Below are 107792 nucleotides of genomic sequence, written 5' to 3'. Positions count from 1 at the left end.
GTGGTCTGGAAGCGCTTCGACACCACCCCGGGCCGTCTGCGGCTGGGGAACCTCCTGCCTCTGAACGCCAAGGCGCCGTTTGACCTGGTCAACCGGCTTCTGCGGAAGAAGGACGTGCAGACCGTCATCGACACCGTCTACCGCTACTGCGGCCAGAAGGAATCGGTAATCTTCTGCGACCAGATCATGACGCTGGGCTTCCGCGAAGCCTTCCGCGCCGGCATCTCGTTCGGCAAGGACGACATGGTGATCCCCGACACCAAGTGGACCATCGTCAACGAGGTGAAGGACCAGGTCGCCGGCTTCGAACAGCAGTACCTCGACGGTCTGATCACTCAGGGCGAGAAGTACAACAAGGTCGTCGACGCCTGGACCAAGTGCAACGACAAGGTGACCGAGGCCATGATGGCCACGATCTCCGCGTCTCGCACCGACGAAAACGGCGCCGAGAAAGAGCCGAACTCGGTCTACATGATGGCCCACTCCGGTGCCCGGGGCTCGGTCATCCAGATGAAGCAGCTTGGCGGCATGCGCGGCCTGATGGCCAAGCCGAGCGGAGAGATCATCGAGACGCCGATCATCTCGAACTTCAAGGAAGGTCTGACCGTTCTTGAATACTTCAACTCGACCCACGGCGCCCGGAAGGGCCTGTCCGATACCGCGCTGAAGACCGCGAACTCGGGCTACCTGACCCGCCGACTGGTCGACGTGGCCCAGGACTGCATCATCCGCGTCCACGATTGCGGCACCGAACAGTCGATCACGGCGCAGGCCGCGGTCAACGACGGTGAAGTGATCGTGCCGATGGGCGAACGGGTCCTCGGCCGTGTCGCGGCCGAAGACGTGATCGCGCCCGGCTCGGACGAGGTGATCGTCGCCAAGAACGAGCTGATCGACGAACGCCGGGCTGACCTGATCTCGGCATCGGGCATCGCCGCGATCCGCATCCGCTCGCCGCTCACCTGCGAGGCCGAAGAGGGCGTCTGCGCGCTCTGCTATGGTCGCGACCTCGCGCGCGGGACGCTGGTGAACATCGGCGAAGCGGTCGGCATCATCGCCGCCCAGTCGATCGGCGAACCCGGCACGCAGCTGACCATGCGTACCTTCCACATCGGCGGCGTGGCCCAGGGTGGCCAGCAGTCGTTCCTGGAAGCGTCGCAGGAAGGCAAGATCGAGTTCCGGAACGCGAACCTCTTGAAGAACGCTGCGGGCGAGCAGATCGTCATCGGCCGGAACATGCAGATCGCGATCATCGACGAAGCGGGCCAGGAACGGGCCGCCCACAAGCTGACCTATGGCGCGAAGCTGCACGTCAAGGAAGGCTCGGCAGTCAAGCGCGGCACCAAGCTCTTCGAATGGGACCCCTTCACCCTGCCGATCATCGCCGAAAAGACCGGCGTGGCACGGTTCAAGGACCTGGTCGCAGGGATCTCGGTCCGCGAGGAAACCGACGAAGCCACCGGCATGACCCAGAAGATCGTGTCCGACTGGCGGAGCGTGCCGAAAGGCGGCGATCTCAAGCCCGAGATCATCGTGATGGATCCGGCGACCGGCGAACCTGTGCGCAACGAAGCGGGCAACCCGATCACCTACGCCATGTCGGTGGACGCGATCCTGTCGGTCGAAGACGGCCAGGAACTGCGGCCCGGCGACGTGGTGGCCCGTATCCCGCGCGAAGGCGCCAAGACCAAGGACATCACTGGGGGTCTGCCCCGCGTGGCCGAACTGTTCGAGGCCCGTCGTCCGAAGGATCACGCGATCATCGCGGAAACCGATGGCTATGTCCGCTTCGGCAAGGACTACAAGAACAAGCGCCGCATCACCGTCGAACCGGTCGATGAGACGCTAACCGCCGTCGAATACATGATCCCCAAGGGCAAGCACATTCCGGTTCAGGAAGGCGACTTCGTCCAGAAGGGCGACTACATCATGGACGGCAACCCGGCTCCGCACGACATCCTGCGGATCATGGGGATCGAGGCGCTTGCCAACTACATGATCGACGAAGTGCAGGACGTGTACCGACTGCAGGGCGTGAAGATCAACGACAAGCACATCGAGGTCATCGTCCGTCAGATGCTGCAGAAGTTCGAGATCCTCGACTCGGGCGACACCACGCTTCTGAAGGGCGAACAGGTCGAGAAGATCGAGCTGGACGAAGAGAACACGAAGGCGGTCAACCGCGGCGGCCGCGAGGCCAAGGCCGAGCCGGTCCTCCTCGGGATCACCAAGGCGTCGCTGCAAACCCGCAGCTTCATCTCTGCGGCCTCGTTCCAGGAAACCACGCGGGTCCTCACCGAGGCTTCGGTGCAGGGCAAGCGGGACAAACTCCTGGGTCTCAAGGAGAACGTCATCGTCGGCCGCCTGATCCCGGCGGGCACCGGTGGCGCCACCAGCCGCGTCAAGAAGATCGCTGCCGACCGCGACCACACCGTGATCGAGGCACGCCGGTCGGAGGCTGAGGAAGCCGCCGCTCTGGCCGCTCCCGAGACGATGGAAGCGACCGAGTTCGACAGCGGCTTCGACGCGGGCCTGGTCGACACGATCGAAAGCCGCGACTAAGTCACGCGACAGCCAGACCACAAAGCCCCGCCAGCCATCCGGTTGGCGGGGCTTTCCTTTTCCGGTCCCCGCCGCCCTTGTGAGAGCGGTGGCGAGTGCATAACTCCGGTAAAACAGCAGAGGAGGCCACCGATGCCCGCAAGCTCCATCGTCACCTTTGTCGAACCTTCCCGCAGTGCCGAGGACACCATTGCCCTGGATCTGGCGCTCGGCTGGGCGGGTGGTCTCGATGCCCACGTCGTCGTGCTGGCCTTTCCGGCGGATGTCAGCAGCGCGGCGTCCGATGACGTCGACCTGGCCCAGGTCCGCGCCCAGATCTCCGCGCAGGCCGACAGGGCAGGGGTCCCGGCCTCGGTGGTCGACCGCTCCAGCTTTGCCTACGGCATCGGCGAGGTTTTCGCCGACCACCTGAAGGTCGCCGACTTCGGCATCCTGACCGGTCGCCGCGGCCCCCTGGTCGGCGAACGTCTCCTGGCTCAGGCCGCGATCTTCGACTCCGGTCGCCCGCTGGTCATCGCGCCCCGCACCGGCAGCCGTGCGCTGCCGCGCCGCGCGCTGATCGCCTGGGACGGCACCCACGCCGCCGCCCGCGCGATGCACGACGCTTTGTCGATCCTGCCCGCAGGGTCCGAGGCCATCGTTGCCCGCGTCACCGACGACAAGGCGCTCCGGATGGACCAGTCCGGGATCGAGGCCGCACATCACCTGTCGCGTCACGGGATCAAGGCCGAATTCCGCGAAGTCCCCCGCACGGGCCGCGACGTCTACGACGCCCTCCTCGCCGCCGCCCATGACACCCACTGCGACCTGATCGTCGCCGGCGCCGTCCGCCATTCGCCGATCCATGAGCTGATCTTCGGCAGCGTCACCGGCCGCGTGCTGGACGGCGACTGCCCGCTCCCGGTGCTGTTGTCGGCCTGACCTTGGCTCGGTGGGGTGGCTCTGCCGGCTGACCGCCTACCTGGCACCCGAGATTTCCCTTCTGCAAATATCCTCTGGGGGTTCGGGGGGCGAAGCGCCCCCGACGAACCGAGGAGGAGGCGAAGGCCGACGACGAGACAAAAGCCTCGCGCGGCAGCGCTCAATCTGAAAACCGCCCCAACCCGCGTGGACGCCGGACCTTTCCATCCGGTTAATGCCCGCGCCTAACCCCTTGAGTCCAAAAGACCGGCAAATCTGTCCACCGTGGACACTTTCCCTTGCCCCGCCTGCCTGCTACCCAAGGCGCAAGAGAAGGACCGCCGATCTTGCCGATGTCTGACAACCTCCGCGGCATCCTCCTGATGTGCGCCTCGATGGCCGCCTTCACGATCAACGACACCTTCATGAAGTCGGTGACGCAAACCCTGCCGCTGTTCCAGACCATTGGGCTGCGCGGGCTGATCGCCGTAGTGGGCCTCCTGATCCTCTGCCTCGCCACCGGGGCCTTCCGGTTCCGCCCGAACCGCCGCGATGGCTGGCTGATCCTCCTCCGCTCGCTCGCCGACGTCGCCGCCACGATCTTCTTCCTTGAAGCGCTTCTCCGGATGCCGCTCGCCAACCTCTCGGCGATCCTGCAGGCGCTGCCGCTCCTCATCACGCTGGCCGCCGCCCTCGTCTACGGCGACAAGATCGGCTGGCGGCGGATGACGGCGATCCTGGTGGGCCTCGTCGGCGTCCTGATCATCATCCGCCCGGGGACGGAAGGCTTCGACCGCTGGTCGCTTCTGGGCCTCGCCTCGGTCGCCTGCGTGGTGGTCCGCGACCTGGCGGTCCGGCCGCTGCAGGGCCAGGTCCCCTCGACCCTCGTCGCCCTCGGTGCCGCGGTCGCCGTCACCTTGATGGGCTGGACCGGCACCGCCTTTCAGGGCTGGCAGGCCCCCACCGGATGGGATCTGACACGCGTCCTTGGCGCCGGGCTGTTCCTGATCGTCGGCTACCTCACCTCGGTCGCCGCGATGCGCCACGGCGACATCGGCCTCGTCGCGCCGTTCCGCTATACCTCGCTCCTCTGGGCCATCGTCCTGGGCCTGGTCGTCTTCGGCGATTTTCCGGACGGCTGGACCATCATGGGCGCCACCATCGTCATCGCCGCGGGCCTTTTCACCCTCTGGCGCGAAAGGCAGCTCCGCCGCCAGAGGGGGTAGCCCGCAGGGCAGGGTGCTTCCATTGACACCCCTGCCGATTCCCCCTATACGCCCGCCAACCCGACGCCCGAGGTCCGCCTCTGGTTCAGGGCTCAGAGCGCTTGAAGTGGTCATGATCCGGGCCGAAAACGCCCCGATCCTCTGGAATTCCACCGCGGCATCGCCGGAAACGGCGGTGGTTGCGGTGTTCGTGTTTTGCGATTCGCGCAAGGCACGGTCGAGAAGCGGCGCCCCCAACGGCTAGGGGGCGAGTATCGAAACGAGGAACGTGAATGCCGACGATTCAACAGCTGATCCGGAAGCCCCGGGAAGCAGTGGTCCGGAAGTCCAAGTCGCAGCACCTGGAATCCTGCCCGCAAAAGCGTGGGGTCTGCACCCGCGTCTACACCACCACCCCGAAGAAGCCGAACTCGGCCATGCGGAAAGTCGCCAAGGTGCGCCTGACCAACGGCTTCGAGGTCATCTCCTACATCCCCGGCGAAAAGCACAACCTTCAGGAACACTCTGTCGTCCTGATCCGTGGCGGCCGGGTGAAGGACCTTCCGGGTGTGCGTTACCACATCCTCCGCGGCGTTCTGGACACCCAGGGCGTGAAAGAGCGTCGTCAGCGTCGTTCGAAATACGGCGCCAAGCGTCCGAAGTGAGGAGATAAGAGATGTCCCGTCGTCACGCCGCCGAAAAGCGCGAGATCCTGCCCGATGCCAAGTTTGGCGATCGTGTGGTCACCAAGTTCATGAACAACCTGATGCTGGACGGCAAGAAGTCCGTCGCCGAAGGCATCGTCTACGGCGCGCTTGACCGCGTCCAGACCCGCCTGAAGCGCCCGGCCGTCGAGGCGTTCCACGAAGCGCTCGACAACGTAAAGCCCTCGGTCGAAGTCCGTTCGCGCCGCGTCGGCGGTGCGACCTACCAGGTTCCCGTCGAGGTTCGGACCGAGCGTCGTGAGGCCCTGGCGATCCGCTGGCTGATCGCCGCCGCCCGCAAGCGCAACGAGAACACCATGGAAGAGCGTCTGGCCGCCGAGCTGTCGGACGCCGTGCAGAACCGCGGCACCGCCGTGAAGAAGCGCGAAGACACCCACAAGATGGCCGACGCGAACAAAGCGTTCAGCCATTACCGCTGGTAAGAGGGCACAATGGCACGCGATTACCCGCTGGAACGCTACCGCAACTTCGGGATCATTGCCCACATCGACGCGGGCAAGACCACGACCTCGGAACGCATCCTCTACTACACCGGCAAGTCCCACAAGATCGGCGAAGTCCACGACGGCGCTGCCACGATGGACTGGATGGAGCAGGAGCAGGAGCGCGGCATCACGATCACTTCGGCTGCCACGACCACCTTCTGGAACCGTCAGGTCGACCCCACTTCGGGCGTCGGCGACAAGGCCACGAAGTTCCGCTTCAACATCATCGACACCCCCGGCCACGTCGACTTCACCATCGAAGTCGAACGCTCGCTGGCCGTGCTTGACGGTGCTGTCGTTCTTCTCGACGGCAACGCGGGCGTTGAGCCGCAGACCGAAACCGTCTGGCGTCAGGCTGACCGCTACAAGGTTCCGCGCATCGTCTTCGTCAACAAGATGGACAAGACCGGCGCCGACTTCTTCAAGTGCGTCCGCATGATCAAGGACCGCACCGGCGCGAACGCGATGCCGGTGGCCCTGCCGATCGGCGCCGAAGACAAGCTGGAAGGCATCATCGACCTCGTGACCATGGAAGAGTGGGTCTACGAGGGCGAAGACCTTGGCGCGTCGTGGAAGCGCAAGCCGATCCGCGCCGAGCTGAAGGACCAGGCCGACGAATGGCGCCTGAACCTCCTGGAAACCGCCGTGGGTCAGGACGACGCCGCGATGGAAGCCTATCTGGAAGGCAACGAGCCTTCGCCGGAGGAACTGCGCGCGCTGATCCGCAAGGGCACGCTCGCAATCGACTTCATCCCGGTGCTCGCCGGTTCGGCATTCAAGAACAAGGGCGTCCAGCCGCTTCTGAACGCCGTCATCGACTATCTGCCCTCGCCGCTGGACGTGCCGCCCTACATGGGCTTCGCGCCGGGCGACGAGTCGGAAACCCGCAACATCGCGCGGTCGGCCGATGACGACCAGCCCTTCTCGGGCCTCGCGTTCAAGATCATGAACGACCCCTTCGTCGGCTCCCTGACCTTCACCCGGATCTATTCGGGCAAGCTCGCCAAGGGCGACCCGATGATGAACGCGACCAAGCAGCGCCGTGAGCGTGTTGGCCGCATGATGATGATGCACGCCATCGAGCGTGAGGAAATCACCGAAGCCTTCGCCGGCGACATCATTGCGCTTGGCGGTCTGAAGGAAACCACCACCGGGGACACGCTCTGCGATCCGAACGCCCCCGTCGTTCTCGAAACCATGACCTTCCCGGTCCCGGTCATCGAGATCGCGGTGGAACCGAAGACCAAGGCCGACCAGGAAAAGATGGGCATCGCTCTGGCCCGTCTGGCTGCCGAAGACCCGTCCTTCCGCGTGGAAACCGACCTGGAATCGGGTCAGACCATCATGAAGGGCATGGGCGAACTTCACCTCGACATTCTCGTCGACCGCATGCGTCGCGAGTTCAAGGTCGAGGCGAACATCGGCGCTCCGCAGGTGGCCTATCGCGAGACCATCTCGCGCTCGACCGAGATCGACTACACCCACAAGAAGCAGACCGGTGGCACGGGCCAGTTCGCCCGCGTCAAGCTGATCATCGACCCGACCGAACCCGGCGAGGGCTATTCGTTCGAATCGAAGATCATCGGTGGTGCGGTGCCGAAGGAGTACATCCCCGGCGTCGAAAAGGGCATCAAGTCGGTCATGGATTCGGGTCCGCTCGCGGGCTTCCCGGTCATCGACTTCAAGGTCCAGCTGGTTGACGGCGCGTTCCACGACGTCGACTCCTCGGTCCTGGCCTTCGAAATCGCGACCCGTGCGGCGATGCGTGACGGCCTGAAGAAGGCCGGCGCGAAGCTGCTGGAGCCGATCATGAAAGTCGAAGTCGTCACCCCGGAAGAGTTCACCGGCGGCGTCATCGGCGACCTGACCTCGCGTCGGGGTATGATCACCGGCCAGGACAGCCGCGGCAACGCGAACGTCATCGCCGCCATGGTCCCGCTGGCCAACATGTTCGGCTACATCAACCAGCTCCGCTCGATGACCTCGGGCCGCGCCGTGTTCTCGATGGAGTTCGACCATTACGACACGGTTCCGGAAAACCTGAGCGCCGAGATCCAGAAGAAATACGCATGACGGTGCGGCGGGTAACCCCCGCCCTACCACCCCGTAGGCCGGGCTGCCCGGCGCATCTGAACCAATAGGAGAAGCCATCATGGCGAAGGCAAAGTTTGAACGGACGAAACCGCACGTGAACATCGGGACCATTGGTCACGTTGACCACGGCAAGACGACGCTGACGGCGGCGATCACGAAGTATTTCGGCGAATTCCGCGCCTATGACCAGATCGACGGCGCGCCGGAAGAGCGGGCTCGCGGGATCACGATCTCGACCGCCCACGTGGAATATGAAACCGCCGCGCGGCACTATGCCCACGTCGACTGCCCCGGCCACGCCGACTACGTCAAGAACATGATCACCGGTGCCGCCCAGATGGACGGCGCGATCCTGGTCGTGGCCGCGTCCGACGGCCCGATGCCGCAGACGCGCGAGCACATCCTGCTCGGCCGCCAGGTCGGCATCCCCTACATGGTCGTCTACATGAACAAGGTCGACCTGGTGGATGACGAGGAACTCCTCGAACTCGTCGAGATGGAAGTGCGCGAGCTGCTGTCGTCCTACGAATACCCGGGCGACGACATCCCGATCATCAAGGGCTCGGCCCACCAGGCGATGATCGGCGAGTCGAAGGAAATCGGCGAGGACTCGATCCGCGCGCTGATGAAGGCTGTCGACGAATACATCCCGACCCCGGCGCGTGCCGTGGACCAGCCGTTCCTGATGCCGATCGAAGACGTGTTCTCGATCTCGGGCCGCGGCACCGTGGTGACCGGCCGGGTCGAGCGTGGCGTGATCAACGTCGGCGACGAAGTTGAAATCGTCGGCATCCGCGACACCAAGAAGTCGGTCTGCACCGGCGTCGAGATGTTCCGCAAGCTCCTGGACCGCGGCGAGGCTGGCGACAACATCGGCGCGCTGCTGCGCGGCGTGGACCGTGAAGGCGTGGAACGTGGCCAGGTGCTGTGCAAGCCCGGCTCGGTCAAGCCGCACACCAAGTTCGAAGCCGAAGCCTACATCCTGACCAAGGAAGAAGGCGGCCGCCACACCCCGTTCTTCGCGAACTACCGTCCGCAGTTCTACTTCCGGACGACCGACGTGACCGGGACCGTGCAGCTGCCGGAAGGCACCGAGATGGTGATGCCGGGCGACAACCTGAAGTTCGTCGTCGAACTGATCGCGCCCATCGCGATGGAAGAGAAGCTGCGCTTCGCCATCCGCGAAGGCGGCCGCACCGTCGGCGCAGGCGTGGTGTCGAAGATCATCGCTTAAACACTATTGCACTTCCGAAGGGCGGGTTGTATCAGCCCGCCCTTCGACCCCGATTACAGACTAACGAAACAGAACCTCTCGGGTGGGGCCGAATCCCCAGGCCGATGTTCTAAAGGGAAAAAACCGATGCAAGGTCAGACCATCCGCATCCGGCTCCGCGCGTTCGATTACCGTGTGCTGGACGCCAGCACCCAGGAAATCGTGAACACCGCGAAGCGTACCGGTGCCACCGTCCGCGGGCCGATCCCGCTGCCCAACAAGATCGAGAAATTCACGGTTCTCCGTGGTCCGCACATCGACAAAAAGTCGCGCGACCAGTGGGAAATCCGGACGCACAAGCGTCTGCTCGACATCGTTGATCCGACCCCCCAGACCGTGGACGCGCTGATGAAGCTCGACCTCGCCGCTGGCGTGGACGTCGAGATCAAAGTGTAAGGGGGCATGAAACAGATGCGCTCTGGAGTTATCGCAAAGAAGCTGGGCATGACCCGGCTGTTCCTGGCGGACGGCAAGCAGGTTCCGGTGACGGTTCTGCAGCTCGACAGCCTTCAGGTCGTGGCACAGCGCACCGCTGACAAGGATGGCTACACCGCCGTCCAGCTGGGTGCGGGCGTGGCCAAGGCCAAGCGGACCACCGCCGCACAGCGCGGCCATTTCGCCAAGGCGAATGTCGCGCCGAAGCGCAAGATCGCGGAATTCCGCGTCTCGCCGGACTGCCTGATCGACGTGGGCGCGGAAATCACCGCTGACCACTACCTCGCGGGCCAGTTCGTCGACGTCGCCGGCACATCGATCGGCAAGGGCTTCGCCGGTGCGATGAAGCGTCACAACTTCGGCGGCCTGCGCGCCTCGCACGGTGTGTCGGTTTCGCACCGTTCGCACGGCTCGACCGGCCAGTGCCAGGACCCCGGCAAGGTGTTCAAGGGCAAGAAGATGGCCGGCCACCTGGGTTCGGTCCGCGTGACCACGCAGAACCTGCAGGTCGTCCGCACCGACGCCGACCGCGGCCTGATCATGATCAAGGGCGCTGTCCCCGGGTCGAAGGGCGGCTGGGTCACCATCAAGGACGCCGTGAAGAAGCCGGAAGCCAAGGACGCCCCGCGTCCCGCCGCGATCCGCACCGCTGCGGCTGCTCCGGCTGCCGAAGTCGCCGCCGAAGGGGGTGAAGCATGAAACTCGATGTGATCAAGCTGGACGGCAAGAAGGCCGGCTCCATCGATCTGGACGAAGCGCTGTTTGGCCTTGAGCCGCGCGCCGACATCCTGCACCGCGTGGTGCGCTGGCAGCGGGCGAAGGCTCAGGCTGGCACCCACTCGACGCTGGGCAAGTCGGACGTCAGCTACTCGACCAAGAAGATCTACCGCCAGAAGGGCACCGGCGGCGCACGCCACGGCTCCAAGAAGGCCCCGATCTTCCGTCACGGTGGCGTCTACAAGGGCCCGCAGCCCCGCAGCCACGCCCATGACCTGCCGAAGAAGTTCCGCGCCCTCGGGCTGCGGCACGCGCTCTCGGCCAAGGCCAAGGCGGGCGAGCTGGTGATCCTGGACGCGGCCACGCTGGCCGAGGCCAAGACCGCCAACCTCGCCAAGATGAAGTCGGAGCTTGGCTGGAAGCGCGTCCTGATCATCGACGGCGCTTCGGTCGACGCGAACTTCGCCCTGGCCGCCCGCAACCTGGAGGGCGTGGACGTCCTGCCGACCATCGGCGCCAACGTCTACGACATCCTCAAGCGTGACACCCTGGTCATCACCAAGGCCGGTGTCGAAGCCCTGGAGGCTCGCCTGAAATGAGCAAAGCACCGAAAACCGCTGCGGCCATCAAGCCGGAGCACTACGACCTGATCAAGAAGCCGGTCATCACCGAAAAGGCCACCATGGCCTCTGAGGCGGGTGCCGTCGTGTTCCAGGTCGCGATGGACTCGACCAAGCCGCAGATCAAGGAAGCCGTCGAGGCGATCTTTGGTGTGAAGGTGAAGGCGGTGAACACCACCATCACCAAGGGCAAGGCCAAGCGTTTCCGCGGTCGCGCAGGCGAGCGTTCGGACAAGAAGAAGGCCTATGTCATGCTGGAAGACGGTCAGACGATCGACGTGACGACTGGTCTTTGAGCGACTTCGCTTTAGCTAAGGTCGGCCCCCGCGAGAGCGGGGGCCGTTCCCTTTTTTGGACCAAGCCGATGAATACGAAGCTCTTGGAAGCAACTTCGCTCTATCTGGCGAGCGTACTAAGAGGGATAGCCAACAAGGGGACTGACCTTCTTGTCGGCCCTGATCGCTATTTTTACCACCGTCATTTAAGCGTATTTGAGAGTGCCTGCGATATTCTCTGGAGCCTGGGTGTCGTTAAGGCGGCTGACAATCAGGGGAATGGAGGTTTTTCCCGGGAGCAGTTTGCCGCGTTCCTGGTCGAACAAGGTAAGCGGCCTCATTTTCCCGCGTTTTTCCATATTCCCTCTGACGAAGAAGTTCTGCGTCTCGTGAAGGAATTCAACGGGTTTGACCTGTCGGTGGAACATCGCCTCATAGCCGCTTGCCTCGATTGCGCTGATCACTTCGGAGAATTGCATACCAAGCAGGAAGGTTACTTCATTCCATTGGGCCGAGAGCTGCGGCTAATGATTGGTCTTTCCGAAGCCGGGTATGTTGTGCGAGACGGCCATAAGTTCCTTTGGCGCATGGAAATCGCTCCGATCATGCGCTCAATTGGGCAATGGGAGTAAGGACTGCAACGTGCTGGTGAGGACCTTAGAGGCCTCTCGTTCAGTGCCCTGCATCATAATACTTCTCCACACGCCCGTACCACCCCTTGTCACCACCCGCCCTTTCCCCTAGAAGCCCCCTGTCGCGAGGCCCCGGGATTCGTTCCGGGGCCATGTGATTTTTGTTTCGGGGATCTTCGGAGCCCTTCACCGCCGGGTGGCAGCACCCGTGCAAGCAAACGGAAGACAGAGAACATGGCACTCAAGTCGTATAAACCGACGACGCCTGGCCAGCGCGGGCTGGTTCTGATCGACCGTTCGGAGCTGTGGAAAGGCCGCCCGGTCAAGCACCTCACCGAGGGTTTGAACCGTTCTGGCGGCCGGAACAACACCGGACGTATCACGATGTGGCACCAGGGCGGGGGCGCAAAGCGTCTCTACCGGGTGGTCGATTTCAAGCGTCGCAAATATGATATCCCGGCGGTCGTCGAGCGGATCGAATATGACCCGAACCGCACCGCCTTCATCGCGCTGATCAAGTATCAGGACGGTGAACTGGCCTACATCCTCGCGCCGCAGCGCCTGGCCGTGGGCGACCAGGTCATCGCGGGCGCGAAGACCGACGTGAAGCCCGGCAACGCGATGCCGTTCTCGGGCATGCCTATCGGCGCGATCGTGCACAACGTGGAACTGAAGCCCGGCAAGGGCGGCCAGCTGGCCCGCGCTGCAGGGACCTATGCTCAGTTCGTCGGCCGTGACGGGTCCTACGCGCAGATCCGCCTTTCGTCGGGCGAGCTTCGCATGGTCCGTCAGGAATGCATGGCCACCATCGGTGCCGTGTCGAACCCCGACAACTCGAACCAGAACTTTGGTAAGGCCGGCCGCATGCGGCACAAGGGCATCCGCCCGACTGTCCGCGGCGTCGCGATGAACCCGATCGACCACCCGCATGGTGGTGGTGAGGGCCGCACCTCCGGTGGCCGTCACCCGGTCACCCCGTGGGGCAAGGGCACCAAGGGCAACAAGACGCGCAAGCCGAAGGCTTCTGACAGCCTGATCGTCCGCTCGCGCCACGCCAAGAAGAAAGGGCGTTAATCCATGGCACGTTCCATCTGGAAAGGCCCGTTCGTCGACGGCTACGTCCTGAAGAAGGCCGAGAAAGCCAAGGCTGGCGGCAAGTCGGAAGTGATCAAGATCTGGTCGCGCCGCTCCACCATCCTGCCGCAGTTCGTGGGCCTCACCTTCGGCGTCTACAACGGCAAGAAGCACGTCCCCGTTGCGGTGACGGAAGAAATGATCGGCCAGAAGTTCGGTGAATACTCGCCGACGCGGACCTACTACGGTCACGCCGCCGACAAGAAAGCGAAGAGGAAGTAAGCCATGGGTGCGGAAAAGAACCCCCGCCGCGTGGCGGACAACGAAGCGATGGCCGTGCTGCGCATGCTGCGCACGTCCCCGCAGAAGCTGAACCTGGTCGCGGGCATGATCCGCGGCAAGAAGGTGGAGAAGGCCTTGGCCGATCTGACCTTCTCCAAGCGCCGCATCGCCGGTGACGTGAAGAAGTGCCTGCAGTCGGCCATCGCCAATGCGGAAAACAACCACAACCTCGACGTCGACAGCCTTGTCGTGGCCGAGGCCTGGGTCGGCAAGAACCTGGTGATGAAGCGGGGCCGTCCGCGGGCTCGTGGCCGGTTCGGCAAGATCATGAAGCCGTTCTCTGAAATCACCATCAAGGTCCGTCAAGCCGGGGAGACCGCATAATGGGTCAGAAGGTCAATCCGATCGGCATGCGCCTCCAGGTCAACCGCACCTGGGACAGCCGCTGGTTCGCTGAATCGAAGGATTACGGCAACCTGCTGCTGGAAGACCTCCGCATGCGCGAGTTCATCCACAAGGAACTGAAGGCCGCCGGCATCAGCCGCGTGATCATCGAGCGTCCGCACAAGAAGTGCCGTGTGACCATCCACACCGCGCGTCCGGGCGTCATCATCGGCAAGAAGGGCGCGGACATCGAGACGCTTCGCAAGAAGCTGACCGTGTTCACCAAGTCCGAACTGCACCTCAACATCGTCGAGGTTCGGAAGCCCGAGCTTGACGCCCAGCTGGTGGCCGAGTCGATCGCCCAGCAGATGGAGCGTCGGGTTTCGTTCCGTCGCGCGATGAAGCGTGGCGTGCAGAACGCGATGCGGATGGGTGCTCTGGGGATCCGTGTGAACGTCGCCGGCCGTCTTGGCGGCGCCGAAATCGCCCGGACCGAGTGGTACCGCGAAGGCCGCGTGCCGCTGCACACGCTGCGCGCCGACATCGACTATGCCCTGTCGGAAGCCGAGACCCCCTACGGGATCATCGGTGTGAAGGTCTGGATCTTCAAAGGCGAAATCCTTGAGCATGATCCGCAGGCCCATGACCGTCGTCTTGCCGAAGCGGCTGACGGCCCGGCCCCCCGTGGTCCGCGCCGCGACCGTGAACGCGCCTGAGGAGTAACGTAAGATGCTGCAACCAAAGCGCACGAAATTCCGCAAGATGCACAAGGGCCGCATCCATGGCGAAGCCAAGGGTGGGTTCCTGATCAACTTCGGCTCCTACGCCCTGAAAGCGACCGAACCCGAGCGCGTCACTGCGCGGCAGATCGAAGCGGCCCGCCGCGCGATCACCCGCCACATGAAGCGCCAGGGCCGGGTCTGGATCCGGATTTTCCCGGACGTTCCGGTTTCGGCGAAGCCCGTCGAGGTTCGGATGGGCTCGGGCAAGGGTTCGACCGACTACTGGGCCTGCAAGGTCAAGCCGGGCCGGATCATGTTCGAGATCGACGGCGTGAACGACGAAATCGCGCGTGAGGCCCTGCGCCTTGGCGCGATGAAGCTCCCGGTCACGACCCGCATCGTCGCGAAGGAAGACTGGTAAGGTTCGGGGTGAACCCCGACCTACGACATCGGCCCCCGCTGGAAACGGCGGGGGTCTTTTCGTCTTGAAGGACCACGGCCATGCCCGACATCACCTCCCTCTTCGTCACCCGCCTCTACCGCGCGAAGCTGAACGAACTTGCCAAGAAGAAGGTCGATTACGACGAGCTGCGGGTCACCTGCGAGACGGTGGCCGAGGATGACGAGGCCGGGCAGGAGTGGTGCGAGGCGAACGGCTATCCCGGCTACACCTCGTATGCCTCGCTGAACGACCTTCCCTGGCGGATGCCGATCTTCGGCGATCTGGAAAAGGCGCTGGACCGCCACGTCGCCGCGTTCTGCAAGGACCTGGGCTTCGACCTGGGGGACAAGAAGCTCAAGTGCAATTCCCTCTGGATCAACATCCTGCCCGAAGGCGGCACCCACGCCAGCCACATCCACCCGCATTCGGTGATCTCGGGCACGACCTATGTCGCGATGCCGGAGGGGACCTCTGCCCTGAAGCTCGAAGACCCCCGCCTGCCGATGATGATGCTGGCCCCGGTCCCCCTGAAAACCGCGCCGCAAGAGCTGCAGCGCTTCGTCTACGTCAAACCGGCGGTGGGCGAGGTTCTTCTGTGGGAAAGCTGGCTAAGACACGAAGTCCCGATGAACATGTCCGAGGAGGAACGGATCTCGGTCAGCTTCAACTATGGGTGGGCGTGAAGCGGCATCGTAGGGTGCGCTACAGCGCACCATCCGCCGGTGCGCTGTAGCGCACCCTACGGTTTCGTCTTATGCTGGGCGCCACGCGGCAGTCGCTGATCAAGAAGTGGATTGCGGAGAAGTTGTGGTGATAACGGTCCGAAACGCATCCATCTTTGCCGTTCTCGCATGGGTGGGGTTGGCGCAAGTGTTGGCGGCACAGGAGTCTACCGAGCGCTATGTTGTGCGCGATGGGAAGTTAAGTGGACTAACAGATAATCCGCCAGTCACGATCCTTCTCGACACTGAAACAGGAAGAAGCTGGTTCTTGGCTGTGATCGAGGGTAGCCCGCAGTGGGTCCCGTTGGTCTACAGCGAACGTGTGCCTGAAGGTGTCTTGCCTCCCGCTATCCCAAAGTAATTCCCCCCCCAACTTCCCCCTTGCCCCCCGCCGCCTTCCCCCCTATACGGGCGCATCCGCGATTCCGGGGTGACTCGGCGTCGGCGGTTTGTCATTGATCCGCCAGGTCCTCGGTGACCCTCCCGTAGGGGCCGACTGGCGATTGTGAAAAGGAAAGACCGGCATGAAAGCCGATGAACTGCGTTCGAAGACGCCGGACCAGCTGCGTGACAGCCTGGTTCAGCTGAAGAAGGAAGCCTTCAACCTGCGCTTCCAGCAAGCGACCAACCAGCTTGAGAACACCGCCCGCATGCGTGCCGTCCGCCGCGACGTCGCCCGCATCAAGACCGTTCTCGGCCAAAAAGCCGCTGAAGCTGCGAAGTAAGGGGAAAATCAATGCCGAAACGCATCCTGCAAGGCGTCGTCACCTCGGACAAGAACGAGCAGACGATCACCGTTCTCGTGGAACGCCGCTTCAAGCACCCGCTGCTGCAGAAGACCGTCCGCAAGTCGAAGAAATACCGCGCCCATGACGCGGAGAACAAGTTCAAGGTCGGCGATACTGTCCGTATCGAAGAGTGCGCGCCGATCTCGAAGACGAAACGCTGGACGGTGGTGGTCGAGGCGTAAGCCAAGCCCCATCGTCCCGAACGAAACCCCAGGGCTGTGCCCTGAAGGTCGGGAGACTTTCAAATGATCCAGATGCAGACGAATCTGGATGTGGCTGACAACTCCGGCGCGCGCCGGGTGCAGTGCATCAAGGTTCTTGGCGGCTCGCACCGCCGTTATGCTTCCGTCGGCGACATCATCGTGGTGTCGGTCAAGGAAGCCATTCCCAAAGGCCGCGTAAAGAAGGGTGACGTGCGTAAAGCCGTCGTCGTTCGCACCGCCAAGGAAGTCCGCCGTGAAGACGGCACCTCGATCCGTTTCGACCGCAACGCCGCCGTCATCCTGAACAACCAGGGCGAACCGGTCGGCACCCGTATCTTCGGGCCGGTCGTGCGCGAGCTGCGTGCCAAGAACTTCATGAAGATCATCTCGCTGGCTCCGGAGGTGCTCTGATGGCTGCCAAGCTGAAAAAGGGTGACACGGTCGTCGTGCTCACCGGCAAGGACAAGGGCAAGAAGGGCGAGATTTCCGCCGTGATGCCGTCCGAGAACAAGGCCATCGTCGACGGCGTGAACGTCGCGATCCGTCACACCAAGCAGTCCGCTGCCTCGCAGGGCGGTCGGGTGCCGAAGGCGATGCCGATCGACCTGTCGAACCTCGCCATCGTGGACAAGAACGGCAAACCGACCCGCGTGGGCTTCCGCATGGAAGGCGACAAGAAGGTCCGTTTCGCCAAGACCACCGGGGAGGCGATCTGATGCTCGACCAAGCCACCTACACTCCGCGCCTCAAGGCCGAATACAAGGGCAAGATCCGCCCGGCCATGAAGGCTGAGTTCTCGTACAAGAACGACATGCAGATCCCGCGTCTGGACAAGATCGTCCTGAACATGGGCGTCGGCGAAGCGGTCAAGGACACCAAGAAGGTCAAGCAGGCCTCCGAGGAGCTGTCCCAGATCGCCGGTCAGAAGGCCGTCATCACCAAGGCCAAGAAGTCGATCGCCGGCTTCCGCGTCCGTGAGGAAATGCCGCTCGGCTGCAAGGTCACCCTCCGGGGCGACCGGATGTACGAATTCCTCGACCGGCTCATCAACGTGGCTCTGCCCCGCGTCCGCGACTTCCGCGGCGTCAAGGGCACCAGCTTCGATGGTCGCGGCAACTATGCCATGGGCCTGAAAGAGCACATCGTGTTCCCCGAAATCAACTTCGACAAGGTCGACGAGGTTCTGGGGATGGACATCATCATCTGCACCACCGCGAAAACCGACGCGGAAGCCAAGGCGCTGTTGAAGCATTTCAACATGCCCTTCACGTCGTAAGCGCGAGGAACCTGAGATATGGCAAAGAAATCCATGGTGAACCGCGAAGTGAAGCGGGCGAAGCTTGTGAAGCAGCATGCTGCCAAGCGCGCCGGCCTCAAGGCGGTGATCAACGACCAGTCCAAGCCGATGGAAGAGCGTTTCAAGGCGACCATCAAACTGGCTGAAATGCCCCGCAACGGGGCGGCTGTGCGTCTGCACAACCGCTGCCAGCTGACGGGCCGTCCGCATGCGTTCTACCGCAAGCTCAAACTCTCGCGCATCATGCTGCGTGACCTGGCCTCGTTCGGCCAGATCCCCGGCATGGTCAAGTCCAGCTGGTAAGGGAGGCATCACATGTCCATGAACGATCCTCTCGGCGATATGCTGACCCGTATCCGCAACGCCCAGATGCGCGGCAAGTCCACCGTGACGACCCCCGCCTCGACGCTGCGCGCCCGCGTGCTCGACGTGCTCCTCTCGGAAGGCTACATCCGTGGCTACGAGAAGTCGGAGACCGCCAACAAGCAGGGCGAATTCACCATCAGCCTGAAGTACTACGAAGGCGAGCCCGTGATCCGCGAAGTGAAGCGTGTCTCGAAGCCCGGCCGTCGCGTGTACATGGGTGTGAGCGAGCTTCCCTCGGTCCGGAACGGACTGGGTGTCGCCATCGTCTCGACCCCGAAGGGCGTTCTGTCGGATGCAAATGCACGCGCTGCCAATGTCGGCGGCGAAGTGCTTTGCACCGTGTTCTGAGGAGGGTGGAATGTCTCGTATCGGCAAGAAACCCGTCACGCTCGTCAAAGGCACCTCTGCCTCGATCAGCGGCCAGACCATCGAAGTGAAGGGCCCGAAAGGGACCCGCAAGTTCACCGCGGGCGACGACGTCACGCTGACCATCGAGGGCGACACCATCAAGGTGACCCCGCGTGGCCTCAGCAAGCGTGCGCGCCAGCAGTGGGGCATGACCCGCTCGATGATCGACAACCTGGTGACCGGCGTCACCACCGGCTTCAAGTCGGAACTGGAAATCCAGGGCGTGGGTTACCGCGCCGCGATGGCCGGGAACGTGCTGAAACTGTCGCTGGGCTATTCCCACGAAGTGAACTTCGATGTGCCGAAGGGCGTGACCGTGTCCGTCCCGAAGCAGACCGAGATCGTCGTGGAAGGCATCGACCAGCAGCAGGTCGGCCAGGTGGCAGCGAACATCCGCGAATGGCGCGCGCCCGAGCCCTACAAGGGCAAAGGCATCCGCTACAAGGATGAGTACATCTTCCGCAAGGAAGGCAAGAAGAAGTAAGGGTGGCGAAAATGGCAAACAACAAGAGAGAGTTGTTCCTCAAGCGCCGCCTGCGCGTCCGGAACAAGATCAAGGCGACCTCGCATGGTCGTCTGCGGCTGTCGGTGCACCGCTCGTCGAAGAACATCAGCGTCCAGCTGATCGACGACGTGAAGGGTGTGACCATCGCAGCGGCCTCCACGCTGGAGAAAGAGCTCGGCGTGGTCGGCAAGAACAACATCGAGGCTTCGGCCAAGGTGGGCGCGGCGATTGCCGAGCGGGCCAAGAAGGCGGGCGTCGAAGAGTGCTACTTCGACCGCGGCGGCTTCCTGTTCCACGGCAAGATCAAGGCGCTTGCCGATGCAGCCCGCGAAGGCGGTCTGAAGTTCTAACTCAGGCGGGCAGCGCATCCTTTCAGTAGGGTGGGCTGCCCCGATGATCCGGGGGCGCCCCTGCGGCGCCCACCAGGATTGGCTTTAACGGCGCCATGCGCCACCACGAAGGAATTGCCATATGGCAGAACGTGAGAACCGCCGGGAGCGTCGTGACGACCGTCGCGACAATCGTCCGGAAGAAACCCCGGAATTCGCCGACCGTCTGGTCGCGATCAACCGCGTCTCGAAAACCACCAAGGGCGGCAAGAACTTCGGGTTCGCGGCGCTTGTGGTCGTTGGTGACCAGCGCGGGCGCGTCGGCTTTGGCAAGGGCAAGGCCAAGGAAGTCCCCGAGGCGATCCGCAAGGCCACCGAACAGGCCAAGCGCTCGATGATCCGCGTGGCGCTGAAGGACAGCCGCACCCTGCACCACGACATGGAAGGCCGTCATGGCGCCGGAAAAGTCGTGATGCGGACCGCCGTGGCCGGTACCGGCATCATTGCCGGCGGCCCGATGCGCGCCGTGTTCGAAATGCTGGGCGTCCAGGACGTCGTTGCCAAGTCGATCGGCAGCCCGAACCCCTACAACATGATCCGCGCCACCATCGACGGGCTGAAGCACGAAGCCTCGCCCCGTTCGGTCGCGTCGCGTCGTGGCAAGAAGGTCGCCGAAATCCTTCGGAAGCCCGAAGCTGAAACCGTGGAGGCCTGAACATGGCTGCCAAGAAAACCATCGTCGTGAAGCAAGTCCGGTCGGCCGCCCGCCGTCCGGCCGTGCAGACCGCAACGCTGAAGGGCCTCGGCCTGAACAAGCTGAACCGCACCCGCGAGCTGGAGGATACCCCTTCGGTGCGCGGCATGGTGAACTCGATCAGCCACCTGGTCGAGATCATCGAAGAGCGCGGCTAAGCTTCGCCCGGGCGTAGGGTGGGCGATCCGCCCACCGCCCGCTGAACATCAAACGCCCTCGCGGAGACGCGGGGGCGTTTTGCATTCAGGCACTACGAGAGCCCGTGAGTCGCGGCATATCGCTTTGCGAAGTGTTCCGCGTGGTCCTGAATGTCAGAGTGACCCCTTGATGAACCGGCGAAGCCAAACGCCAGGATCGTGCGATAAACGTAGTTTGCGAAGTCGTAGGCGTGGTCCTCTACTAACACCTTTGATCTTGTTCCTGACGTCTCAAACGCACCCAACCTTGGGTCATAAAGTTCGAATGCGTGGGAGGCAGAGCCGTGCGCATACCCGGACAGTATGTAGTGAACGGCCATTGCAGCGTTCGTTGCTGAGAACGGGTCGCCTCCAGATAGCCGGTGATTGGACAGATAGTTTGCGATGTCTCGGCGGCTGACAATGTCGCGTCCCTTGACCTTGGCCTTGGCAGCAAATTGCTCATGCGCAAGCTCTTCGGCAAAAAAAGTGTCCAGGTAGCGCCGAAGAATTCGTGGTTCGTCCGTTTCAGCAGATGCAAAGACGAGAAAGCCGACAGTGTCTGAATTCTCGTCAACTCCACGCAAGACCATACCGCTTTCCTGCACGTAACCGGCCTCGAGCAGAAGGGCGGCGGCACGGACCCCACTGACGCATTTGGCGAGCAAGAGCACGATTGCTTGCTCCGCCCGCTTCTCAACGTATCGAAGACGAAGTCACTGTGGAAGAACGACGATCTTCGGCTGAGGTACCGAGCTGACCAGCTTGGTAAGCCATCGATCCATTATGTCGCAAATCGAGCGAGCTTCTTTCAGGATTTCTGGTGCGCTAGCCATACTTGCCAACTTCTCGAACAAACTTCGATGCGACAATGCTACCCTTCCGCCAGCGACTCAACCTGCCTCGGGAGGGGGCGGGGGGCCGCGCACAGGGAGGACTACGCATGACCACCCACTACGCTGGCGGCTGCCAGCACGTCCATGTCACCGCCACCGCTGAACCCATCGACAACCACGAATGCCATTGCAACGTCTGCAAGGGCGTGACCGGCCAGCACACGACCCATGTCGCCTTCTTCAACCATGGCGACATCCAGGTCGACCATCCGGAACTGATGAACCGGGTCCCCTTCAACAAGGACAACCCGAACGGTCCGCTGGAGATCTGCGTCTGCAAGGCCTGCGGCGCGGCGCTGATGCTGGACGACAAGCAGCACCGCATCCGCGTGGCGGTGCCGAACGTGATGGGCTACGACGACGCCAAGTTCCCCAAGGCCACTTACCATGCCTTCTGGGACGAGACGAAGGGCTACCCGGCCCCCGCCGACGGGCGTCCGGTCTACTCGGGCCTCCAGCCCAGTTTCGTCTGGCCGCAGGGGCACTGACGCGGCGATTTCCATAGGGTTAACACCACCCTAACGGAATCTGGCATCGCGTTGGTTTAAAAGGGAAAAGGCAAGGTTGTCCACCGTGGACAGCCTTGGCCTTGCTTTTCGGGGTGCCGTGCTGTATCGCCCCCCGGTGGCCGATCCTGGCCATGAGAATCAAGAAAAGCCGTGGGTGTCCCGTTTTCGCTTCGGGGGCGCATCCGGCAAGGAGAAGCGACATGAAACTGCATGAACTCGCCGACAACGAAGGCGCGGCGAAGAAGAAAAAGCGCGTGGCGCGCGGCCCGGGTTCGGGCAAGGGCAAGACCGCCGGCCGTGGTATCAAGGGCCAGTCGTCCCGCTCGGGCGTGGCTCTGGGCGGCTACGAAGGCGGCCAGATGCCGCTCTACCGTCGCCTGCCGAAGCGCGGCTTCACCAAGCCGAACAAGCTGCACTTCTCGGTGGTCAACCTCGGGATGATCGAGAAGTTCATCGCAGCAGGCAAGCTGAACGCCAAGGAAGAGATCACCGAAGACGCGCTGGTCGCGGCCGGCGTAACCTCGAACAAGCGCGACGGCATCCGCGTGCTGGCCAAGGGCGAGCTGAAATCCAAGGTCAACCTGACCGTAACCGGCGCCTCGGCCTCGGCCGTGGAAGCGGTGGAAAAGGCCGGCGGCAAGGTCACCCTTCTGGCACCTGTGGCGGCTGCGGCTGAATAACCTTGTGAGCGGCCAAAAGGTCGCTTACATCACTCCAAGTTTTCCCGCGCCGCCGAACCGGAGAACGGTCCGGCGGCGCTTGGCTTGAAAGAGACCTGACATGGCATCTGCTGCCGAACAAATGGCCGCGAACCTCAGCTGGGGCATGCTTGGCAAGGCGACCGACCTGCGCCAACGCATCTTCTTCACGATCGGCCTTCTGATCGTCTACCGCCTGGGCACCTTCATCCCGGTGCCGGGCATCGACGGGGACGCGCTGCGCGAGTTCATGACCGATGCGTCGCAGACCGTGGGCGGCATGCTGAACATGTTCACCGGTGGTGCGCTGGCACGGATGGGGATCTTTGCCCTGGGGATCATGCCCTACATCTCGGCCTCGATTATCGTGCAGCTCTTGGGGACGATGTACGCCCCCTGGCAGCAGCTGAAGAAAGAGGGTGAGCAGGGCCGCAAGAAGCTGAACCAGTACACCCGCTATGGCACTGTCGCGCTGGCCATCCTGCAGGGCTACGGCATCGCCATGTCGATCCAGAGCGGCGGGTTGGCGCACAATCCGGGCGCCTTCTTCGTCGCCTCCTGCGTCATCACTCTGGTCGGTGGCACCATGTTCCTGATGTGGCTGGGTGAGCAGATCACCGCCCGCGGCATCGGCAACGGCATCTCGCTCATCATCTTCGTCGGCATCGTTGCCGAGATTCCTGCCGCTATCGCACAGTTCTTTGCGCAGGGCCGGTCGGGTGCTCTGTCGACCCCGGTGATCCTGGGCATTCTGGTGATGGTCGTTGCGGTCATCACCTTCGTCGTCTTCATGGAACGCGCGCTGCGCAAGATCTCGATCCTATACCCCCGCCGCCAGGTGGGGATGAAGGTCTACGAGGGCGGCTCGTCGCACCTGCCGATCAAGGTCAACCCGGCGGGCGTGATCCCGGCGATCTTCGCCTCGTCGATCCTGCTTTTGCCGACCACGGTCAGTACCTTCTCTGGTGGCTCGACCAACCCGGTCCTGAGCTGGCTTGCTGCGAACCTGGGCTACGGCCAGCCGCTGCACCTGTTGTTCCTGGCGGCGATGATCGTGTTCTTTGCCTACTTCTACACCCTGAACGTGTCGTTCAAGGTCGATGAGGTGGCCGAGAACCTGAAGAACCAGAATGCCTCGGTTCCGGGCATCCGGCCCGGCAAGAAGACCGAAGAGTATCTGGAGTATGTGGTCAATCGCATCCTTGTCCTCGGCTCGGCCTATCTGGCGGCAGTCTGCCTGCTGCCCGAGATCCTGATCGCCGAACTGGGCATTCCGTTCTACTTCGGCGGCACCTCGGTGCTGATCGTGGTGTCGGTGACGATGGACACGATCCAGCAGGTCCAGTCACACCTTCTTGCCCACCAGTACGAGGCGCTGATCGAGAAGTCGCAGTTGCGCGGCAAGAAGAAGACCGGCGCGCCCAAGGCCCCGGCACGGCGCTGATCCCATGAAGAACATCATTCTTCTGGGGCCGCCGGGAGCGGGGAAGGGCACGCAGGCCGCACGGCTGGTCGAGGCCCGGAACATGGTGCAGCTGTCGACCGGCGACATGCTGCGCGCCGCCCGGACCAGCGGCACCGAGATGGGTCGGAAGGTCGCGGCGGTGCTCGATGCCGGCGGGCTGGTGACCGACGAAATCGTCATCGGTCTGATCGAGGAGAAGCTGGCGCAGGATGGCCACGGCGGGTTCATCTTCGACGGCTTCCCGCGCACGCTACGCCAGGCCGATGCGCTTGGCGCCCTGCTGACGCGCATGGGCCTGACGCTGGATGCGGTGATCGAGCTGGTGGTGGACGACAAGGCGCTGGTTGGCCGGATCGTCAAACGGGCCGAAGATGCAAAGGCCGCGGGCCAGCCGGTCCGGAAGGACGACACGCCAGAAGTCTTCCAGGTCCGCCTGCAGGAATACTACAAGAACACGGCGCCCCTGATCGGCTATTACTGGGCCAAGGGCGACCTTCGGCAGATCGACGGCATGGCCGAGATGCAGGCCGTTGCCGATGAGATCGCCAAGGTTCTTGACAAAGCCTGAAAAACCCCGTTCGCGGCCTTGACGGCCCCGGGAAAACCCCATATGGCACGGCGTCCCGCGGTGGAATCGCCTTGCGGGCCTTCCTTATTGGAAGTTCGTATCGCCGGGTTAACACCCCGTGCGGTGTTGTGAAAAAAGGTTCTGGCACTACGGAACCGCAACAGAAGAAGGACGACACGTTTGGCACGTATTGCTGGCGTCAACATTCCGACCGCGAAACGGGTTCCGATCGCGCTCACCTACATCACCGGGATCGGCCCTGCGACCGCCCAGACCATCTGCGAAGCGCTGAAGATCGACACCGCCCGCCGTGTGAACCAGCTGACCGACAGCGAAGTGCTGGCGATCCGCGAATACATCGACGCGAACCTGACCGTCGAAGGCGACCTGCGCCGCGAAGTCACGATGAACATCAAGCGTCTGATGGACCTCGGCTGCTACCGTGGCCTGCGTCACCGCAAGGGCCTGCCGGTCCGCGGCCAGCGCACCCACACCAACGCTCGCACCCGCAAAGGCCCCGCGAAGGCCATTGCCGGCAAGAAGAAATAAGGGGCTGACAGATGGCACGCGATACCAAAGCCGTCCGCGGCAAGAAGAAAGAACGCAAGAACATCGCCGCTGGCGTGGCGCATGTGAACTCGTCGTTCAACAACACCAAGATCCTGATCTCGGACGTGCAGGGCAACGCGATCTCGTGGTCGTCCTCGGGCACCATGGGCTTCAAGGGTTCGCGAAAGTCGACCCCCTACGCCGCCCAGATGGCTGCCGAAGACGCAGGCCGCAAGGCGCAGGAACACGGCGTCCGCACGCTGGAGGTTGAAGTGCAGGGCCCGGGTTCGGGCCGTGAATCGGCGCTGCGCGCCCTGGCGGCCGTGGGCTTCCAGATCACCTCGATCCGCGACGTGACCCCGCTTGCGCACAACGGCTGCCGTCCGCCGAAGCGCCGCCGCGTCTAAGGTACTGATTTTGACCGGGTCGCGGGGGCGTTCCCTCGCGGCCCGGTTTTCGTCGTTTACGATCCTCGGGCGTCCGCCTGCTTTCGGACATCGGCAGCGGACAAGAATAGGGGCTTCAGAATGATCCACAAGAACTGGCAGGAACTCATCAAGCCGACGCAGCTGGTCGTGAAGCCGGGGGCAGATGCCGCCCGCGTGGCGACCGTCATCGCCGAACCGCTGGAGCGCGGCTTTGGTCTGACGCTGGGCAACGCGCTGCGTCGCGTGCTGATGTCTTCGCTGCAGGGGGGCGCGATCACCAGCGTCCAGATCGACAACGTGCTGCACGAGTTCTCGTCGGTCGCAGGCGTCCGTGAGGACGTGACCGACATCGTCCTGAACCTGAAGGGCGTCAGCCTGAAGATGGAAGTCGAGGGGCCGAAGCGCCTGTCGATCTCGGCCAAGGGGCCGGGCGTCGTGACCGCTGGCGACATCTCGGAATCGAACGGCATCGAGGTCCTGAACAAGGATCACGTGATCTGCCACCTGGACGACGGCGCCGACGTGTTCATGGAGCTGACGGTCAACACCGGCAAGGGCTATGTCTCGGCCGACAAGAACCGCCCCGAGGATGCCCCGATCGGCCTGATCCCGATCGACGCGATCTATTCGCCGGTGAAGAAGGTTTCGTACGAAGTCACCCCCACCCGTGAGGGCCAGGTGCTGGACTACGACAAGCTGACGATGAAGATCGAGACCGACGGCAGCCTGACGCCGGATGACGCGGTGGCCTATGCCGCGCGCATCCTGCAGGACCAGCTGTCGATCTTCGTGAACTTCGAAGAGCCGGAATCGGCCAAGGTCGGCGAGATCGACTCGGGCCTGGAGTTCAACCCGCTGCTGCTGAAGAAGGTGGACGAGCTGGAGCTTTCGGTCCGTTCGGCCAACTGCCTGAAGAACGACAACATCGTCTACATCGGCGACCTGATCCAGAAGACCGAAGCCGAGATGCTCCGCACCCCGAACTTCGGCCGCAAGTCGCTGAACGAGATCAAGGAAGTGCTTTCGGGCATGGGCCTGCATCTTGGCATGGACGTCGAAAGCTGGCCGCCAGAGAACATCGAGGACCTGGCCAAGCGCTTCGAGGACCAGTTCTGACATCGGAAGGGCGCGGCTTGATCCGCGCCCGACCTTCTACCCGGGCAATCCCGCCCCAACGACGCTGTCTGCACGCACGGGCAGCAACACAAAGCAAAAGAGACGTTAGGAGACCATCATGCGTCACGCCCGCGGCTATCGCCGCCTGAACCGTACCCACGAACACCGCAAGGCGCTGTTCGCCAACATGGCCGGCTCGCTGATCGAGCACGAGCAGATCAAGACCACCCTGCCGAAGGCCAAGGAACTGCGTCCGATCATCGAGAAGCTGGTGACGCTGGCCAAGCGCGGCGACCTGCACGCCCGTCGTCAGGCGGCTGCTCAGCTGAAGCAGGACCAGTATGTCGAGCGTCTGTTTGCCATTCTTGGGCCGCGCTACAAGGACCGTCAGGGCGGCTATGTCCGGATCCTGAAAGCCGGCTTCCGCTATGGCGACATGGCCCCGATGGCGATCATTGAATTCGTCGACCGCGACACCTCGGCCAAGGGCGCCGCCGACCGCGCCCGCACGGAAGCCGCCGAAGCCTAAGGCTTTCCTTCCGTTAACCTTTACGCTTGGCCCGCCATGATTGGCGGGCCTTCGGCATTCTGGGACGGGGACATTCCCTCATTTGGCCCAAATGTCGCCGCGTACAGCCAGCAAGGTACTGGCATGCCTTGATGAATACACTTAAGGTTGAAGCCGAGCTTGTGGGGATTCAAGCGCTGATGTCGCAGAGTAAGAAGTTGAGTGAACTGTACGAAGAGTTGAACCAACTGGCGCCCGAGGGGTATGCCGTTGGTCTGCACATCCGGTTTGCCAGTCCCCTGATCTACCACAGCCGCTATCCCGCCGACTGGGTGGAGTACTACAATTCCCATTCCTACTACCTTCGCGACCCGGTCATTTTCTGGGGCATCGGCACCGCAGGTACTCGTCGCTGGAGCGAGATTCCGCTGCCGGATCCGTTTGAGCTGCTGAAGAAGGCCGCTACTTACGGCATGAAATATGGGGCTGTGTCGTCTTACGGCCCGATTACCTCGCGATCCATGGCCGGCATCACCAGGTCGGACCGCGAGTTTACGGATTCAGAGATGGAGATTCTCGCCGATATCACCGCGCGCCTGCATATCGCTGCGAAGCCGCCCTCTGAACTTACCAAAGCGCAAATAGAAGCGCTGCAATGTATCGCGAATGGGGACCGTCACACAGCTGCAGCTGCAAAGCTCGGGATATCGGAAAGCGCCTTCAAGGCAAGACTGAATTCGGCGCGAATCAGGCTTGAGGCACGGACCGCGACCGAGGCGTTGAAAAAGGCGCGAGAATACCGGCTGCTGTAGTTTTGTGACGTTTCCCTCTGACTGTCCTGTGATCAAGCAGAAGGAGACGGAAATGGAAGTAACAACTTTATCGTACGACAACCTGCACAATCATGGCGAGTTGTTCGCGAACATGTTCCGGGCGCGGCATCGGGCGTTCATCCAGCACAACAAGTGGGACCTGCCGCAGTCGAATGGAATGGAATTCGACCAGTACGACACCCCCGCAAGCCGCTGGGTTGCCGTGCATGAGAATGGCGAGGTCCTGGCGGGAATCCGGCTGACGCCGACGACCCACAAGTGCGGCATCTACACCTACATGATCCGCGACGCGCAGCGCGGGCTGCTTGAATCGATCCCGTCCAATCTTCTGAACTTCGAAGCGCCGGTATCGGACACCATCTGGGAAAGCAGCCGGGTCTTCGTGTCCGAAACGGTGCCTGCCGCCCTGCGCTTGCGCGTTCAGCTGCAGTTGCGCCAGGAGATGGTCAATGCCGCCCGCGAGCTTGGTGCGACTTCGGTTCTGGGGCTTATTCCCGAAGCGTCGCGCCGTATCGGACGCCGGGTCGGGCTGGAATGCGAACCGGTCGGGCCGATCATGAACTTCGACGGTCTGGATTGCGTCTGCGTCATGATCAACATGGCACCCAAGATGCATTGAACGACCAGCGCTGGATGCTTCGTGAAGGGCAACGAATATATGGATTCATGTGGGCAACACGCTATAGTTGTGGGGCCTTTGGTGGTGTGTTGAGTGAGAATGAGTAACAGATCAAGTATCGACATAGAGCTTGGAAACGTAGGGCGCTTGGCGAATGCAGGATACTTCATCGGCCTGCACATCCGCTTTACCTCGCCCTTGCTGACGTTTCAGACCTACGATCAACGGTGGATCGATCATTACACCGAAAATGGTTACGTCCTGCGGGACCCGATGACGGCTTGGGGGTTCTCGCGGACAGGCTGGATCAGATGGAGCGATCCGGCCCTGCTTGATCCCTTTGGTCTTTTCAAGGAAGCTGCTGGATATGGGCTGAACTATGGCGCCACAGTCGCCTTCGGTCCGATCAAGTCGCGCACTATTGCAAGTTTCGCCCGGGAGGACCGGGAGTTTCGGGACGAAGAGATCGTCAAGCTTGAACGGGCGGTTCAGCGCCTGCATCAGCTGAGCGAACCGCCCGAAGCCTTGACCGAGGCCCAGATCGAGGCCTTGAGATGCATTGCAGGGGGCGACCGGATTGCTGCGGCGGCAGAAAAGCTGGGAATCTCTGAAAGCGCGCTGAAAGCGAGGATCAGTTCTGCCCGTGACCGGTTGATGGCGCGGACAACGGCCGAAGCGATCCAGCGCGCGAAAGACAGTCGCCTGATCTGACGGCGTCTCCTGCAAGGTTTCGACTTAACCCCCCAACTGCAGGAGACACCAATGCAGACCACCACGCTCTCTTTTGCCAACATGCACAACCATGGCGAGCTTTTCGCCAACATGCTGCGCGCCAGGCGCGAGCTGTTCATCGTCCACAACAAGTGGAACCTGCCCGAGGCGATGGGCATGGAATATGACCAGTACGACACTCCGGCCAGCCGCTGGGTGGTGGTGCATGACGAGACTGGCAAGGTGCTTGCGGGCAACCGCCTCACCCCGACCACGCATGGCTGCGGCATCTACAGCTACATGATCCGCGACGCGCAGCGGGGCCTTCTGGAGACGATCCCGGCGAACCTGCTCTATGATCCCGCGCCGATGGAGACGCATATCTGGGAAAGCTCGCGTCTCTTCGTGGCGCATGACACGCCGGCTGCCATCCGCCGCCGCGTCCATGCCCAGCTGATCGCACAACTGGGCGACACCGTGCGCAGCCTTGGGGCGACGCATTGCCTGACGCTTCTGGCGGCAACCTGGCCGCGCTGGGCTGACCGGGTGGGCGTGAAGATGCGGGCGATGGGGCCGGTTCTGGTGATCGACGGCATCGAGAACCAGGTGGTCGAGATGGACTTCTCGGGCACGCGTCACTGACCTGACAGCGGAGGGCGACCCGGTACGTTCCGGGTTGCCCCGCGCCATGTCGTGGATAGACTGACGCCGAACCGCTGCCGAGGCCAGAGAATGCGTCGACTGCTGCTTGTGCTTGTGCTGGCTCAGGGTCTGGGCCTGATGGTTGGTGCCGAGACTGTGGTTCCGCGCAGTGAGGCAGAGATCAGCCTGTCCTTCGCGCCGGTGGTGCAAAGCGCTGCACCGGCCGTGGTCAACATCTATGCCCAGCAGCTGGTGCGGGACCGGACCAATCCCTTTGCGGGCGATCCGTTCTTTGACCAGTTCTTTCAGGGGTTTGAAGGCCCTGCCAGGGTGCAGAATTCGCTTGGCTCGGGGGTGGTTGTTTCGCAAGACGGTCTGGTGGTGACGAACTATCATGTCGTCAACGATGCGACCGACATCCGGGTGGTCCTGGCCGACCGCCGCGAATATGCCGCCCAGGTCCTGTTGGTCGACCCCCAAAGCGACCTTGCCGTGCTGAAACTGGACGCGGCTGAGCCGCTTCCCTACCTTGGCCTCGGGGACAGCGATGCGCTGCAGGTCGGAGATCTGGTGCTGGCGATCGGCAATCCCTTTGGCGTGGGGCAGACCGTGAGTTCCGGGATCGTGTCCGGGCTGGCTCGGTCGGCTCTGCAGGTCGGCGACGGGACCGGCTATTTCGTGCAGACGGACGCGCCGATCAATCCGGGCAACTCGGGCGGGGCGCTGGTGGACCTACAGGGGCAACTGGTCGGCATCAACACGGCAATCCTGACCCGGGGCGGCGGGTCGAACGGGATCGGCTTTGCGGTGCCGTCGAACCTGGTTGCAGCGGTGGTCAAGCAGGCGAAGGCGGGAAAGGACCGCTTTGTCCGACCCTGGGCTGGGCTGATGGCGCAAGAGGTGGACGGTGCGCTGGCGGAAGCCATGGGAATGGAGCGTCCGCAGGGCGTGACCATCACCGCGATCCACCCGCAAAGCCCCTTTGCTGCCGCAGGCATGACGGGGGGCGATGTGGTTCTGTCGCTGGGTGGCGCCGGGATCAACACGCCGCAGGAATTCGTGTATCGGCTGTCGGTGCTGGGGGATGGCGTTCAGACGGTGACCTACGTCCGGGACGGATCTGAAGTCGATGCCGAGGTTGTGCTGGGCCCTGCGCCGGACACGCCGGATCGCGAGGCCCTCTTCGTGACCGAGGACGTGGTCCTGCGCGGCGCCTTGCTGGCGCGGATCAACCCTGCGGTGATCAGCGAATTGCACCTGCCCTTGAACGCCAACGGGGTCGCAGTGCTGGAAACCGGTGACCTGGCCTATGACATCGGCCTGCAGGCAGGCGACGTCGTGGTGGCGATCAACGGCATAGCGGTTACAACGCCGTCCGAGGCCCTGACGCTGGTGCGGCAAATGGCGCGGCGCTGGCGGATCGACCTGATCCGGCGCGGCGAGCCGGTCAGCTTGCGCTTCCGGCTTTAGTCGCGCAGCTTCGCCCGCTAGGATGGGCCATGGCCGACCTATTCGACATGCCCAATCAGCCCGACAGCGGACCCCGCCCGCTGGCCGACCGGCTGCGGCCGAAGTCGCTGGGCGAAGTGATCGGGCAGGAGAAGGTCCTGTCGCGCGAGGGTCCCTTGGGCGCGATGCTGGCTGCAGGGTCCTTGTCGTCCCTGATCCTCTGGGGGCCGCCGGGGGTGGGGAAGACCACGATCGCTCGGCTGCTGGCCGACGAGACGGACCTGCATTTCGTGCAGATCAGCGCGATCTTCACCGGGGTGCCGGAGCTGCGGAAGGTGTTCGAGGCGGCCAAGTTGCGGCGAGGGAACGGCAAGGGGACGCTTCTGTTCGTGGACGAGATCCACCGCTTCAACAAGGCGCAGCAGGACGGGTTCCTGCCGCATATGGAGGACGGGACGATCCTTCTGGTGGGCGCGACCACCGAGAACCCGTCCTTTGAGCTGAACGCGGCGCTTCTGTCCCGCGCTCAGGTCATCGTGCTGGAGCGGCTGTCGCTCGCCGACCTGGAGCGGCTGGCGCAGCGGGCGGAACAGGAGTTGGGCCGGGCGCTGCCGCTGTCGGGCGAGGCGCGCGAGGCAATGCTGGAAATGGCCGATGGCGATGGCCGGGCGCTTTTGAACCTGATCGAACAGGTTGCGGCCTGGAAAGTCGAGGGCAGCCTCAGCCGCGACCAGCTGGCGCAACGGCTGATGCGGCGGGCGGCGAACTACGACAAGTCGGGGGATGGGCACTACAATCTGATCAGCGCTTTACACAAATCGGTGCGGGGGTCTGACCCCGACGCGGCGCTGTACTGGTTCGCGCGGATGCTCGAAGGGGGCGAGGACCCCAGGTTCCTGGCGCGGCGGATCACCCGGATGGCGGTCGAGGACATTGGTCTGGCCGACCCACAGGCCGAGGCAGTGTGTCTGGATGGCTGGCAGACCTACGAACGCCTCGGCTCTCCCGAGGGAGAATTGGCGCTGGCGCAGGCGGTGGTCTACCTCGCGCTCGCGCCCAAGTCGAACGCGGTCTATGTGGCCTACAAGGCGGCCCGGGCGGCAGCGCGCGAGACTGGGTCGCTGATGCCGCCGAAGCATATCCTGAACGCGCCGACGCGGATGATGAAGGACCAGGGCTATGGCGCGGGGTACGCCTATGACCATGATGCCGAGGACGGGTTCTCGGGGCAGAACTATTTCCCAGAAGGGATGAAGCGGCCCGTGTGGTACCTCCCGCCCGAGCGCGGGTTCGAGCGAGAGTTGAAGAAGCGGGTGGAATACTTCGCGAAGCTCCGGGCGAAACGGCAGGAGGGGTAGGGTCCAAATTTCTTGAGTAAGAAATTTGTCAAAATCCTTACTCAAGGATCTTGGTCCCTGGCCCCACTCGTGCGCAAACATTGACTTTCCTCCCGCCCCGCCGCAAAGGGAGCCCATGTTGCAGAACCTGATCCAGGTCGCCCTTGGCGGGGCCATCGGCGCCTCGTTGCGCTATCTGACCAATGTAGGCGCGATGCGCCTGTTCGGTCCGGGTTTTCCCTATGCCACGCTGATCGTGAATGTGCTCGGCTCGTTCGCGATTGGGGTGATCGTCGTCGTCCTGGCGCGCAAGGGCGGCAACCACCTGGCGCCCTTCCTGATGACCGGGATCCTGGGGGGCTTCACGACGTTTTCGGCCTTTTCGCTGGACACGCTGAACTTGTGGGAGCGTGGCGACCACACGACGGCGCTGGTCTATGTGGTCTTCTCGATCGCGCTATCGCTGGCGGCGATCGTTGCTGGTCTGGCGCTGGCGCGGAGCCTGACATGACCGTCCAGATGCTGACCGTGACCGAGGACGAGGGCGAACAGCGGCTGGACAAGTGGCTGCGCCGCCGCTTTCCGCAGCTGAACCAGGTGGCGGTCGAAAAGCTGTGCCGCACGGGGCAGATCCGGGTGGACAGTGGCCGCGTCAAGGCGTCGGACCGGGTCTTGCCGGGGCAAACGGTGCGGGTGCCGCCATTGCCCGACGCCGCAACCCGGACCGAGGCGCGCATCCAGGGTGTCTCGGCGGCAGATGCGCGGATGATCCAGGCGGCGGTGTTGTGGAAGGACGAGCACATGATTGTGCTCAACAAGCCCGCGGGCCTGCCGTCGCAGGGTGGCTCGGGTCAGGGCGACCGGCACGTGGACGGTTTGGCCGAGGCGCTAAAGTTCGGCTACAAGGAAAAGCCGAAGCTGGTCCATCGCCTCGACAAGGATACCTCGGGCGTGTTGATGCTGGCGCGGACCGACCGGGTGGCGCGGGCATTGTCCGAGGCGCTGCGGCACCGCAATGCGCGCAAGATTTACTGGGCGGTGGTCGCGGGCGTGCCGCATCCGCGCAAGGGCTCGATCAAGTTCGCGCTGGAGAAGGCGCCTGGCCGGGGCAGGGGAGGCGAGGGCGAAAAGATGCTCTGCGTCCATCCCGCGAAGATGGCCGAGCATCCGGATGCCAAGCGGGCGCATACCGATTACTTCACACTGTGGTTCCTGGGCACGCGGTTGTCCTGGATGGCACTGGAGCCGGTGACGGGCCGCACGCACCAACTCCGCGCGCATATGGCCGAGATCGGGCATCCGATCATCGGCGACGGCAAGTACGGCGGGTCTGAGACCGAGAACCTGGGCGACGGCTGGGGCGCGGGCGCGGGGGGGGATCTGTCGAAGAAGCTGCACCTTCATGCCCGCAGCCTGACCATAGAACATCCGATCACCAAGGTGCTGCTGACCTTCACCGCGCCGCTGCCCGAACACATGGCGCGGACCTGGAAGCTGCTGGACTGGAAGGAAGACGACGTCCCCGCCGACCCGTTCGAGGTGATCCGGTGAGCGTCTGGGCGGCGCGGCGGTTCTGGACGACGGCAAGTGCCGTGCCGGCCGAGGGCGGCTTCACCGTGCAGCTGGATGCCCGTCCAGTCCGCACGCCGCTGAAATCCCCGCTGATCGTCCCGAGCCTGGCCCTGGCCGAAGCCATCGCTGCCGAGTGGCAGGCGCAGGAGGGGAAGGTCGATCCCGAGACCATGCCCTTCACTCGGACGGCCAATTCCGCGGTCGACAAGGTCGCACCGCAGTTCGCGGCGGTGGCCGACATGCTGGCCGAATACGGTGGCAGCGACCTTCTGTGCTATCGCGCCGAGGGGCCGGAGGACCTGGTTGCCTTGCAGTCGCGCGGCTGGGATCCGCTTCTCGACTGGGCGCGGGCTGACCTTGGTGCCGCGCTGACGGCGACGGCGGGCGTGATGCATGTGGCGCAGCCGACCGAAAGCCTGAGCGCGCTGCGCCAAGCTGTCCATGCCCTGACGCCGTTCCAATTGGCCGCTTTCCACGACCTTGTCGCGCTGTCCGGTTCGCTGGTTCTGGCCCTGGCGGTGACCAGGGGCAGATTGACTGCCGACGAGGCCTGGACGCTGTCCAGGGTCGATGAAGACTGGCAGATTTCGCTGTGGGGAGCGGACGAAGAAGCCGCGGAAGCGGCCCTGCGCAAGCACGCCGCCTTTTTGCAGGCGGACCGATTCTATCGATTGTGTGGGTGACATTTCTGCCCAAGGACTGCGCAAGGACGATCTGCAAGGTAGTTTGCCTGCCATAACCTTAGGCAAACAAGCATTTTTCCCGTTTCCGTCACACCCCGCTTGACCAACAAAAGCGCTTTCGCCGAAACTGGTGCCAGTGGACAGCGGGGCTGTCTGCAAGCAACAGACGCGGGACCCCGCGCCACAAAAAATCCTGGTCCGTCAGGGGCCATCCACTCAGGAAGAGGTAAGAATGAAAAAGTCCGTATTCTTCGGCGCGATCGCGGCCACCACGCTTGTGGCGGGTCTGGCCGGCGCAGCCACCCTTGACGACGTCAAGGCGCGGGGAGAGCTGCTGTGCGGGTCGAACACCGGTCTGACCGGCTTCGGCGCACCTGATGCCAGCGGCAACTGGGCCGGTTTCGACGTTGACCTGTGCCGTGCTGTGGCTGCGGCCGTCCTGGGCGATGCGAACAAGGTCAAGTTCGTGCCGACCACTGGCGAAACCCGCTTCACCGCTCTGCAGTCCGGCGAAGTCGACCTTCTGGTCCGCAACTCGACCTGGACCTCGTCGCGCGACAGCGAACTGGCGCTGGATTTCGTGGCGGTGAACTACTACGACGGCCAGGGCTTCATGGTGAAGAAGGACCTCGGCGTTTCCTCGGCCAAGGAACTTGATGGCGCCACCGTCTGCATCCAGACCGGCACCACGACCGAACTGAACCTGGCCGACTTCTTCAAGCAGAACAACATCAGCTACCAGCCGGTCACCGTGGCCGACGACTCGGAAGCGCAGCGTCAGTACCTGGCCGGCGCCTGCGACGCCTACACCACCGACGCCTCGGGTCTGGCCGCCAGCCGTGCGACCATGCCGGATGCGGAAAACCATGTCATCCTTCCCGAGATCATCTCGAAAGAGCCGCTGGGCCCGGTCGTACGTCACGGCGACAACCAGTGGGGCGACATCGTCCGCTGGACCTACTACTCGCTGCTGATCGCCGAAGAAAAGGGCATCACCCAGGCCAACGTCGAAGAAGTGCTGGCCTCGACCGCTGACGAAGAGGTCAAGCGTCTCTTGGGCGCTTCGGGCGACATGGGTGTGAAGTTCGGCCTGGACAACGCCGCGTTCAAGAACGCGATCCTGGCCGTCGGCAACTACGGCGAGATCTTCGCGCGCAACATCGGCGAAGGCACCTCGATCAACCTGGCCCGCGGCCTGAATGCGCTGTGGACCCAGGGCGGCCTGCAGTACGCTCCGCCCTTCCGTTGATCACAGGTCATCCGGGGGTGCCTTCGGGCGCCCCCGTTCTTCTTATTCCAGACAATACGACCGCATGGCCTGAGGCTTGACCTCGCCGTCACCGGAAATTCGGGACTGCCAGCGGGAAACAGGGGGTAGCCATGGCAATGGCAACGGACGTGCCGAAGGACAGCTTTCGGCTCTCGATGCTCATCTACGATACGCGGTACCGGTCCTACACGATCCAGATCGTGGTTCTGATCCTGTTCGCGCTGGCGGTGGCCTGGCTCTTGAACAACACCGTGCAGAACCTTGCGGCGCGCGGGAAGGAGTTCAACTTCGGCTTCCTGTGGCAGCGGGCGGGCTATGACATCGGCCAGCAGCTGATCCCTTATACGAACGACTCCACGCACTTCCGCGCTTTGCTGATCGGGCTTCTGAACACGCTTGTCGTGGCCGTCCTGGGCTGCATCTTCGCTACCATCCTGGGCGTGATCATCGGCGTGTTGCGGCTTTCGGGGAACTGGCTGGTGAGCCGGCTGATGACCGTCTACGTCGAGATGTTCCGCAACGTGCCGCTGCTGCTGTGGATCCTTCTGTCCTACGTCATTCTGTCCGAAGTGACGCCCCAGCCGCGCGATTTCCGGGTTACAGACGAGATGATTGCCGCCGGAGAAGAGCCTGCGGCCTCGATGATGTTCTTCGATACGGTTGCGGTGACCAACCGCGGGACCAACATCCCCTCGCCCCTGTTCGAGCGGGGCTTCGGCACGCTGGACCTGGGGTTCATGACGCTGAACCTGAATTTCTGGGCCATCGTTGCGGTCATCGCGGCCTCGGTCTTCGTGAACCGGCGCATCCTAGCCTCGGCCCGGGCCACGCAGGAGTCGACGGGGATCCGGCCGGTGACCTGGTGGAAGTCGATCCTGGTCCTGTTCGCGCCGGTGATCGCCCTTGTCGTCGCGATGGGCTTTCACCTGGAAATCCCCGAGCTGAAGGGCTTCAACTTCCAGGGCGGCATTCTGGTCGCGCACAGCTTTACCGCCCTGCTGATCGCTTTGGCCCTGTATACGGCGGCCTTCATCGCCGAGATCGTCCGGGCGGGCATTCAGGCCATCAGTCGCGGCCAGTCCGAGGCGGCCTTTGCGCTGGGCCTGAGGCCGAACCGGACGATGAACCTGATCATCCTGCCGCAGGCCTTACGGGTCATCATCCCGCCCCTGATCAGCCAGTACCTGAACCTGACGAAGAACACCTCGCTGGGCATCGCGGTCAGCTATCTGGACCTGCGCGGTACGCTGGGGGGTATCACCCTGAACCAGACGGGGCGCGAGCTGGAATGCATGCTTCTGATGATGCTGATCTACCTGTCGATCAGCCTGATGATCTCGGCGGTGATGAACATGTACAACCAGTCCGTTCAGCTGAAGGCGCGCTAAGATGAGTGATACGCACGCCCAAACCGTCACCTTCGTCCGTGAAACCATGCTGCCGCCCGCGGCCCCTCCTGTGGGCGAGCGGGGGGCGATCAAATGGATGCGAGAGAACCTGTTCTCGTCGCCGCTCAATATTGCGCTTACGCTCCTTGGCGCGTTGGCGATCTATGCGATCGCCGCATCCGCGCTGCCCTGGTGGCTGAATTCGGTCTGGAACGCCGAGAGCCTGTCGCAGTGCCGGGAGATCGTGGCCGCCAGTGCCGGTCCCGATGCGACCGGGGCCTGCTGGGCCATGATCCGGGAACGCTGGCACCAGTTCCTGTTCGGCTTCTACCCGCCGGCGGAATACTGGCGGCCAGTGTCTGCCTTCGGGCTTCTGTTCGCGGCACTGGCGCCGGTTCTGTTTGCGGGACAGAAGCGCAATCTGACGATCCTGCTGGGCTCTGTGCTGGCCTACCTCGTGCTGACGCTCTATCTCGCCTCGGCGCCGGGCATCGCCTTCGGGCTGGCGGTCCTTCTGGTGGTGGGCATGATCGCCTTGGCCCAGGTTCAGCCGGGCAAGCTTCTGTGGTTCACGCTGATCTATCCGGCGCTGACCTTCTGGCTGCTCTGGGGCGGATCGATCTGGTCGCCCATCGTGGCCATGGCGGGCTTTGCGCTCCTTTACGGGGTCTTCCGCTTTGCCTCTCCGCTGATCGGTCTGGCGCCTGCCGCCGGGGCAGGCGTCGTGGCGGCGGTGCTCTGGTGGCTTTACGTTGATGTCCCGGTGGTGAACCTGCTGCAGTCGGCGCTGCCGTTCGGGATCGAGGCCGTCGCCTCCGACCAGTTCGGCGGCTTCCTTCTGGCCATCGTCATCGGGGTGACCGGGATCAGCTTCTCATTGCCCATCGGCATCCTGCTCGCACTCGGCCGTCAGTCGGACATGCTGATCGTCAAGACGCTGTCGGTGGGCTTCATCGAGTTCATCCGGGGCGTGCCCTTGATCACGCTGCTCTTCACCGCCTCGCTCCTCCTGCAGTACTTCCTGCCGCCGGGAACGAACTTCGACATCATCCTGCGCGTCATCATCCTGGTCACTTTCTTTGCCGCCGCCTACCTGGCCGAGGTGATCCGCGGCGGTCTGGCGGCGCTTCCGCGCGGCCAGTACGAGGCGGCGGATGCGCTGGGGCTGGACTACTGGCGGGCGCAGCGGCTGATCATCCTGCCGCAGGCGCTGAAGATCTCGATCCCGGCGATCGTTTCGACCTTCATCGGCCTCTTCAAGGATACCACTCTGGTCGCCTTCGTGGGTCTCATGGACCCCTTGAAGGGCGTCACCCAGATCGTCCGTGCCGACATCGACTGGAAGGGCATCTACTGGGAGCCCTACATCTTCGTCGGCGCGATCTTCTTCCTCATCTGCTTCGGCATGTCGCGGTACTCGATGTACCTGGAACAGAAGCTGAAGACCGATCATCGTTAAGGGCACAGACATGGCAGACGCAGCAAAGATGCAGGTCTCGGACGAAGTCGCGATCCAGATCACCGGGATGAACAAGTGGTACGGTCAGTTCCACGTTCTGCGGGACATCAACATGACGGTGCAGCGGGGCGAGCGGATCGTGATCTGCGGGCCGTCGGGATCGGGGAAATCGACGCTGATCCGCTGCATCAACCGGCTGGAGGAACACCAGCAGGGTCAGATCATCGTCGACGGGACGGAACTGACCAACGACCTGAAGAACATCGACAAGGTGCGGTCAGAGGTTGGGATGGTGTTCCAGCACTTCAACCTGTTCCCGCATCTGACGATCCTGGAAAACCTGACGCTGGCGCCGATCTGGGTGCGGAAGGTGCCGAAGCGCGAGGCGGAAGAGACCGCGATGTACTTCCTGTCGAAGGTGAAGATCCCGGAACAGGCGCACAAGTATCCCGGTCAGCTTTCCGGGGGCCAGCAGCAGCGGGTGGCCATAGCGCGGTCGCTGTGCATGAAACCGCGGATCATGCTGTTCGACGAGCCGACCTCTGCCCTTGACCCCGAAATGATCAAGGAGGTCCTCGACACCATGATCCAGCTGGCCGAGGAGGGCATGACGATGCTTTGCGTCACCCACGAAATGGGCTTTGCCCAGGCGGTGGCGAACCGGGTGATCTTCATGGACCAGGGCCAGATTGTTGAGCAGAACGAGCCGCGCGAGTTCTTCAACAACCCGAAGAGCGACCGGACCAAGCTGTTCCTGAGCCAGATACTCGGGCACTGACCTTGCACTGACCCGGGCGGTTGCCGGGGTCAGTCAAACAGGTCGATTTCCTCGTTGATCTCGTCGATCACGGCCAGTCGCTGGCGGGCGGGCTCACCGGCCAGGCCGATGAAGGCCACTGCCAGAAGTCGGACGAGGCTGGCCAGCGTGGTGTGCGTCGGTAGCGCGCCGTAAGTCGCAACGTGGCTGCCGATCACCAGGCGCGAAAAGCGCTGCGCTCGGGCCAGGTAGCGGTGGTCGGTCAGGGTGATGACGTTCATGCGCGAGGTGCGGGCATAGGCGGTAAGTGCGGCCTGAAACTTCGGGCGGGGCTCCAGCGTAAGAAGCAGCAGCACATCACGCGGGCCGGTCATTGCCAGGTCTTCGGCCCAGGCGCCGGGGCTGGCGGCCAAGAGGTGCACGTCGGGCCGTAGCCGGGCAAAGGTCAGCCGCGCCAGCCGTGCGAGGCCTTCTTCGGCGCCGAACCCCATGCACCAGACGCGCGGGGCGTCGAGGATCAGGCGCGCGGCCTCGGTCAGCACATCAGGGCGCATCTCCTCGAAGGTGCGGGTCAGGTTCAGCAGCTCCAGCTCCAGGTGATCGGCGATCGACCGACCCAGCGCACCGGGTTCGGCGGGGGTCTGCGAGTAGGCGTAGGGCTGGGTGCGGTTCCTTTCCTCGCGCGCCTGAGTGCGGGCCTCGTCAAAGTCGGTGTAGCCAAGGTTGCGGAAGAATCGCGCGGTGGTGGCCTTTGATACACCCGCCAGGGCCGACAATTCCGTAGCGCTGTGGGTTTCGATCAGCGTCTGATTCTCAAGCAACAGGACGGCCAGATTCTGCTCGGACTTGGTGAGCCGAGAAATTCTTTCCTGAATTCTTAAGGTTAGCCGTGTCGCCATCTGCCCGAATGTTGCGCATCAGCGCGCTTGCTTTCGTGAAACTGTCGTTCCAAAGTAATGAAACAGTGAAACGACGCAGGTCGATCATGTCGAAATCCAAGATCATCCGCCAGCAGATTTGGTCAAAGCTGCATCACGTAGCCAAACCCGACACGCGGTTTCACCTGAACTTCGCCGAGGTGATCCCGGACTTCGAGGGGTCGGAGGCCGCGACCGAGCATCTGGTGGCGATGCCCGCATACCGGGACACGCGCTTTGCCTTCATCACGCCGGACAACTGCCTGGTGGACCTGCGCCGCCGCATGATCGCCGAGGGCAAGCCCTTCGTGATGTCGACCTACGGCATCTACCGCGGTTTCCTTCTCATGGAACCCGGCATGGTGCCGAAAGGGGCCGAACTTTACGCCGCCTGGCTGGACGGGATGGAGCATTTCGCCCGTCCGATCACGCTGGAGGAGATCGCCCGCCGCGGGCGGTTCGATTTCATGGTCACCGGGGCCTCGGCGGTGTCGGTCGACGGGGTGCGCTTTGGCAAGGGGCATGGGTTCTTTGACCTGGAATGGGGCATGTTCACCGACCTGGGCCTGGTGGACGAGACGACCCCGGTGGTCGCCGTAGTGCATGACTGCCAGCTGGTGCAGGAAAAGCTGACCCCGTCCGAGACCGACATCCTGGTCGACTGGATCGCCACGCCTTCGGGTCTGCACAAGGTCGCGCGCCGCGCCAAGCGGCCGTCGGGCGTGAAGTGGAACCTGCTGGAGCCGAAACAGATCGCCGAAACCCCGCCGTTGCAGGAATTGCAGCGGCTGCAAGGGATTGCCTGAACACCCCAACCCATCAACCATAGGACCGCTGCCATGAGAGTCTCCCTGTCCCGCCGTTCCTTCCTGTCCACTGCCGCCGCTGCCTCGGCCCTGCCGTTTGCGCCCCGGATGGCGCGGGCTGCCACGCCTTTCGCGATGCAGGCGGCCTGGATCAACGATGCCGAATTCGCCGGCTACTTCCTGGCCATGGACCAGGGCTACTACACCGCCGAAGGGCTGGAGCTGACCTATCTGCCCGGCGGGCCGGACGTCATCCCGGAAAGCACCATCGTGGCGGGTCGGGCGGACCTGGCGCTGACCACGCCGGACACCACGATCAAGGCGATCACGGACCAGGGGGCCAAGTTCAAGATCATCGGCGCGCAGTACCAGAAGAACCCGATCGGCATCGTCAGCCTGAAGAAGAACCCGATCACCAGCCCGGCTGAAATGGTGGGCAAGACCATCGCCGTGCCGCCGGTCAACACGATCAGCGTCGAGGCGGTGCTGGCCGCGAACGGAATTGACCGCGCCAGCGTCAACATCGTGCCCTACGCCTATGACCCGACGCCGCTGGTCAAGGGCGAGATCGACGCGAGCCTCGATTTCACGACCAACGTGCCCTACACGATTTCGCAAGCGGGCGAGGAGGCGACGTCCTTCCTGCTCTATGACTTCGGCTACACGATCTACAACGACACGGTCGTGGTGACCGAGGACGTTCTGGCGTCCAAGCGCAAAGAGCTGGTCGCCTGGCTGCGCGCCAGCCGCAAGGGCTGGGACGAGAACTTCGTCGATCCCGCTGCCTGGCCGCCGAAATGGGCCGACACGCACTTCGCAGGCACCGGGCGGACCATCGAGAACGAGATCTTCTTCAACACCGCGCAGATGCCGCTGATGCTGGCCGATGGCGGCATCTTCTCGATGACCGAAGAGGGGATCGCTGCCAATATCGAGGCGCTGTCCAAGGTGGGCATCAAGGCCACGCGCGAGATGTTCGACACGACGCTTCTGGAAGAGATCTGATGACAGCACCCGCAGGGATCGCCTTGTCCGGCCTGTGCAAGACCTTTCCAGGTCGCGGCAGGTCGGTCGAGGCCCTGCGGGATGTAAGCCTGGACTGCCCGCCCGGCAGTTTCACCGCGCTGATCGGCCCGTCGGGCTGTGGCAAGTCGACGATCCTGCGCGCGGCCCTGGGGCTGGAACCGCTGGACGCAGGTTGGGTGGAAATCGGCGGCCAGGCCCCGGCGCAGGCGACGGCGGGCGGGGTGACCGGCGTGGCCTTCCAGGACGCGGGGCTCTTGCCCTGGCGCAGCGTCGCGCGGAACATCGCGCTGCCGCTGGAGGTGCTGGGCCGCGACACGGGCCCGGCGGCGGGGCGCATCCGCGACCTGATCGCGCTGGTTGGGCTGAGGGGCTATGAGGACGCCTTGCCGGGCGAGTTGTCGGGTGGCATGCGCCAGCGGGTCGCCATCGCCCGCGCCCTGGTCAGCGAGCCGCGCGTGCTGTTCCTGGACGAACCCTTTGGCGCGCTGGACCAGATCCTGCGGCGGCAGATGAACATCGAATTGCAGCGCATCTGGGCCGAGACCGGGGTGACGACGCTTCTGGTGACCCACGGGATCGATGAGGCGGTGTTCCTGGCCGACCGGGTGGCGGTGATGCAGGCGGGTCCCGGGCGCATTGTCGAAGTGGTCGAGATCGACCTGCCGCGCCCGCGGGCGCAGTCCTTGTTCTCGGCCCGGCATTTCCACGAGCTTTGCGACCGCATCGCCCGGGTGCTGCATGGCGGCTGACCTGCGCCGCTGGTTGCCGCCCGTGCTTCTGCTTCTGGCGTGGGAGCTGGTGGGGCGCTTCGATTTGGTGGCCTCGGGTGCGCTGCCGGCTCTGTCCGAGATCCTTGCGCGGCTGTGGGTGGACCGGGCCGATTACCCGGCGCATGTGACGGCGACGCTGATCGCCTCGGGCGCGGGGTTCCTGATCGGCAATGCGCTGGCGGTGCTGGCGGGGCTGGCCTTCGTGCTGTCGCCGGTGGCCGAGCGGCTGTCGCGCGGCATCAACATCGCGATCTTCACCCTGCCGCCCATCGCCATCGCGCCGATCCTGACCCTGACGCTGGAAGGGATGACTCCGCGGATCGTGCTGGCGGCGTTGGGGGTTTACTTCGTGACCATGCAGGCGACAGTGACGGGCCTGACGCAGTACGACACGCGCGCGGCCGATGTGGTGCGGGCTTATGGTGGCGGGCGGGGCGCGGTCATGCGCCTGGTGCAGCTGCGCGCGGCGGTGCCGGCGATCCTGTCGGGGTTCCGTGTCGCCGCGCCGAATGCCGTCCTGGGCGCGATCCTGGCCGAGTTCGGCGGCGGCGGGCGCTTTGGTCTTGGGGCCTATCTCCTGGGCTCGCTGGGGCGGGCAGAGCCGGACCGGCTGTGGGGCATCGGGTTGGTCGCCACGCTGATAGCGGGCCTGTCCTATGCGGTCTTCGCACTGATTTCGCGCCGGATGCTGGGGGCGTCCCGGGCACTGAGCCTGAACCCCTCGCCCCAGGCACGGCAAGAGATGCCGCGGGCGGCTCCGCTGCTGGCGCTTGGGGCGGTGCTGATGCCGTTCCTCTTGTGGTGGGCGATCCTGCGGGCGATGCAGGTGCCCGACATGCTGGGCAAGACGCCCTGGGCGGTGGTGGAGTACCTGTTCCTGGCCGACAGCGCGCCGGTGGCGCAGGAAAAGCTTCTGGCGGCCCTGGCCGAGACGCTGCCGATCACGCTGGTCGGCATGGCGGCGGGGCTGGCCTTTGCCTTCGGGCTTGCGGTGATGGGGCGGCTCGCCCCTTCGGTGACGCGGGCGCTGTTGCCGGTCGCGCTGGTCACCCAAACGATGCCCCTTGTAGCGCTGACGCCGCTTCTGGTGCTGCTTCTGGGGCGTGGCACGGCGGTGACCTTGTGGATCACCATCTCGGTCACTTTCTTCCCGGCCTATGTGATGATCGCGCAAGGGATCGCCCAGGTGCCCCGTGCGGCGCTGGAATTGCCACGGGCCTATGGCGCCTCCGCCTGGCGCGAGCTGCGGCTGGTGACGCTGCCGGCCTCGGTTCCGTGGCTCTTCGCCGCTATGCGCCTGACCGCGCCGCGTGCGTTGTTGGGGGTGATGATTGCCGAGTGGCTTGCAACGGGGCGGGGGCTGGGCAACCTGTTGAACCAGTCGCGCGGCTATCTCGACTTCGGGATGATCTGGTCGGTGGCTGTGGTCAGCGTTATCCTGTCCGTCGGGCTGTACCTTGCCGCGCTATGGGCGGAACGGTTGATCCTCGGTCGCATGGGCATGGTGGCGCGGGATTGACATTGGTACGGGCTGCCGGACGTCGCGGGAGAGCTGCGAGAATGCAGCCTCTTGCAGAGCGGCCTTCCACAATGCCTGGGTCCCTGCATGAGACGGGCGTCATTCGGTACAGACCCGCTATGGCAAAGCCCACAATACCGACACGAGCACGTCTGCCAACGGAAGAACTTTGCCCATCGGCACTGGAATGGCCCCCTCAAGCCGCCCACTCGCCCTGCGCCCGGCATTTTCCAGGAGGTTAATCATAGAGGGGAATGCCGAACAGCCACCAAGTATCCAGCGATTTTTGGGGCTATTGGCGGACCCGGAGCGATTCGAACGCCCGACCCTCAGATTCGTAGTCTGATGCTCTATCCAGCTGAGCTACGGGTCCGCAATGGCGGGCGATGTAGACCCGTGCGTGTCCAGATGCAAGGGCGAAATCACGTAGCGGCGTCGGTTGTGCCCTTCGGAAGATGGATCGCGAATTCGGTACCGTCGCTGTCGCTGCGGGCCAATTCCAGCCGACCGCCATGGCCGCGGACCAGTTCGGCGGCAATGGCAAGGCCAAGACCCGTCCCGCCCTTGCGCGCGCCACCCTGGAAGGCTGCAAACAGGTGTTCGCGCGCCTTGGGCGGCAGGCCGGGGCCGGTGTCCCCGACCCGGATCCACCATTCGGCCTCATCTTCACCCGCCGAAATCTCGATGGTGCCGGGTTGTCCCGTCGCCTCGATGGCCTGGCGGGCGTTGCGGATCAGGTTCGACAGCACCCGGTAAAGCTGTTCGTTGTCCGCGCGGATCATCATGCCGGGGGCCACGTCGATCAGACAGGTAATCGCTGTATCGGCACCAAGGCCTTCGCCCTCGACCACATCGGACGCGAGTTGCGCAAGGCTGAATCTGCGCAGCTGCGGTGGCGGCTCTTCGGCCTTGCCGAAGGCCAGGGTCGTTTCGCATAGCGACACAGCCCGGCTGATCGAGCTGACCAGCTTCGGGGCCGAGCGCGCGACTGCGGGATCGGCGCTGCCTTCGATGCGGTCGGCAAACAGCTGCGCCGTGGTCAGGATGTTGCGCAGGTCGTGGCTGATCTTCGCCACCGCGCTGCCCAGCTGGGCCAGCCGTTCCTTTTGCCGCAGCGCGCCGGTCAGCTGGGTCTGCATCGACTGCAACGCCTCTTCGGCGGCCAGAAGCTCCTCTACGTCGGCATTCGGTTCGATCACCCGCCGCGCGTCTTCGGGCGCTTCGGCATAGGCCTGCATGTGATGCACCACACGCCGGATCGGCAGTACGAGCAGCCGCTGCACCGCAAGGAACAGAAGAAAGGCCGTCACCACCGAGATCAGCGCCGACAGAACCAGGATGCGCAGCCCGTAGTCGACCATTGCATCGCGCAGTGGCTTCGTTTCCATCGTCACTTCGATCAGTGTGCCTGCGTCCTGCACCGGATAGCCGATCACCCGGATGATCCGGTTTTCCGGGTCAAGCAGGATGCTGAAGGCGTCCCGGATCAGCTCCCACGCCCCCGCCATCCGCAGGTCGTAGGACGCGTGGATCTCTCCCGGCACCGGCGAGGACAGGACCAGCTGACGTACCTCGTCCCGGCGCAGGACGACGTTGTAGACCTCGGCATTGGCCAGAAGCTCCTTCTCCAGTTCGGGCGAGACCATGTCCTCGGCCGCAAGCTGGGTCAGCGCGGCGATCTGCGCTTGCTTGAGGCGGGTCAGCATGAAATCGGCCCGGTAACGCGCGATTGAGGGCACGAAGATCAGCACTTCGGCCAGCATCACGAAGATGACGGTCAGGATCAGGAAACGTCCCGAAAGCGTCTTGAGAAATCTCTTGCGTCTTTCGGCCACCCGAACCTTCCTTGACCGGCCTTAGGGAACCCAGCGTTGGACGAACCGCACCAGGCGCTTCAACGTCGGGCTAGCAAACAGCTTCGGGCTAAAATAGGCACCGGCCGCGCGTTTGGAAACCTCTCCCAGCGTCGGGTAGGGGGCGACCATTCCGGCGATGGCGGACATCTTGAGCCGCGCCGAAATCGCAAGCGACCAAAGGCCGATCAACTCGCCCGCCTGGGGACCTGCGATGCTGGCACCGACGGGGCGCCCCTTGACCACCATGACCTTGATCAGGCCCTTGGTCTTGCCCTCGGTCTGCGCGCGGTCGTTGTGGCTGAACTCGGCCCGGACTACGGTCAGGGTATCGCCATGGGCGGCGCGGGCCTCGGCCTCGGTCAGGCCAACCTGCGCCAGTTCAGGATCAGAGTAGGTCGCGCGGGGCAGGGCACGCGGATCGGCCTTTGCGGGCAGGCCCAGGACGGCCTGACGAATGACGATACCTGCGTGCCAGGCGGCGACATGAGTGAACTGCAAGCCCCCGGCGGCATCGCCGATCGCATAGACCCGGCGGTTCGAGGATCGCAGCCGCGCATCCACGGTCACCCCTTTCGGCGTGTAGGCGACCCCCGCAGCTTCAAGGTTCATCCCGTCAAGCGCCACCTTGCGCCCGACTGCAATCAGCAGGTGCGAGCCCATGATCTGCTGCCCGTCCCCCAGCGTGACCTCAACCGCCCCCGCCTGCCCGGCAAACCGCACGACCGGCTGGCCTTCGACAAGGCGGATCCCCTCGGACTGCAGGGCATCGATCACCACGGACGCAAGCTCCGGGTCCTCGCGGCCCAGGACCTTTGCGCCTTCGATCACCGTGACCTCGCAGCCCAGCCGCCGATGCGCCTGCGCCATCTCGACGCCGATGGGGCCACCGCCGATGACGATCAGATGCTGGGGCCGCTCGCGCTGGTCGAAGATCGTCTCGTTCGTCAGGTAGGGGACCGTATCGACCCCCTGGATCGGCGGGACCAGCGCGTGGGACCCGGTGGCGATCACGAAGCGGCGGGCGCGGACAATCGTATCGCCCGCCTGAACCTCGCGCGGGCCGGTAAAGCGGGCGAAGGCGCGGATCACGGTGCAGCCAAGGCCTTCGAACCTTTCCTGGCTGTCGACGGGGGCGATCTCTTCGATTACCGCGCGCACGTAGTCCTTGACCGCGCCGAAGTCGACCTGCGGATCCACCGCCGACACCCCGCGGAAGCCCCGCCGCTGTGCTTCGGCCGCCTTCGCCGCGGCGATCAGCGCCTTCGACGGCACGCAACCGGTGTTCAGGCAGTCGCCCCCCATTTCGTTCGCTTCGATCAGGACGACCCGCGTGCCCATCTGCACGGCCCCGGCGGCCAGTGAAAGCCCCCCCGACCCGGCCCCGATCACGCAGATGTCCGTATCGATCCGCTGCATTCAGCGCGCTCCCTTGACGGCCCGCAGGAGGATCGGCAGTGCCGCAAGGGCAGCAAGGCCCAACAGCGGCAACAGGACGGGCGGGGTGAAGATGATGCCAAGATCGGGGGCCTCGCCGCGGGCGAAGACCTCGCCCAGGCCTGCCCCGACCGACGTGAAGACCAAGGCCCCGGGGATGATCCCCAGATAGGTCGAGACGGCGAACCGGTTGAGGCTCGTGCCGACAAAGGCCGGGATTAGGTTGGCGATGAAGAAGGGCACCAGAGGCACCAGTCGCATCAGGAACAGGACCGACCATTCGTTCTCGCGCAGCGCCGATTGCAGTCGGGCCGCCTTTCCACCTGCGGCATTGACCTTCCGCGACAAAGCCTCGCCAAAGCCGCTGCGCGCGGCCAGGAAAACCAGGATTGCACCGGTTCCTGCGCAAAGAACGTTGTAAAGCACGCCCGGGAACAGCCCGAACAGGAAGCCGCCGGTCAGCGTGGCGATGGTTCCCCCGGGAAGGCTGAGGGCGACGATGGCGACATAGGCGACCAGGAATGCCAGCAAGGCCCAAAGATAATGCGCATCACGGAAGGCCAGAAGTTCTTCGCGGTGTCGGGCGAGGGCTGCAAAGCTCAGCTCGTCGCGCAGCGCGACCGCGCCGATCAGCGCAGCGGCCAGAATCACCAGGATCGGCAGGCGACGCAGCCAGCTGCGGGAAAGGGCGGGGGACGGGGCCTTCTGCATGGCAAGACCATGGCCCAGGATCGCACCCGGCGACAGGGTTTTCACGCGGCCTTGATGCCGGGCGCACCCAAGGCGGGCCTGTTGAAACATTTCCCGGGGTCGCGCGGCGAAATGTTGCAGGAAATCCGCCCGGGCGACGTTGACTTGCGGCAAGTCCGACCGTAAAGGACGGGCTTCAAGTTACGGGCCCCCCCGAATCCGCTATGGAGTCCGATCGGGGTTTGGGTCAAGTCTGATGGAGAGCCGCGATGAAGCGCACCTTTCAACCGTCGAACCTGGTTCGCAAGCGCCGCCACGGCTTCCGTGCGCGCATGGCCACCAAGAACGGCCGTCTGGTCCTGGCTGCCCGCCGCGCCAAGGGCCGTCACAAGCTGACCGCCTGATCTTTCGCCCCCAGGGGCGTCGGTTTGCGAATGACACCGCCGGAGACCCAGGGCCAAGGCACCGCCGCCGAAGCGCCCGCAAGGTCTCCGGCGGTTTCGCTTTGCGTCATGGCCAAGCGGGCGGACTTCCTGAAGGCCGCCTCGGCCCGGCGGCAGGGCACGGGTGGGTTCCTCTTGCAGGCCCGCGACCGGGCGGACGGCGATCCGCAGACGCGCGTGGGCTTTACCGCCTCAAAGAAGATCGGCAATGCCGTCCTGCGCAACCGTGCCAAGCGCCGATTGCGGGCACTGGCGCGCGAGGTCCTTGCGCCTGACGCGAGGCCCGGTTGGGACTATGTTCTCGTGGCGCGGCCCGAGGCCACGGTTTCCCGCCCATATGCCGACCTTTGCGCCGATCTGCGGCAGGCTCTGGCGACCGTCCACCGGGGGCGGGCGTGACACCGCTGGCGCAAATCGTGGCGCTTCCGGTGCGGGCCTACCGGCTGCTTCTGTCGCCCTGGGTTGGCCACGGCTGCCGCTTCCAGCCTACCTGTTCCGCCTATGCGCTGGAGGCGCTGGAGCGGCATGGCGGGCTGAAGGGTGGCTATCTGATGGTCCATCGGATCTGCCGCTGTCATCCCTGGGGCGGGCATGGCTATGACCCGGTGCCGGGCGCTGACCCGGATCACGACGCGGGGCGGTAGGACTGGGGTCAAATTTCTTGAGTAAGAAATTTGTCAAAATCCTTACTTAAGGATTTTGGCTCTTACTCCATCGTCGCGATCAGGGCGCGCAGGGTTTCAATCCCTTCGCCCTTTTCGGAACTGGTCACCACGATCTCCGGGTAAGCGGCCGGGTGTTTCCCCAACGCGCCCTTGACCTGTTCGATCACCGCCTCGCGTTCGGTGCGATTGATCTTGTCGACCTTCGTCAGTACCGCCTGGAAAGTCACCGCGCTGCGGTCGAGGAGCGTCAGGATCTCCTCATCCACCGCCTTGACCCCATGCCGCGCGTCGATCAGCACGAAGGCCCGGCGCAGGGTCACCCGGCCCGACAGGTACTGCTTCAACAGCGCCTGCCATTTGGCGACCACGGCCACCGGGGCCTCGGCATAGCCATAGCCCGGCAGGTCGACGAGATAGCGCTCCTCACCCAAGGCGAAATAGTTGATTTCCTGCGTCCGGCCCGGGGTGTTCGAGGCCCGCGCGAGCGTCTTGCGGCCCGTCAACGCGTTGATCAGGCTGGATTTGCCCACGTTCGACCGCCCGGCAAAGCAGACCTCCAGCCGGTCGGCCGGGGGCAGGCCGGACATGGCCACGACGCCCTTCACGAATGTCACCGGGCCGGCGAACAACAGCCGTCCGGCCTCGCGCGCCTCGTCCTCGGGCTCGGGCGTCAGAGAGAAGGTCATCGCCATCAGCGCACCTCGTCCCCGACAGTGACCCTGCCACCCGCAATCACCCGGGCGAAGACCCCGAAATCGGTGTGGCCATAGCCTGCCTCAAGCGCGCCCATCGTATCGGCGTCCTGCACCCCGGTCATGGGGTTCGCCCCAGTCGCGCGGCAGCGGCCGATCGGTTCCTCGATACGCAGGCGGGCCTTGCCCACGGTGATCTCCTGCCCGATCTGGTCAAGCTCGCTCCAGGGTGCCCAGCCCTCGACCCAGATATTGCCACGGAAGCGGTGCGGCGACAGGTCCTGGCCCATGCGCGCCGAAAAGTCCGCTAGCGACGAGACCGAATTGATCGAGACCAGCGGCTGGTCCTGGTCGGTCAAGGCCTGGCCCAGCACGCGGATCACCCGGGCGGGTTCGGGGCGGTTTTCGGGCCAGAGCGGGCGCAGCCAGTCGATCAGCCGGGCCGCATCCGCAGGATCATCCGGGCGGAAGGTTTCGGTCGGGCGGCGCGGATGGCTGAGGGTGACCTCGCCCGCCGCAGGGTCCGAGGCGCAGGAGATCGCCATCAACTCTGCCGAACCCCAGCCGCGCAGGAACTGCAGCTTCGGCGCCCAGGTCGGTGGCTCGGTCAGCCGGGCGGCGGCGTGGGCCACGGCCCAGACCCGGTCAAAGGGAAACGCCGCACCCTCGGTCAACACGGCCTCGGCCACCGGCTCATAGCCCGCGGACTTGATCGGGTGGCGCACCAGTTGCGCGATGCGCGCCCCGTGCGCGGCGGTCACTTCTTCCCCTTCTTCGGCGCAGGTGCGGGCGGGGGCGGGGTCTTGGGCCCATTCGCCTTTGCCGCCACCTTCGCCGCCTTCGCCTCACGGATGTTGCCGAAGATGTCCGGCCGTTTGCCGTGGCTCCACATGATCAGGTACTGCTGGATGAAGGTGATCGTGTTGTTGGTGATCCAGTAGACCACCAGGCCCGAGGCGAACCCGCCCAGCATGAACATGAAGACCCAGGGCATCCATGCGAAGATCGAGGCCTGCACCGGGTCGGTCGGCGCCGGGTTCAGCTTCTGCTGCGCCCACATGGTGACGCCCAGCAGGATCGGCAGGATGCCGATGAAGATCAGGTGCAGGATCGATCCGGTCGCCGGGGCGTCCCAGGGCAAGAGGCCGAAGGCATTGAAGATCGACGACGGGTCGGGAGCCGACAGGTCCTTCAGCCAGCCAAAGAACGGCGCATGCCGCAGTTCGATGGTGACGAAGATCACCTTGTAGAGCGCGAAGAAGATCGGGATCTGGATCAGGATCGGCAGGCAGCCCGCGGCGGGGTTCACCTTCTTGTCCTTGTAAAGCTGCATCATCTCGCGCTGCATCTTCTGCCGGTCATCGCCCGCGCGTTCCTTCAACGCCTCCATCTCGGGCTGGAGTTCCTTCATCCGCGCCATCGAGACGTAGGACTTGTAGGCCAGAGGCAGAACCAGCGTCTTCAGCACGAAGGTCAGCGCGATGATCGCCCAGCCCATGTTGCCGATCAGCGCGTTCAGCCAGTGCAGGACGGCGAAGATGGGCTTCGTGAGGAAGAAGAACCAGCCCCAGTCGATGCTGTCGATGAAGCCCGGGATGCCGCCTTCATTCTCGTAAGCGCGGATTGTTGCCCATTCCTTGGCACCCGCGAAGAGGCGGATGGTCGAGACCGTCTCACCCCCGGCAGCAAGGCTGACTGCGGCCGGGCGCACGTCAGCCAGATACTCGTTGCGCGCAGGATCATACTTCAGAACCTGCTTGTAGGGCTGGCCCTGCTGCGGGATCAGAGTGGTCATCCAGTAGTGGTCGGTGAATCCGACCCAACCGTCCGTCGTGGCCTCGGTCACCTGCGCCGGCATGCCCTCTCCGGGAACGACTTCGAATTCGGTCAGGTCGACATAGTCGGTCTCGGTCAGCTCGCCATCAGCACGCTGTATTGCGCCCTCGTGGACCACAAAGATGTTCTGCAGCTTCGGCAAGCCCTGGCGGGCGATCAGGCCGTAGGGCTGCAAGGTCACCGCATTGGCCGAGCCGTTCTGGACACGGTCGGTCACGGTGAACATGAAGTCCTCGTCCACCGAGATCTCGCGGGTGAAGGTCAGGCCCTTGGCATTGGTCCAGCCCAGCGTGACTGGCTGGCCCGGGGCAAGGGTGGTGCCGCCCGTCTGCTGCCATTCGGTCATCGGTCCGGGGACGTCGGCGGATTCAAGACCGGTGCCATGCGACCAGCCGAACAGCGCGAAGTAGGGCAGGGTCTCACCGGCGGGCGACAGCAGGCGGACAACTGGTGCGTCCGGTTCAATGGTCTCGCGGTAGCCCTTCAGCGACAGGTCGTCGATCCGGCCGCCAAGCAGCGAAATCGAGCCCTCAAGCTTCGGCGTGTCTATCGCCAGGCGCGGCGCTTCGGGAACCGGTTCGGCCTCGGACTGGGCGGCGGCGGTATCGGCGGTCGTCGCGGTGGCCGGGGCGTCGGCGGTGGTTGCCGCGGCATCGGTGGTCGCGGTCTGCACGGGCGGTTCGGGCGGTGGGAACAGCACGAACCAGATAAGCATCACCGCCGCGCTGAGAACCATCGCCAGGATCAGGTTCTTGTTGTTCTGCTCTTCCATCTGCCCGCCACCATGCCGATCAACCGATCAGCGGTGCTTCAACGACAGCCCTAGGCAAAGGTCAAGCAGTTTCGCCCGGAAAGACCGGGCCAGCCGATCAATTCTGAAGGTTCCCGGGGCCAGGCGCGACCATGGGCCTCAGCCCTTGCGTTCCAGCCGGTAGCTGCCTTCGGGAAGGTTCAATGCCGCCGCCAGATCGCGCAGCTGGGTCATCGACAGGGTGATCCGCAGGACCTCGTCGGTCTGCGGGTCGGCCTGTTCGACCGTCACGCAATCCTCGAAGGCGTTGATGACGATGTCTTCCAGCAGGGGCAGGTCCTCGCCCTCATCGACCAGGGTGATGACGGTGGCGTCGAATTCGTGCTCGATGGTGAACATGGGGTGCAGGCTAACCGGGCCGGTCCGCTTCGGCAACCGGCAAAGCCCGGGATGACAGCTTGGTGAGCCGCCCTTTCCCTTCCCCGGCGATTTGCTACCCTTCCGCCATCCCGCCGAGGTTCCCGATGCGCAGTCCCCTGACACCCCTTCGATCCCTTGCCCTGGCGCTTGCGCTTGGCGGCTGCGTGGCCTCCTCCCCCGCCCCGCTTCCGGCCCCGGTCCCGCCAACGGAAGCGGCCGCTCCGGTCCAGCCGCCCCGGGTTGCGGCGGAAAACTTCCTGTCCGTGGTCGCCCGGGTCGAGCCGGTGGCCGAGGACTATTGCCGCAAGCAGAGCGTGGCGCGGAACTGCGACTTCCGCATCGTGGTCGATGACCGGCCCGGCCAGCCGCCGAACGCCTTCCAGACGCTCGACCGCGCCAAGCGTCCGGTGATCGGCTTTTCCTTGGCGCTGATCGCCGACGCCCGCAACGCGGACGAACTGGCCTTCGTGTTGGGGCATGAGGCCGCGCACCATATACGTGGCCACATCCCCAAGCGGCAGGACCAGGCCTTGTCGGGGGCACTGCTGGCCGGTGTTCTGGCCCAGGCCAGCGGACTGTCGCCCGAAGAAGTGCGCGCCGCTCAGAACATCGGGGCCGAAGTCGCGGCGCGCAGCTATTCCCGCGAGTTCGAACTGGAAGCCGACGCGCTGGGCGCCGAGATCGCCTTTCTGGCCGGTTATGACCCGGTGAAGGGCAGCGGCTTCTTCGACCGGCTGCCCGACCCGGGCGACCGGTTCCTGGGCAGCCACCCCCCGAACGCCGAACGCAAGGCCCTGGTCGTCGCCACGACCCGCCGCCTGCGCGGCCTTTGATCTGCGTCAAGGCATCCGGGCCCTGGGACGCGCAGCATGGCACCAGAACCGGAGGTGTCGGCAATGATCGGGTATCCAGAAGCGCCCAAGGCCTGGTGGCTGACGCGCGGCATGGCACGGATTTCCGGGGTCAACCTGCCGCGCGCGGTGGTCGAAGGCTGGCTGCAACGCGAGGAGTTGGAAGAGCTGATTGCCCGCTGTGCCGCCTGCGGCAAGGGCGACCGCTGCGAAAGCTGGTTGGGGCAATCGGGCGCGGCCAATGCCATGCCCGACTTCTGCCCGAACAAGGCCGGGATCGAGGCACTGGGCTGACCCCGCGCCCTCTGGCCCCGGACAGCGCGGTCCTCTAGCATCGCTCCATGATCGTCCTGGAAGACCTGATCCGTGACCGTGGCTCGCGCTATGCTGCGGCCATCGGGACCGTGCATAGCAAGGCCGAGATCGACGCCTTCCTGGCCACGCTCTGCCAGCGCCGCAAGTTCGCCAAGGCCACGCATCATTCCTGGGCGGCTGTCCTGGCGGACGGTGGCCCCTTGAAGAATGACGATGGCGAGGCCGGCGCGGGGGCGGTGATCCTGAAGATGCTGGAGCGCGAGGCCGTGGCGGACCGCATCGTCGTCGTCACCCGCTGGTATGGCGGCGTGCAACTGGGCGGCGACCGATTTGCCCATATCGTGACCTGCACCCGCGCAGCCTTTGCCGCCGCGCGCTCCTGAACCGCTTGGCGCGGGGCTGCGGCGGGTCTAGCTTGGCCCGAAACGGGGGGAGGGACATATGCGCGACATGCTGCGGGCCGAGGGACGGCGGCTGGCCAATACGGTGATCTGGTCTTTGGAGGGTTTTCGCGCCGCCTGGTCCACGGAAAAGACCCTGCGGCAGTGGACCCTGGCCAATGTCCTCTCCGCCGCACTGGCGTTCTCGCTTGACCTGTCGCCGGCTGAACGCGCGTTGATCCTGGCGCTGGGGCTCTTGGTGCTGGCGGCGGAACTGATCAACACGGCGATCGAGGAAGTGGTCGACCACATCTCACCCGGCCCTGACCCTCGCGCGAAGAAGGCCAAGGACTGCGGCTCGGCCTGCGTGGCGCTGGCGGCAATCGCAGCGGGGGTGGCCTGGGTGGTGGTCTTGGTGGGGTAGTCAGGGCAGCGGCTGGACCTCGACGATGTCGTACAACAAATCCTCGACCGGCGTTTCGCGTTCGTGCGCGCAGGCCCCGCGCTTGGCGATCTTTCCGTACAGCGAGAATTCCTGACCGCTGTCCGACGGTGCACTCCAGACCGATTCCAGCAGGCAGGTTTCCTCTCCCCATTCGTGATCCGCGCAGATCGCGTCCACCAGGCGGACAGCGCGGACGTAGGGGCAGTGATAGACCGCATCCAGGTCGGCGTCCGAATAGGCGGGTGCTGTGCCAGCCGCCATCCGTTCCCGCAGCGCGGCAAGCCGCTCTTGCACCTCGATGACGATCCGGCCGACCTGGCGTTCCTGGTAATTCGCATAGACGGCGGCGTTGGTCAGCAGGTCCATCGCCCAGCGGTCCGCCGCCAGCGGGTCGGGAGCGGGCGACTGTATGTGGTCGACCGCGAACTGAAGCACTGCACTGTCGCGGGGGACAAGGACCAGCAACTGCCTTGCCCGCCGATCCAGCTCTTCCGCCTGGCGCTGCAACAGCGCCTCCAGTTGCTGCGCCGCGTCCTGACGTTCGGCCTCGGTCGGGTTGAGGTTGTATAGAACCTGGTAGGACAGGAAATCGGCCTCGATCTGGTACAGGTCGATCAGGTCCTTCAACGGGCCGAGGCCGCCCGGATCGCGGTCCGCGGCCGTGTTGGCAGCTGCAAGGTCCCGCGCCAGCATTGCCTCAAAACCCGCCTTGTCCGGCAGGGGCCCGGACTTCAGCAGTTCCGGAGTCCAGGCCAGCGCGAGGACCGTCGACATCCGACCCTCGGCCGTGAACCGCGCCACAAGGGGTTCGACGCCTTCATAGGGCAGGACATGCTCGCGGGCCAACTCCAGGGCCTCATACTCCAGGTGCGGCTCTCCGGCCTTGGGCGCAAGGATGGTGATTGCCCAGTCCCGGGTGGCGCCAGCAAGATCGGCGCGAATGACGGCCTGGGCGAAACAGGTATCCGCGTCGAAATCGGCGACATCGGTCACGGTGCCGGCGAAATAGGCGCAAAGCGCCTGCATGAGCTCTTCGGACCCGCCCCATTTGGCTGGCAGGGCGGCAGCCGTCAGCACCAGACTGTGCTGGTTCGGCTCCAACGCCATGATCCGTTCCAGCTCGGCAATGGCATCATCGCTGCGCCCGGCGCTTCGGTTGATCAGGATCACCGCATCGGACGCCGGAAGATAGCGCGGGTCCAGTTCCGAGGCCTTCCTGGCCAAGGCAATCGCTTCAAGAAAGCGACCCTGCGCTTCCTCCAGCAAGGGGGGATAGGTATGCCGGCGAATGCGCTCTCCCCGGACCTGAAAACCCTCGCGGTAGACCGACCAGGCCCGCGCGGTCAGCGCCACCGGATTGTCGGGATCGGCCTCGACCCAATCCTTGGTAAAGGTGCGCAAATCTTCGTGGCTGCCGCCCAGCATCCACATCATGTCACGCCGCTGTCGCGCCGTGTCTGCCGCCGCAATGATCGCTTCGGCCTGCGCCTTGTCACCCGCCTGCGCGGCAGCAAAGAGGTCGTCCATCGGATCGGCAAGGGCAGGGACGACGGTAGCAAAGCAAACAAGGAACACAGAAAGCAGCCTGGACAATTCGATACCCTTGAATGCGAACGGTGAGGGCGGATTTCAGCCATAGCGATAGTGCGTGATCCCGGATGAAATGGAAGGGGCATTTTGCCGAGGGCCGTCTCCTTGGGGGATGACACCCTGTCACTTGCCGCGTGAGTGGCGGTGGGGCAGGGAACAATCGTGGGGCCGCGGAGTTCTTTCGAAACCCCAACCAGAAAGAGGCCACCATGCAAGACGCATCCTTTGCTGACCGCGCCACCACGTCCACTTCGGGCAGCGCGACCCCCTGCACCATGGTCTCCAACTCGGACGTGAACGGAACCGAGGTGTACAGCCGCTCCGGCAACTACCTGGGCGAGATCGACCATCTGCTGATCGACAAGCAGTCCGGTCAGATCGCCTATGCGGTGATGAGCTTTGGCGGCTTCCTAGGGCTTGGCGCCAAACACCATCCGGTGCCGTGGAAGAAGCGCAGCTACGACACCAATCGGGGCGGCTTCGTCATCAACATCACCCAGGAACAGCTGACCGGCGCGCCCGAATGGGGTGACAACTGGTACGAAGACCGCGACTACCGGCGCCGCAACTACGACTATTGCGGCGTGTCGCGCTACTGGCTGTGACACAGGGTGTCGGCAAGGGCGTTCACGGCAGCACTGCCCAACCGGACTGCGACCATTGATAGAGTCTGTCCGATCCGGGATAGGGATGCGCGGCCACCGCCTCGCGGCTGTAGCCTTCCAGCATGTCACGCCCCTCCTGGTCAGCGGCCGATGCCGCCAAGAGCTCGCCGCGTGCCGGACAGGCCGCAACGATGCCTCCGCGTTCTTCGGCCAAGGTGCTCCAGACTTCGGGCAGAAGCATGAGGCTGCATTCGTAAAAGCCGTCAAGCAGCACGCCCGCCACCCAGGGCGCCGCCGAGTAGTCCTGAACCACGAGGTCCGCCGCCCGCTTGCGCAGGTTCGTGCGGGCCTGGTCCCGCAGGAAGGCCGCGTCCAACCCGCTGTCCAAGATCATCTTCTCTGTCACATAGGCCACCGAGCTTGGGGCATCCAGAACCAGGTATTCGGATAGACCGGGGGCAATCTCGACGGTCCAGAGATCCATTTCGGATGCAGCTGGCGCCCGCGCCAACTCGCTTGACGTGACCACAGGCAAGATGAACTGCACCGAGGCTTCACTAAGGTCTGACGAAGACGTCATTGCTGCCGAGACCTGCGACACGAAATCCACGATTGCGGCATCCTGCGCGGCCATGTCGTCCAGGGTGCCCAGCGTCCGGTCCAGGTTGTCGGGCGACAGCGCATATTCGGTGCCGTCCGACGTGGTGACGATCAAGAGCAGCTCACTGCGGTTGATGGATGCCGAGACCACACCCGGAAGGTCAACCGCGGCCTTGCGCATCCGCTCCAGGGTGGCAAGCGGTTCGGCCAAAAGAGGTGTGACCGGCAGAAGGATAGTCATCAAGGCAACCAGCGCGCGGCCATGCCTTGCCTTGGCCCTGGGGTTTGGCGCGAACAGATCATTCCGGTGATCCTGCGTCACAGATCATCCTCCCCCGACATACCCGACCTGTCTGTGACGATCGCGCGCTTTGCAATGCGCCGTCACTGTCGCGCCCTACAAGCCCAGGTCGATCTCTTCGTACCGCAGGCTGTCGATCGGGGCCGTGCGCTCAACCTCGCAGACACCGCGCGCCTCTGCCTTCCGGATTACGCTTTCGGGACCAGAGAATTCCTCTTCAAACGACAGGCCGACTTGCTGGAAGCACAGGATAAGGTCTTCGTCGGCCGCTTTGCAGGCGGCTTCCAGGTGTCTCAGCGCGCGAATGTAAGGGCAGTCAAAGGCCTTGGTCAGGACCGCATCGTCGTAGGTCTGCGCCTTGCCGGCGGCACTCTTCCGCTCCAGCTTGGACCGGTCGAACTTGATGCCGATTACCATATCATTCAGGACAAAATGGCGATAGTTCGAGTACAGCACTGCATTGGAGTAAAGCCCCTGCCGCCACAGCGCGCTTTCCAGCGGGTCCGGGAGGTGATCGTGCAGTCGTGTCGCCGCAAAGAGCAGCGCGTCGCGGTTCCGTGGCAGGGCCTTGATCAGCTTAAGGGTCCGCGCCTTCACGTCGTCATCATACTCGCGCGCCCGCAGCATCACCACCGTGTGCTTCTCCACGATGTCATCAGGCGGGGGGATCTGGTAGTAGCCTGCCGCGCGCAACTCCAGGGTCGTTGCAAGGCGATAAAGCTCGGCCAGCCGGGAAATGGTCTTCGGGTCGCCGGGGTCGCGATCCGCGGCCACCTTGGCTGCGGCAAGATCCCGCTGCAAGGCGGCCTGCACGGCTTCGACATCGGTCAAGGGGTCTTTGCCCGGTTCGTACGGCTGGTACACGATTTCGGGTCGGCCCGAAAGCGCGACGTCGACCGTCAAGCGGTCTTCGGCGATCAGCCGGGCCCTAAGCCGATCCGCCGCCTCTGGCGCCAGGTGGTTCCGGGCCGCGGCCATTAGAACGGTTTCCTCCATCAGCGGCTCGTCCACATACTTGCCGATCTGCCCGTAGGCCCACTCCAACTGATCTTCGCAGCAGTTGCTTGACCTGTAGATCGCCTCGATCACGCACATTTCCGACGTATAGCCGGTCGCGTCCGGCAGCTTTTCGGCATAGGTGTCGCAGAGGTCGGTTTTGACCCCGATCCGCCCCAACCAGTCCTTGCGGACCGAGGTTGCAGAAATGACAAGACTGTGCCGGTTTGGGGTAGTTTCCAGAATGCGGATACCTTCTGCGTTGCTGCGAGCCATGTTGTCAGACACCTCGCCAATGATATTCACCGCGTCCGAGGCGGGCAGATAGGTCGGATCGGCTGCAAGGGCCCGTTCGGCAAGGGCAAAGGATTCGCGCAGCATCGGCCACGCTTGCCTCAGCGATGCTGGCCAGCTGTGCTGGTTCGAATCCACGCCCCGGATCAGAAAGGCCTCCCGGTACAGCGACCAGGCCCGCGCGGTCAGCGCCATTGCGTTCTCCGGCTCGGCCTCGGCCCAGGCCCGCGTGAAATCGCGCAGGTCAGGGTGACTGCCGCCCAGCATCCGCATCATGTTGCGCTGCAATTTCGGGCTGTCCGCCGCCTTAAAGATCTCCTCGACGCGCGCCGCGTCATCTGCCAAGGCGGCGCTGAACAGGTCGTCCATCGGATCGGCCAGGGCAGGGATGGCAAGGGAAAGGTACAGAACGACTGTGGACAGAAACCGGGGCAACTTCGACACCTGTGAATGAGAACCGCGCAAGGTGATTCAACCTTTGGCGATTGTGCCCGATTTGCCGTGAAAAGGAAGCAAGATCGCGCCTCAGGCCAGTCGGCCCCAGAGGTCGTATTCCCCGGCTTCATCCACCTCGACCTTTACGATGTCCCCGGGCTGCAGACCCTCGAACCCCTCGTCGATGAACAGGTTCCCGTCGATCTCGGGTGCGTCGGCCTTGGTGCGGCAGGTGGCGCCGTCTTCGTCCACCTCGTCGACGATCACCTCCAGCACTTTTCCAACCTTGGCGGCCAGTTTCGCCTCGGAAATGGCCTGGGCCTTTTCCATAAAGCGATCAAACCGCTCCTGCTTCACTTCCGGAGCCACGTGGTCCGGCAACTCGTTCGACCGCGCCCCGGCGACGTTTTCGTACTGGAAGCAGCCGACCCGATCCAGCTGCGCCTCGTCCAGCCAGTCGAGCAGCGTCTGGAACTCCGCCTCGGTCTCGCCAGGATAGCCCACGATGAAGGTCGACCGCAGGGTCAGGTCGGGGCAAACCGCGCGCCAGGCGGCGATCTCGTCCAGCGTCTTCGCTGCCGCCGCCGGGCGGGCCATGCGTTTCAGCGTGTCGGGATGGGCGTGCTGGAAGGGGATGTCGAGATAGGGCAGCACAAGCCCCTCGGCCATCAGCGGGATCAGGTCACGGACATGCGGGTAGGGGTAGACGTAGTGGAGCCGCACCCAGGCCCCCAGTTTCCCCATCTCGCGCGCGAGGTCGGTGATGTGGGCGCGCACCTCGCCGCCCTTCCAGGGTGACAGGTCGTGCTTGCGGTCGACTCCATAGGCCGAGGTGTCCTGGGAGATGACCAAAAGCTCGCGAACCCCCGCCTCGACCAGCTTTTCCGCCTCACGAAGCACGGCGTGGGCGGGGCGGCTGACCAGACGACCCCGCATGTCCGGGATGATGCAGAACTTGCACTTGTGGTTACAGCCCTCGGAAATCTTCAGATAGCTGTAGTGCCGGGGCGTCAGCGAAACCCCGGTCGCGGGCAGAAGGTCGATGAACGGATCGGGCGCGGGCGGCACGGCCGCATGCACCGCGTCCAGCACGCTTTCGTACTGGTGCGGGCCCGTCACCGCCAGCACCTTCGGATGCGCCCCGGTGATGTACTCCGGCTCCGCCCCAAGGCAGCCCGTCACGATCACCCGGCCATTTTCCTGCAGCGCCTCACCGATGGCCTCCAGGCTTTCCGCCTTGGCGCTGTCCAGGAAACCGCAGGTGTTGACGATCACCGCGTCTGCGCCCTTGTAATCCGGGCTGATGGCATAACCTTCCGCCCGCAGCCGCGTCAGGATGCGTTCAGAATCGACCAGCGCCTTGGGGCAGCCCAAGGAGACCATGCCGATGGTCGGCTGGCCCTCGCGCCTCGTGTCGGGGACAAGGGCGCGGGCAAGGTCGGGGCGAAGGAGCGGCGGGTTCTCGGACATGGGGCGCCCTATACCGCGCCACGCGGGTTCAGGAAAGCCCAAGGCGCTCTCGGCCAATTGATGCCAGTCGGGCCGCCCTGACTTGGCAACCCGGCGCAGCGGGGCATAAACTTCGGCAAAACAAGAAAATCTCCGAGGAGCTGAGCATGCGCTGGATCGTCCGGGTCGGGATCGCTTTGGCAGTTGTGGTCGTGCTGGCCTTCGGCATGCTGGCCGTCGTTCCCTCGGAACGCATCGCTCAGGCGGTGTCGGGTCAGTTCGAGGCGATGACCGGCCGCAAGCTTGAGGTGCTGGGCGAGATCAAGCCCCGGCTCTGGCCCAGCCTTGGCGTCACCACCGGTCCGGTCAGCATCGCCAATGCCGATTGGGCGGAAAGCGGTCAGCCCCTGTTCCGGGCCGAGGGACTATCGATCGACGTCAATCTTGGTGCGCTCATCGGCGGAGACGTCCGGATTCTGGGGCTGACGGCGGACCGGCCGGAAATCCACCTGGAACGCGCGGCGGACGGGCAGGCGAACTGGGTCTTTTCGGCCAGTGACACAGGCGAGGCCGGCGGGGCAGGTGCGGTGCCGCCACCGGCAACCGGCTTCACGCTGGACCAGGGGTCGATCACCGGCGGGCGGCTGCAATACGACGACCGGCAATCGGGCCGTTCCATCGCGCTGGACGAGATCGACGCGACCCTGGCCATCCCCGATTTCTCGGGCCCCTTCACCCTGACGGGAACCGCCCTGTCCGGTGGGCAAGAGGTGGCGCTTGATCTGGCAGGAGAGGTCTTTTCCGCCTTCGCCATGGGCCGGGTCGTGCCGCTGAAGGCCAGCCTCGTGGCCGGGGGGACCAAGCTCGGCTTTGAAGGGCGCGGCGGCTATGCGCCCCTTGCGGCCGAGGGCGCGCTGGTTGCTGACCTGTCCGACCTTCCGGCGCTGGGGTCCCTGCTGGGCACCGATCTCTCCCGACCGAACCCGGGGCTGGGCCATGATACCTTGCAGGTCAGCGGGCAACTGACTCTGGACGGCACCGGCGCCGCTTTCCTGCGTGGGGCCGAGATCATTGCGGACGCCAACCGGATCAAGGGCGACCTGGACCTGACCCCGGGCGAGGCGCGACCGAAGCTCAAGGCTCAGTTGGCTGCCGGGGCGATCACCATCGGCACCGGCCCCGATGGCGACATGGGCGGGGGCGAGGTCGGGGGCATGCAGGCCGAAGGTTGGCCCGAGGGCGCGATCGATGTCAGCGCGCTGGGCGTAATGGATGCCGAAATCGCCCTGGCAGCGCCTTCGGTCGATCTGGGTGTCCTCAAGCTCGGACAGACCCGGGTACTGATCACCGTGGATCGCGCCCGCGCCGTGACCGAAATCCGCGAAATGCAGGCCTATGGCGGCCAGATCAGCGGCGATTTTGTTGTGAACGGTCGTGGGGGCCTGTCAGTCGGGGGCCGCCTGACCCTTGCCGGCCTGCAGACCGAGCCGCTGTTCACCGATCTTGCCGGCTGGGACCGCCTGGTGTCGACCGGTGACTTCCAGGTCGAGTTTCTGGGCGTCGGCAACTCTATCGCCGCGATCATGAAAAGCCTGAAAGGCCAGGGCGACCTGGAGCTTGGCAAGGGTGAACTGCGCGGGCTCGACATCGGCGGCATGCTGCAGACCCTGGATCCTGGCTATGTCGGCGAGGGGCAGAAGACGATCTTCGACGGGCTGGCCGGGACGTTCAGCATCGCGAGTGGAGTGCTGTCGAACAGCGACCTGAAGCTGGTGGCGCCCTATGTCACCGCATCGGGCGCGGGCGAGATCGGGCTGGGGGACCGGACGCTGAACTACCGGCTGCGGCCCACGGCGCTGGCAAATGCTGACGGGACGGGCGGGGTGATGGTGCCTTTGCTGATCACCGGACCCTGGGCCAAGCCGCGTTTCAGGCTGGACCTCGAATCCATCGCGCGTGAGAAGATGGAGGCCGAAGCCAAGGCCGCCGCCGCCCGGCTTGAGGAAGAGGCCAAGGCCGCCGAGGCTGCCGCCAAGGCCGAACTCCAGCAGCGTCTGGAGGAGGAACTCGGGGTCGAGGTCGCGCCCGAGGAGTCACTGGAAGATGCCGCGAAACGGGGCGCGCAGGACGCGCTGGAGGATGAGGCCCGCAAGGCGCTGGAGGATATCCTCGGCGGCAACTGACCCCCGGCGCGGATTGCTTTGTGACGGGCACAAGTCTTCCCGTTGAAGCCGCCCGCAACCCGTGCTGAGACTGCAGCGGGCGGTAGGGGGAAGCAGCGGATGCGGGTCTTCATCAACGGGTTCGGGCGGATCGGGCGGTCGGTGCTGCGGGCCTATCTCCTGTCTCCGTCGAAGTGGCCGGGCCTGGAGATCGTCGGAATCAACGACATCGCGGCGGCCGAGATGTGCGCCTACCTGTTCGAGTACGACTCGGTGTTCGGGCCGTGGAAGGGTCAGGTCGCGCTCGAGGGTGGAGCGTTGGTCGTCGATGGTCGGCGGCTGCCGCTGCATCGGACGGCGGATCTGTCGACCCTCGATCTGGCTGGAGTCGACCTGGTGATGGAGTGCACCGGCCGGGCCGAGGCGCGAGAAGTGGCCGAGCGGGGGCTGCGGGCGGGGGCATCCCGCGTGCTGATTTCGGGGCCGTCGGGCGCGGCGGATGTGACGGTGGTGCTGGGGGCAAATGACGGGGTGCTGGCGGGGCAGCGGATCGTTTCGAACGCGTCCTGCACGACGAACGCTCTGGCCCCGCTGGCGCGGCTGATCAACGAGAGGTGGGGGATCATCGCGGGGTCGATGACGACGGTCCACTGCTATACCGGCAGCCAGCCGACGGTGGATGCGCCCGCAGCGGACTATCCGAGAAGCCGGGCTGCGGCCTTGTCGATGGTGCCGACCACGACCTCGGCCGCGCGGCTGCTGGACGGTGTGCTGCCCGAGATCGCGGGGCGGGTCGTCGCCCAGGCGGTGCGGGTGCCGGTGGCCTCTGTCTCCTGCGTGGATTTCCATTTGGTCACCGAAAAGCGGCCCTCGGTGGAGGAGGTCAATGCGGCCTTCCGGGCGGCGGGCGGGGTCATCGGGGCGACGGACCGGCCGCTGGTTTCCACCGACCTGCGGGCGCGGGCGGAGAGCGTGGTGATGGCCTGTCCGGAGACGAAGGTGTCCCAGGGCGGGATGCTGCGGGTCTTCGGCTGGTACGACAACGAGTGGGGATTCTCGAACCGGATGCTGGATATGGGCCTCCGGATGGGATGAGTGTCCACGGTGGACAAACGCTGAGACGCGTTTGATTCCAATAACTTGGTCGCGGACGTTAGGGATTTGGAAAGGTTTGCTTTTCCACGCTTCCGGGCGGCTCGTCGGGGACTTCGCTCCTCCTCGCTGGGGCGGCTCGTCGTCGACTTCGTCGCTCCTCGCGGGCCATCCGACGAGGAGACGAAGTCGAACGAGGAGGCGTCAGAGGGGCTTGGTGAAGAGGATCCACTCCTGCGCGTCGACCTGCCAGTCTTCCTTGACGACGGGGCGGCGGGCCACTTCGGAGAAGCCCTTGGCGCGGTAAAGGCGGACCGCGTCTCGGTGGGTGTCCTCGGCGATGAGGCTGATGGTCTTGCGGCCCGCGGCGCGGGTGACCTCCTCGGCCTTGGCGATCAGTGCCGACCCGAGGCCCTGCCCGCGAAACTGCGGGTAGGTCGCCAGCACGTTCAGGTACCAGGACCCGGGAGCCATGTTCTCCAGCTCGATCAGCGGCACGAACAGCGGCTGGGTGTCGGGCGCGATGGGCTCTGGCTCCAGCGCGGCGGGGTAGCCGAGGAGGCAGGCGGCGACCTGACCGTCAACCTCGGCCAGCCAGGCGTTGCGGTAGGAGAAATTCCCCGTCTCACGCGCGGCGCGTTCGCGGCCCAAAGCCAATGGATCGCCGTCCGGTCCGGCGGTCTTTTTCCAGAAGTGCAGCGGCAGGTCATCGGCGGCCATATTGATGAAGCGGACCAGATGGTCGGCGTCAGAGGCCTTGGCGTCGCGGATCAGCATTGGCACCTCCTGTTCAGGGACGGTTGAACCAGCGCGAGGGCGGGCGTGCAAGGCGGAAACCGACAGGTTCTGGCCGGTTCCGGCGCTTGCCAGTCGCTGGGTGCGGTCCTACGAAAGGGAAACCAAAGGGAGAACCGCCATGACCGACACCGTTTTCCGCTTTCCCGCCCCCGGACCCGAGCCGATGACGACCGATCTGGAAGGCTGGGTGAAGACCCAAGGCACGCCCACGATGAAGACCTGGGTCCAGCACACCAGCGCCGATGGCAGCGTCATCAGCGGGACCTGGGAGGCGACCGTGGGCAGCTGGCACGCGTCCTACAAGTTCTACGAATTCGTGCACCTGATCGAGGGTCAGATCACCATCACGCCCGACGGCGGCAGCCCGGTCACGATGAAGCCCGGCGATGCCTTTGCAGTGGAACCCACGTTCAAGGGCACCTGGACGATCGACAAGCCGGTCCGCAAGCATTTCTGCATCAAGCTGAAGTAGTCAGATCCAGACCGGCGTCGTCGGGTGCGGCTGGCCGGGGCCTGCGAAGAGCGGCAGCAGGTTCTTCGGCCCGTATTTCACCTTCTTGCGCGACTTCACCAAGTCCTCTGGCGAAATGAAGCCGTCCTTGCCGAAACGCTCGACGACGCTCCAATGCAGCTTTTCGTTGATCGTCTTCAGGGCCTTGCCGTTCGGCCCCTGCGGTCGGTAGAGCCGTTCGAAGGCCTTCACGGCGACATCCGCCTCGCAGACCCGGCGGATCGTCGGCGTCAGGCGGTCCTTGGCGGACCAGCCCTCGCGCGAGTCATGCGTGGGGCCGAGGACGTCCAGCGCAGCGCGGGTTGGCAAGAGGCCGGGCGTCGTCTCGTCGACCTGCAGGCCCGCCGCCTTGGCGCGGTCGATCATCCACAGCAGCGGGATGTCGGCGAGCGTCCGGTCGTTGTAGCCGCCGCCCACGTCGGAATGGCAGCCCGCGAACCAGACCTGTTCGATGGTCGATCCGGGCGGGGCCTCTCCGGTCCAGAGGGTCGGGACGAATTCGTCGCGCTGTTCGTCGATTGCCAGCGCATGGACCCCGTGCTTGACGATGCGCGAGGGCGAGGTGTCGTGGAAGCCGTGGATCACGCCCGAGATCTCGCCCAGGACGCCCACCGGTATGCCAAGCGCGCCAACGGTGTCCCAGACGCCCAGGAAGTTGACCGTGATGTCTTCATGCGTCTCGATCTTGCGCTTGGCGTAGCGCTTCACGAAGTCCTGCGGCGAGCGTTTCTTGAACTCGCGGTAGTAGGACCAGGCGGTGGAGAGGTGGCCGAGGCTTTGCCGTTTCAACAGACCCGCCGAGCCGAGAAGCCCGGTCAGGGAGCGTGCCGCGAAAGCCCCGCGCGAAAAGCCGAACAGGAAGATCTCGTCGGCCGGGACGTCGTTGCCATTTTCGTCCTTGTGGGCCGGGACGTAGTTCTGCGCGAGGAACAGGTAGGCGGAACGGATGATGTCCTCGGTCCCTGCGCCGGTCGCGCCCGCGACGAGGCGCTCGATATGGCTGCCGCTGGTGCCGACGCCGCGCAGGTAGAGGCAAAACTGCGGTACCCCGTCGGCCCCGGAATTGGCGCGGATCGCACGGGACAGGCGGGCGACGTTGGTTTCGGCCCGTTCGGTGTCAGCGGCGTTCCAGGTGCCGTCCAGGCAGATGACAAGGCGCTTGTGCATGGGTGAATCCTTCGCTGAAATTGCGGCACTGGCCCGCGAAAATGCCGGTGCGGGCCAGAAGCAAACCTGCGCCCGGAGCCAACGCCTGTCAACGCCGCCGCCGTCAGCGTTGCGTCAATCCATCCCGTCGTCGGGGATGTTCAGCACGGTTCCGCAGGCCTTGCAGTGCACTGCGTCGTGGTCGTGGCGGCGGAGCCCACAGGTCGGGCAGGGGAAATGCGCCTTCGGGGGCCGGAGGACCACCTGCACCAGCCGCAGGAACAGACTGATCCCGAAGATCATGATCGCGACCGACAGCAGCTTGCCAGAGTTGCCAACCAACGTCACGTCGCCGAACCCGGTGGTCGAGAGCGTGGTGACGGTGAAGTACAGCGCATCGACGTAGTTGGTGATCTTGTCGTTCACCGGGCCTTGGGTCTGATAGACGAGCGAGGTCATCGCGAAGATGAAGATCAGCAGGTTCAGCGCGGCGCGGATCGTCATCTCGTGCCGGCGAAAACCGCTGATGTCCTTGCGCAACTGGTCCAGCGTCTGCGGTGAGTGGAAGACGCGGTAGAGCCGCAGGACGCGCAGGAACGCCAGCCCCTCGCCCCAGATCGGGAACAGAAGCGAAATGATCACCAGGATGTCGGCAATGCCCCAGAAGCTGGCGATGTCTTTCAGTGGCCTGCGCGAGATCATGAGCCGCGCCACGAAGTCGGCGAGGAAGACGCAGCCGATGGCGACGTCGATGCGGACATGATGCTGCCCGCGTTCCAGGAAGGATGAAGTCACCAGCCAGCCGACGGTCAGCAGGTCGAAGGCAAGAAGCGCATAGCGGAAGCGATCCCCCGTCGGGCCTTCGCCTTCATAAAGCGTGCGCAGGCGGGCGCGGAGGGGGGTGTCGGTCATCGGGGTCCTGCAATGCGCGTTATGGCAAGACTAACCGGGCCGGTTCAGGCTGTCAGGGGGAAAGAAGCCGCGGCCCTCCCGGTCGGGGAGGGCCGCGGCTGGTGTCAGTGGTCGGCCTGCGCGGCGGCGGCCTTGATCGCCTCGGTCTGCTCTTCGGTGCCGTTGAAGAAGGCGTTCAGGATCACGGCGGTGATCGAGGCGAGGAGGATGCCGGATTCGATCAGCGGGTGGATGTCATGCGGCATCCACTGCTTGAAGTTCGGCGCGACGAGGGGGATCATCCCCATGCCGATCGAGACCGCGACGATGAAGAGGTTGTTGCGGTTCTTGGCGAAGTCGACTCCGGCCAGGATGCGGATGCCGGTGGCGGCGACCATGCCGAACATGACAAGGCCCGCTCCGCCCAGGACCATGGTCGGGACGGATTCGACCAGCGCGCCCATCTTGGGAACCAGGCCGAGGACAATGAGGATGACCCCACCTGCGACGCAGACGAAGCGGGAGCGAACCCCGGTGACCCCGACGAGGCCGACGTTCTGGCTGAAGGACGTGTAGGGGAAGGTGTTGAAGATGCCGCCGATCAGCGTGCCGAGACCGTCGGTCCTGAGGCCCGCCGACAGCATCGGTCGGGTCACCGGCTTGCCGGTCATGTCTCCCAGCGCCAGGAACATGCCGGTCGATTCGATCATCACGACGATCATGACGAGGGTCATGGTGATGATCATCACCAGGTCGAAGGTCGGCATCCCGAAGTGGAAGGGCGTGATCAGGCCGAACCACGAGGCATCGGCCACCTTGTCGAAGGTCATCTTTCCAAGCGCCACGGCGATGACGGCGCCGATGATGATGCCCAGAAGGACCGAGATGTTGGCGACAAAGCCCTTGGCGAACCGGGCGATGAGCAGGATCGAGACCAGCACGATGGCCGAGATGCCGATGTTGCCCAGAGGTGCGTAGGCCGGATTCATCATCGTGGCGGCGGGGGCAAACTTCGGCGGCAGCTCGGTGACGCCGGTGACGGTGCCCGCGGTAGCGCCTTCGGTCACGGCCTTCAGCCAGTCGGCATGGGCCGGGTCGACGATCATCGGCGCGGTGGGGCCCACGGGGTTGCCGAAGATCCAGTTGATCCCGATCCGCATCAGGCTGACGCCGATCACCAGGATGATCGTGCCGGTCACGACCGGCGGGAAGAAGCGCAGCATCCGGGAGACAAGGGGCGCGATGATGATCGAGATCACCCCGGCCGCGATGATCGCGCCGAAGATCGCGCGGGCGCCCTCGGAGCCGCCGTTCGCGTTGGCCATGGCGACCATCGGGCCGACGGCAGCAAAGGTGACGCCCATCATCACCGGCAGCTTGATCCCGAACCACTGTGTCGCGCCCAGGGACTGGATCAGGGTGACGATGCCGCAGACGAAGAGGTCGGCCGAGATCAGGAAGGCGACGTCTGCCGGTTCCAGTTTCAGCGCGCGCCCGACGATCAGGGGCACGGCGACGGCGCCCGCGTACATCACAAGGACATGCTGGAGGCCGAGGGTGAAAAGCTTGGGTGGCGCGAGAATCTCGTCCACGGGATGCGTGGTTGTCATGTGGTCTGTCCTTTTCCCTAGGGGCTGTTGTCTTCGCGCCGTCTGCACACTGCCCCGCGTGCGCTCCGGTTAAGGCAGGCCCGTCAGGGGGCCTGAACCGTCCACGGTTCGGTGAAACGGTGTTCCATGAGGTTCGGGGTGGTCCCGATGCGGTCGACCACGGCGAAAAGGCCGGGGGCATGCAGCGGCGTGAGGACACCGTGCCAGGTGCCGCGATGCAGGTTGATCCCCTGCGCGCCATTGGTCAGAAAGGCTTGCGGCACGGCTTCGGGACTGGTGGCAACGATGACGAGGAAGGGGTCCGAGGTCATCGGGATGAAGGCTTGCGACCCCTGGGGGTGGCACTCGATCAGGTCAAAGGCATAGGGCAGCGACCGCGCCTCGGCCTGGAAGATCGAGATCCCGGCGCGGCCGTCCGGTCCGAAGTCGAGCTTCGCGCGGTCGTGGTGGCGGTGGCACATCCCTTCGTTGATCAGGCGGTAGTCGCCGGTGGCGTCGAGGATATCGCCGAAGGGGGCGAAGGCATCCGCGGTCAAGGGCAGTGGCTGGATCACGCGCATGCATACCCCATGAATTTTCGCAGAAAATTCATACCGGGGACGAGTTTTCTGCGAAAACTCGGGCTCATTTAGCCGCTCCGAAAGCGCCGGGGCCGCGCAGCTTGGCGTGGCGGTTCACGTCCTTGTAAAGGAGATAGCGGAAGCGACCGGGACCCGCAGCATAGCAGGCCTGCGGGCAATAGGCGCGCAGCCACATGAAATCGCCCGCCTCGACCTCGACCCAGTCCTGGTTCAGCTTGTAGACGGCCTTGCCTTCCAGGACATAGAGGCCGTGCTCCATGACATGGGTTTCCTCGAACGGGATCACGCCGCCGGGCTGGAAGGTGACGATGTTGACGTGGGCATCGTGGCGGAGGTCGTCGGGCTCGACGAAGCGGGTGGTGCCCCAGCGGTCGCCGGTGTCGGGCATCCAGCGGACGGGGACATCGCGTTCGTTGATGACGAAGGCTTCGGGGGCAGCGACGCCGGGGGCGGGCTCGTAGATCTTGCGCAGCCAGTGGAAGCGGGCGGGTTGGCTGCCTTCGGCGAGAAGCGTCCAGCGGGTGCCAGCGGGAATGTAGGCGTAGGAGCCTTCCTCCATCTCGTACCCGGTGCCGTCGAGGGTCAGGGTGGCAAGGCCGCCGGTGAAGAACAGCCAGTGTTCGGCGCCGGTCTCTGGGTCGGGCGCGTCAGAGCCGCCGCCGGGGGCGACTTCCATCACGTATTGGCTGAAGGTCTCGGCAAAGCCCGACATGGGGCGGGCGATGAGCCAGAGTTTTGTGCGAAACCAGCCGGGGAGGAAGCTGGTGACGATCTCGGAAAAGCAGCCCCGGGGGATGAAGGCATAGGCGGTGGTGAAGACCGCACGCTGGGTCATCAGGGCGGTCTGGGGCGGCAGGCCGCCAGGCGGGGAGTAATAGGGGCTCACGGCAGCTGATCCTTCAGGCGCAGTTCGGCGATCCGTTCCACCTGCCTGCAGGCGGTGGCGAATTCGGTTGCGGTGTCGTTGGTTATCCGGGTCTCGAAGGCCTGCAGGATGGTGGCCTTGGTGTTGTCGCGGACGGCGATGATGAAGGGGAAGCCGTGCTTTGCGACATACTCCTCGTTCAGCCGCTGGAAGCGGCTTCGCTCCTCGTCGGTGAGCGCGTCCAGCGCGGCGGAGGCCTGCTCGGCGGTGCTTTCGGGCGTCAGGCGTTTCGCTGCGGCGAGCTTGCCTGCAAGGTCGGGGTGGGCCTTAAGGACCTTCAGGCGCTCATCCTGCGAAGCCGTGCGGAAGATGCGGGTCAGCGCGTTGTGCAGGCCGGTGGCGCTGTCATGCGCGGGGCCAAGCTCCAGGTCGAAGGCGCAGTCGGCGATCCAGGGGGAATGTTCGAAAATGGAACCATACTTCTGGACGAAGCGTTCACGCGTCATTTGCGAGGGGCGTTCGAACCGCTTGTGAGGGTGGGTCTTTCGCCAGTGGTCCGCAATGTCGATCCGGCGCGGGAACCAGACCCCCGTGTGGGATTTTGCATAGTCGAGGAACCGCTTCAGGCCCGCGATCTTGCCGGGGCGGCCGATCAGGCGGCAGTGGAGGCCGATGGAGAACATCTTGGCCTGGCCCGCCGCGCCCTCGGCATAAAGCGTGTCGAAGCTGTCCTTGAGGTATTGGAAGAACTGCTCGCCGGTGATGTAGCCCGGGGCGGTGGCAAAGCGCATGTCGTTGGCTTCCAGCGTGTAGGGGATCACCAGCTGGTCATGGTCGCCATATTCGCGCCAGTAGGGCAGGTCGTCGTCGTAGGTGTCGGAGATCCAGGCGAGGCGGCGGGTTTCGGCAGTCAGCCGCACCGTGTTCATGCTGCAGCGGCCGGTGTACCAGCCCTGGGGTGGTTCGCCGACGACTTCCTCGTGCAAGCGGAAGGCCTCGGCAATCTGGGCGGCCTCCTCGGCCTCGGTCATGTCGCGGTGGTCGACCCATTTCAGGCCGTGGCTGGCGATTTCCCACCCGGCGGCTTTCATCGCGGCGACCTGCTCGGGGTTGCGCGCCAGCGCGGACGTGACGCCGTAAATGGTGACCGGTATCGACTTTTCGACGAAAAGTCGGTGCAGGCGCCAGAACCCGGCGCGGGCGCCGTAGTCGTAGATCGACTCCATGTTCCAGTGGCGCTGGCCGGGCCAGGGGGCGGCCCCGGCGATGTCGGAGAGGAACGCCTCGGACTGGGCGTCGCCGTGGAGGAGGTTGTTCTCGCCGCCCTCTTCGTAGTTGAGGACGATCGACACGGCGACCTTCGCCCCGCCCGGCCAGCGGGCGTCGGGGGGATTGGGGCCATGGCCACGAAAGTCGCGGGGGTAGCGGTTCACGGGGGGCTCTCCTTTGCGGCGAGACTAGGGGAAGATCGCGGAAGATATTTTCAGGATTTCACGAAAAGTCATATGCGAGGAAGCCCGGGTCGCGCCGGGGGCAGTTTCGTGGTCAGATAGGCGGCAAACATCTGGAGGGTGCACAATGGGACGGCTGTCGACGCATGTGCTGGATACGGCACGGGGCAAACCTGCGGCGGGCGTGAAGATCATGCTGTACCGCATTTCCGGGCAGAGTCACCGCAAGGTGAACGATTTTGTCACCAATGCGGATGGCCGGACTGATGGCCCGCTGTTGGAAGGTGCGAAGCTGAAGGCGGGGGTTTATGAGCTGGTCTTCTGTGCGGGCGACTACCTGCGCGCCACAGGGCAGTCAGGACAAGACATTCTTTTCCTTGACGAAATCCCGATCCGCTTTGGCGTTCCCGACGCCAGCCAGCACTATCATGTGCCGCTTCTGATCTCGCCCTTCGGCTATTCGACCTATCGCGGGTCCTAGCGGCTGTCTGTTTCCTGCCCAGAAAAGGTCTTGAAACCGTCACTTGCGGAAGATTGTGCTCGCGTCTTATCTGGCGATGCAATTTTTTCGGCTCAAGGGAGAACCGCATGTTTCGGATGAATTCATATTTGGCTGCGCCTGCCCTGGCGTTTCTGCTGAGCGGGACGGCGCATGCCGCGCTGACCGCCGACCAGGTCTGGCAATCGTGGAAGGATGCTGGCGCACTGGTCGGTCTGACGATTTCGGCCGCGACCGAGAACAATTCGGGCGGCGTGCTGACGCTGAACGGCGTGTCGATTGCCCCGGAAGGGATGGCAGGCCTGACGATCTCGGACATGACCTTGACCGAGCAGTCGGATGGGTCCGTGGCGATCGCCCCGGGTGCTGACATCGGCATGGCGATGACGGGCGACACCGAGGGCTCGGTGAAACTGACGCATGACGGGCTGACCATCACTGCGCGCGAGGCCGATGGCGGCATGGCCTATGACTATGCGGCGGCCAAGCTGGATGTGGTCTATGACACGACCTATCCCGGCATGTCCTTCGACGGCAGCGAGGCGCCAACGGTGACCTCGTCCGGCAATGTCGGGTTCAGCAACCTGTCGGGCAGCTATTCCGACACCCCCGGCACCAACCGTGTTTTCGGGTTCGACATCAAGGCCGACACGCTGGCCTACACCACCAACCTGGACGATCCCGGGATGGAGATGAAGCAGACCTCGACCAGCGAAACCGCCGGGATCGACATGTCGATGCAGTTCGCGCTGCCCTCGACGATCGCGCTGGCGGCCATCGCCTCGCCGGCCGATTTCGCCACGGCGCTGAACGAGGGGCTGAGCGTCAACCTGTCGACCAAGCAGGGCGAGTCGAAGGGCACGATGAAGCAGGAAAGCGCCTTCATGCCGATGGACCTGATGATCGGTGCGGGTGGCGGCGAAGGCACGATGGTGTTCAACAAGGACACCTTCGCGGTCAAGTCGTCGGGTACCGGGCTGAACATCGAATCCGGCGCGGGCATGCTGCCGGTGCCGGTGAAGGTCACTTCGGGCCCGATGCAGTTCGACATGACGACGCCGGTGATCGCGACGGAAGCGCCGGGGGATTACTCGTTTGTCCTGAAGCTGGCCGATTTCAGCCTGAACGAGGAAGCCTGGGCGATGTTCGACCCGAACGCGGCGCTGCCGCGCGACGCCGCGCAGATCGCCATCGACATCTCGGGCAAGACCACGATGGACCTGCCCGCGCTGGTCGCCTCGGAAGAAACCGGCGTTCCTTACGTGCCGGCGCTGGAAAGCCTGAACATCACCGAGCTTGGCCTGAGCGTCGCGGGTGCGGCGCTGGCCGGGACCGGGGCCTTCACCTTCGACAACTCGATGGGCATGCCGATGCCGCTGGGCGAGGCGAACATCACCGTGACCGGCGCCAATGCGCTGATCGACGGGCTGATCGCCACCGGCCTGATGGCCGAGGAAGATGCCATGGGCGCGCGGATGATGATGGGCATGTTCATGGTGCCGGGTGCCAACCCGGACGAGCTGACCTCGAAGATCGAAGCCAAGGAAGGCATGCAGATCCTGGTCAACGGCCAGCCGCTGCCGATGTAAACCGGCCTTTGGGCCTGAAGGGGGCGGGGCTTCGGTCCCGCCCTTTTTCGTTCGGGCGGTGGGCGGACCGCCCACCCTACGCGGTCTTGCGCAGCTCTTCCCGGATCTGTGCGGCCATGAAATCGGTGAACAGCTGCACCTTGGGGTCCTTCAGCCTGCGGTGCTGGCTGAGCGTGGAAAGCTGGACGGCCAGCGGCAGCGTGGCGGTGGCGACGGGCACCAGGCGACCTTCGCGCAAGGCATCGGCAACCTCGAACAGCGGTTTAAGCACGATGCCGCGACCATCCAGCGCCCAGCCGGTCAGGACATCGCCGTCGTCTGACTCGAAAGGCCCGGTGATCTCGAACCGGCGGGGGCCTTCCGGGGTCTGCAGCGTCCACTGGAATTCCTTGGCACCGGGAAAGCGCAGGTTCAGGCAGTCGTGCCGGTCACGCACCAGCGCCTCGCCATCGGCAGGCATGCCACGCCGGGCGATGTAGGCGGGGGCGGCGCAGAGGAGACGCGGGCAGTCGGCGATGGTGCGGACCTTCAGCGTCGAGTCCTCCAGCAGGCCCAGGTGGAAGGCCACGTCTATGCCTTCGGCCACCACGTCGATACCGCGGTCGGACAGGCGCAGGCGGACGTCGATCTGCGGGTAGAGGTCCTTGAAGGCCGGGACGCGGGGCGCGATCAGGCGGCGGCCGATCCCCAGGGGGGCGGCGACAAAGATCGTGCCGCGGGGGTTCTGCGTCACGTCCATCACCGCGGCTTCGGCGTCGTCGATCGCCTCCAGCACGCGCCGCGCGCCGTCATAGAAGATGCGACCGTTTTCGGTCGGTTGCAGGCTGCGGGTGGTCCGGCTGAACAGGCGCACGCCGAGGTGCTTCTCCAGCTCGGATATCCTGGCCGAGGCGACGGCGGGCGAAGTGCGCTGGTCGCGGGCAGCGGCGGACATGCTGCCCAATTCATAGACACGGACGAACATGCGGATGTTGTTCACATAGGACATTCTTCGTCCATGCTTGAAAGTGATGCGGCGTTTCTATGGATTAACAGAAAGGTCCGGCTGAGGATAGCGTTTCGGCAATGGCGATGGGGCCGCGATGCCCAAGCGGAGGCGAGACACGAATGTATGACTGGGTCGTCTTGTGGGAATGGGTCGAGATCGCGGCGCGCTGGCTGCATGTGATCACCGCCGTGGCCTGGATCGGGTCCAGCTTCTACTTCATCGCGCTGGACCTTGGTCTGCACCGCGACCGCAACCTTGCCAGCGGCGCCGATGGCGAGGAATGGCAGGTCCACGGCGGCGGGTTCTACCACATCCAGAAATACCTCGTGGCGCCAGCGTCGATGCCCGACCATCTCGTCTGGTTCAAATGGGAAAGCTATGCCACCTGGCTGAGCGGTTTCGCCATGCTGGTGCTGGTCTACTACCTTGGCGCCGAGATGTTCCTGATTGACCCGACGGTGATGGAGCTTGAGGTCTGGCAGGCCGTTGCGATCTCGCTGGGCTCTCTGGCCTTCGGGTGGGTGGCCTACAACACGCTGTGCAAGGTCTTCGTGAACGCGAACCAGACGGTGCTGATGGTGGCGCTGTTCGTGGTGCTGGTGGGGATGGCCTGGTTCTATGCCCAGGTCTTCAGCGGGCGCGCCGCGCTGCTGCATCTGGGGGCGTTCACGGCCAGCATCATGTCGGGGAACGTGTTCTTCATCATCATGCCGAACCAGCGGGTCGTGGTGGCCGACCTGAAGGCAGGCCGCAAGCCGGACCCGAAATACGGCAAGATCGCCAAGCAGCGGTCGACCCACAACAACTACCTGACGCTGCCCGTGGTCTTCCTGATGCTGTCGAACCATTACCCGCTGGTCTTCGCGACCGAGTGGAACTGGGTCATCGCCAGCCTGGTCTTCCTGATGGGCGTGACAATCCGGCACTGGTTCAACACCAAGCACGCGCGGAAGGGCAACCCGCACTGGACCTGGTTCGTCACGGTCCTTCTGTTCCTGGCCATCGCCTGGCTGTCGACCGCACCGATGCGCACTGTGGAGGGCGAGGCGAAACTGCAGGGTGCTGCGCTGGTCTATGCCTCAAGCCCCGGGTTCGAGGATGTGGTCGGCATCGTGCAGGGCCGCTGTTCGATGTGCCACGCGGCAGAGCCGGGCTGGGAGGGCCTGCACTGGGCGCCGAAAGGCGTGGTCTTGGAGACACCCGCGCAGATCGCGCATGAGGCGCGGCGGATCTATCTGCAGGCCGGGGTGACCCATGCCATGCCGCCGGGGAACCTGAGCTACATGGAGCCGGAAGAGCGGGCGGCGATCGTGGAATGGTTCCGCAAGGCGGGGACAGAGGACCCGGTCTAGGGCAAGACTTTTCGAAAAGTCTTGCAAATTCCTTCGAAGGAATTTGGCTCAGCCCTCGGATCGGCCGCTCTCCAGCCGGTCCTCATCGTAATGGCGCATCCAGTCGAATTCGGGCAGCCAGCTTTCGCGGCGGATCAACCAAAGCTCGTAAGTCGGGCGGAAGGCGTCGGGGGTGTCGAAGGCGCCGAGGTTGACCTCGACCTCATCGCCGGACCGGCCGAAGACCGAAGAGCCGCAGATCGGGCAGAAGTGGCGACCCTGGTAGTTGCTCGTCTCGCCTTCGATGGCGACGGCGGTGTCGTGGAAGATCGCCGAGGCGTGGAAGAGCGCGCCGTGGTGTTTGCGGCAGTCCAGGCAGTGGCAGAGGCCCACGCGGAAGGGGGACCCCATCGCGGTGATCCTGACTGCACCGCAAAGGCAGCCGCCTGTCATCTGGTCCATCTGACCCTCCCGCTCGTCGATGACTTCGTCACTCCTCGCTGATCTCCCGACGAGGAGACGCAGTCGAACGAGGAGGCCTCAGTCACCCAGTTTCGCGTGAACCTCGTCGAGGTCAACCGGGCCTTTCGGCATCTTGTTCCCCGGGTTCTCGAAGTCATAGCGGAAGAGCTGGAAGTCGCGTTTGTAGATCTCCCACATGAGGTGCATGGAAAGATCGTCGAAATAGGCCTCGACCGGATGGGCGCGTTTCGGCCCGTGGCCTTCGCTTTCGTTGAAGCGGGGGATCACGCCCAGATCGATGGGATGTTTCACCTGGATGTTGTCCAGCACGACCTGCATGCCGGGATTGAAATCCTCGGTGAAGAAGATGTGGTTGTAGCGCCCGCCGTTGACGATGAAGGTCGAGACATGGCCCGCCATCGCCGACCAGTGGATGTCCGGCTCCATCGGCTTTTTCCAGCGGATGGTGTCGCGGGCAAACAGCAGGAAGCGGCGGAAGCTGGCGATCTGGTCGAACTGCTGCTTGCCGTCATCGCCGCCGACCTCGATCCCGTATTTCTGAACCAGCAGAGGCACGAGGTTGCCCCGGTAGCGCTTGCCGTTGCGCTGGATGCCGCAGATCTTGTCGAAGAACGACGACAGGATCCGGGTATAGGGGTTGCGGACGCAGGTGAAGGCGTAGACCTGACGCGCGCGGACAGTGCGTTCGATCACCGGCTGGCTGGCGTCCAGCGCCCATTTGTGCAAACCGCTCGTCGCGTCATGGATGTCGCCGTCGAAGAACCGGCCATGGTCCGAGTAGTACATGATCTGCCCGATGGTCGAGCAGGCACATTTCGGCACCACGCGGTAGACGACGCTTTCGCTTTCCGTCATCCATGTTCCGGGAAAACCCATTAACCGAATGTCCTTTGTTGCACGGCACAGTCCTGATCCAGAGATGTGAACCAGGATTGCGGCAATCAAGCAGACAACTTGGGGCTTTTCAAGGAACCACCGGGCAGTCTAGTCAGACAGGACAGGCTTAGCCGGACAAGCTCGGGACCGATGACGCAAATCGCCTTCATCCTTCTTTGCCACAAGGACCCCGAAGGCATCATTGCGCAGACCCTGCGGCTGACGGCAGCGGGGGACTGCGTTGCGATCCATTTCGACGGTCGCGCAAGCGCGCAGGACTATGCCCGCATCCGGGACGCGCTGGCGGGCAACCCGCAGGTCACGTTTGCGCGCAAGCGGGTCAAGTGCGGCTGGGGGGAATGGAGCCTGGTCGCGGCCACCCTGTCGGCGCTGAAGGCGGCGCTGACCGATTTCCCGGGGGCCACGCATTTCTACATGTTGTCGGGCGACTGCATGCCGATCAAGACGGCCGAGTACATCCATTCACGGCTGGAGGAAGCTGACGTCGACTATATCGAAAGCTTCGACTTCTTCGGCTCGGGCTGGATCAAGACCGGGATCAAGGAAGAGCGGCTGATCTACCGGCACTGGTTCAACGAACGGCAACGGAAGTGGCTGTTCTACACCTCGATGGAGCTGCAGAAGAAGTTCGGCCTGGCGCGGAAGATCCCCGAGGACCTGAAGATCCGGATCGGCAGCCAGTGGTGGTGCCTGCGCCGCCGCACGGTCGAGGCGGTGGTGGAGTTCCTGGCCCGCCGCCGCGACATCCCGCGGTTCTTCTCGACGACCTGGATCCCGGACGAGACCTTTTTCCAGACACTGGTCGCGCATCTGGTGCCGGACCGGGAAATCCGGTCGCGGACGCTGACGTTCCTGATGTTCACCGATTACGGGATGCCGGTGACGTTCTACGACGACCACTATGACCTTCTGCTGGCGCAAGGATTCCTCTTCGCCCGCAAGATAAGCCCCGAGGCACGGGCGCTGAAGGAACGGCTGGGGGCGCTGTATTCCGAAACCGGGCGTGAATTTGTCGTCTCGGACGACGGGCGGCGGCAGTTCGCCTACCTCACCTCGCGCGGGCGGGAAGGGCGGCGGTTTGCGCAAAGGTTCTGGGAAGCCGAGACGAGCCTTGGCCGCAACCGGACGCTGCTCATGGTGGCCTGCAAGAAATGGCACGTCGCCAAGCGCCTGGTCGAACGCGTGCGCGGGGTGACGGCGCTGCCGGCGGTGGATTACCTGTTCAACGAAGAGGCGACGGCGCTGCCTGACCTGGGCGGCATCGAATCCCGGCTGGACAAGCGGATGCGGCATCGACGGGCGCTGGTCAGGATGCTGTTCGACCATTGGCAGACCGACAAGCTGGTGGTCTGCGTCGATCCCGGCAGCGTCGAGCTGATCCAGGACCTGGCCAATGACCGGTCGCATCTGCGGCTGTTGGAAGTCGACTGCCAGTTCACCGACGACTACCTCGTGGGCCATGCCCGGCGCGTCGGCCTCGCTGGACCGCATACCCCGGTCGTGGCGATGGAGCAGCTGTTGCCGACGATCCGCTATGATGTGAGGTTCGAAAGCGACCGGCTGCGCGATCTTGATCTGGCGGCGCATTTCCGGATGCGCCAAAGTGCCAGTGTCGAGGAGAACGCCGCGGCACTGGCCGAGTTCCTGGAGATCCCGGTCGACACCGCGCGCGAGATAGCTGCAACCGATTACCTATTCGTGGATTGAGTGACATGCCCTGGACCTACGACCCGACGAACATCTTTGCCCGCATCCTGCGTGGTGAGATCCCGAACAAGACGGTGATGGACACGCCCCACACGCTGGTGTTCCACGACATCCATCCGCAGGCGCCGGTGCATGTGCTGGCGATCCCGAAGGGGGCCTATGTCAGTTTCGATCATTTCGCGGCCCAGGCATCGGAGGAAGAGCTGGTGGATTTTCACCGTACGGTCGCCAAGACCTGCGCGATCCTGGGGCTGACCGGGGCGGACGGGTTCCGCGCCATCACCAACGCAGGCGCGCACGGGATGCAGGAAGTGCCGCATTACCACCTGCATATCCTCGGCGGTCGGGTGCTGGGCCGACTGGTGGAACGCGCCTGAACCCGCAAGGATCGGGTCGTCGTATGGCGGCGTGCGGGGCATCTTCCGGGGAAAGACGGAGGATGACATGCATTTCGTAGCGATCCCGACAGATGCGGCGCGCCGGTTTCAGGCCGGGGGTGTTGATGCAAATGGGCAGGTGCCGGAACGACGGGTGTCTGATGGGGGCGGCAACCCCTGTCGGCATTGCCTGAAGATGATCCCGGCAGGTGCCGGGATGCTGGTCCTGGCACACCGCCCCTTCCCCGCGCCGCAGCCTTATGCCGAAGTGGGACCGATCTTCCTCTGTGCCGACGCCTGCGCGGCGGGCGGTGGCGAGGCGCTGCCGGAAATGCTCGCCTCGCCCGACTACATCGTGCGGGGCTATGGGGCGGATGACCGGATCGTCTATGGCACCGGGGGTGTCGTGGCGACCGGGGCGATCCCGGCGCGTGCGGAGGCGTTGTTCGGCGACCCTAGGGTGGCCTACGTGCATGTGCGGTCGGCGCGGAACAATTGCTACCAGGTACGGATCGACCGCTAGGGACGGGCGACTTTCAAATTGAGCGCTGACGCGCGAGGCTTTTGTCTCGTCGTCGGCCTTCGCCTCCTCCTCGGGACTGACGAGGGGCGCTGCCCCTCGAGCTCCCCGGGATACTTGGGGAAGAGAAAGCCGCTATCGCCGGAACGGGCTTGGCCGTAGGCCTTTCGTTGCGCTGTCGGTGACGTCGGCAATGCGCTTGGCGCGGGTCTCGGGCGACTTCGCCATCTTGATCCATTCCAGCGTGCCCCGGCGGATCGTACGGGGCTGGGCGGTCCAGAAGTCCGCTGTGCCGGTATCCGCCAAGGCTTGCGTCAGATCGGGCGGATCGATCAGGGCATCCACGTCGTTCAGGAAATCCCACATGCCATTGGCTATCGCGGCGGCGATCTTTGCCTCGCCAGCTGGCGTCATCGCGCCACTTTCGCGGGCGCGGGCGACATGGGCCTTGTTCACTGCGGACCAGGCGGATTTGGGGTTCCGGGGCGCGATCATCAGGCGCGAGCGTTCTGCGTCGAGCGTCCGGGGGGTGCTGTCGATCCAGCCCCAGCACAACAGCTCTTCGACCAGGGTCTCATAGGGCAGATAACCAGGGTGGGGTTTCTTCCACAGCGCCAGCCAGGTCGCCCGGCCGGTCGCATGGTTCACTGCCAGCCAGGCGCGCAGGTCGGCGCGAGAGTGGATGGTCAGAAGGGGCGCGTCATCAGCTGCGGCCATGCTCGGCCTCCCAGGCCTTGAGCCAGCGTTTCGGGGCCGCGTCACGCCATTGGCTTAGCAGCCGCGCCTTTGCCCAGCCTTCGTCGATGTGCCCCGCGCGGACGAGGATCAGGTTGTGCGGCTCGTAATGCGGGTGGAGCGTGAAAGTCTCGGGGTCGGCGGACAGGAGCATCTCGCGTTCGTCCTTGCCGCATTTGAAGACAGCAGCATCGACATAGGGCGACCACCAGCACCACATCTTGCCATGCGCCTTGAGACATTCGTTGCCCCAGGGGAAGTCCACGGTCACCTCGGGCAGGTCGAGGGACAGGGCGAGGGTCTTGAGCTCGGGCCAGGTGTGGATCATGGGTAGAGCCTTTCCCCGCGTTCCAGCATGGCGACGAAATCGGCGAGCCGCTTGGCGCGGGTTTCGGGGCGCTTTGCGGTGGTCAGGCGGTAGTAGATCGCGAAGCGGTTCTGGGCGTTGAGGGTCTGGTAAGTGGCTGTTGCCGTCGGGGTGAGGGCGTCGAGGAAATCCTGCGGAACCTGCGCATCCTTGCCGCCCGCGTAGGCGGCGTCCCAGCGGCCGTCGGCCTTGGCGGCCTGAACCTGGGCAAGGCCCGCGGGGGTCATCCGGCCCTCGGCGATCAGTCTCTCGACATGGGCGCGGTTCTTCTGGCTCCAGCCTGAACGTGCTTTGCGCGGGGTGAACCGTTGCAGCCAGTGCTGGTCGTCGCCGGGGCGCTTCACGCCGTCGATCCAGCCGAAGGCGAGCGCCTCGATCACCGCTTCCTCCCAGGTGATCGAAGGGATGCCACTGGCTTTCTTGTAGAGTTTCAGCACGGCTTCTGGGGCGGTCGCATGGTTCGCCTCCAGCCAGGCGCGCCAGGCCTCGGGCGTGGCGAAGGGGAGGGGGGCGCTCAATGCGCCGCGGCCCAGTTGCGGCCCTTCCCGGCCTCCACCGCGAGGTGGACGTTGAGAGACACGGCGGGGTGGGAGGAGCCTTCCATCACCTCTTTCGCGATGGGGATCAGGCGGTCGGCGTCGGCTTCGGCGACCTCGAAGAGAAGCTCGTCGTGGACTTGCAGGAGCATCTTTGCGTCCAGCCCCGTGATCGATGCCGGCATCCGGATCATCGCGCGGCGGATGACGTCGGCTGCGGTGCCCTGAATGGGCGCGTTGATCGCGGCGCGTTTGGCGAAACCTGCCCCCGGGCCTTTGGCGTTGATCTCGGGAGTGTTGATTTTCCGACCAAACAGGGTCTGAACATAGCCGTTCGACTGGGCGAATTTGACAGTATCGTTCATATAGCCCCGGATGCCCGGGAAGCGCTCGAAGTAGCGGTCGATGAAGCCTTGGGCTTCCGCGCGAGGAATGCGCAGGTTGCGGGCGAGGCCGAAGCCGGAAATCCCGTAGATGACGCCGAAGTTGATCGCCTTGGCCTTGCGGCGGATGTCGGAGGTCATCTGGTCAAGGGGTACGTTGAACATCTCGGAGGCCGTCAGGGCGTGGATGTCGATCCCCTCCTCGAAGGCGCGGCGAAGCTCGGGAATGTCGGCGATGTGGGCCAGGATGCGCAGTTCGATCTGGGAGTAGTCGAGGCTGACGAGCACCCGGCCTTCGGGGGCCACGAACGCCTCGCGGATGCGGCGGCCTTCCTCGGTGCGGACGGGGATGTTCTGGAGGTTGGGGTCGGTGGAAGCGAGGCGGCCGGTGTTGGCTCCAGCGATCGAGTAGGAGGTGTGGACGCGGCCGGTGTCGGGGTTGATCGCCTCTTGCAGCGCGTCGGTATAGGTGGATTTCAGCTTTGCGATCTGCCGCCAGTCGAGGATTCGCGCGGCCAGCTTCGCCCCCTGCGGGTGGCTGTCTTCCAGCGTGGTGATGTCTTCCAGGATGTCGGCGCCGGTGCCATAGGCCCCGGTTTTGCCCTTCTCGCCGCCGGGGATCTGCAGCCGGTCGAAGAGGATTTCGCCCAGTTGCTTGGGGGAGCCGACGTTGAACTTCTCGCCCGCGATGTCTTGGATTTCCTCTTCCAGCTGGACGAGCTTTTGCGCGAAGACGTTGGACATGCCGCGCAACACGTCGCGGTCGACCTTGATCCCGGCCATCTCCATGTCGGCGAGGACGGGGACGAGCGGACGTTCGAGGGTTTCGTAGACGGTGGTGACGCGGGCCCGGTGCAGCCGCGGCTTGAAGGTCTGCCAGAGGCGCAGCGTCACGTCGGCGTCTTCGGCCGCGTATTTCACCGCGTCGTCGATGGCGACCTTGTCGAAGGTGATCTGGCTTTTGCCCGACCCGAGCAGTGTCTTGATCGAGATCGGCTGGTAGCCGAGGTAGCGGTCGGAAAGTTCGTCCATGCCGTGGTTGTGGACCCCGGCGTGCATCGCGTAGCTCATGAGGAGCGTGTCGTCGAAGGGGGTGATCCGGATGCCGAGCCGCGCGAAGATCTTCCAGTCGTATTTCATGTTCTGGCCGATCTTGAGGATCGCGGGGTCCTCCAAGAGCGGCTTCAAGGCGGCCAGCACCTCGGCCATCGGCAGCTGGTCGGGGGCCAGCGCGGTCGCGCCGAACAGGTCGCCGCCGCCGGCGGTGTGGCCGACGGGGATGTAGCAGGCCTTGCCCGCGTCGACGGAGAGGGAGATGCCGACGAGATCGGCCCGCATTTCGTCAAGGCTGGTGGTTTCGGTGTCGATGGCGACATGGCCGATTTCGGTGATCCGGGCGATCCAGCGGTCCAGCGCCTCACGCGTGCGGACGCATTCGTAGGCGGAGAGGTCGAAGGGCAGCTGCGGCTCCTCGTGCGCCTGCGGCTTCTCCTCGCGGGGGGTGACCTGCAGCTGGCTGGTTTCGGGCATGGCGGGGGCGGCGATGCCCAGCTTGTCGGCTACGCGCTTGGTCAGCGTGCGGAATTCCATTTTCGTCAGGAATTCCATGACCTTGTCGCCCTCGGGCAGGCGGATCTCCAACTCGTCCAGCGTCGTGTCCAACGGCATGTCGCAGGTCAGCGTCACCAGCTGGCGCGAGATGCGGATCTTGTCGGCATTGTCCACCAGCGCCTCGCGGCGCTTGGGCTGCTTGATCTCATGCGCGCGGGCCAGCAGCGTATCGAGGTCGCCGTATTCGTTGATGAGGAGGGCTGCCGTCTTCAGTCCGATCCCGGGCGCGCCGGGGACGTTGTCGACGCTATCACCGGCAAGGGACTGCACGTCGATCACCCGCTCGGGGGGCACGCCGAACTTTTCCATCACCTCCTCCGGGCCGATGGCGCGGGATTTCATCGGGTCGAACATGTCGACGCCGGGCCGGATCAGCTGCATCAGGTCCTTGTCCGAGGAGATGATGGTGCAGGTCCCCCCGGCCTCGACCGCGCGGCAGGCGAGGGTGGCGATGATGTCGTCGGCCTCGTAGCCTTCCGTCTCCAGGCAGGCGACGTTGAAGGCGCGGGTGGCTTCGCGGGTCAGCGGGAACTGCGGGCGCAGGTCTTCGGGCAGTTCGGGGCGGTTCGCCTTGTACTCCGGGTAGATCGTGTTGCGGAAGGTGTCGGCGGAATAGTCGAAGACCACCGCAAGGTGCGTCGCGGCCTTGCCGTTCGAGGTGGCACGGGACAACTCGTTCCACAGGATGTTGCAGAAGCCCGCGACCGCGCCCACCGGCAGCCCGTCGGACTTGCGTGTCAGGGGCGGCAGGGCGTGATAGGCGCGGAAGATATAGGCCGAGCCGTCGATGAGGTGCAGGTGGTGGCCTTTGCCGAAGGTCATGCGTCGTCTCCCGAGTCGAGGGGGAAGATTGGCAGAAGGCGCGGGGAAGGGCTACCCGGTTTGGCCAGTGATTTGGTCGAGCGACAGGGTGACCGACCAGTTGGCGGGCGTCCAGAGGCCGAAGGGGATGCCCGAGGCGCGGAAGGTTTCGCCCAGCCAGACGTTGCAGGTGCGCAAGAGGCTGAAATGGCCGCGGGCGGGGAAGAAGGCGTCGGTGCCGGTGAAGCCCGGGTGGTCCAGTCTGGCCTGGCTGGCGAAGGTGTCGAACAGCTGGCCCAGAAGCGCCTGGAACTGCGCCTCAGAGAGGTTGAGATAGCGAAGGTTCTCCAGCGGCGGCAGGGCGCCGAACGCATCCAGCCGGATCACGGCGTCATCGCCCGTCGCGGCGGTCAGGACGGCGCTGGCGGTGATGTCGGCATAGGTGCCGGCGGTGGTGTAGAAGGCGGCCGATCCCCAGCCGATGACGAGCCACTCGGCGTCGGGGTGGTTGAGGGGCACCCCGGCCGCCTCGGCAAAGGCGAAACGGGTGCGAATCTCGGGCGCAAGGGGCAACAGGATGTCGGTGTGGATCGGGCCCTGGATCAGGGCGATTTCCCGGCTGGGCGGGCCGGAGAGGTCAGGCCCGGGGCCGGGGATCAGCGGCAGGATGACCGAAGCCAGAAGGTAAAGGACCGGCAGGGCCAGCAGTCCGGCAAGGAGTCTCAGGGCTTTGCGCATTTGGTCCGGGCTGAAGGGTCACCGCAAAGTGGCGGATTTCGCGGTCAGTGCCAAGGCATGGGTCCAGGGCTTGACGCGCGTCGCGGGCTGGCGCATGGTCACGCCCATGCTGCACCTGATGAACCCCGTTTCGTTTTATTGGACCTGCGCCACATAGGCGGCAGGGCAGCGTTTCACGACCGAAACAAACCCCGGAAAAGCCGCCCGCGAGGGTTCGGCCACCAGGTTCATGTTTCCCTCGCAAGGCGGCCCCCAGCGAAGGAAACCTGAAGATGACGACCCTGACCCCTGAAGTTCCCCTGACCTTGCGACCCGCCGTGGCCGCGGACTTGCCCGAAGTGCATCGCATGCTCATCGCGCTGGCCGCCGAGCATGGCGAGACGGCGACCATCACGCCTGCGCTGATCGAGCGGATCGCCCTGCAGGGCCGCGCAGCGCGGCTTCTAGTGGCGCACCGGGGCGACAGCCCGCAGCGCCATCCGGTGGGCTATGTGCTGATGCTGGTGGGGCGCAACATGGTGGCGGGGGCGGCCTGGGGGTTTGTCGAGCAGGTCTATGTCCAGCAGCCGGACCGCAAGCGCGGCATCGGGCGGGCGCTGATCCAGGCCGCGCGGGCCGAGGCGATGGCAGCGGGCTGCGCGGGCGTCACGGTGGCGACGCGGCCGGACGTGGACGGGGCGGCGCTGGTGTTCCGCGCCTCGGGCCTGTGGGATGCGATCGAAGAGCCGGACTATGCCGCGGCCTGAGGCCTAGTGGTCGTCGTGCGCGTGATCGCGGTCGATGACATAGCGCTTGTCGCAGTAGCCGCATTCGACCCAGCCGATGTCGGCGGGGATCGTCAGCCAGACCCGGGGGTGCCCCAGGGCGCCCTCGCCCCCGTCGCAGGCCACTTTCCAGGTGGTGACGGTCTGGGTCTCGGGGGCATCGATCGGCATGTCGGGGGTCCTGTCTTGTCCGCACTGCCTTTTAGCGGCGGAGGGGGCGGGGGCACAAGGGGCTAGGCTTGGTCACTGGCGATGACGGTGCAGGGTCGGAGCGGCAGTTTCAGCACGCGGATACCGGCGGGTTTGAGCGCGGATTTGAGGCGGTCGGAGAGGAAGATGCGGCCTTGGTAGTTTGAGTCGATCCATAGATCGGTGCCTTTTGCCGCATTGGCGTGCACGACCAGGACATCTTCCTGAGCGATACGCGAGTGCCATTTCGCGCTGCCGGGCGCCACTCTCTCGATATTCTCCGACAACTCCGGGATCACCGTCTTCTTGTTCGCGGTGATGTGCAGGATGAACCAGCGCCCCGGTCGAAGGGTCTTCTGGTCATTCTCGTACAGTGGCACCTCGTGGATCAGAGACGTGCCCATGTCGAAGCCGTTAAGAAGATCGCGGAGCTTTTCGGAGATCAGGAGGAGACCACCTTCCATCATGATTAGATCGGGAGTCTTGGTCTTATAGTCTTCTTTGTGATCTCGATATTTGAAGAAAACGTAATCGGGGACGATATTAGGTTCCAACGGGATACCGTCCGGATACAGAAAGGCTCTTGAGCATGCCGCTCTGAGCGGCACAGTGTTGTCCGCAAGGTGGAAATCAATATAACGAAGGTTGATCGTGTGATCGGTAAACGTCGTGTTCCAGATCTTCGGAAGCGCGTCGGTCATAGGGATCCTCGGCCAATGTGAATGTGCTTGGGAAGCGGTTTGTAGGGTGCGCTTCAGCCTACCTCACCGGCGATGACGGTGCAGGGTCGGAGCGGCAGTTTCAGCACGCGGATACCGGCGGGTTTGAGCGCGGATTTGAGGCGGTCGGAGAGGAAGATGCGGCCATAGTAGCGTGGGTCGATCCAAAGGTCGGCGCCTTGCGCAGCTGCGGCATGAACAGCAAGAACATCTTCTTGAGCTACGCGGGAACTCCAGGTTCGCCCAGAAAGACTTGGCTTCACATTCTCCGACAACTCCGGGATCACCGTCTTCTTGTTCGCGGTGATGTGCAGGATGAACCAGCGCCCCGGTCGAAGGGTCTTCTGGTCATTCTCGTACAGTGGCACCTCGTGGATCAGAGACGTGCCCATGTCGAAGCCGTCAAGAAGATCGCGGAGCTTTTCGGAGATCAGGAGGAGGCCGTTGGTTATCATAGCAAGATCGGGAGTCTTGGCCTTGTAGTCATCCTTAAGGTCTCGATAAGCGAAGAAGAGATACTCAGGAATAAGATCTACTGGCAGCGGTTTGCCATCTGGGTACTTGAACCCTTTCGAGCCTTCGACCCGACGCTGCAACGTGCTGTTTGGAATACGATAGTCGATGTAGCGGAGATTGATCGTGTGATCCGTAAACGTCGTGTTCCAGATCTTCGGGAGCGCGTCGGTCATAGGGATCCTCGGCCAATGTGAATGTGCTTGGGAAGCGGTTTGTAGGGTGCGCTTCAGCCTACCTCACCGGCGATGACGGTGCAGGGTCGGAGCGGCAGTTTCAGCACGCGGATACCGGCGGGTTTCAGAGCGGATTTGAGGCGGTCGGAGAGGAAGATGCGGCCTCGGAAATTCGCGTCGATCCACAGGTCTGCGCCTTGGGCGGCATCGGCGCGCACGGCCAGAACATCATTCTCGCGGGCAGCTTTCCATTTGCAGCTACCCACGACCGTCTCTTCCACATTCTCCGACAACTCAGGGATCACCGTCTTCTTGTTCGCGGTGATGTGCAGGATGAACCAGCGCCCGGGGCGACGCGTCTTCTGGTCATATTCGTAAAGCGGCACTTCGTGGATCAGCGTCGTACCAAGATCAAAGCCCGCCAGCAGATCGCGGAACTTCTCGGAGATCAGGAGGAGACCACCTTCCATCATGATTAGATCGGGAGTCTTGGTCTTATAGTCTTCTTTGTGATCCCGATATTTGAAGAAAACGTAATCGGGCACGAGATTGGGTTCTAACGGAATACCGTCCGGATACAGAAAGGCTCTTGAGCATGCCGCTCTGCGCGGCACAGTGTTGTCCGCAAGGTGGAAGTCAATGTACCGCAGGTTGATCGTGTGATCCGTAAACGTCGTGTTCCAGATCTTCGGAAGCGCGTCGGTCATCGGGATCCTCGTCCGCTCCATCGGTTAGGGTCTACCCCCCGATCAGCGCCCCGCGGGATTTGAGCGCGGTCAGCCAGCCCAACCCCTGCGCGGTGCCCTTCGCGGGGCGGTACTCTCCGGCGATCCAGACATGGGCGCAGTGGGCGTCGACCGCATCGCAGAGGTCGGGCAAGGAAAACCCGCCGCCGCCCGGTTCGTTGCGGCCGGGAAAGCCCGCGATCTGGATGTGGCTGATCCGGTGGCGGTGGTCGGCCCAGACCTGCCCCGCGTCACCATGCAGCCGCGCGGCGTGCCAGAGGTCGAACTGCAGCCCGATCCGGGGATTGGCGAGGTCGTCGATGATCCGGGCCGCCTGGTCGTAGTCGTTCAGGAAATAGCCCGGCATGTCGTCGGGGTTCAGCGGCTCCAGCGTCAGCCTCAGGTCCGGGGCCTGCTCCAGCGCCCAGGCCAGGTTCTCGAAATAGGCCTGTTCGGCCTGCGGACCCTTGGCGACGCCCGCCATGACGTGGACCGAGGCAGCATTCAGCCGGGTGGCATACTCGGCGGCGCGCAGGAAGCTGTCGCGAAAGCGCAGCTCCATCCCCGGGACGGCGGCAAAGCCCCGGTCACCGCTGGCCCAGTCGCCCGGCGGCGTGTTGATCAGCGCGAGCGCCATCCCGTTCAGCGCGCGCTCCCATTCGGCCATCGGCTGGTCATAGGGGAACAGCACCTCGACCCCGTCGAAGCCGCAGCGGGCGGCCCAGTCGGGGCGGTCGAGCATCGGGACTTCGGTGAAAAGGAGGGTCAGGTTGGCGGCGAAGCGGGGCATTTCGATCAGGGCAATTCCGAAGAAGGGATGACCGGGAAGAACTGCCCCGAGGACCATATTCCGAACCACTTATGCCCGTCGTGGTCCTCATGGCAACAAAGATCGATCAAGCGGTAAAAGGATTTCCGGTCGATCAGGGCCCAAAGATTGCTGCGGATCAGGATATAGGGTGCGGGCTCGCCGGTGGTCAGGTCACGCTCGACCCGGAGGGGATGGTCGGGGCCAAGCACCGCGACGTCCTCGGTCTTGGTGATGAAGGTCAGGGTCTGGTCCCGGCCCTGGCCCTGCACCTCGAAGTCCTGGGCCAGCAACGGCGCGTCGTCGACAGTGATCCCGACCTTTTCCACCGGAGTGACCAGGAAATAGGCGTCCCCTTCGCGCTTGAGGATCGAGGAGAAGAGCTTGACGAGCGGCGCCCGACCGATGGGGGTGCCGAGGTAGAACCAGGTGCCGTCACGCGCAATGCGCATGTCGATGTCGCCGCAGAAGGGCGGGTTCCACAGATGCACCGGCGGCGCGCCCTTGGCACTTGCGGCCTTGGCAGCCGCGGCAAGCGTATCGGCGTTGGGTGCGGGCATGGACGGGCACTCTAGCGGCAAGGCATCCGGACGCAATCGGGCATCGGACCGGGCTGGCATCACAAACCCGCCAGCCCGAGTTCCGTTCCCTGTGTCCGGACGGGCCTAGCGGCGGCGGTCGCGCCGGGCGCTCATCGGCTGGAAGGCCACGCCGACATGCGCCTCACAGTAGGGTTTGCCGGGCAGCGAGGGCAGGCCGCAGAACCAGAAGTCCTCGGTCGCCGGGTCGCCGATCGGCCACTTGCAGGTCCGCTCGGTCAGTTCCATCAACGTCAGCTTCTTCGCGCGCTTTTCCACTTCGCGGACGGAGGCCAGCGCCTCGGGGCTGATCTCGTTCAGGCTGGGCTGCGGCGGCAGGGGCTGGCCCGCCGGGATGATCGCCTTGCGCACGGGCAGGGGCGTGACGTTCGACGCCGTAGCGGCAGCCGGGGCGGCCGGGGCGGGTTGGCGCGGAGCCTCGGCGCGCGGGGCGGGTTCCGGGCGTGCAGCCGGTTCCGGCTTGGCCGCCGCCGGGGCCGGGGCGGGTGCCGCCTCGTCCTCGTCATCCTTGCCGCCGACCCGGTTCGACAGGCCCAGCCGGTGCACCTTGCCGATCACCGCATTGCGGGTCACCCCGCCCAGTTCCTTGGCGATCTGGCTGGCCGACTGGCCCTCGTTCCACATGCGCTTGAGCGTCTCGACCCGCTCATCCGTCCAGGACATCCCGTTCTCCGCCATTCAGAAGTTGCCGGGCATTCTATCCGCCCGGGGCAGGGGGCCGCAAGGGCGGGCAAGCGAAAGGGGGCTCAGGCCCCGTCTTCCGCCCATTCGACCATCACGATCCCGGTCGTCTCGACCCCGCCGGTGCCGGTATACAGCCCCCGGGCCGGGGTGTTTTCGGCTTCCGTGAGCACCCAGCTCACCTGACAGCCCAGCTTGCGCCCCTCGTCCCGCAGTGCCAGGACCAGCGCCCGGCCGATCCCCTGGCGCTGGGCCGCGTCGTTCACGCCCACCTCTTGCACGAACAGGTTGCGCGGCTTGTCGGGGTGATCCAGCACCGTTCCGCTGGCGAAGCCCACGATCCAGCCATCGCGTTCGGCGACCATCAGGATGTTGCGCGGATCGGCGGCGTCGGGGCTGCCCAGGAACTGCCGAGTGCCCTCACGCGTTGCGGGCAAGTCGAAGACATCCGCCGCCAGCACCTGCTCGGCCTCGCCCGGGTCCACCCGCCTGATCCGCCAGTCTGCCATGCTGCGCCCCTGTCATGTTGCCGTCTCTGACAGGTGCAAGCCTAACCCCGCCCGGGCCTGTCAACCAAGGCTTGCCTGACTTGTGCGAAGCCCGCACCGGCCTATCTTGCCCCAAAGGAGACCGCCATGCCGCTGACGACGCATCCGAATCCCGACCTGACGGTCCAGCCCGACGGCTATACCCACTGGAATTCCGCCCCGAACCGTCGCCACGGCTTTCACAACCTGCACCGGCTGACCCGCTATGCGCAAAGCTACCGGGCCGCGCGGGTGTTGGACCTGCGGCTGGCGACCGACACGACGATCCCGCTGCGAGAGGATGTGCAGCGGCTGACCGGCCTGCCCTGGTTTTCGGCCATGGCGGTGACCGAAGGCAACCGCGTCCTATTCGAGCGCTACGCCCCGGATTTCGGACCTGACCGGCCGCATTCGATCATGTCGATTTCCAAGATGTCGACCAACCTGATCACCGGCCGGCTGTGGGAGGATGGCAAGCTGAATCTCGACGAACCCATCGGCGCGATCCTGCCCTGGATCGGTGCCGGGTATCGGGACGCGAGCCTGCAGGACGTGCTGAACATGAACGTGAAGAACGGCTATGACGAGGATTACAGCAATCCCGCCTCGACCGTCTTCCAGCACGAGGCCGTGTCCGGCATGCGCCTGTCGGACGGGCCAGAGCCTGCGGACCGCGACTTCATCGCCGGGATCGGTCTTGCGCCCGGCGCGCGGGATACGGTGAACGACAGCGGCAGCTACCTGTACAAAAGCGCCAACACCGACGTGCTGGCCTTCGCCGCCGAGGCGCGGGGCGGGCGGCCCCTGGGCCTGTGGCTCGCCGATCTCGCCGATGCCGCGGGGGTCGAAGGCGCGCTGCATGTCCTGACCGACCGCACCGGCTTTCCGCTTCTGAACGGCGGGATCTGCCTGACGGCGCGCGACCTCTGCCGCTATGGCGCGATGTTCGTCCGGATGGGGGCGGGCGTGGTTGGGCAGGCCTATGGGTCAGCCGAGTTCATTCGCCGGACCCAGTCCGGTGGCGTCCGCATGGCCCCCCCGCGCGAGCATCTGCGCTATTCGAACCAGACCAACACCGACGGTACCTGGGTCGGGCATGGCGGCTATGGCGGACAGTACATGGTGGCCAATCCCGCGACAGGCCGGGTCGCGGCGTTCTTCTCGGTGCTGGATGACACTTCGGGCTACGTGCAGGACTACTACCCGCCGATCATCGCCATGCTGGCCGCGATCTGCGCCGGAAACTGACGCTAGCCCCGCAACCGCAAGGCCCGCGCCTCGGCATTCCTGACGATGGGAAAGGCCGCGCGGCGGCGGATCAGGTCGGCTTCTGGGACAATGCCGATCAGGGCAGCACGCTCGGCCGCGGTCAGGGCCGCAAGGCCCGAAGGACCCGGGTGAAAGCTCTCCGACAAGGCCCCTTCGGCCAACAACACCTCATGCCGGTCGCACAGCAGGATGACGTAGTCGAGCCCTTCCTGCGGCAAGGCCAGGCGCGCGGTCTGGTCGTCGACCAGCGCCTGGGCCGAGACCAGCACGCGGTCCTCGCCGAAATAGACCGCGGCGCGCCAGTCGTCGATCAGCATGCGCTGTTGCGGCGAGACCGAAAGCGGGCGGCCATTGCCGATGGTCCCGGGGGCAAAGGCGACGGGCCGCAGGCCGGGATGGGCCAGAAGGTCAAGGGCCGCAACTGACCGGCGCCCGACCCAGCGCAGCGGGCGCGAGCCATTGGCCAGCGTCGTCACCAGATCGCCCACCGCCAGATCGCCCGCCGGTCGCGGCCCGTCTGGCGTGTCGATCAGCGTATCGGCGGCGAAACCCGCCAGCGCCTGGGGATCTTCCGGAGGGTCCGCCACGGCACCGTCCCCGGTCCAGCCCGCCGTCTTGCCGAGGGCGACCACCTTGCCGTCGAACCGGATCAGGAACAGGCCCCGGCGGCGCGGCACGGCCTCGACCTGCACCCGCCGTGCTGCTGGCCAGTCCGTCCCGGCCAGGACCGTGGGCTCGGCAAGGACCAGGCCTTCGGGGCCGTCGCTTACGGCAAGCTCGACCGGCGCGGCCTTTGGCAGGAACTCCGGCTCCGCCACGGCGAGGCGCGCAGCCCAGCCTTTCGCCGCCCCGGCCTTCGGCACGGCGAACTGGTCCAGCGCAAACACGCTGACCAGGATGCGCGATGCAGTGATGCCTGTCCCGGACACTCGGCTTCTCGTTGGCCTGCTGACAAGGGACGCCGCGCGCCCCGGATTTACCCCAATCTGCCTTGCCAGCGTTTACAGGTCATTTCCAGCGAAAAGCGGTCGAGGGCCGGACGGACCGTCGGCCTGCAGGAATCCGCTTTACCGAAGGTTCCAATCCCGCTATGCCCCTTGGCATGACCGCTGGACCCCATATCGCGAATATCCTGCGCCGACGCCGTCGCGCCTGACGCCTGTCCCGCCGTCATGGGCGCTTCGGCGCCTGCCCTTTCCCCAAGTTGACATGGCCACTGCCCTCGGGCACCCATTGGCTTTCAGTTCAAGGACCCCGTCCCATGATCCCCTCTGTCCTGCCGACCTACAACCGCGCACCCCTGTCCTTCGTGAAGGGCGAGGGCAGCTGGCTTTGGGCCGAGGATGGCCGCCGATACCTTGACCTCAGCTCGGGCATCGCGGTGAATGCGCTGGGGCATGCCCATCCTGCGCTGGTGGCGACGCTGACCGAACAGGCGCAGAAGCTCTGGCACGTGTCGAACGTCTACACGATCCCGGAACAGGAGCGGCTGGCGAAGCTGCTGACCGAGAACACCTTCGCCGACACGGTGTTCTTCACCAACTCGGGCACCGAAACCGCGGAACTCGCGATCAAGATGGCGCGCAAGCACCATTACGACGCGGGCCACCCCGAACGGGTGGAGATCGTGGCCTTCGAAGGCGCGTTCCATGGCCGCTCCACCGGTGCCATCGCGGCGGCGGGGTCGGAAAAGATGGTCAAGGGTTTCGGTCCCCTCATGCCGGGCTTTGTCCATCTGAAATGGCCGACCAATGACGCCGACCACGCCGCGATCCGCGCGGCCATAACGGACAAGACCTGCGCCGTCATCATCGAGCCGATCCAGGGCGAGGGCGGCATCCGCCCGGTCCCCGACCAGTGCCTGAAGGGCCTGCGCGATCTGTGCGACCAGACCGGCACGCTTCTCATCTTCGACGAGGTGCAATGCGGCATGGGCCGGACGGGCCGCCTCTTCGCCCACGAATGGGCGGGGGTCACGCCGGACATCATGATGGTCGCCAAAGGGATCGGCGGCGGCTTCCCCCTGGGCGCGGTCCTTGCCACCGAACGCGCGGCGTCGGGCATGACGGCAGGGACCCACGGCTCCACCTACGGCGGCAACCCCTTGGGCTGTGCCGTGGGCGCGAAGGTCACCGAGATCATCTCCGACCCCGCCTTCCTGGCCGAGGTCGCCCGCAAGGGCGCGCTGATGCGCCAGGGCCTGGAATCCCTCGTCGCCCACCACCCGCAGGTGTTCGAGGCGGTGCGCGGTGAAGGCCTGATGCTCGGCCTCAAGTGCAAGCCCGCACCCACGGAAGTGGTCAAGGCCGGCTACGAATCCGGCGTCCTGACCGTCGCCGCCGCCGACAACGTCCTGCGCCTCCTGCCCGCGCTGAACATCCCGGACGCCGACATTGCCGAGGCCCTCACCCGTCTCGACCAGGCCGCCACCCATCTGGAGAAGGCCGCCTAAGCCCTTTCTCTTCCCCAAATATCCCACGGGGGTCCGGGGGTGTGAAACCCCCGGCTCTCCGGGTCCAAAAAGCGAAACGACATGAACCACTTCCTCGACATCCACAAGACCGACCCAGCCCATCTGCGGGCCATGATCGACACTGCGCAGGCGATGAAGACCGCGCGGAACGGTCGCCCGAAAGGCTCACCCGACGACCACCAGCCGCTGAAGGGCCACATGGTCGCGTTGATCTTCGAAAAGCCCTCCACCCGCACCCGCGTCAGCTTTGACGTCGGCGTCCGCCAGATGGGCGGCGAGACGATGGTGCTGTCGGGCAAGGAAATGCAGCTTGGCCACGGCGAGACCATCGCTGATACGGCGCGGGTGCTAAGCCGCTACGTCGACCTCATCATGATCCGGACTTTCGAGGAGGCGACGCTCCTCGAAATGGCCGAACACGCCACGGTGCCCGTCATCAACGGCCTGACGAACCGCACCCATCCCTGCCAGATCATGGCCGATGTGATGACCTATGAGGAACACCGTGGCCCCATCGCTGGCCGCAAGGTCGTCTGGTGCGGCGACGGGAACAACGTCTGCGCCTCTTTCCTGCATGCCGCAGGCCAGTTCGGTTTCGACTTCACCTTCACCGGGCCCGAGACGCTGGACCCCGAAGACAAGTTCGTGGCCTTCGCTCGGGAAAAGGGATCGAAGATCACCATCCAGCGCGACCCGTTCACTGCTGTCGAAGGCGCGGACCTGGTGGTCACCGACACCTGGGTCTCGATGCACGACCCCGAAAGCGCGAAGGAACGCCGCCACAACCAGCTGCGCCCCTATCAGGTGAACGAACAGCTGATGTCCCGGGCCAAGCCCGACAGCCTCTTCATGCACTGCCTTCCCGCGCATCGCAACGACGAGGCGACGAGCGCCGTGATGGACGGCCCGCACTCGGTCATCTTCGACGAGGCCGAAAATCGCCTTCACGCCCAGAAGGCGATCATGCGCTGGTGCCTCGGGGTCTGACCCCGGGCCATCCGTCCAGGATCAACGCCGGAAGGGCCAGGCAAACTGGCGCAGGAACTCGGGCGGGACCGGGTCTCCGGCGATTCCGGTTTCCGGCGGCCAGTCGCGCGCCGGCAGGTGGAAGGTCCCGAAAAGCCGGTCGATCCAGGGGAAATGCACAGCAAAGTTCTTGTCCACCGGCACCACCGCGTGATGCCAGTGATGAAAGCGCGGGAGCACCAGAAGCTGGTTCAGGACCGGCACGTCAAAGCGGAGGTTGACGTGATTCAGCGTCGCCTGCACCGCGATGATGACCAGCCAGATGTACAGCGCCTGTTGCGAAAAGCCGATCACCAGAAGCGGCGTCAGGGTCAGCCCGCGTGTGACGATGATGTCCACCACATGCAGCCGCGACCCGGCCAGCCAGTCCAGCTGCCGCGAGGAATGGTGGATCGCATGAAACGGCCAGGCCCAGCGGATGCGGTGAAACCCCCGGTGCACCCAGTACTGCGCCAGATCGGCGACCAGCATCACGCAGAAGACCTCTACCACCAGCGGCAGCCGGTCCGGGTTCAGGCCGGACACCTGGGCATGGATCGTCTGTGCGATCACCGTCGCGGGCAGAAGCGTGAAGAAGGTCATCAGCTCGACCGCGACATGGCTGACAAGGAAATAGATCCCGTCCGTCGTCCACCCCGGCCGGAAGATCCCCTGGTCCCGGTTGAGCGGCAGCGCCCGCTCCAAGGGCACGAAGATCAGCGCCAGAAGGACCACGTTCAGCACGAACCAGTCGACGCCCACCCGGAACAGCGCATCGCCCCCGCCAACCTCGACAGCACTGCCGCCGCTCAGGACTGCCGCCATGCAGAAGACGAGGCCTGCCAGGCCCAGCCGTTTCGACGGGCGCAGGATCACGTTGATGGCCGAAAACAGGAACCCGGCCATGATCGCCAGCGCCAAGAGCGCGCGCATCGTCTCGACCGGATAGCGGGGGGCGGTTTCGGACAGGGTCAGCCACTGGGGATAGTGGAACACCAGAACCGCAACAAAGCTGCCGAACGACAGGAAGAGGCCAAGGAGGCCCGAATACCAGCCGGTGCCAAAGTGCTTGGGCAGCCGGTCGCCCAAGAGGTCCTCGGCCGCCTGGTCAAGCCAGGTCTTCTGCGGATCGGGTGGCTCGGACTCGGTCATGGCACACTCGTCTGTGCAGTGGTACGCGAACGCGGGTCTTCGGCCATCCAGCCTGCCGAGTGTAGGCCCGGACCGGACGCCATCGCAAGCGAGCATCAGCCGTTCCGTCCGCCCGGGGGGCGAGACGTGGCAAAGGTGCCGGATTTTCCAGCTGATCCCACCACTCGACGCGTGCAGGCCCACCGGCTAGGATTCGTGCGAAATGCCCAAGGGAGGCCCCATGCACCGCCGTTCCGTTGCCGTCTTCGACCGTTTCCTCAGCGCGCTTTCCACCATCCTCGACAAGGCCGAGGCGCATTGCACCGCGAAGAACATCAAGCCCGAGGTGATCCTTGCCGCGCGGCTGTTTCCGGACATGTTCCCGCTGGTCAAGCAGGTCCAGCTTGCCTGCGACTTCTCGGCCCGCTGCACTGCACGGCTGGCGGGGGTCGAACCGAAAGGCTTTCCCGACACCGAGACCACCTTTGCCGAGCTGAAGGACCGCATCAGTGCCGCGCGGGGCTACATGGGCAGCTTCCAGGCAGCGGATTTCGCCCATGCCGAGACGCGCGACATCCACTTCAAGGCCGGGGGCCGCGACATGGTGCTGAAGGGGGATGAGTTCCTGTCCTTCTATTCCCTGCCGCAGTTCTTCTTCCACCTGACCACCGCCTACGACATTCTCCGCGCAAACGGGGTCGAGCTTGGCAAACGCGACTACATGGGCGCGCCATGACCCGCGCAGTGCTGGTCATCGACATGCAGGAAGGCATGGCCGACCGCATCCGTGCCGGCCGCCCGACCGCCACCCCCGACGCGCCGGGCCGGATCGCCGCCCTTCTGGCTGGCGCGCGCGCCGATGGCACGCCGGTCATCCATGTCCTGCACGACGACCCGAACCCGGCCTCGCCCTTCCGCAAGGGGGAACCAGGGGCGGAACCCATGCCCTGCGCCGTCCCCAAGACGGGCGAGGCAGTGTTCTGGAAACACGGCTCATCCGCCTTCCACGGCACCGGGCTCGATGCCCACCTGAAGGCAAAAGGCATCACCGAGCTGGTCATCGCCGGGGCCGTCGCGGCCTTTTGCGTGACCTCGACGGTCCGGCAGGCCTCGGACCTTGGCTACCGGGTGCTGCTGCCACAGGACGCGCTTCTGGGCTTTGACCTGCCTGCCCATGACGGCGGCCAGTTGGACGCAGGCACCGTGTTCCGCGTCACGCTGTCCCTTCTTGGCGCCGACTTTGCGACGCTGACCACAGTCGGGGACCTGGCGCCTCAGGCGGCCTGAGGCGAGGCGGGCGGCAGCACCTTCGCCCCGTCCGCATCCGCCGCCCGTGCGGCCAAGAGGGCGACCACCACCAGGACCAGTGACAAGGCGGCATAGGTCGGGCGGAAGCCGACATGTTCGGCCACGAAGCCGATGCTCGACGGCGCGACCAGGATGCCGCAGTAGCCCACCATGGTGACGATGGAGATCGCGCTGGCCGAGGGCAGGCGCGGATGGTTTCCGGCGGCGGAAAACAGGATCGGCACCATGTTCGCGATCCCGAGGCCTGCCACGAAGAAGCTGACGATCACCACCCAGTCATAGGGCGCGACGGCCCCGCCCATCATCCCGGCCGCGCCCAGAAGGCCCGAGATCCGCAGCGTCCTGACCGCGCCAAAGCGGTTGCGCACCGTGTCGCCCAGGAACCGCATCAGCGCCATCGCCCCGGCAAAGAAGGCGAACCCCAGGCCCGAGACAAAGACATCGGACCCCAGTTCCTTCTGCATGTAGATCGCCGCCCAATCCAGCACCGCGCCTTCGGGCACCATCGAGGCGAGCGCGAGGAATCCCAGAAGCCAGACGTGGAAGTCCTTCGGGAAGAGTTTTGTCTTCTGTGCCGGCGCGGCCTCGGTCACTGGCACCCGCGGGGCGTCGGGTAGCAGGAACGGCATCGCCGAGAGGACGATCACCGCGACCACCCCGGCGGTCAACAGAGATTGCACCTCGGACCCCCAATGCGCGATCACCCAGGCCCCGGCCGAGCCGCCGAAAAAGCCGCCCAGGCTCCAGAACCCGTGGGACGAGGACATGATTGCCTTGTGGAGCCGCCGCTCGATTTCGACCGCTTGCGCGTTCATCGCCACGTCCATGCAGCCCGCCATCGCGCCGAAGACCGCCATGAACAGCGCCAGAAGCCACAGGTTCGGCGAAAAGACCACCATCGGCAGCACCGGGATCAGCGCCAGCGAAAACAGCGCCAGGACGCGTCGCCCGCCGTACAGGCTGATCAGCCGCCCCGCGAACAGCATAGCCGACACCGCGCCAAAGCCCAGGACCAGGATCAAAAGGCCCAGCACCGATTCCGTGACCTGGTGGCGGGGCATAAGAAGCGGAATCTGCGGGGCCCAGGCCCCCATGACAAAGCCGTTGGCCAGGAACATCGCCGCCACCGCCCACCGCGCGCGCCGCGCCTGACCATCCGCCTGCATCTTCTGTCCCTCGATTGTTAGCGCCGGTCATATGCCGCTTGCAGGCAAGGGGAAAGGGGCCGCCGATCAATCCCTGTTGCAGCCTTGTAAGGATTCCCGACCCCGCCGTCGGGATTGCCTGCACTGCCAACACCCCGCCGCCATGCTTCACTCCCCGGCAACAAACCCGGTCCCCAATGTCCCGCATCGCGCTTCTGAACCCACGCCACCGATCCATCGGCAGCCGCGTCCCGGGCGAGCTTCTGCCGCCCCTCGGCCTTCTCCGCATCGGCGGCCCGCTGATCGACGCCGGTCACCAGGTCCGCCTGATCAACGCCGACATGGCCCCCAGGTCGCTGCCTGCGATCCTGCACCCTGCCCGGCCCGACCGCGTGCCAGTTCTGGGGGCAAGAGGAGTTGCCGGAACAGGCGCTGTCCCGGGCACATCTACACTGGGCCCGTGTTGCCACTCAGCGATAGCGCCTGGGCACCGTCTTCGCGATGTTCGACGAGATATTGGCCGCACTCCACCCCGTCAGCTTGCGCAGTAGGGCGGCCTCTTCCTTGATCCGCTTGCGGGTCTCGGCCACATAGTCCTGCCCCTCGGCGCAAGTGATCTCGCCCTTGAACGGGTGGTTCAGGACATAGCGGCCCTGGAAATTCTCGCGGTTGTCGGTCACCGCGAACTTCAGGTCCTCGAAGAAGCCTGACTGCGAATAGCGGATGTGCAGGCGGGTGACGAAGACGTTTGGTGTCGCGGCCTCGGACTTCCGCACCCAGTCGACGCCCAGCTCCTTGAACTCGGCATGGGAGAGGGGGTCGTCGGCGCAAGGGTCGCACCAGGCCATGTCCCAGGCATATTCCAGGAAGGCCCCGTTCTGGCCCGCCGCCTTGTCGAACATCGCCCGGTAGAACTGCGGAAAGACCTGGGCCACGAACACCGGCACGTTCACATCCGACGGGATTTCCTTGGTCATGTAGTTGGTCAGCACCGTCCGCCCCTTGCGGTTCAGCGCCAGCACGATCAGGTCCTGCGGACCGTCGCCGTTCAGCTTACCCAGCTGGATCGGCAGCATGAAGTCCTTCGACCGAAAGCGGATCTGCAGCGGCTCCAGCTCCTGCTCGGCCCCGGCGGAATGGCGCGACAGGTTGACCTTCGCCACGAAGAACTTCATCCCGCCGTTGATGTAGCCCGCCAGCGCCGCCTCGGCCCCCTCGGGCAGCTTGTAGCCCTCACCGCGCAGGAATTCGGCCAGCCCGTCCGACTGCCGGGCCGACAGCATCTGGATGTCATAGGACCCGACCGCGAACTCGCGCTCGATCTTCACCCCCAGCGCCCGGGCCCCGTCGCGGCGTTCCGTGCGGGTCGGGCCATCCTCTATCGCAAACTCCACCGCCGGCTCATAGACGACCTGATTGCACGGGTCTTCCTCAAAATACTCCACCAACCTTGGCGCGGTATAGCGGTCCAGATGCGCCACCGTCTCGGGTGACACCGTCGTCACCTGGTTGCGGTTCAGCACGCCCGGCGTCGGCACGATCATCGCGAACTCCGCCGGATCGCCGCGATAGTCCGAGGACATGGTGATGACCGAGGTGTCGTTGACCCGTGTGTAGACCACCATCGAGGCTCGGTTGAACAATTCCCCATCCGCCCGCGCGACGTAGAAGCCGCAGAAGGCCTGGGCGGCGGGGGCGATCAGGGTCAGGACGGCGGCAAACAGCAGGCGGGGCAGGGGGCGCATGAAGGGCTCCTATGAAATGCACTATCCCGGAAGGCTGCCCCCGCCCCAGGTGCTATGCAATGACAAAGCCGCTTTGGCCTTGCCCATGTCCCAAATACTCGATGCGGTCGCTCCTGCCATGCGTTCCGCAAACCGCCCTCAGGTCGCCCTCGGCTTGGCCCGTAGCGTCGGCTCGGCCACCGTCGGGTCCTCCGGCCAGGGATGCCGCGGATAGGCCCCTCGCATGTCCTTCCGCACGTCGGCATATGAGGTCGCCCAGAACCGCGGCAGGTCGGTCGTCACCTGCACCGGGGCTCTCGCGGGGGACAAAAGCGTGACCCGGACCGGCAGCCGCTTGGCACCCACAACAGGATGCACTGTCACCCCGAACATCTCCTGCAGCCTCACCTCGATCGACGGGACCTCGCCCTCATAGTCGATCGGGATCTTCCGCCCCAAAGGTGTCTCGAAACTGCCCGGCACCAGCCGGTCCATTTCGGCCAGCCGGTCCCATCCGATCAGCCCCTGCAGCGCGGGCACCAGATCGAATCCCCGGATATCCGCCTCGGTCCGCACGCCAGAAAGATGCGGCAAGAGCCACTCCTCGGCACTGGCCAGAAGCTCTGCATCCTCCACCCCAGGCCACCCCTCGCCCCGCGCCAGCCGCGCCCGCGCCCTGAGGCGCCGTGCGGCAGGAGACCAGGGCAGCCCCAACATCCGAACCCCCTCAAGCGCCGCCTTCGCTACCGCTTCGACAGGCGCATCCCAGTGCCGGTCATCCAGCACCAGGGCCCCCAGCCGCTCCTGCCGGCGCGACACGACCCGCCCCTCGCGCCTTGACCATTCGCAGACCTCGACCCAGGCGATCCGGTCGGCATAAAGCCCCCGCACCTTCGCCTCGGAAATCGCCACCGCCTGCCGCACCGCCGCTTCGCGCGCATCGCCGTCAAGGTCCGTCGCCACGATCAGCCGCGCACCCGACAGCGCCAACCCCGGCGCCATCGCCGCGCCCTTGCCCCCCGACAAGACCCACCGCGGCGCCTCGCCCTTGCGCCGCAGCCCGATCCGGTCCGGATAGGCCAGCGCCGCCATCTCGGCGAGGGACAGGCCCGTCCGTTCCCCTTTCGGCGCCGATGCCGCCAGCCGTTTCTCCTCGGCCCGCACCCGCTCCACCACGCCCCGGTCCGCCTCCGGCCCCGGCCGCGCCACCGCCTGCATCCGCAGCGCAAGGTCCGGCCCCGCCCCCCGCAGCGGGTCCCGCTCGGCCAAAAGCGCGGCCAAGGTCGCCGCCTCTGGCCCCGCAACCGCCAGCATGTGCCCCAGCCGGGGGTGCAGCGGCAGCGCCGCCAGCACGCGACCATGCGCGGTGATGTGGCCCTTCTCGTCCAGCGCCCCCAACCCCTGCAACAGGCTGCGCGCCTCGGCCAGGGGTCCCGCAGGCGGCGGCGTCAGGAACGGCAGCTCCGTCCCGCCCCACAGCGCCAGTTCCAGCGCCAGCCCCGCCAGATCCGCCACCTCGATCTCGGCAGGCGGGTAGGGGGCCAACCCTCCTTCCTCGCCCTTCGTCCACAGCCGGTAGCAGACCCCCTCCGCCACCCGCCCCGCCCGGCCCCGGCGCTGCTCGGCCTCGGCCTTCGTCACCCGCTCCGTCACCAGCCGCGACATGCCTGAGTTCGGATCGAACCGCGCCCGCCGCGCCCGGCCTGCGTCCACCACCACCCGGATGTCCGGCAGGGTCAGCGAGGTCTCGGCGATGGAGGTCGCCAGCACAATCTTCCGCCCCGGGGCTGTGGCCAGAGCCGCCCGTTGCGCAGCAAAGTCCATTGCACCGAACAGGGGTCGCACCGTCACCCCCGGCAGGCCGGAGAGCATCCCCTCCACCCGCCGGATCTCTCCCTCGCCCGGCAGGAAGACCAGCATCCCGCCTTCGGTCTCCTCCAACGCCGCCTTCACCGCGCCCGCAACCACCGCTTCCAGCCGCAAGGAGGGATCCGGCGGCTTCGGCAGCCACCGCGTCTCCACCGGGAACGCCCGCCCCTCCGAGGTCACGAGCGGCGCGGCGCCCATCAACGCCGCCACCGGCCCCGCATCCAGCGTCGCCGACATCACCAGCAGCTTCAGGTCCTCGCGCAGCGCGCCCCGCACCTCCAGGCACAGCGCAAGCCCAAGGTCCGCATTCAGCGACCGTTCGTGGAACTCGTCGAAGATCACGAGGCCAACACCCGCAAGCTCCGGGTCCGTCTGGATCATCCGCGTCAGGATGCCCTCGGTAACCACCTCGATCCGGGAGGCGCTTGAAACCTTCGCCTCCCCCCGGATGCGATAGCCGACCGTCCGCCCCACCGGCTCGCCCAGCGTCTCGGCCATCCGTTCCGCCGAGGCCCGCGCCGCCAGCCGCCGCGGCTCCAGGATCAGGATGCGCCCCGCGACCACCCCCCGCGCCAAGAGGTCCAAGGGCACCAGCGTCGTCTTCCCCGCCCCCGGCGGTGCCTGCAACACCGCCATCCCGCGACGGGTCAACGCCTCGGCAAGTTCAGGCAACACATGGGAAACCGGCAGCTCGATCATGCCCCGCTTATCGCGCGCAGCCCCCGTCATCGGAAGCCCCGATTTTTCGCCGAAAAATCGTCCTCGCCAAGCCCGTTCCTATCCGGCACAACACCGCCATGGACACGACAGAACGCGCCGCTCTCATCCGCCAAGGCGACCGCCGGGCCCTCGCCCGTGCCATTACGCTGGTCGAAAGCGCGCGGCCTGACCACCGTGATCAGGCGCTGGCCTTGCTGGGCGGTCTCGGCACCGACCGTCAGGCGCTGCGCATCGGCCTTTCCGGCACGCCCGGCGTCGGCAAGTCCACCTTCATCGAAGCCTTCGGTCTGATGCTGACCGGCCAGGGCCTGAAGGTCGCCGTCCTCGCCGTCGACCCATCCTCCGCCCGCTCGGGCGGCTCGATCCTTGGCGACAAGACCCGGATGGAGCGCCTGTCCCGCGACCCCAATGCCTTCATCCGCCCGTCCCCCAGCCAGTCCCAACTCGGCGGCGTCGCCCGCCGTACCCGCGAGGCCGTCGCGCTCTGCGAGGCCGCAGGCTTCGACGTCGTCCTGATTGAAACCGTCGGCGTCGGGCAAAGCGAAACGGTCGTTGCCGAGCTCTCCGACCTCTTCCTCCTCCTCCTCGCCCCCGCCGGAGGTGACGAACTCCAGGGCGTGAAACGCGGGATCATGGAGATGGCTGACCTGATCCTGGTCAACAAGGCCGACGGCGACCTGAAGCCCGCCGCCCTGCGTACCGTGGCCGACTACTCGGGCGCGCTGCAGCTTCTCCGCCGCCGCCCTCAGGACCCGCAAGGCTTCCCCAAGGCGCTGCCCGTTTCGGCCGTGACCACTGACGGCCTCGCCCAGGCCTGGGCGGACATGCAGGCCCTGGCCGCCTGGCGGAAAGAGCACGGCCACTGGACCCGCACCCGCGCCGCTCAGGCACGCCACTGGTTCGAAGAAGAAGTCCGCCAGGGCCTCCTTTCCGCTCTGGCGCGCGAACCGCAGAAGGGCCTGATGGCCAGTCTCGGCACCCGCGTCGCCGAAGGCGCGCTGACCCCCGAAGCCGCCGCCGCCGAGATGCTGCGCCTGCTTGGCCGCCCCGGGTGACCGGGGTGGGCGAGGTGGCTGGGCCCGAGCGCATCTTCGACGGCGATCTCCTTCAGGCCCGGCTCTGGCTGCCGGACCGGCCCACCACTGCGCTCTATGTCACCTTCCGGCAATGGGAGGCCGAGCCCGGCCAGTTCAACGAGAGCGGCCAGGTCCGGCGCGCGCTGACGGCTGGTCTGGCGCATCTTCATGTCCAAAGCCGCTGGAACGACTGGTTCCTGAACGCCGAAACCCCGGCGCTGGAGGCCGCGTTGAAGGCCCTCCGCGCCCGCTTCATGACGGCTCGCGCGCTGGGGTTCTCGATGGGCGGCTACGGCGCCTTGCGCTTTTCCCGGGCGCTGCGCCTGAACCAGGTCCTTCTCGTCTCGCCCCAGGTCTCGCTGCTTCTGCCCGAGGAAGACCGCTACCCCGAGGCTGCTGGCTTTGATCCCCAAGCCGGCGACCTAGCCACCCATGCCCGCCCTGACCTCAAGGGCGTCGTGGCCTTCGACCCGACCCATGCGCTGGACCGGTTGCACGCCGGCCGGATCACCGCGCTTCTGCCCGGCATCCGGCCCGCCAAGCTTTCCTTCGGCGGCCATCCCGGCACCGCTGCCATCGGCCAGGCCGGTGGCTTCCGCGCGCTGCAGCGGCTCAGCCTTTCCTCGCGCCTGCGGGCCCGCGACGTCGTCCAGTTGCACCGCGAGCTGCGCCGAGCCTCTGCGCGCTACTGGCGCGAACGCGCCGACCGCCTGCTCCGCGCGGGTCGTACCACCCTTGCCGCCCAGGCGCTGGACCGGGCAGAGGCGCTGGCCACGGCAACCGCCTAGCCCCGTTGCCACTCCCCCCGGAAAGTCCCGGCATCGCACGGCCTGACCGCTTGACGCTGGCACGGATTCCCCTTACACGCCCCCAATCGAATTCGAGGGCTGGGGATTCCCCGCCTTCCTCCGCTTTTGACGAATCGAAGGAACACCGAAATGTCGCGCGTCTGCGAACTCACCGGCAAGGGGCCGATGTCTGGCAACACCATCAGCCATGCCAACAACAAGACCCGTCGCCGGTTCCTCCCGAACCTGAACGAGGTCACGTTGATCTCCGACGTGCTTGGTCAGTCGTTCAAGTTCCGCGTCACGGCCGCGGCGCTGCGCTCGGTCGACCACCGGGGCGGGCTGGACGCCTATCTGGCCAAGGCCAAGGACGAAGAACTGTCCGCCGCCGCGCTGAAGATCAAGAAGGACATCGCCAAGGCCCAGGCTGCCGCCTGATCCGCTGCGATCCCAGTGAAAAGGCCCCGCCTTCGGGATGAAGGCGGGGCCTTTCGCGTTTCCGAACGGATGATGGGCGGATCGCCCACCCTACCTTGGCCGGCGTAGGGTGGGCGATCCGCCCACCGCCCGTTGCAGGTCAGCCGCCGCAATAGGCTTCGGCGGTCTGGCCAAAGCTCTTGTAGCGATCCCAGAAGGCATCATCCGATTTCGACTGCGAGGTCCAGGTCGCATGCGCGGCCTCGGGGTCCTTGAAGAACTTCGCCGCCCGCCGCTGGTCGCCACCCGACAGCGTCATGTCCGCCGCCTGCTGGATGCAGCCGCACAAGCTGCGATTGCCGCCCCGGTCCGAGGCCATGCAGGCCCGCTCGATCGGACCAGCCAGCGCCGCACCCGAGATTACCGCAAAAGACGCAGCCACTGCGGCCGCAAACAGGAAGGATTTCATTCGCTCTGCCTCTTTGCCGGTCCGAGGGTCGCAGCATGCAACCTCCCTCGCCAGTCGTTTTCTGCCATGCATATTGCCGCGTCCAAGCGATTTTTTCAAGTGTCTCAGTG

At 65.0% G+C, this 107792-nt stretch carries 123 protein-coding genes and 1 tRNA gene (1 of these 124 running past the window's edge); 80 read left to right on the top strand and 44 right to left on the bottom strand.

Annotation, left to right across the window (positions count from 1 at the left end):
- From rpoC to rpmD, 29 genes are all read left to right on the top strand, one after another.
- Positions 1-2562: the 3' portion of a DNA-directed RNA polymerase subunit beta' gene (gene rpoC, locus AC2EAL_RS16220; protein ID WP_484725266.1), read on the top strand. It extends 1689 nt beyond the left edge of the window; the window shows 2562 of its 4251 coding nt (coding positions 1690-4251); its start codon lies off the left edge, out of view; it ends in the stop codon at positions 2560-2562.
- Positions 2563-2694: 132 nt separating this feature from the next.
- Positions 2695-3483, top strand: coding sequence for a universal stress protein (locus tag AC2EAL_RS16215; protein WP_484725265.1), 789 nt, complete (start codon positions 2695-2697; stop codon positions 3481-3483).
- 332 nt (positions 3484-3815) lie between these two features.
- Complete coding sequence (locus tag AC2EAL_RS16210; protein ID WP_484725264.1) at positions 3816-4688, top strand: DMT family transporter; 873 nt, start codon at positions 3816-3818, stop codon at positions 4686-4688.
- Positions 4689-4960: 272 nt separating this feature from the next.
- Positions 4961-5332, top strand: coding sequence for a 30S ribosomal protein S12 (gene rpsL / locus AC2EAL_RS16205; protein WP_103259202.1), 372 nt, complete (start codon positions 4961-4963; stop codon positions 5330-5332).
- 11 nt (positions 5333-5343) lie between these two features.
- Positions 5344-5814 carry a 30S ribosomal protein S7 gene (gene rpsG / locus AC2EAL_RS16200; RefSeq protein WP_484397305.1) on the top strand — a complete coding sequence of 157 codons (471 nt, stop codon included), beginning with the start codon at positions 5344-5346 and terminating at the stop codon, positions 5812-5814.
- A gap of 9 nt (positions 5815-5823) precedes the next feature.
- Positions 5824-7950, top strand: coding sequence for an elongation factor G (gene fusA / locus AC2EAL_RS16195; RefSeq protein ID WP_484725263.1), 2127 nt, complete (start codon positions 5824-5826; stop codon positions 7948-7950).
- A 79-nt stretch (positions 7951-8029) separates the two neighbouring features.
- A complete protein-coding gene (tuf, locus tag AC2EAL_RS16190) occupies positions 8030-9205 on the top strand; it encodes an elongation factor Tu (protein WP_484725262.1) in 1176 nt (391 codons plus the stop codon).
- Between the two features lie 126 nt (positions 9206-9331).
- Positions 9332-9640 carry a 30S ribosomal protein S10 gene (gene rpsJ / locus AC2EAL_RS16185; protein WP_128515209.1) on the top strand — a complete coding sequence of 103 codons (309 nt, stop codon included), beginning with the start codon at positions 9332-9334 and terminating at the stop codon, positions 9638-9640.
- A gap of 15 nt (positions 9641-9655) precedes the next feature.
- Positions 9656-10378 carry a 50S ribosomal protein L3 gene (gene rplC, locus AC2EAL_RS16180; protein WP_484725261.1) on the top strand — a complete coding sequence of 241 codons (723 nt, stop codon included), beginning with the start codon at positions 9656-9658 and terminating at the stop codon, positions 10376-10378.
- Positions 10375-10995: a 50S ribosomal protein L4 gene (gene rplD, locus AC2EAL_RS16175; RefSeq protein WP_484725260.1), complete on the top strand. Its 621-nt coding sequence runs from the start codon at positions 10375-10377 to the stop codon at positions 10993-10995. The genes rplC and rplD overlap by 4 nt, the downstream gene beginning before the upstream one ends.
- Entirely contained in the window at positions 10992-11312 is a 321-nt protein-coding gene (locus tag AC2EAL_RS16170) for a 50S ribosomal protein L23 (RefSeq protein ID WP_484712443.1), read from the top strand. Before rplD ends, AC2EAL_RS16170 begins: the two co-directional genes overlap by 4 nt.
- Before the next feature lie 68 nt (positions 11313-11380).
- Positions 11381-11923: a hypothetical protein gene (locus AC2EAL_RS16165; protein ID WP_484725259.1), complete on the top strand. Its 543-nt coding sequence runs from the start codon at positions 11381-11383 to the stop codon at positions 11921-11923.
- Between the two features lie 234 nt (positions 11924-12157).
- Positions 12158-12997 (top strand): 50S ribosomal protein L2, encoded by an 840-nt coding sequence (gene rplB / locus AC2EAL_RS16160; RefSeq protein ID WP_484725258.1) that lies wholly within the window; start codon positions 12158-12160, stop codon positions 12995-12997.
- Between the two features lie 3 nt (positions 12998-13000).
- Positions 13001-13279: a 30S ribosomal protein S19 gene (gene rpsS, locus AC2EAL_RS16155; RefSeq protein ID WP_103259189.1), complete on the top strand. Its 279-nt coding sequence runs from the start codon at positions 13001-13003 to the stop codon at positions 13277-13279.
- A 3-nt stretch (positions 13280-13282) separates the two neighbouring features.
- Entirely contained in the window at positions 13283-13663 is a 381-nt protein-coding gene (rplV, locus tag AC2EAL_RS16150) for a 50S ribosomal protein L22 (RefSeq protein ID WP_484725257.1), read from the top strand.
- Positions 13663-14379, top strand: a complete 717-nt coding sequence (gene rpsC, locus AC2EAL_RS16145) for a 30S ribosomal protein S3 (RefSeq protein ID WP_103259187.1) — start codon at positions 13663-13665, stop codon at positions 14377-14379. Before rplV ends, rpsC begins: the two co-directional genes overlap by 1 nt.
- Before the next feature lie 13 nt (positions 14380-14392).
- On the top strand, positions 14393-14806 hold the full coding sequence (gene rplP / locus AC2EAL_RS16140) for a 50S ribosomal protein L16 (protein ID WP_484725256.1): 414 nt from the start codon (positions 14393-14395) through the stop codon (positions 14804-14806).
- Between the two features lie 80 nt (positions 14807-14886).
- Positions 14887-15510, top strand: a complete 624-nt coding sequence (locus tag AC2EAL_RS16135) for a TIGR02466 family protein (protein ID WP_484725255.1) — start codon at positions 14887-14889, stop codon at positions 15508-15510.
- 563 nt (positions 15511-16073) lie between these two features.
- Positions 16074-16274: a 50S ribosomal protein L29 gene (gene rpmC, locus AC2EAL_RS16130; protein WP_484394971.1), complete on the top strand. Its 201-nt coding sequence runs from the start codon at positions 16074-16076 to the stop codon at positions 16272-16274.
- Between the two features lie 11 nt (positions 16275-16285).
- Positions 16286-16519: a 30S ribosomal protein S17 gene (gene rpsQ, locus AC2EAL_RS16125; protein WP_137110191.1), complete on the top strand. Its 234-nt coding sequence runs from the start codon at positions 16286-16288 to the stop codon at positions 16517-16519.
- Positions 16520-16582: 63 nt separating this feature from the next.
- On the top strand, positions 16583-16951 hold the full coding sequence (gene rplN, locus AC2EAL_RS16120; RefSeq protein WP_023666245.1) for a 50S ribosomal protein L14: 369 nt from the start codon (positions 16583-16585) through the stop codon (positions 16949-16951).
- Positions 16951-17256 (top strand): 50S ribosomal protein L24, encoded by a 306-nt coding sequence (gene rplX, locus AC2EAL_RS16115; RefSeq protein ID WP_484725254.1) that lies wholly within the window; start codon positions 16951-16953, stop codon positions 17254-17256. The genes rplN and rplX overlap by 1 nt, the downstream gene beginning before the upstream one ends.
- A complete protein-coding gene (gene rplE / locus AC2EAL_RS16110) occupies positions 17256-17816 on the top strand; it encodes a 50S ribosomal protein L5 (protein WP_484725253.1) in 561 nt (186 codons plus the stop codon). Before rplX ends, rplE begins: the two co-directional genes overlap by 1 nt.
- Positions 17817-17834: 18 nt before the next feature.
- On the top strand, positions 17835-18140 hold the full coding sequence (rpsN, locus tag AC2EAL_RS16105) for a 30S ribosomal protein S14 (protein ID WP_484725252.1): 306 nt from the start codon (positions 17835-17837) through the stop codon (positions 18138-18140).
- Between the two features lie 12 nt (positions 18141-18152).
- On the top strand, positions 18153-18551 hold the full coding sequence (rpsH, locus tag AC2EAL_RS16100; protein WP_137110195.1) for a 30S ribosomal protein S8: 399 nt from the start codon (positions 18153-18155) through the stop codon (positions 18549-18551).
- 10 nt (positions 18552-18561) lie between these two features.
- Positions 18562-19095, top strand: a complete 534-nt coding sequence (rplF, locus tag AC2EAL_RS16095) for a 50S ribosomal protein L6 (RefSeq protein ID WP_484725251.1) — start codon at positions 18562-18564, stop codon at positions 19093-19095.
- Positions 19096-19106: 11 nt separating this feature from the next.
- Positions 19107-19466 carry a 50S ribosomal protein L18 gene (gene rplR / locus AC2EAL_RS16090; protein ID WP_484725250.1) on the top strand — a complete coding sequence of 120 codons (360 nt, stop codon included), beginning with the start codon at positions 19107-19109 and terminating at the stop codon, positions 19464-19466.
- 121 nt (positions 19467-19587) lie between these two features.
- A complete protein-coding gene (gene rpsE / locus AC2EAL_RS16085; RefSeq protein WP_484725249.1) occupies positions 19588-20160 on the top strand; it encodes a 30S ribosomal protein S5 in 573 nt (190 codons plus the stop codon).
- 2 nt (positions 20161-20162) lie between these two features.
- Positions 20163-20357: a 50S ribosomal protein L30 gene (rpmD, locus tag AC2EAL_RS16080; RefSeq protein WP_484725248.1), complete on the top strand. Its 195-nt coding sequence runs from the start codon at positions 20163-20165 to the stop codon at positions 20355-20357.
- Between the two features lie 92 nt (positions 20358-20449).
- Here the strand turns inward: rpmD and AC2EAL_RS16075 are convergent, their stop codons facing one another.
- Positions 20450-21049 (bottom strand): hypothetical protein, encoded by a 600-nt coding sequence (locus tag AC2EAL_RS16075; protein WP_484725247.1) that lies wholly within the window; start codon positions 21047-21049, stop codon positions 20450-20452.
- Positions 21050-21318: 269 nt separating this feature from the next.
- Between AC2EAL_RS16075 and AC2EAL_RS16070 the strand changes: the two genes are divergently transcribed.
- The 21 genes from AC2EAL_RS16070 (at position 21319) to AC2EAL_RS15970 (ending at position 39853) form a co-directional block, all read left to right on the top strand.
- Complete coding sequence (locus AC2EAL_RS16070) at positions 21319-21759, top strand: GFA family protein (protein WP_484725246.1); 441 nt, start codon at positions 21319-21321, stop codon at positions 21757-21759.
- Between the two features lie 221 nt (positions 21760-21980).
- Complete coding sequence (rplO, locus tag AC2EAL_RS16065; protein ID WP_484725245.1) at positions 21981-22460, top strand: 50S ribosomal protein L15; 480 nt, start codon at positions 21981-21983, stop codon at positions 22458-22460.
- Between the two features lie 100 nt (positions 22461-22560).
- The gene (gene secY / locus AC2EAL_RS16060; protein WP_484725244.1) at positions 22561-23922 is read left to right on the top strand and encodes a preprotein translocase subunit SecY; all 1362 of its coding nucleotides are present in this window, start codon (positions 22561-22563) and stop codon (positions 23920-23922) included.
- Positions 23923-23926: 4 nt separating this feature from the next.
- Positions 23927-24511 (top strand): adenylate kinase, encoded by a 585-nt coding sequence (locus AC2EAL_RS16055; RefSeq protein WP_484725243.1) that lies wholly within the window; start codon positions 23927-23929, stop codon positions 24509-24511.
- Positions 24512-24691: 180 nt separating this feature from the next.
- Positions 24692-25060 carry a 30S ribosomal protein S13 gene (gene rpsM / locus AC2EAL_RS16050; RefSeq protein WP_484725242.1) on the top strand — a complete coding sequence of 123 codons (369 nt, stop codon included), beginning with the start codon at positions 24692-24694 and terminating at the stop codon, positions 25058-25060.
- Between the two features lie 11 nt (positions 25061-25071).
- Positions 25072-25467 (top strand): 30S ribosomal protein S11, encoded by a 396-nt coding sequence (gene rpsK / locus AC2EAL_RS16045; RefSeq protein ID WP_149589297.1) that lies wholly within the window; start codon positions 25072-25074, stop codon positions 25465-25467.
- Between the two features lie 120 nt (positions 25468-25587).
- Complete coding sequence (locus AC2EAL_RS16040; RefSeq protein ID WP_295077039.1) at positions 25588-26604, top strand: DNA-directed RNA polymerase subunit alpha; 1017 nt, start codon at positions 25588-25590, stop codon at positions 26602-26604.
- Between the two features lie 118 nt (positions 26605-26722).
- Complete coding sequence (gene rplQ / locus AC2EAL_RS16035) at positions 26723-27133, top strand: 50S ribosomal protein L17 (RefSeq protein WP_484725241.1); 411 nt, start codon at positions 26723-26725, stop codon at positions 27131-27133.
- 131 nt (positions 27134-27264) lie between these two features.
- Positions 27265-27924 (top strand): helix-turn-helix transcriptional regulator, encoded by a 660-nt coding sequence (locus AC2EAL_RS16030; RefSeq protein WP_484725240.1) that lies wholly within the window; start codon positions 27265-27267, stop codon positions 27922-27924.
- Between the two features lie 52 nt (positions 27925-27976).
- Complete coding sequence (locus AC2EAL_RS16025; protein ID WP_484725239.1) at positions 27977-28564, top strand: acyl-homoserine-lactone synthase; 588 nt, start codon at positions 27977-27979, stop codon at positions 28562-28564.
- 99 nt (positions 28565-28663) lie between these two features.
- On the top strand, positions 28664-29275 hold the full coding sequence (locus AC2EAL_RS16020; protein WP_484725238.1) for an autoinducer binding domain-containing protein: 612 nt from the start codon (positions 28664-28666) through the stop codon (positions 29273-29275).
- A 51-nt stretch (positions 29276-29326) separates the two neighbouring features.
- Positions 29327-29917, top strand: a complete 591-nt coding sequence (locus AC2EAL_RS16015) for an acyl-homoserine-lactone synthase (protein WP_484725237.1) — start codon at positions 29327-29329, stop codon at positions 29915-29917.
- Positions 29918-30007: 90 nt separating this feature from the next.
- On the top strand, positions 30008-31387 hold the full coding sequence (locus AC2EAL_RS16010) for a trypsin-like peptidase domain-containing protein (RefSeq protein WP_484725236.1): 1380 nt from the start codon (positions 30008-30010) through the stop codon (positions 31385-31387).
- Between the two features lie 29 nt (positions 31388-31416).
- The gene (locus tag AC2EAL_RS16005) at positions 31417-32724 is read left to right on the top strand and encodes a replication-associated recombination protein A (protein WP_484725235.1); all 1308 of its coding nucleotides are present in this window, start codon (positions 31417-31419) and stop codon (positions 32722-32724) included.
- Positions 32725-32839: 115 nt separating this feature from the next.
- The gene (crcB, locus tag AC2EAL_RS16000) at positions 32840-33214 is read left to right on the top strand and encodes a fluoride efflux transporter CrcB (protein ID WP_484725234.1); all 375 of its coding nucleotides are present in this window, start codon (positions 32840-32842) and stop codon (positions 33212-33214) included.
- A complete protein-coding gene (locus AC2EAL_RS15995) occupies positions 33211-34254 on the top strand; it encodes an RluA family pseudouridine synthase (protein ID WP_484725233.1) in 1044 nt (347 codons plus the stop codon). Before crcB ends, AC2EAL_RS15995 begins: the two co-directional genes overlap by 4 nt.
- On the top strand, positions 34251-34958 hold the full coding sequence (locus AC2EAL_RS15990) for an ATP12 family chaperone protein (protein WP_484725232.1): 708 nt from the start codon (positions 34251-34253) through the stop codon (positions 34956-34958). The genes AC2EAL_RS15995 and AC2EAL_RS15990 overlap by 4 nt, the downstream gene beginning before the upstream one ends.
- 232 nt (positions 34959-35190) lie before the next feature.
- Entirely contained in the window at positions 35191-36207 is a 1017-nt protein-coding gene (locus AC2EAL_RS15985) for an amino acid ABC transporter substrate-binding protein (RefSeq protein ID WP_484725231.1), read from the top strand.
- 131 nt (positions 36208-36338) lie between these two features.
- On the top strand, positions 36339-37616 hold the full coding sequence (locus AC2EAL_RS15980; RefSeq protein WP_484725230.1) for an amino acid ABC transporter permease: 1278 nt from the start codon (positions 36339-36341) through the stop codon (positions 37614-37616).
- Between the two features lies 1 nt (position 37617).
- Positions 37618-39075, top strand: a complete 1458-nt coding sequence (locus AC2EAL_RS15975) for an amino acid ABC transporter permease (protein WP_484725229.1) — start codon at positions 37618-37620, stop codon at positions 39073-39075.
- Positions 39076-39085: 10 nt separating this feature from the next.
- A complete protein-coding gene (locus AC2EAL_RS15970) occupies positions 39086-39853 on the top strand; it encodes an amino acid ABC transporter ATP-binding protein (RefSeq protein ID WP_484725228.1) in 768 nt (255 codons plus the stop codon).
- Positions 39854-39882: 29 nt separating this feature from the next.
- Here the strand turns inward: AC2EAL_RS15970 and AC2EAL_RS15965 are convergent, their stop codons facing one another.
- Both AC2EAL_RS15965 and AC2EAL_RS15960 read right to left on the bottom strand, forming a co-directional pair.
- Positions 39883-40656, bottom strand: a complete 774-nt coding sequence (locus AC2EAL_RS15965; RefSeq protein ID WP_484725438.1) for a MurR/RpiR family transcriptional regulator — start codon at positions 40654-40656, stop codon at positions 39883-39885.
- Positions 40646-40819: a hypothetical protein gene (locus tag AC2EAL_RS15960; protein ID WP_484725440.1), complete on the bottom strand. Its 174-nt coding sequence runs from the start codon at positions 40817-40819 to the stop codon at positions 40646-40648. Before AC2EAL_RS15960 ends, AC2EAL_RS15965 begins: the two co-directional genes overlap by 11 nt.
- Here AC2EAL_RS15960 and AC2EAL_RS15955 point away from each other — a divergent pair.
- From AC2EAL_RS15955 to AC2EAL_RS15940, 4 genes are read left to right on the top strand one after another with little or no spacing between them, the layout of a single operon-like run.
- Positions 40818-41555 carry a 5-formyltetrahydrofolate cyclo-ligase gene (locus AC2EAL_RS15955; RefSeq protein ID WP_484725437.1) on the top strand — a complete coding sequence of 246 codons (738 nt, stop codon included), beginning with the start codon at positions 40818-40820 and terminating at the stop codon, positions 41553-41555. The genes AC2EAL_RS15960 and AC2EAL_RS15955 overlap by 2 nt on opposite strands.
- 33 nt (positions 41556-41588) lie before the next feature.
- A complete protein-coding gene (locus AC2EAL_RS15950; protein ID WP_484725227.1) occupies positions 41589-42560 on the top strand; it encodes an ABC transporter substrate-binding protein in 972 nt (323 codons plus the stop codon).
- Complete coding sequence (locus AC2EAL_RS15945; RefSeq protein WP_484725226.1) at positions 42560-43330, top strand: ABC transporter ATP-binding protein; 771 nt, start codon at positions 42560-42562, stop codon at positions 43328-43330. The genes AC2EAL_RS15950 and AC2EAL_RS15945 overlap by 1 nt, the downstream gene beginning before the upstream one ends.
- Positions 43320-44870, top strand: a complete 1551-nt coding sequence (locus AC2EAL_RS15940) for an ABC transporter permease (RefSeq protein ID WP_484725225.1) — start codon at positions 43320-43322, stop codon at positions 44868-44870. Before AC2EAL_RS15945 ends, AC2EAL_RS15940 begins: the two co-directional genes overlap by 11 nt.
- A 296-nt stretch (positions 44871-45166) precedes the next feature.
- On the opposite strand, the gene AC2EAL_RS15935 is transcribed toward AC2EAL_RS15940, so the two are convergent.
- The 4 genes from AC2EAL_RS15935 to AC2EAL_RS15920 form a co-directional block, all read right to left on the bottom strand.
- A tRNA-Arg gene (locus AC2EAL_RS15935) sits at positions 45167-45243 on the bottom strand.
- 49 nt (positions 45244-45292) lie between these two features.
- Positions 45293-46633 (bottom strand): sensor histidine kinase, encoded by a 1341-nt coding sequence (locus AC2EAL_RS15930; RefSeq protein WP_484725436.1) that lies wholly within the window; start codon positions 46631-46633, stop codon positions 45293-45295.
- 93 nt (positions 46634-46726) lie between these two features.
- Positions 46727-48142: a dihydrolipoyl dehydrogenase family protein gene (locus AC2EAL_RS15925; RefSeq protein WP_484725224.1), complete on the bottom strand. Its 1416-nt coding sequence runs from the start codon at positions 48140-48142 to the stop codon at positions 46727-46729.
- Positions 48143-48871 carry a TVP38/TMEM64 family protein gene (locus AC2EAL_RS15920; protein WP_484725435.1) on the bottom strand — a complete coding sequence of 243 codons (729 nt, stop codon included), beginning with the start codon at positions 48869-48871 and terminating at the stop codon, positions 48143-48145. It abuts the gene before it with no gap.
- 248 nt (positions 48872-49119) lie between these two features.
- Between AC2EAL_RS15920 and rpmH the strand changes: the two genes are divergently transcribed.
- From rpmH to yidD, 3 genes are read left to right on the top strand one after another with little or no spacing between them, the layout of a single operon-like run.
- Positions 49120-49254, top strand: a complete 135-nt coding sequence (gene rpmH / locus AC2EAL_RS15915) for a 50S ribosomal protein L34 (RefSeq protein WP_103259146.1) — start codon at positions 49120-49122, stop codon at positions 49252-49254.
- Positions 49255-49284: 30 nt separating this feature from the next.
- Positions 49285-49692, top strand: a complete 408-nt coding sequence (gene rnpA / locus AC2EAL_RS15910) for a ribonuclease P protein component (protein WP_484725223.1) — start codon at positions 49285-49287, stop codon at positions 49690-49692.
- Positions 49689-49937 carry a membrane protein insertion efficiency factor YidD gene (gene yidD / locus AC2EAL_RS15905; protein ID WP_484725222.1) on the top strand — a complete coding sequence of 83 codons (249 nt, stop codon included), beginning with the start codon at positions 49689-49691 and terminating at the stop codon, positions 49935-49937. The genes rnpA and yidD overlap by 4 nt, the downstream gene beginning before the upstream one ends.
- Positions 49938-49999: 62 nt before the next feature.
- On the opposite strand, the gene yihA is transcribed toward yidD, so the two are convergent.
- The 4 genes from yihA to AC2EAL_RS15885 all read right to left on the bottom strand — a co-directional run bounded on the left by yihA (position 50000) and on the right by AC2EAL_RS15885 (position 53636).
- Positions 50000-50650, bottom strand: coding sequence for a ribosome biogenesis GTP-binding protein YihA/YsxC (gene yihA, locus AC2EAL_RS15900; RefSeq protein ID WP_484725221.1), 651 nt, complete (start codon positions 50648-50650; stop codon positions 50000-50002).
- Positions 50650-51411: an MOSC domain-containing protein gene (locus AC2EAL_RS15895; protein ID WP_484725220.1), complete on the bottom strand. Its 762-nt coding sequence runs from the start codon at positions 51409-51411 to the stop codon at positions 50650-50652. Before AC2EAL_RS15895 ends, yihA begins: the two co-directional genes overlap by 1 nt.
- Positions 51408-53258, bottom strand: coding sequence for a membrane protein insertase YidC (gene yidC, locus AC2EAL_RS15890; protein WP_484725219.1), 1851 nt, complete (start codon positions 53256-53258; stop codon positions 51408-51410). Before yidC ends, AC2EAL_RS15895 begins: the two co-directional genes overlap by 4 nt.
- A gap of 138 nt (positions 53259-53396) precedes the next feature.
- A complete protein-coding gene (locus AC2EAL_RS15885) occupies positions 53397-53636 on the bottom strand; it encodes a hypothetical protein (RefSeq protein WP_484725218.1) in 240 nt (79 codons plus the stop codon).
- A 125-nt stretch (positions 53637-53761) separates the two neighbouring features.
- On the opposite strand from AC2EAL_RS15885, the gene AC2EAL_RS15880 reads away from it, so the two are divergent.
- From AC2EAL_RS15880 to AC2EAL_RS15865, 4 genes are read left to right on the top strand one after another with little or no spacing between them, the layout of a single operon-like run.
- Positions 53762-54490: a M48 family metallopeptidase gene (locus AC2EAL_RS15880; protein ID WP_484725217.1), complete on the top strand. Its 729-nt coding sequence runs from the start codon at positions 53762-53764 to the stop codon at positions 54488-54490.
- Positions 54491-54526: 36 nt separating this feature from the next.
- On the top strand, positions 54527-54802 hold the full coding sequence (locus AC2EAL_RS15875; protein ID WP_484725216.1) for a DUF6455 family protein: 276 nt from the start codon (positions 54527-54529) through the stop codon (positions 54800-54802).
- A gap of 47 nt (positions 54803-54849) precedes the next feature.
- Positions 54850-55206: a YigZ family protein gene (locus AC2EAL_RS15870; RefSeq protein WP_484725215.1), complete on the top strand. Its 357-nt coding sequence runs from the start codon at positions 54850-54852 to the stop codon at positions 55204-55206.
- A 58-nt stretch (positions 55207-55264) separates the two neighbouring features.
- Positions 55265-55627, top strand: coding sequence for a diacylglycerol kinase (locus tag AC2EAL_RS15865; protein ID WP_484725214.1), 363 nt, complete (start codon positions 55265-55267; stop codon positions 55625-55627).
- On the opposite strand, the gene AC2EAL_RS15860 is transcribed toward AC2EAL_RS15865, so the two are convergent.
- Positions 55628-57175: a tetratricopeptide repeat protein gene (locus AC2EAL_RS15860; protein ID WP_484725213.1), complete on the bottom strand. Its 1548-nt coding sequence runs from the start codon at positions 57173-57175 to the stop codon at positions 55628-55630.
- Positions 57176-57447: 272 nt separating this feature from the next.
- On the opposite strand from AC2EAL_RS15860, the gene AC2EAL_RS15855 reads away from it, so the two are divergent.
- Positions 57448-57843, top strand: a complete 396-nt coding sequence (locus AC2EAL_RS15855) for a PRC-barrel domain-containing protein (RefSeq protein ID WP_484725212.1) — start codon at positions 57448-57450, stop codon at positions 57841-57843.
- Positions 57844-57865: 22 nt separating this feature from the next.
- On the opposite strand, the gene AC2EAL_RS15850 is transcribed toward AC2EAL_RS15855, so the two are convergent.
- The 3 genes from AC2EAL_RS15850 to rimO form a co-directional block, all read right to left on the bottom strand.
- Positions 57866-58684, bottom strand: a complete 819-nt coding sequence (locus AC2EAL_RS15850) for a DUF1444 domain-containing protein (RefSeq protein ID WP_484725211.1) — start codon at positions 58682-58684, stop codon at positions 57866-57868.
- 156 nt (positions 58685-58840) lie between these two features.
- Complete coding sequence (locus tag AC2EAL_RS15845) at positions 58841-60403, bottom strand: hypothetical protein (protein ID WP_484725210.1); 1563 nt, start codon at positions 60401-60403, stop codon at positions 58841-58843.
- Between the two features lie 156 nt (positions 60404-60559).
- A complete protein-coding gene (gene rimO, locus AC2EAL_RS15840) occupies positions 60560-61939 on the bottom strand; it encodes a 30S ribosomal protein S12 methylthiotransferase RimO (RefSeq protein WP_484725209.1) in 1380 nt (459 codons plus the stop codon).
- Positions 61940-62085: 146 nt separating this feature from the next.
- Between rimO and AC2EAL_RS15835 the strand changes: the two genes are divergently transcribed.
- Both AC2EAL_RS15835 and AC2EAL_RS15830 read left to right on the top strand, forming a co-directional pair.
- Positions 62086-64101: an AsmA family protein gene (locus AC2EAL_RS15835; protein WP_484725208.1), complete on the top strand. Its 2016-nt coding sequence runs from the start codon at positions 62086-62088 to the stop codon at positions 64099-64101.
- 99 nt (positions 64102-64200) lie between these two features.
- The gene (locus tag AC2EAL_RS15830) at positions 64201-65175 is read left to right on the top strand and encodes a type I glyceraldehyde-3-phosphate dehydrogenase (protein ID WP_484725207.1); all 975 of its coding nucleotides are present in this window, start codon (positions 64201-64203) and stop codon (positions 65173-65175) included.
- Between the two features lie 201 nt (positions 65176-65376).
- On the opposite strand, the gene AC2EAL_RS15825 is transcribed toward AC2EAL_RS15830, so the two are convergent.
- Complete coding sequence (locus AC2EAL_RS15825) at positions 65377-65949, bottom strand: GNAT family N-acetyltransferase (protein WP_484725206.1); 573 nt, start codon at positions 65947-65949, stop codon at positions 65377-65379.
- A gap of 139 nt (positions 65950-66088) precedes the next feature.
- Between AC2EAL_RS15825 and AC2EAL_RS15820 the strand changes: the two genes are divergently transcribed.
- Complete coding sequence (locus tag AC2EAL_RS15820; RefSeq protein WP_484725205.1) at positions 66089-66442, top strand: cupin domain-containing protein; 354 nt, start codon at positions 66089-66091, stop codon at positions 66440-66442.
- On the opposite strand, the gene AC2EAL_RS15815 is transcribed toward AC2EAL_RS15820, so the two are convergent.
- The 6 genes from AC2EAL_RS15815 to puuE form a co-directional block, all read right to left on the bottom strand.
- Positions 66443-67648 (bottom strand): DUF2235 domain-containing protein, encoded by a 1206-nt coding sequence (locus AC2EAL_RS15815; protein WP_484725204.1) that lies wholly within the window; start codon positions 67646-67648, stop codon positions 66443-66445.
- Positions 67649-67762: 114 nt separating this feature from the next.
- Positions 67763-68539 (bottom strand): potassium channel family protein, encoded by a 777-nt coding sequence (locus AC2EAL_RS15810; protein ID WP_484725203.1) that lies wholly within the window; start codon positions 68537-68539, stop codon positions 67763-67765.
- Between the two features lie 104 nt (positions 68540-68643).
- Positions 68644-70128, bottom strand: coding sequence for a nucleobase:cation symporter-2 family protein (locus AC2EAL_RS15805; RefSeq protein ID WP_484725202.1), 1485 nt, complete (start codon positions 70126-70128; stop codon positions 68644-68646).
- Between the two features lie 83 nt (positions 70129-70211).
- Positions 70212-70688 carry an ureidoglycolate lyase gene (locus AC2EAL_RS15800; protein WP_484725201.1) on the bottom strand — a complete coding sequence of 159 codons (477 nt, stop codon included), beginning with the start codon at positions 70686-70688 and terminating at the stop codon, positions 70212-70214.
- A gap of 64 nt (positions 70689-70752) precedes the next feature.
- Complete coding sequence (locus tag AC2EAL_RS15795; RefSeq protein WP_484725200.1) at positions 70753-71595, bottom strand: bifunctional allantoicase/(S)-ureidoglycine aminohydrolase; 843 nt, start codon at positions 71593-71595, stop codon at positions 70753-70755.
- Positions 71592-73007: an allantoinase PuuE gene (gene puuE, locus AC2EAL_RS15790; RefSeq protein WP_484725199.1), complete on the bottom strand. Its 1416-nt coding sequence runs from the start codon at positions 73005-73007 to the stop codon at positions 71592-71594. The genes AC2EAL_RS15795 and puuE overlap by 4 nt, the downstream gene beginning before the upstream one ends.
- A gap of 145 nt (positions 73008-73152) precedes the next feature.
- Between puuE and uraH the strand changes: the two genes are divergently transcribed.
- Positions 73153-73506, top strand: a complete 354-nt coding sequence (gene uraH, locus AC2EAL_RS15785) for a hydroxyisourate hydrolase (RefSeq protein WP_484725198.1) — start codon at positions 73153-73155, stop codon at positions 73504-73506.
- A gap of 107 nt (positions 73507-73613) precedes the next feature.
- The gene (locus AC2EAL_RS15780) at positions 73614-75113 is read left to right on the top strand and encodes a DUF2125 domain-containing protein (protein ID WP_484725197.1); all 1500 of its coding nucleotides are present in this window, start codon (positions 73614-73616) and stop codon (positions 75111-75113) included.
- Between the two features lie 76 nt (positions 75114-75189).
- On the opposite strand, the gene AC2EAL_RS15775 is transcribed toward AC2EAL_RS15780, so the two are convergent.
- Positions 75190-76101, bottom strand: a complete 912-nt coding sequence (locus AC2EAL_RS15775; protein WP_484725196.1) for a LysR family transcriptional regulator — start codon at positions 76099-76101, stop codon at positions 75190-75192.
- A 119-nt stretch (positions 76102-76220) separates the two neighbouring features.
- Between AC2EAL_RS15775 and AC2EAL_RS15770 the strand changes: the two genes are divergently transcribed.
- A complete protein-coding gene (locus tag AC2EAL_RS15770) occupies positions 76221-77453 on the top strand; it encodes a urate hydroxylase PuuD (protein WP_484725195.1) in 1233 nt (410 codons plus the stop codon).
- Between the two features lie 48 nt (positions 77454-77501).
- Here the strand turns inward: AC2EAL_RS15770 and AC2EAL_RS15765 are convergent, their stop codons facing one another.
- Positions 77502-77894 (bottom strand): GFA family protein, encoded by a 393-nt coding sequence (locus AC2EAL_RS15765; protein WP_484725194.1) that lies wholly within the window; start codon positions 77892-77894, stop codon positions 77502-77504.
- 78 nt (positions 77895-77972) lie between these two features.
- Positions 77973-78791 (bottom strand): sulfotransferase family protein, encoded by an 819-nt coding sequence (locus tag AC2EAL_RS15760; protein WP_484725193.1) that lies wholly within the window; start codon positions 78789-78791, stop codon positions 77973-77975.
- 150 nt (positions 78792-78941) lie between these two features.
- Here AC2EAL_RS15760 and AC2EAL_RS15755 point away from each other — a divergent pair, with 150 nt between their 5' ends.
- From AC2EAL_RS15755 to AC2EAL_RS15745, 3 genes are all read left to right on the top strand, one after another.
- Positions 78942-80519: a DUF5928 domain-containing protein gene (locus AC2EAL_RS15755; protein WP_484725192.1), complete on the top strand. Its 1578-nt coding sequence runs from the start codon at positions 78942-78944 to the stop codon at positions 80517-80519.
- 5 nt (positions 80520-80524) lie between these two features.
- Complete coding sequence (locus tag AC2EAL_RS15750) at positions 80525-80896, top strand: HIT domain-containing protein (protein ID WP_484725191.1); 372 nt, start codon at positions 80525-80527, stop codon at positions 80894-80896.
- A gap of 67 nt (positions 80897-80963) precedes the next feature.
- A complete protein-coding gene (locus tag AC2EAL_RS15745; RefSeq protein WP_484725190.1) occupies positions 80964-81419 on the top strand; it encodes a DUF1203 domain-containing protein in 456 nt (151 codons plus the stop codon).
- A gap of 132 nt (positions 81420-81551) precedes the next feature.
- On the opposite strand, the gene AC2EAL_RS15740 is transcribed toward AC2EAL_RS15745, so the two are convergent.
- Genes AC2EAL_RS15740 through AC2EAL_RS15720 form a run of 5 tightly spaced genes read right to left on the bottom strand, consistent with a single transcriptional unit; the run spans position 81552 to position 86587 of the window.
- Entirely contained in the window at positions 81552-82133 is a 582-nt protein-coding gene (locus AC2EAL_RS15740; RefSeq protein ID WP_484725189.1) for a YdeI/OmpD-associated family protein, read from the bottom strand.
- Positions 82120-82479 carry an MmcQ/YjbR family DNA-binding protein gene (locus AC2EAL_RS15735; RefSeq protein WP_484725188.1) on the bottom strand — a complete coding sequence of 120 codons (360 nt, stop codon included), beginning with the start codon at positions 82477-82479 and terminating at the stop codon, positions 82120-82122. Before AC2EAL_RS15735 ends, AC2EAL_RS15740 begins: the two co-directional genes overlap by 14 nt.
- Positions 82476-83036, bottom strand: coding sequence for a YdeI/OmpD-associated family protein (locus AC2EAL_RS15730; RefSeq protein ID WP_484725187.1), 561 nt, complete (start codon positions 83034-83036; stop codon positions 82476-82478). Before AC2EAL_RS15730 ends, AC2EAL_RS15735 begins: the two co-directional genes overlap by 4 nt.
- A complete protein-coding gene (polA, locus tag AC2EAL_RS15725) occupies positions 83033-85870 on the bottom strand; it encodes a DNA polymerase I (RefSeq protein ID WP_484725186.1) in 2838 nt (945 codons plus the stop codon). Before polA ends, AC2EAL_RS15730 begins: the two co-directional genes overlap by 4 nt.
- Positions 85871-85921: 51 nt before the next feature.
- Positions 85922-86587: a DUF2459 domain-containing protein gene (locus AC2EAL_RS15720; protein ID WP_484725185.1), complete on the bottom strand. Its 666-nt coding sequence runs from the start codon at positions 86585-86587 to the stop codon at positions 85922-85924.
- Between the two features lie 272 nt (positions 86588-86859).
- Between AC2EAL_RS15720 and AC2EAL_RS15715 the strand changes: the two genes are divergently transcribed.
- Positions 86860-87333, top strand: coding sequence for a GNAT family N-acetyltransferase (locus tag AC2EAL_RS15715; RefSeq protein ID WP_484725184.1), 474 nt, complete (start codon positions 86860-86862; stop codon positions 87331-87333).
- Between the two features lie 3 nt (positions 87334-87336).
- Here the strand turns inward: AC2EAL_RS15715 and AC2EAL_RS15710 are convergent, their stop codons facing one another.
- From AC2EAL_RS15710 to AC2EAL_RS15675, 8 genes are all read right to left on the bottom strand, one after another.
- A complete protein-coding gene (locus AC2EAL_RS15710) occupies positions 87337-87522 on the bottom strand; it encodes a zinc-finger domain-containing protein (RefSeq protein WP_484725183.1) in 186 nt (61 codons plus the stop codon).
- 62 nt (positions 87523-87584) lie between these two features.
- Positions 87585-88241 carry a hypothetical protein gene (locus AC2EAL_RS15705; protein ID WP_484725182.1) on the bottom strand — a complete coding sequence of 219 codons (657 nt, stop codon included), beginning with the start codon at positions 88239-88241 and terminating at the stop codon, positions 87585-87587.
- Between the two features lie 53 nt (positions 88242-88294).
- Positions 88295-88948 carry a hypothetical protein gene (locus AC2EAL_RS15700; protein ID WP_484725181.1) on the bottom strand — a complete coding sequence of 218 codons (654 nt, stop codon included), beginning with the start codon at positions 88946-88948 and terminating at the stop codon, positions 88295-88297.
- A gap of 53 nt (positions 88949-89001) precedes the next feature.
- Positions 89002-89655, bottom strand: a complete 654-nt coding sequence (locus AC2EAL_RS15695; protein WP_484725180.1) for an imm11 family protein — start codon at positions 89653-89655, stop codon at positions 89002-89004.
- 31 nt (positions 89656-89686) lie between these two features.
- On the bottom strand, positions 89687-90463 hold the full coding sequence (locus AC2EAL_RS15690) for a hydroxypyruvate isomerase family protein (RefSeq protein ID WP_484725179.1): 777 nt from the start codon (positions 90461-90463) through the stop codon (positions 89687-89689).
- A gap of 5 nt (positions 90464-90468) precedes the next feature.
- Positions 90469-91041, bottom strand: a complete 573-nt coding sequence (locus AC2EAL_RS15685; protein ID WP_484725178.1) for a DUF1285 domain-containing protein — start codon at positions 91039-91041, stop codon at positions 90469-90471.
- A 105-nt stretch (positions 91042-91146) separates the two neighbouring features.
- Positions 91147-91743, bottom strand: a complete 597-nt coding sequence (locus tag AC2EAL_RS15680; protein WP_484725434.1) for a GcrA family cell cycle regulator — start codon at positions 91741-91743, stop codon at positions 91147-91149.
- 83 nt (positions 91744-91826) lie between these two features.
- Entirely contained in the window at positions 91827-92270 is a 444-nt protein-coding gene (locus tag AC2EAL_RS15675) for a GNAT family N-acetyltransferase (protein WP_484725177.1), read from the bottom strand.
- A 126-nt stretch (positions 92271-92396) separates the two neighbouring features.
- Here AC2EAL_RS15675 and AC2EAL_RS15670 point away from each other — a divergent pair, with 126 nt between their 5' ends.
- Positions 92397-93536 carry a serine hydrolase domain-containing protein gene (locus tag AC2EAL_RS15670; RefSeq protein WP_484725176.1) on the top strand — a complete coding sequence of 380 codons (1140 nt, stop codon included), beginning with the start codon at positions 92397-92399 and terminating at the stop codon, positions 93534-93536.
- A gap of 2 nt (positions 93537-93538) precedes the next feature.
- On the opposite strand, the gene AC2EAL_RS15665 is transcribed toward AC2EAL_RS15670, so the two are convergent.
- The gene (locus tag AC2EAL_RS15665; RefSeq protein ID WP_484725175.1) at positions 93539-94486 is read right to left on the bottom strand and encodes a Hint domain-containing protein; all 948 of its coding nucleotides are present in this window, start codon (positions 94484-94486) and stop codon (positions 93539-93541) included.
- Between the two features lie 332 nt (positions 94487-94818).
- Between AC2EAL_RS15665 and AC2EAL_RS15660 the strand changes: the two genes are divergently transcribed.
- Complete coding sequence (locus AC2EAL_RS15660; RefSeq protein WP_484725174.1) at positions 94819-96009, top strand: acetylornithine transaminase; 1191 nt, start codon at positions 94819-94821, stop codon at positions 96007-96009.
- Positions 96010-96090: 81 nt separating this feature from the next.
- The gene (gene argF, locus AC2EAL_RS15655; protein WP_484725173.1) at positions 96091-97017 is read left to right on the top strand and encodes an ornithine carbamoyltransferase; all 927 of its coding nucleotides are present in this window, start codon (positions 96091-96093) and stop codon (positions 97015-97017) included.
- A gap of 21 nt (positions 97018-97038) precedes the next feature.
- Here the strand turns inward: argF and AC2EAL_RS15650 are convergent, their stop codons facing one another.
- Positions 97039-98187 (bottom strand): sterol desaturase family protein, encoded by a 1149-nt coding sequence (locus tag AC2EAL_RS15650; RefSeq protein ID WP_484725172.1) that lies wholly within the window; start codon positions 98185-98187, stop codon positions 97039-97041.
- Between the two features lie 220 nt (positions 98188-98407).
- Here AC2EAL_RS15650 and AC2EAL_RS15645 point away from each other — a divergent pair, with 220 nt between their 5' ends.
- Positions 98408-98902, top strand: coding sequence for a DUF1993 domain-containing protein (locus tag AC2EAL_RS15645; RefSeq protein WP_484725171.1), 495 nt, complete (start codon positions 98408-98410; stop codon positions 98900-98902).
- Positions 98899-99453 carry a cysteine hydrolase family protein gene (locus AC2EAL_RS15640; RefSeq protein WP_484725170.1) on the top strand — a complete coding sequence of 185 codons (555 nt, stop codon included), beginning with the start codon at positions 98899-98901 and terminating at the stop codon, positions 99451-99453. The genes AC2EAL_RS15645 and AC2EAL_RS15640 overlap by 4 nt, the downstream gene beginning before the upstream one ends.
- Here the strand turns inward: AC2EAL_RS15640 and AC2EAL_RS15635 are convergent.
- The 3 genes from AC2EAL_RS15635 to hrpB all read right to left on the bottom strand — a co-directional run bounded on the left by AC2EAL_RS15635 (position 99441) and on the right by hrpB (position 104911).
- Complete coding sequence (locus AC2EAL_RS15635) at positions 99441-100640, bottom strand: MFS transporter (RefSeq protein ID WP_484725169.1); 1200 nt, start codon at positions 100638-100640, stop codon at positions 99441-99443. The genes AC2EAL_RS15640 and AC2EAL_RS15635 overlap by 13 nt on opposite strands.
- Before the next feature lie 449 nt (positions 100641-101089).
- Positions 101090-102364: a DUF2330 domain-containing protein gene (locus tag AC2EAL_RS15630; protein WP_484725168.1), complete on the bottom strand. Its 1275-nt coding sequence runs from the start codon at positions 102362-102364 to the stop codon at positions 101090-101092.
- Between the two features lie 138 nt (positions 102365-102502).
- Positions 102503-104911 (bottom strand): ATP-dependent helicase HrpB, encoded by a 2409-nt coding sequence (hrpB, locus tag AC2EAL_RS15625; protein WP_484725167.1) that lies wholly within the window; start codon positions 104909-104911, stop codon positions 102503-102505.
- A 98-nt stretch (positions 104912-105009) separates the two neighbouring features.
- On the opposite strand from hrpB, the gene meaB reads away from it, so the two are divergent.
- The 3 genes from meaB (at position 105010) to rpmB (ending at position 107234) form a co-directional block, all read left to right on the top strand.
- Positions 105010-105987 carry a methylmalonyl Co-A mutase-associated GTPase MeaB gene (gene meaB / locus AC2EAL_RS15620; RefSeq protein ID WP_484725166.1) on the top strand — a complete coding sequence of 326 codons (978 nt, stop codon included), beginning with the start codon at positions 105010-105012 and terminating at the stop codon, positions 105985-105987.
- A gap of 14 nt (positions 105988-106001) precedes the next feature.
- The gene (locus AC2EAL_RS15615; protein WP_484725165.1) at positions 106002-106796 is read left to right on the top strand and encodes an alpha/beta hydrolase; all 795 of its coding nucleotides are present in this window, start codon (positions 106002-106004) and stop codon (positions 106794-106796) included.
- Positions 106797-106946: 150 nt separating this feature from the next.
- On the top strand, positions 106947-107234 hold the full coding sequence (gene rpmB, locus AC2EAL_RS15610; RefSeq protein WP_484725164.1) for a 50S ribosomal protein L28: 288 nt from the start codon (positions 106947-106949) through the stop codon (positions 107232-107234).
- 139 nt (positions 107235-107373) lie between these two features.
- On the opposite strand, the gene AC2EAL_RS15605 is transcribed toward rpmB, so the two are convergent.
- Positions 107374-107682, bottom strand: coding sequence for a hypothetical protein (locus AC2EAL_RS15605; RefSeq protein ID WP_484725163.1), 309 nt, complete (start codon positions 107680-107682; stop codon positions 107374-107376).
- Positions 107683-107792: the final 110 nt, after the last annotated feature.

Source organism: Tabrizicola sp. T74, from assembly GCF_057219935.1.
This window is presented reverse-complemented; position numbering and strand designations above follow the sequence as displayed.

Bases quoted from the DNA above. Each gene is read 5' to 3' on its own strand.
- AC2EAL_RS16215 (WP_484725265.1), top strand. From the start codon at position 2,695: ATGCCCGCAAGCTCCATCGTCACCTTTGTCGAACCTTCCCGCAGTGCC.
- AC2EAL_RS16210 (WP_484725264.1), top strand. From the start codon at position 3,816: ATGTCTGACAACCTCCGCGGCATCCTCCTGATGTGCGCCTCGATGGCC.
- rpsL (WP_103259202.1), top strand. From the start codon at position 4,961: ATGCCGACGATTCAACAGCTGATCCGGAAGCCCCGGGAAGCAGTGGTC.
- rpsG (WP_484397305.1), top strand. From the start codon at position 5,344: ATGTCCCGTCGTCACGCCGCCGAAAAGCGCGAGATCCTGCCCGATGCC.
- fusA (WP_484725263.1), top strand. From the start codon at position 5,824: ATGGCACGCGATTACCCGCTGGAACGCTACCGCAACTTCGGGATCATT.
- tuf (WP_484725262.1), top strand. From the start codon at position 8,030: ATGGCGAAGGCAAAGTTTGAACGGACGAAACCGCACGTGAACATCGGG.
- rpsJ (WP_128515209.1), top strand. From the start codon at position 9,332: ATGCAAGGTCAGACCATCCGCATCCGGCTCCGCGCGTTCGATTACCGT.
- rplC (WP_484725261.1), top strand. From the start codon at position 9,656: ATGCGCTCTGGAGTTATCGCAAAGAAGCTGGGCATGACCCGGCTGTTC.
- rplD (WP_484725260.1), top strand. From the start codon at position 10,375: ATGAAACTCGATGTGATCAAGCTGGACGGCAAGAAGGCCGGCTCCATC.
- AC2EAL_RS16170 (WP_484712443.1), top strand. From the start codon at position 10,992: ATGAGCAAAGCACCGAAAACCGCTGCGGCCATCAAGCCGGAGCACTAC.
- AC2EAL_RS16165 (WP_484725259.1), top strand. From the start codon at position 11,381: ATGAATACGAAGCTCTTGGAAGCAACTTCGCTCTATCTGGCGAGCGTA.
- rplB (WP_484725258.1), top strand. From the start codon at position 12,158: ATGGCACTCAAGTCGTATAAACCGACGACGCCTGGCCAGCGCGGGCTG.
- rpsS (WP_103259189.1), top strand. From the start codon at position 13,001: ATGGCACGTTCCATCTGGAAAGGCCCGTTCGTCGACGGCTACGTCCTG.
- rplV (WP_484725257.1), top strand. From the start codon at position 13,283: ATGGGTGCGGAAAAGAACCCCCGCCGCGTGGCGGACAACGAAGCGATG.
- rpsC (WP_103259187.1), top strand. From the start codon at position 13,663: ATGGGTCAGAAGGTCAATCCGATCGGCATGCGCCTCCAGGTCAACCGC.
- rplP (WP_484725256.1), top strand. From the start codon at position 14,393: ATGCTGCAACCAAAGCGCACGAAATTCCGCAAGATGCACAAGGGCCGC.
- AC2EAL_RS16135 (WP_484725255.1), top strand. From the start codon at position 14,887: ATGCCCGACATCACCTCCCTCTTCGTCACCCGCCTCTACCGCGCGAAG.
- rpmC (WP_484394971.1), top strand. From the start codon at position 16,074: ATGAAAGCCGATGAACTGCGTTCGAAGACGCCGGACCAGCTGCGTGAC.
- rpsQ (WP_137110191.1), top strand. From the start codon at position 16,286: ATGCCGAAACGCATCCTGCAAGGCGTCGTCACCTCGGACAAGAACGAG.
- rplN (WP_023666245.1), top strand. From the start codon at position 16,583: ATGATCCAGATGCAGACGAATCTGGATGTGGCTGACAACTCCGGCGCG.
- rplX (WP_484725254.1), top strand. From the start codon at position 16,951: ATGGCTGCCAAGCTGAAAAAGGGTGACACGGTCGTCGTGCTCACCGGC.
- rplE (WP_484725253.1), top strand. From the start codon at position 17,256: ATGCTCGACCAAGCCACCTACACTCCGCGCCTCAAGGCCGAATACAAG.
- rpsN (WP_484725252.1), top strand. From the start codon at position 17,835: ATGGCAAAGAAATCCATGGTGAACCGCGAAGTGAAGCGGGCGAAGCTT.
- rpsH (WP_137110195.1), top strand. From the start codon at position 18,153: ATGTCCATGAACGATCCTCTCGGCGATATGCTGACCCGTATCCGCAAC.
- rplF (WP_484725251.1), top strand. From the start codon at position 18,562: ATGTCTCGTATCGGCAAGAAACCCGTCACGCTCGTCAAAGGCACCTCT.
- rplR (WP_484725250.1), top strand. From the start codon at position 19,107: ATGGCAAACAACAAGAGAGAGTTGTTCCTCAAGCGCCGCCTGCGCGTC.
- rpsE (WP_484725249.1), top strand. From the start codon at position 19,588: ATGGCAGAACGTGAGAACCGCCGGGAGCGTCGTGACGACCGTCGCGAC.
- rpmD (WP_484725248.1), top strand. From the start codon at position 20,163: ATGGCTGCCAAGAAAACCATCGTCGTGAAGCAAGTCCGGTCGGCCGCC.
- AC2EAL_RS16070 (WP_484725246.1), top strand. From the start codon at position 21,319: ATGACCACCCACTACGCTGGCGGCTGCCAGCACGTCCATGTCACCGCC.
- rplO (WP_484725245.1), top strand. From the start codon at position 21,981: ATGAAACTGCATGAACTCGCCGACAACGAAGGCGCGGCGAAGAAGAAA.
- secY (WP_484725244.1), top strand. From the start codon at position 22,561: ATGGCATCTGCTGCCGAACAAATGGCCGCGAACCTCAGCTGGGGCATG.
- AC2EAL_RS16055 (WP_484725243.1), top strand. From the start codon at position 23,927: ATGAAGAACATCATTCTTCTGGGGCCGCCGGGAGCGGGGAAGGGCACG.
- rpsK (WP_149589297.1), top strand. From the start codon at position 25,072: ATGGCACGCGATACCAAAGCCGTCCGCGGCAAGAAGAAAGAACGCAAG.
- AC2EAL_RS16040 (WP_295077039.1), top strand. From the start codon at position 25,588: ATGATCCACAAGAACTGGCAGGAACTCATCAAGCCGACGCAGCTGGTC.
- rplQ (WP_484725241.1), top strand. From the start codon at position 26,723: ATGCGTCACGCCCGCGGCTATCGCCGCCTGAACCGTACCCACGAACAC.
- AC2EAL_RS16030 (WP_484725240.1), top strand. From the start codon at position 27,265: ATGAATACACTTAAGGTTGAAGCCGAGCTTGTGGGGATTCAAGCGCTG.
- AC2EAL_RS16025 (WP_484725239.1), top strand. From the start codon at position 27,977: ATGGAAGTAACAACTTTATCGTACGACAACCTGCACAATCATGGCGAG.
- AC2EAL_RS16020 (WP_484725238.1), top strand. From the start codon at position 28,664: ATGAGTAACAGATCAAGTATCGACATAGAGCTTGGAAACGTAGGGCGC.
- AC2EAL_RS16015 (WP_484725237.1), top strand. From the start codon at position 29,327: ATGCAGACCACCACGCTCTCTTTTGCCAACATGCACAACCATGGCGAG.
- AC2EAL_RS16010 (WP_484725236.1), top strand. From the start codon at position 30,008: ATGCGTCGACTGCTGCTTGTGCTTGTGCTGGCTCAGGGTCTGGGCCTG.
- AC2EAL_RS16005 (WP_484725235.1), top strand. From the start codon at position 31,417: ATGGCCGACCTATTCGACATGCCCAATCAGCCCGACAGCGGACCCCGC.
- crcB (WP_484725234.1), top strand. From the start codon at position 32,840: ATGTTGCAGAACCTGATCCAGGTCGCCCTTGGCGGGGCCATCGGCGCC.
- AC2EAL_RS15995 (WP_484725233.1), top strand. From the start codon at position 33,211: ATGACCGTCCAGATGCTGACCGTGACCGAGGACGAGGGCGAACAGCGG.
- AC2EAL_RS15985 (WP_484725231.1), top strand. From the start codon at position 35,191: ATGAAAAAGTCCGTATTCTTCGGCGCGATCGCGGCCACCACGCTTGTG.
- AC2EAL_RS15980 (WP_484725230.1), top strand. From the start codon at position 36,339: ATGGCAATGGCAACGGACGTGCCGAAGGACAGCTTTCGGCTCTCGATG.
- AC2EAL_RS15975 (WP_484725229.1), top strand. From the start codon at position 37,618: ATGAGTGATACGCACGCCCAAACCGTCACCTTCGTCCGTGAAACCATG.
- AC2EAL_RS15970 (WP_484725228.1), top strand. From the start codon at position 39,086: ATGGCAGACGCAGCAAAGATGCAGGTCTCGGACGAAGTCGCGATCCAG.
- AC2EAL_RS15955 (WP_484725437.1), top strand. From the start codon at position 40,818: ATGTCGAAATCCAAGATCATCCGCCAGCAGATTTGGTCAAAGCTGCAT.
- AC2EAL_RS15960 (WP_484725440.1), bottom strand. From the start codon at position 40,819: ATGATCGACCTGCGTCGTTTCACTGTTTCATTACTTTGGAACGACAGT.
- AC2EAL_RS15950 (WP_484725227.1), top strand. From the start codon at position 41,589: ATGAGAGTCTCCCTGTCCCGCCGTTCCTTCCTGTCCACTGCCGCCGCT.
- AC2EAL_RS15945 (WP_484725226.1), top strand. From the start codon at position 42,560: ATGACAGCACCCGCAGGGATCGCCTTGTCCGGCCTGTGCAAGACCTTT.
- AC2EAL_RS15940 (WP_484725225.1), top strand. From the start codon at position 43,320: ATGGCGGCTGACCTGCGCCGCTGGTTGCCGCCCGTGCTTCTGCTTCTG.
- AC2EAL_RS15930 (WP_484725436.1), bottom strand. From the start codon at position 46,633: ATGCTGGCCGAAGTGCTGATCTTCGTGCCCTCAATCGCGCGTTACCGG.
- AC2EAL_RS15925 (WP_484725224.1), bottom strand. From the start codon at position 48,142: ATGCAGCGGATCGATACGGACATCTGCGTGATCGGGGCCGGGTCGGGG.
- AC2EAL_RS15920 (WP_484725435.1), bottom strand. From the start codon at position 48,871: ATGCAGAAGGCCCCGTCCCCCGCCCTTTCCCGCAGCTGGCTGCGTCGC.
- rpmH (WP_103259146.1), top strand. From the start codon at position 49,120: ATGAAGCGCACCTTTCAACCGTCGAACCTGGTTCGCAAGCGCCGCCAC.
- rnpA (WP_484725223.1), top strand. From the start codon at position 49,285: ATGACACCGCCGGAGACCCAGGGCCAAGGCACCGCCGCCGAAGCGCCC.
- yihA (WP_484725221.1), bottom strand. From the start codon at position 50,650: ATGGCGATGACCTTCTCTCTGACGCCCGAGCCCGAGGACGAGGCGCGC.
- yidC (WP_484725219.1), bottom strand. From the start codon at position 53,258: ATGGAAGAGCAGAACAACAAGAACCTGATCCTGGCGATGGTTCTCAGC.
- AC2EAL_RS15885 (WP_484725218.1), bottom strand. From the start codon at position 53,636: ATGTTCACCATCGAGCACGAATTCGACGCCACCGTCATCACCCTGGTC.
- AC2EAL_RS15880 (WP_484725217.1), top strand. From the start codon at position 53,762: ATGCGCAGTCCCCTGACACCCCTTCGATCCCTTGCCCTGGCGCTTGCG.
- AC2EAL_RS15875 (WP_484725216.1), top strand. From the start codon at position 54,527: ATGGCACCAGAACCGGAGGTGTCGGCAATGATCGGGTATCCAGAAGCG.
- AC2EAL_RS15870 (WP_484725215.1), top strand. From the start codon at position 54,850: ATGATCGTCCTGGAAGACCTGATCCGTGACCGTGGCTCGCGCTATGCT.
- AC2EAL_RS15865 (WP_484725214.1), top strand. From the start codon at position 55,265: ATGCGCGACATGCTGCGGGCCGAGGGACGGCGGCTGGCCAATACGGTG.
- AC2EAL_RS15860 (WP_484725213.1), bottom strand. From the start codon at position 57,175: ATGGACGACCTCTTTGCTGCCGCGCAGGCGGGTGACAAGGCGCAGGCC.
- AC2EAL_RS15855 (WP_484725212.1), top strand. From the start codon at position 57,448: ATGCAAGACGCATCCTTTGCTGACCGCGCCACCACGTCCACTTCGGGC.
- AC2EAL_RS15850 (WP_484725211.1), bottom strand. From the start codon at position 58,684: ATGACTATCCTTCTGCCGGTCACACCTCTTTTGGCCGAACCGCTTGCC.
- AC2EAL_RS15845 (WP_484725210.1), bottom strand. From the start codon at position 60,403: ATGGACGACCTGTTCAGCGCCGCCTTGGCAGATGACGCGGCGCGCGTC.
- rimO (WP_484725209.1), bottom strand. From the start codon at position 61,939: ATGTCCGAGAACCCGCCGCTCCTTCGCCCCGACCTTGCCCGCGCCCTT.
- AC2EAL_RS15835 (WP_484725208.1), top strand. From the start codon at position 62,086: ATGCGCTGGATCGTCCGGGTCGGGATCGCTTTGGCAGTTGTGGTCGTG.
- AC2EAL_RS15830 (WP_484725207.1), top strand. From the start codon at position 64,201: ATGCGGGTCTTCATCAACGGGTTCGGGCGGATCGGGCGGTCGGTGCTG.
- AC2EAL_RS15825 (WP_484725206.1), bottom strand. From the start codon at position 65,949: ATGCTGATCCGCGACGCCAAGGCCTCTGACGCCGACCATCTGGTCCGC.
- AC2EAL_RS15820 (WP_484725205.1), top strand. From the start codon at position 66,089: ATGACCGACACCGTTTTCCGCTTTCCCGCCCCCGGACCCGAGCCGATG.
- AC2EAL_RS15815 (WP_484725204.1), bottom strand. From the start codon at position 67,648: ATGCACAAGCGCCTTGTCATCTGCCTGGACGGCACCTGGAACGCCGCT.
- AC2EAL_RS15810 (WP_484725203.1), bottom strand. From the start codon at position 68,539: ATGACCGACACCCCCCTCCGCGCCCGCCTGCGCACGCTTTATGAAGGC.
- AC2EAL_RS15805 (WP_484725202.1), bottom strand. From the start codon at position 70,128: ATGACAACCACGCATCCCGTGGACGAGATTCTCGCGCCACCCAAGCTT.
- AC2EAL_RS15800 (WP_484725201.1), bottom strand. From the start codon at position 70,688: ATGCGCGTGATCCAGCCACTGCCCTTGACCGCGGATGCCTTCGCCCCC.
- uraH (WP_484725198.1), top strand. From the start codon at position 73,153: ATGGGACGGCTGTCGACGCATGTGCTGGATACGGCACGGGGCAAACCT.
- AC2EAL_RS15780 (WP_484725197.1), top strand. From the start codon at position 73,614: ATGTTTCGGATGAATTCATATTTGGCTGCGCCTGCCCTGGCGTTTCTG.
- AC2EAL_RS15775 (WP_484725196.1), bottom strand. From the start codon at position 76,101: ATGTCCTATGTGAACAACATCCGCATGTTCGTCCGTGTCTATGAATTG.
- AC2EAL_RS15770 (WP_484725195.1), top strand. From the start codon at position 76,221: ATGTATGACTGGGTCGTCTTGTGGGAATGGGTCGAGATCGCGGCGCGC.
- AC2EAL_RS15765 (WP_484725194.1), bottom strand. From the start codon at position 77,894: ATGGACCAGATGACAGGCGGCTGCCTTTGCGGTGCAGTCAGGATCACC.
- AC2EAL_RS15760 (WP_484725193.1), bottom strand. From the start codon at position 78,791: ATGGGTTTTCCCGGAACATGGATGACGGAAAGCGAAAGCGTCGTCTAC.
- AC2EAL_RS15755 (WP_484725192.1), top strand. From the start codon at position 78,942: ATGACGCAAATCGCCTTCATCCTTCTTTGCCACAAGGACCCCGAAGGC.
- AC2EAL_RS15750 (WP_484725191.1), top strand. From the start codon at position 80,525: ATGCCCTGGACCTACGACCCGACGAACATCTTTGCCCGCATCCTGCGT.
- AC2EAL_RS15745 (WP_484725190.1), top strand. From the start codon at position 80,964: ATGCATTTCGTAGCGATCCCGACAGATGCGGCGCGCCGGTTTCAGGCC.
- AC2EAL_RS15740 (WP_484725189.1), bottom strand. From the start codon at position 82,133: ATGGCCGCAGCTGATGACGCGCCCCTTCTGACCATCCACTCTCGCGCC.
- AC2EAL_RS15735 (WP_484725188.1), bottom strand. From the start codon at position 82,479: ATGATCCACACCTGGCCCGAGCTCAAGACCCTCGCCCTGTCCCTCGAC.
- polA (WP_484725186.1), bottom strand. From the start codon at position 85,870: ATGACCTTCGGCAAAGGCCACCACCTGCACCTCATCGACGGCTCGGCC.
- AC2EAL_RS15720 (WP_484725185.1), bottom strand. From the start codon at position 86,587: ATGCGCAAAGCCCTGAGACTCCTTGCCGGACTGCTGGCCCTGCCGGTC.
- AC2EAL_RS15715 (WP_484725184.1), top strand. From the start codon at position 86,860: ATGACGACCCTGACCCCTGAAGTTCCCCTGACCTTGCGACCCGCCGTG.
- AC2EAL_RS15710 (WP_484725183.1), bottom strand. From the start codon at position 87,522: ATGCCGATCGATGCCCCCGAGACCCAGACCGTCACCACCTGGAAAGTG.
- AC2EAL_RS15705 (WP_484725182.1), bottom strand. From the start codon at position 88,241: ATGACCGACGCGCTTCCGAAGATCTGGAACACGACGTTTACCGATCAC.
- AC2EAL_RS15700 (WP_484725181.1), bottom strand. From the start codon at position 88,948: ATGACCGACGCGCTCCCGAAGATCTGGAACACGACGTTTACGGATCAC.
- AC2EAL_RS15695 (WP_484725180.1), bottom strand. From the start codon at position 89,655: ATGACCGACGCGCTTCCGAAGATCTGGAACACGACGTTTACGGATCAC.
- AC2EAL_RS15690 (WP_484725179.1), bottom strand. From the start codon at position 90,463: ATGCCCCGCTTCGCCGCCAACCTGACCCTCCTTTTCACCGAAGTCCCG.
- AC2EAL_RS15685 (WP_484725178.1), bottom strand. From the start codon at position 91,041: ATGCCCGCACCCAACGCCGATACGCTTGCCGCGGCTGCCAAGGCCGCA.
- AC2EAL_RS15680 (WP_484725434.1), bottom strand. From the start codon at position 91,743: ATGTCCTGGACGGATGAGCGGGTCGAGACGCTCAAGCGCATGTGGAAC.
- AC2EAL_RS15675 (WP_484725177.1), bottom strand. From the start codon at position 92,270: ATGGCAGACTGGCGGATCAGGCGGGTGGACCCGGGCGAGGCCGAGCAG.
- AC2EAL_RS15670 (WP_484725176.1), top strand. From the start codon at position 92,397: ATGCCGCTGACGACGCATCCGAATCCCGACCTGACGGTCCAGCCCGAC.
- AC2EAL_RS15660 (WP_484725174.1), top strand. From the start codon at position 94,819: ATGATCCCCTCTGTCCTGCCGACCTACAACCGCGCACCCCTGTCCTTC.
- argF (WP_484725173.1), top strand. From the start codon at position 96,091: ATGAACCACTTCCTCGACATCCACAAGACCGACCCAGCCCATCTGCGG.
- AC2EAL_RS15650 (WP_484725172.1), bottom strand. From the start codon at position 98,187: ATGACCGAGTCCGAGCCACCCGATCCGCAGAAGACCTGGCTTGACCAG.
- AC2EAL_RS15645 (WP_484725171.1), top strand. From the start codon at position 98,408: ATGCACCGCCGTTCCGTTGCCGTCTTCGACCGTTTCCTCAGCGCGCTT.
- AC2EAL_RS15640 (WP_484725170.1), top strand. From the start codon at position 98,899: ATGACCCGCGCAGTGCTGGTCATCGACATGCAGGAAGGCATGGCCGAC.
- AC2EAL_RS15635 (WP_484725169.1), bottom strand. From the start codon at position 100,640: ATGCAGGCGGATGGTCAGGCGCGGCGCGCGCGGTGGGCGGTGGCGGCG.
- AC2EAL_RS15630 (WP_484725168.1), bottom strand. From the start codon at position 102,364: ATGCGCCCCCTGCCCCGCCTGCTGTTTGCCGCCGTCCTGACCCTGATC.
- hrpB (WP_484725167.1), bottom strand. From the start codon at position 104,911: ATGATCGAGCTGCCGGTTTCCCATGTGTTGCCTGAACTTGCCGAGGCG.
- meaB (WP_484725166.1), top strand. From the start codon at position 105,010: ATGGACACGACAGAACGCGCCGCTCTCATCCGCCAAGGCGACCGCCGG.
- rpmB (WP_484725164.1), top strand. From the start codon at position 106,947: ATGTCGCGCGTCTGCGAACTCACCGGCAAGGGGCCGATGTCTGGCAAC.
- AC2EAL_RS15605 (WP_484725163.1), bottom strand. From the start codon at position 107,682: ATGAAATCCTTCCTGTTTGCGGCCGCAGTGGCTGCGTCTTTTGCGGTA.